The sequence below is a fragment of the Taibaiella lutea genome (assembly GCF_008629695.1).
In the GTDB taxonomy this organism is placed as follows: Bacteria; Bacteroidota; Bacteroidia; order Chitinophagales; family Chitinophagaceae; genus Taibaiella; species Taibaiella lutea.
On the sequence record NZ_VWSH01000002.1, the window covers coordinates 31,410 to 146,752 of the forward strand.

77 protein-coding genes, 3 tRNA genes and 1 riboswitch (1 of these 81 only partly in view) are annotated in these 115,343 nt (G+C 40.1%); of the genes, 43 read left to right on the plus strand and 37 right to left on the minus strand.

Annotation, left to right across the window (positions count from 1 at the left end; genetic code table 11):
* The first annotated feature begins 246 nt into the window (after positions 1–246).
* From F0919_RS07535 to F0919_RS07555, 5 genes are all read left to right on the plus strand, one after another.
* The gene (locus tag F0919_RS07535) at positions 247–522 is read left to right on the plus strand and encodes a GIY-YIG nuclease family protein (protein WP_150032147.1); all 276 of its coding nucleotides are present in this window, start codon (positions 247–249) and stop codon (positions 520–522) included.
* Positions 523–622: 100 nt separating this feature from the next.
* Positions 623–898 (plus strand): GIY-YIG nuclease family protein, encoded by a 276-nt coding sequence (locus F0919_RS07540; protein ID WP_150032148.1) that lies wholly within the window; start codon positions 623–625, stop codon positions 896–898.
* Positions 899–1,129: 231 nt separating this feature from the next.
* Positions 1,130–1,834 (plus strand): hypothetical protein, encoded by a 705-nt coding sequence (locus F0919_RS07545; protein ID WP_150032149.1) that lies wholly within the window; start codon positions 1,130–1,132, stop codon positions 1,832–1,834.
* 8 nt (positions 1,835–1,842) lie between these two features.
* On the plus strand, positions 1,843–2,706 hold the full coding sequence (locus F0919_RS07550; protein WP_150032150.1) for a hypothetical protein: 864 nt from the start codon (positions 1,843–1,845) through the stop codon (positions 2,704–2,706).
* 377 nt (positions 2,707–3,083) lie between these two features.
* Entirely contained in the window at positions 3,084–4,232 is a 1,149-nt protein-coding gene (locus F0919_RS07555) for a T9SS type A sorting domain-containing protein (protein WP_150032151.1), read from the plus strand.
* Between the two features lie 122 nt (positions 4,233–4,354).
* On the opposite strand, the gene F0919_RS07560 is transcribed toward F0919_RS07555, so the two are convergent.
* Both F0919_RS07560 and F0919_RS07565 read right to left on the minus strand, forming a co-directional pair.
* Positions 4,355–4,428: transfer RNA gene (locus F0919_RS07560), tRNA-Arg, on the minus strand.
* A 39-nt stretch (positions 4,429–4,467) separates the two neighbouring features.
* Positions 4,468–4,544 (minus strand) — tRNA-Arg (locus tag F0919_RS07565).
* A 74-nt stretch (positions 4,545–4,618) separates the two neighbouring features.
* Between F0919_RS07565 and F0919_RS07570 the strand changes: the two genes are divergently transcribed.
* Positions 4,619–5,092: a 23S rRNA (pseudouridine(1915)-N(3))-methyltransferase RlmH gene (locus tag F0919_RS07570; RefSeq protein WP_190277308.1), complete on the plus strand. Its 474-nt coding sequence runs from the start codon at positions 4,619–4,621 to the stop codon at positions 5,090–5,092.
* Positions 5,093–5,132: 40 nt separating this feature from the next.
* Here the strand turns inward: F0919_RS07570 and F0919_RS07575 are convergent, their stop codons facing one another.
* The 3 genes from F0919_RS07575 to F0919_RS07585 all read right to left on the minus strand — a co-directional run bounded on the left by F0919_RS07575 (position 5,133) and on the right by F0919_RS07585 (position 8,171).
* Entirely contained in the window at positions 5,133–6,470 is a 1,338-nt protein-coding gene (locus F0919_RS07575) for a DUF58 domain-containing protein (protein ID WP_150032153.1), read from the minus strand.
* A 72-nt stretch (positions 6,471–6,542) separates the two neighbouring features.
* Positions 6,543–7,085 carry a calcium-binding EGF-like domain-containing protein gene (locus tag F0919_RS07580; RefSeq protein WP_150032154.1) on the minus strand — a complete coding sequence of 181 codons (543 nt, stop codon included), beginning with the start codon at positions 7,083–7,085 and terminating at the stop codon, positions 6,543–6,545.
* A gap of 195 nt (positions 7,086–7,280) precedes the next feature.
* Positions 7,281–8,171: an ABC transporter ATP-binding protein gene (locus F0919_RS07585; RefSeq protein WP_150032155.1), complete on the minus strand. Its 891-nt coding sequence runs from the start codon at positions 8,169–8,171 to the stop codon at positions 7,281–7,283.
* A 144-nt stretch (positions 8,172–8,315) separates the two neighbouring features.
* On the opposite strand from F0919_RS07585, the gene F0919_RS07590 reads away from it, so the two are divergent.
* The 5 genes from F0919_RS07590 (at position 8,316) to F0919_RS07610 (ending at position 19,027) form a co-directional block, all read left to right on the plus strand.
* Entirely contained in the window at positions 8,316–9,845 is a 1,530-nt protein-coding gene (locus F0919_RS07590) for an oligosaccharide flippase family protein (protein WP_150032156.1), read from the plus strand.
* 508 nt (positions 9,846–10,353) lie between these two features.
* Positions 10,354–11,511 (plus strand): T9SS type A sorting domain-containing protein, encoded by a 1,158-nt coding sequence (locus F0919_RS07595; protein ID WP_150032157.1) that lies wholly within the window; start codon positions 10,354–10,356, stop codon positions 11,509–11,511.
* A gap of 288 nt (positions 11,512–11,799) precedes the next feature.
* The gene (locus F0919_RS07600) at positions 11,800–15,099 is read left to right on the plus strand and encodes a toxin-antitoxin system YwqK family antitoxin (RefSeq protein WP_150032158.1); all 3,300 of its coding nucleotides are present in this window, start codon (positions 11,800–11,802) and stop codon (positions 15,097–15,099) included.
* 18 nt (positions 15,100–15,117) lie between these two features.
* Complete coding sequence (locus F0919_RS07605; RefSeq protein WP_150032159.1) at positions 15,118–17,052, plus strand: transglutaminase domain-containing protein; 1,935 nt, start codon at positions 15,118–15,120, stop codon at positions 17,050–17,052.
* Between the two features lie 34 nt (positions 17,053–17,086).
* Positions 17,087–19,027 carry a DUF3857 domain-containing protein gene (locus F0919_RS07610; protein ID WP_150032160.1) on the plus strand — a complete coding sequence of 647 codons (1,941 nt, stop codon included), beginning with the start codon at positions 17,087–17,089 and terminating at the stop codon, positions 19,025–19,027.
* Between the two features lie 68 nt (positions 19,028–19,095).
* Here F0919_RS07610 and F0919_RS07615 read toward each other — a convergent pair whose 3' ends face one another.
* The 3 genes from F0919_RS07615 to F0919_RS07625 form a co-directional block, all read right to left on the minus strand.
* Positions 19,096–19,971: a helix-turn-helix domain-containing protein gene (locus F0919_RS07615; protein ID WP_150032161.1), complete on the minus strand. Its 876-nt coding sequence runs from the start codon at positions 19,969–19,971 to the stop codon at positions 19,096–19,098.
* Positions 19,972–20,054: 83 nt separating this feature from the next.
* Positions 20,055–20,768 carry a L,D-transpeptidase family protein gene (locus tag F0919_RS07620; protein WP_150032162.1) on the minus strand — a complete coding sequence of 238 codons (714 nt, stop codon included), beginning with the start codon at positions 20,766–20,768 and terminating at the stop codon, positions 20,055–20,057.
* Positions 20,769–20,946: 178 nt separating this feature from the next.
* Positions 20,947–21,675, minus strand: a complete 729-nt coding sequence (locus F0919_RS07625; protein WP_150032163.1) for a Bax inhibitor-1/YccA family protein — start codon at positions 21,673–21,675, stop codon at positions 20,947–20,949.
* A 209-nt stretch (positions 21,676–21,884) separates the two neighbouring features.
* On the opposite strand from F0919_RS07625, the gene F0919_RS07630 reads away from it, so the two are divergent.
* From F0919_RS07630 to F0919_RS07660, 7 genes are all read left to right on the plus strand, one after another.
* Positions 21,885–22,667: a CDP-alcohol phosphatidyltransferase family protein gene (locus F0919_RS07630; RefSeq protein ID WP_150032164.1), complete on the plus strand. Its 783-nt coding sequence runs from the start codon at positions 21,885–21,887 to the stop codon at positions 22,665–22,667.
* Between the two features lie 142 nt (positions 22,668–22,809).
* Positions 22,810–23,514 carry a 16S rRNA (cytidine(1402)-2'-O)-methyltransferase gene (gene rsmI, locus F0919_RS07635; protein ID WP_150032165.1) on the plus strand — a complete coding sequence of 235 codons (705 nt, stop codon included), beginning with the start codon at positions 22,810–22,812 and terminating at the stop codon, positions 23,512–23,514.
* Positions 23,515–23,937: 423 nt separating this feature from the next.
* Complete coding sequence (locus F0919_RS07640) at positions 23,938–24,423, plus strand: DUF1905 domain-containing protein (RefSeq protein WP_150032166.1); 486 nt, start codon at positions 23,938–23,940, stop codon at positions 24,421–24,423.
* A 63-nt stretch (positions 24,424–24,486) separates the two neighbouring features.
* Entirely contained in the window at positions 24,487–25,641 is a 1,155-nt protein-coding gene (locus F0919_RS07645; RefSeq protein WP_150032167.1) for an aminotransferase class V-fold PLP-dependent enzyme, read from the plus strand.
* 61 nt (positions 25,642–25,702) lie between these two features.
* A complete protein-coding gene (locus F0919_RS07650) occupies positions 25,703–26,014 on the plus strand; it encodes a hypothetical protein (protein WP_150032168.1) in 312 nt (103 codons plus the stop codon).
* Positions 26,015–26,024: 10 nt separating this feature from the next.
* On the plus strand, positions 26,025–28,577 hold the full coding sequence (locus F0919_RS07655) for an Hsp70 family protein (protein ID WP_150032169.1): 2,553 nt from the start codon (positions 26,025–26,027) through the stop codon (positions 28,575–28,577).
* 1 nt (position 28,578) lies between these two features.
* A complete protein-coding gene (locus F0919_RS07660) occupies positions 28,579–30,096 on the plus strand; it encodes a hypothetical protein (RefSeq protein ID WP_150032170.1) in 1,518 nt (505 codons plus the stop codon).
* Between the two features lie 45 nt (positions 30,097–30,141).
* Here the strand turns inward: F0919_RS07660 and F0919_RS07665 are convergent, their stop codons facing one another.
* Both F0919_RS07665 and F0919_RS07670 read right to left on the minus strand, forming a co-directional pair.
* On the minus strand, positions 30,142–32,166 hold the full coding sequence (locus F0919_RS07665; protein WP_150032171.1) for a M3 family metallopeptidase: 2,025 nt from the start codon (positions 32,164–32,166) through the stop codon (positions 30,142–30,144).
* Between the two features lie 19 nt (positions 32,167–32,185).
* Positions 32,186–32,779, minus strand: a complete 594-nt coding sequence (locus tag F0919_RS07670) for a DUF1684 domain-containing protein (protein WP_190277309.1) — start codon at positions 32,777–32,779, stop codon at positions 32,186–32,188.
* A 214-nt stretch (positions 32,780–32,993) separates the two neighbouring features.
* Between F0919_RS07670 and ppk1 the strand changes: the two genes are divergently transcribed.
* Together ppk1 and F0919_RS07680 are read left to right on the plus strand one after the other, a co-directional pair.
* Complete coding sequence (ppk1, locus tag F0919_RS07675) at positions 32,994–35,072, plus strand: polyphosphate kinase 1 (RefSeq protein WP_150032173.1); 2,079 nt, start codon at positions 32,994–32,996, stop codon at positions 35,070–35,072.
* Positions 35,073–35,151: 79 nt separating this feature from the next.
* A complete protein-coding gene (locus tag F0919_RS07680; RefSeq protein WP_150032174.1) occupies positions 35,152–36,036 on the plus strand; it encodes a Ppx/GppA phosphatase family protein in 885 nt (294 codons plus the stop codon).
* A 67-nt stretch (positions 36,037–36,103) separates the two neighbouring features.
* Here F0919_RS07680 and F0919_RS07685 read toward each other — a convergent pair whose 3' ends face one another.
* From F0919_RS07685 to F0919_RS07710, 6 genes are all read right to left on the minus strand, one after another.
* Positions 36,104–37,255 (minus strand): hypothetical protein, encoded by a 1,152-nt coding sequence (locus tag F0919_RS07685; protein ID WP_150032175.1) that lies wholly within the window; start codon positions 37,253–37,255, stop codon positions 36,104–36,106.
* A gap of 11 nt (positions 37,256–37,266) precedes the next feature.
* Positions 37,267–37,911 (minus strand): hypothetical protein, encoded by a 645-nt coding sequence (locus F0919_RS07690; protein ID WP_150032176.1) that lies wholly within the window; start codon positions 37,909–37,911, stop codon positions 37,267–37,269.
* A 20-nt stretch (positions 37,912–37,931) separates the two neighbouring features.
* Positions 37,932–38,465, minus strand: coding sequence for an RNA polymerase sigma factor (locus F0919_RS07695; protein WP_150032177.1), 534 nt, complete (start codon positions 38,463–38,465; stop codon positions 37,932–37,934).
* Positions 38,466–38,570: 105 nt separating this feature from the next.
* The gene (locus F0919_RS07700; RefSeq protein WP_150032825.1) at positions 38,571–39,803 is read right to left on the minus strand and encodes a BaiN/RdsA family NAD(P)/FAD-dependent oxidoreductase; all 1,233 of its coding nucleotides are present in this window, start codon (positions 39,801–39,803) and stop codon (positions 38,571–38,573) included.
* Entirely contained in the window at positions 39,793–41,220 is a 1,428-nt protein-coding gene (locus F0919_RS07705; RefSeq protein WP_150032178.1) for a serine hydrolase domain-containing protein, read from the minus strand. Before F0919_RS07705 ends, F0919_RS07700 begins: the two co-directional genes overlap by 11 nt.
* A gap of 113 nt (positions 41,221–41,333) precedes the next feature.
* A complete protein-coding gene (locus F0919_RS07710; RefSeq protein ID WP_150032179.1) occupies positions 41,334–43,001 on the minus strand; it encodes a glycoside hydrolase family 3 protein in 1,668 nt (555 codons plus the stop codon).
* 267 nt (positions 43,002–43,268) lie between these two features.
* Here F0919_RS07710 and F0919_RS07715 point away from each other — a divergent pair, with 267 nt between their 5' ends.
* Positions 43,269–46,373: a DUF7619 domain-containing protein gene (locus F0919_RS07715; protein WP_150032180.1), complete on the plus strand. Its 3,105-nt coding sequence runs from the start codon at positions 43,269–43,271 to the stop codon at positions 46,371–46,373.
* Positions 46,374–46,797: 424 nt separating this feature from the next.
* Here the strand turns inward: F0919_RS07715 and F0919_RS07720 are convergent.
* From F0919_RS07720 to uvrB, 3 genes are all read right to left on the minus strand, one after another.
* Positions 46,798–46,881, minus strand: a tRNA-Leu gene (locus F0919_RS07720).
* 228 nt (positions 46,882–47,109) lie between these two features.
* Complete coding sequence (locus F0919_RS07725) at positions 47,110–47,697, minus strand: hypothetical protein (protein ID WP_150032181.1); 588 nt, start codon at positions 47,695–47,697, stop codon at positions 47,110–47,112.
* Between the two features lie 593 nt (positions 47,698–48,290).
* Positions 48,291–50,321: an excinuclease ABC subunit UvrB gene (uvrB, locus tag F0919_RS07730; protein WP_150032182.1), complete on the minus strand. Its 2,031-nt coding sequence runs from the start codon at positions 50,319–50,321 to the stop codon at positions 48,291–48,293.
* 175 nt (positions 50,322–50,496) lie between these two features.
* Here uvrB and F0919_RS07735 point away from each other — a divergent pair, with 175 nt between their 5' ends.
* Positions 50,497–51,333, plus strand: coding sequence for a glycosyl hydrolase family 18 protein (locus F0919_RS07735; RefSeq protein ID WP_190277310.1), 837 nt, complete (start codon positions 50,497–50,499; stop codon positions 51,331–51,333).
* 347 nt (positions 51,334–51,680) lie between these two features.
* Here F0919_RS07735 and F0919_RS07740 read toward each other — a convergent pair whose 3' ends face one another.
* Positions 51,681–53,699 carry a T9SS type B sorting domain-containing protein gene (locus F0919_RS07740; RefSeq protein WP_150032184.1) on the minus strand — a complete coding sequence of 673 codons (2,019 nt, stop codon included), beginning with the start codon at positions 53,697–53,699 and terminating at the stop codon, positions 51,681–51,683.
* 160 nt (positions 53,700–53,859) lie between these two features.
* Here F0919_RS07740 and F0919_RS07745 point away from each other — a divergent pair, with 160 nt between their 5' ends.
* The 3 genes from F0919_RS07745 (at position 53,860) to F0919_RS07755 (ending at position 57,669) form a co-directional block, all read left to right on the plus strand.
* On the plus strand, positions 53,860–56,019 hold the full coding sequence (locus F0919_RS07745; protein ID WP_150032185.1) for a S46 family peptidase: 2,160 nt from the start codon (positions 53,860–53,862) through the stop codon (positions 56,017–56,019).
* 309 nt (positions 56,020–56,328) lie between these two features.
* Positions 56,329–57,015 (plus strand): hypothetical protein, encoded by a 687-nt coding sequence (locus F0919_RS07750; protein WP_150032186.1) that lies wholly within the window; start codon positions 56,329–56,331, stop codon positions 57,013–57,015.
* A 201-nt stretch (positions 57,016–57,216) separates the two neighbouring features.
* Entirely contained in the window at positions 57,217–57,669 is a 453-nt protein-coding gene (locus F0919_RS07755) for a hypothetical protein (protein ID WP_150032187.1), read from the plus strand.
* 68 nt (positions 57,670–57,737) lie between these two features.
* On the opposite strand, the gene F0919_RS07760 is transcribed toward F0919_RS07755, so the two are convergent.
* Positions 57,738–61,736 (minus strand): GEVED domain-containing protein, encoded by a 3,999-nt coding sequence (locus F0919_RS07760; protein WP_150032188.1) that lies wholly within the window; start codon positions 61,734–61,736, stop codon positions 57,738–57,740.
* A 923-nt stretch (positions 61,737–62,659) separates the two neighbouring features.
* On the opposite strand from F0919_RS07760, the gene F0919_RS07765 reads away from it, so the two are divergent.
* Positions 62,660–64,282 carry a T9SS type A sorting domain-containing protein gene (locus F0919_RS07765; protein WP_150032189.1) on the plus strand — a complete coding sequence of 541 codons (1,623 nt, stop codon included), beginning with the start codon at positions 62,660–62,662 and terminating at the stop codon, positions 64,280–64,282.
* A gap of 341 nt (positions 64,283–64,623) precedes the next feature.
* On the opposite strand, the gene F0919_RS07770 is transcribed toward F0919_RS07765, so the two are convergent.
* The 9 genes from F0919_RS07770 to F0919_RS07810 all read right to left on the minus strand — a co-directional run bounded on the left by F0919_RS07770 (position 64,624) and on the right by F0919_RS07810 (position 75,938).
* The gene (locus F0919_RS07770; RefSeq protein ID WP_150032190.1) at positions 64,624–64,818 is read right to left on the minus strand and encodes a hypothetical protein; all 195 of its coding nucleotides are present in this window, start codon (positions 64,816–64,818) and stop codon (positions 64,624–64,626) included.
* A 430-nt stretch (positions 64,819–65,248) separates the two neighbouring features.
* Complete coding sequence (locus F0919_RS07775) at positions 65,249–65,938, minus strand: hypothetical protein (protein ID WP_150032191.1); 690 nt, start codon at positions 65,936–65,938, stop codon at positions 65,249–65,251.
* A 721-nt stretch (positions 65,939–66,659) separates the two neighbouring features.
* Complete coding sequence (locus F0919_RS07780; protein ID WP_150032192.1) at positions 66,660–68,981, minus strand: DUF2357 domain-containing protein; 2,322 nt, start codon at positions 68,979–68,981, stop codon at positions 66,660–66,662.
* Positions 68,982–71,120 carry an McrB family protein gene (locus F0919_RS07785; protein WP_150032193.1) on the minus strand — a complete coding sequence of 713 codons (2,139 nt, stop codon included), beginning with the start codon at positions 71,118–71,120 and terminating at the stop codon, positions 68,982–68,984.
* 1 nt (position 71,121) lies between these two features.
* The gene (locus F0919_RS07790; protein ID WP_190277311.1) at positions 71,122–72,147 is read right to left on the minus strand and encodes a DNA cytosine methyltransferase; all 1,026 of its coding nucleotides are present in this window, start codon (positions 72,145–72,147) and stop codon (positions 71,122–71,124) included.
* Positions 72,147–72,389, minus strand: a complete 243-nt coding sequence (locus F0919_RS18825) for a helix-turn-helix domain-containing protein (protein ID WP_150032195.1) — start codon at positions 72,387–72,389, stop codon at positions 72,147–72,149. The genes F0919_RS07790 and F0919_RS18825 overlap by 1 nt, the downstream gene beginning before the upstream one ends.
* Before the next feature lie 73 nt (positions 72,390–72,462).
* The gene (locus F0919_RS07800; RefSeq protein ID WP_150032196.1) at positions 72,463–72,885 is read right to left on the minus strand and encodes a very short patch repair endonuclease; all 423 of its coding nucleotides are present in this window, start codon (positions 72,883–72,885) and stop codon (positions 72,463–72,465) included.
* 345 nt (positions 72,886–73,230) lie between these two features.
* Positions 73,231–73,977 carry a JAB domain-containing protein gene (locus F0919_RS07805; RefSeq protein WP_216629395.1) on the minus strand — a complete coding sequence of 249 codons (747 nt, stop codon included), beginning with the start codon at positions 73,975–73,977 and terminating at the stop codon, positions 73,231–73,233.
* Between the two features lie 203 nt (positions 73,978–74,180).
* A complete protein-coding gene (locus F0919_RS07810; RefSeq protein WP_150032197.1) occupies positions 74,181–75,938 on the minus strand; it encodes a T9SS type A sorting domain-containing protein in 1,758 nt (585 codons plus the stop codon).
* A gap of 101 nt (positions 75,939–76,039) precedes the next feature.
* Positions 76,040–76,223: riboswitch (cobalamin riboswitch) on the minus strand.
* 449 nt (positions 76,224–76,672) lie between these two features.
* On the opposite strand from F0919_RS07810, the gene F0919_RS07815 reads away from it, so the two are divergent.
* The 12 genes from F0919_RS07815 (at position 76,673) to F0919_RS07870 (ending at position 91,541) form a co-directional block, all read left to right on the plus strand.
* On the plus strand, positions 76,673–77,347 hold the full coding sequence (locus F0919_RS07815) for a response regulator transcription factor (protein ID WP_150032198.1): 675 nt from the start codon (positions 76,673–76,675) through the stop codon (positions 77,345–77,347).
* A gap of 10 nt (positions 77,348–77,357) precedes the next feature.
* Positions 77,358–78,626 carry a sensor histidine kinase gene (locus F0919_RS07820; RefSeq protein WP_150032199.1) on the plus strand — a complete coding sequence of 423 codons (1,269 nt, stop codon included), beginning with the start codon at positions 77,358–77,360 and terminating at the stop codon, positions 78,624–78,626.
* Positions 78,627–78,677: 51 nt separating this feature from the next.
* The gene (locus tag F0919_RS07825; RefSeq protein ID WP_150032200.1) at positions 78,678–79,412 is read left to right on the plus strand and encodes a phosphatase PAP2 family protein; all 735 of its coding nucleotides are present in this window, start codon (positions 78,678–78,680) and stop codon (positions 79,410–79,412) included.
* A 24-nt stretch (positions 79,413–79,436) separates the two neighbouring features.
* Complete coding sequence (locus F0919_RS07830) at positions 79,437–79,850, plus strand: EamA family transporter (protein ID WP_150032201.1); 414 nt, start codon at positions 79,437–79,439, stop codon at positions 79,848–79,850.
* 84 nt (positions 79,851–79,934) lie between these two features.
* The gene (locus F0919_RS07835; RefSeq protein WP_190277312.1) at positions 79,935–82,385 is read left to right on the plus strand and encodes a TonB-dependent receptor domain-containing protein; all 2,451 of its coding nucleotides are present in this window, start codon (positions 79,935–79,937) and stop codon (positions 82,383–82,385) included.
* Positions 82,386–82,424: 39 nt separating this feature from the next.
* Entirely contained in the window at positions 82,425–83,021 is a 597-nt protein-coding gene (locus F0919_RS07840) for an HD domain-containing protein (protein WP_150032203.1), read from the plus strand.
* A gap of 103 nt (positions 83,022–83,124) precedes the next feature.
* Entirely contained in the window at positions 83,125–83,562 is a 438-nt protein-coding gene (locus F0919_RS07845; RefSeq protein WP_150032204.1) for a PepSY-like domain-containing protein, read from the plus strand.
* 63 nt (positions 83,563–83,625) lie between these two features.
* Complete coding sequence (locus tag F0919_RS07850; RefSeq protein WP_150032205.1) at positions 83,626–84,858, plus strand: TolC family protein; 1,233 nt, start codon at positions 83,626–83,628, stop codon at positions 84,856–84,858.
* A 9-nt stretch (positions 84,859–84,867) separates the two neighbouring features.
* A complete protein-coding gene (locus F0919_RS07855) occupies positions 84,868–85,800 on the plus strand; it encodes an efflux RND transporter periplasmic adaptor subunit (RefSeq protein ID WP_150032206.1) in 933 nt (310 codons plus the stop codon).
* Positions 85,801–85,814: 14 nt separating this feature from the next.
* Complete coding sequence (locus F0919_RS07860; RefSeq protein ID WP_150032207.1) at positions 85,815–88,862, plus strand: efflux RND transporter permease subunit; 3,048 nt, start codon at positions 85,815–85,817, stop codon at positions 88,860–88,862.
* A gap of 105 nt (positions 88,863–88,967) precedes the next feature.
* Positions 88,968–90,365, plus strand: a complete 1,398-nt coding sequence (locus tag F0919_RS07865) for a cation:proton antiporter domain-containing protein (RefSeq protein ID WP_150032208.1) — start codon at positions 88,968–88,970, stop codon at positions 90,363–90,365.
* Between the two features lie 192 nt (positions 90,366–90,557).
* Entirely contained in the window at positions 90,558–91,541 is a 984-nt protein-coding gene (locus F0919_RS07870; protein ID WP_150032209.1) for a hypothetical protein, read from the plus strand.
* 128 nt (positions 91,542–91,669) lie between these two features.
* On the opposite strand, the gene F0919_RS07875 is transcribed toward F0919_RS07870, so the two are convergent.
* A complete protein-coding gene (locus F0919_RS07875) occupies positions 91,670–93,181 on the minus strand; it encodes an exo-alpha-sialidase (protein WP_150032210.1) in 1,512 nt (503 codons plus the stop codon).
* Positions 93,182–93,624: 443 nt separating this feature from the next.
* Here F0919_RS07875 and F0919_RS07880 point away from each other — a divergent pair, with 443 nt between their 5' ends.
* The 3 genes from F0919_RS07880 (at position 93,625) to F0919_RS07890 (ending at position 95,891) form a co-directional block, all read left to right on the plus strand.
* Complete coding sequence (locus F0919_RS07880; RefSeq protein WP_150032211.1) at positions 93,625–94,263, plus strand: OmpA family protein; 639 nt, start codon at positions 93,625–93,627, stop codon at positions 94,261–94,263.
* Between the two features lie 29 nt (positions 94,264–94,292).
* Positions 94,293–94,886, plus strand: coding sequence for a PRC-barrel domain-containing protein (locus tag F0919_RS07885; protein ID WP_150032212.1), 594 nt, complete (start codon positions 94,293–94,295; stop codon positions 94,884–94,886).
* 246 nt (positions 94,887–95,132) lie between these two features.
* Entirely contained in the window at positions 95,133–95,891 is a 759-nt protein-coding gene (locus F0919_RS07890) for a S8 family peptidase (RefSeq protein WP_150032213.1), read from the plus strand.
* 11 nt (positions 95,892–95,902) lie between these two features.
* Here F0919_RS07890 and F0919_RS07895 read toward each other — a convergent pair whose 3' ends face one another.
* From F0919_RS07895 to F0919_RS18415, 3 genes are all read right to left on the minus strand, one after another.
* Positions 95,903–99,469 carry a hypothetical protein gene (locus F0919_RS07895; RefSeq protein ID WP_150032214.1) on the minus strand — a complete coding sequence of 1,189 codons (3,567 nt, stop codon included), beginning with the start codon at positions 99,467–99,469 and terminating at the stop codon, positions 95,903–95,905.
* Positions 99,470–99,503: 34 nt separating this feature from the next.
* A complete protein-coding gene (locus tag F0919_RS07900) occupies positions 99,504–101,087 on the minus strand; it encodes a hypothetical protein (RefSeq protein WP_150032215.1) in 1,584 nt (527 codons plus the stop codon).
* A 756-nt stretch (positions 101,088–101,843) separates the two neighbouring features.
* Positions 101,844–101,984 (minus strand): hypothetical protein, encoded by a 141-nt coding sequence (locus tag F0919_RS18415; RefSeq protein WP_190277313.1) that lies wholly within the window; start codon positions 101,982–101,984, stop codon positions 101,844–101,846.
* Between the two features lie 127 nt (positions 101,985–102,111).
* Here F0919_RS18415 and F0919_RS07905 point away from each other — a divergent pair, with 127 nt between their 5' ends.
* On the plus strand, positions 102,112–108,717 hold the full coding sequence (locus tag F0919_RS07905) for a GEVED domain-containing protein (protein ID WP_150032216.1): 6,606 nt from the start codon (positions 102,112–102,114) through the stop codon (positions 108,715–108,717).
* An 83-nt stretch (positions 108,718–108,800) separates the two neighbouring features.
* Here the strand turns inward: F0919_RS07905 and F0919_RS07910 are convergent, their stop codons facing one another.
* Complete coding sequence (locus tag F0919_RS07910) at positions 108,801–110,201, minus strand: NupC/NupG family nucleoside CNT transporter (protein ID WP_235903475.1); 1,401 nt, start codon at positions 110,199–110,201, stop codon at positions 108,801–108,803.
* Between the two features lie 182 nt (positions 110,202–110,383).
* Between F0919_RS07910 and F0919_RS07915 the strand changes: the two genes are divergently transcribed.
* On the plus strand, positions 110,384–110,746 hold the full coding sequence (locus tag F0919_RS07915; protein ID WP_150032217.1) for a hypothetical protein: 363 nt from the start codon (positions 110,384–110,386) through the stop codon (positions 110,744–110,746).
* A 108-nt stretch (positions 110,747–110,854) separates the two neighbouring features.
* Here the strand turns inward: F0919_RS07915 and F0919_RS07920 are convergent, their stop codons facing one another.
* Entirely contained in the window at positions 110,855–114,835 is a 3,981-nt protein-coding gene (locus F0919_RS07920) for a T9SS type B sorting domain-containing protein (RefSeq protein ID WP_150032218.1), read from the minus strand.
* A 52-nt stretch (positions 114,836–114,887) separates the two neighbouring features.
* Positions 114,888–115,343, minus strand: partial view of a choice-of-anchor L domain-containing protein gene (locus F0919_RS07925; protein ID WP_150032219.1) — the final stretch only. 1,713 nt of this gene lie beyond the right edge of the window; the window shows 456 of its 2,169 coding nt (coding positions 1,714–2,169); the start codon falls outside the window, past its right edge; it ends in the stop codon at positions 114,888–114,890.

Genomic DNA, 115,343 nt, shown 5'->3' on the forward strand with positions numbered 1-115,343 from the left:
CCTGAAAAATATATTTACCTTGAAATATTGCCTGCAAAAAGAGAAGCCCTGATCCGGGAAAAGGCGCTTAAGAAATATAGTCATGCGCAAATAGAACAACTCATTCTTTCCCAAAAGAACTCACTTAATATTAATTGTGACCATTGATTATAATGCCGCCCTGTCACGGTCCCCAAGTGACTTGGGGACGGATTCGAGTCCCGTCCAATCCGCAGAAATTCGCTACTAGAGCGGATTTTTTTGTTTATGGAATACTTTGTTTATATTATTCAAAGCCTGGTTGATAATTCCTATTACAAAGGCTTTACGCAAGATCCCGAATTCAGAATTGCACAGCACAATTCCGGGCTTTCTTCCTATACCAGCAACAAAATGCCCTGGAAATATATTTACCTTGAAATATTGCCTACAAAAAGAGAAGCCCTGATCCGGGAAAAGGCGCTTAAGAAATATAGTCATGCGCAAATAGAACAACTCATTCTTTCCCAAAAGAACTCACTTAATATTAATTGTGACCATTGATTAGAATGCCGCCCTGTCACGGTCCCCAAGTGACTTGGGGACGGGTTCGAGTCCCATCCAGTCCGCAAGAAGTCGCTCATTCGAGCGGCTTTTTTTGTTTATGGAATACTTTGTTTATATTATTCAAAGCCTGGTTGATAATTCCTATTACAAAGGCTTTACGCAAGATCCCGAATCTAGGATTGCACAGCACAATTCCGGGCTTTCTTCCTATACCAGCAACAAAATGCCCTGGAAATATATTTACCTTGAAATATTGCCTGCAAAAAGAGAAGCCCTGATCCGGGAAAAGGCGCTTAAGAAATATAGTCATGCGCAAATAGAACAACTCATTCTTTCCCAAAAGAACTCACTTAATATTAATTGTGACCATTGATTAGAAACGTTGCGCTCAGTTTAGGTTTTACTATTAATGCCTCAAATATAAATTCCGGTTTCATTCATTTGCAATTTATAAGCCTGTAATACATTTTTTTAAGTTTCGGTATATAGAACTTGCATCAAATAAAGCTTTTATCTTTACAACTATATAATAAGTGAGAACTATTTAAGCGATTTGTATATGAACCCGAAACTCGCAGCAATAGTTTGTTATTAATAATTCAGCATGAGCATATTCACTTACCATTTAGTAAAAACATCTTATATCTCTGCCTTAAAAGCGATCTTATTATCTCTCAAACCTATAAACACTCCCGGTTTGATCCATGCAGAATGTACGACAGTAATGACATTAGGCTCTGCTGTTTTTTCCCCGTCACGTATGTTGGTCAGGCAGGTTGCTGTATTTGCTCAGTGGGAAAACGAAGCAGCTATTGATCACTTTTTGAATAAAAATAGTTTAGGTAAAATAGTGGCAAAAGGATGGCATGTACGATTAACCTTTTTGAGGCAGTGGGGAGCAATCAGTGAATTCGAGATCCCGGATGAGCTACTTGAATCGGATGCGCCCGATGCTCCCGTTGTGGCAGTAACGCTTGCCCGTATGAAGTTACCCGAAATTCCAAGATTCATTCGTTGGGGCAGGCCTGTCGAAAAATTAGTTCGTGATCACCCCGGAACAATATTATCGCTAGCTTCTATTAGGCTTCCCCGTACGATTTCCACCTTCTCTATTTGGAAATCTCAAAAAGAGATGACGGATATGGTTCGTGGGCACAGTGCCGTTCCTCAACCTGAAAGGCATGCGGATGCAATGAAAGAAAGAGAAAGGAAAGATTTTCATTTCGAGTTCACAACATTACGATTCAAACCCATTTCAGAATTTGGAGAATGGAACGGACGAACAAACTTTATTCCTGACTCTAAATAACTATTGAAATGAACTTGGCCTATCCAACGCAAAAAATTCAGGATTGGATAACACAACAATGGGTGATTTTCCGAGGAAGAAAAATTGATCCCAACGAAGTTTCCTGGTTAATGGGCCCATTTGGAAACTTAGATGTCATTGGTGAAGATTTTATTCATCAATTAGCTGAAAAAGAGGGCTTAATTATCGATAAGGAAACAAAAGCACGTGGGCTGATTTCCTCAATAAATAAGCTCAACCTTCAAGAGGTAGAACTTTCAAATTTATCAAGGGATATCATTGATTTTTATGAAAATACTGCCGATTATGCTTTGGATTTTTCCGTAAAATGGGATCCTTTTTTCAAAATTTTCGGCGTGCTGCTTAATAAATTGTTTAGTAATAGAATCAACCAGTTGAACATCCCAACGAAGAATATCAAAGACGACGAATTGCTGAAAAGCGAAATAATCACGTTAATAGACCCTAAATCATATCAGGTGAAATACACATTCTGGTTCAGATCTATTCAATCAAGTGGCCAGGTCATTTATTCAGGTGCTTATGGCATAAGTACTTTGCCTTCAGGGAAAACATGTATTAAAGCCGTTTTCCCTTTACCCAATGGCAATGCAACTGTTCTCATGAAACCTGGTGTCGGAACAAATGGCGAACTGATTTTGGATTCATCAGGAAAAGAATTTGGAGACGCCGGATTTTACTTTTTGTTAAAAGATTCGAAAGGTATTTATTGGTCCCAATTCATCCGTTCTTTCCGCGACAAATTGATTGTAAGACAGGAACATGATTGCATTTCAGCAGAACAGGTATTAACGCTCTGGCATCAGAACGTTCTTAGGTTCAACTATAAAATAAAACGGAAGAACAATTAAATACTGTGCAGCCAGATTCATTAAACTGCAACAAACCTAAAGAAACTTTTGATTTCAAGCAAATCGGCTAATAAATGTCCGGACTTTGACACATTCTCCGCAAAATATAATTTCAAAGTTTGAAGTTGCTGAAAATATCTTCCTGCCACAATTTCAACGAAACTTAGACAGGTTAAGTCCCACCCGGGTCCGTACAGCCTCAGATTTTCTGAGGCTGTGTTGTGTTTGTATTCCTTGAGAGTGCTGAACGGAACTTAGAGACCGGCGCATTTAACGATGCGTTCATGCCCCGGTGCTGTAATAGTCATATATGATTAACATGGACATTATATGCAGGTGCGAATTTTGTTTCATCTAAATCATTCAAATTGAGCATTATGAATAAGAAATTTTACTTTCAAAACCTGACAAAGCGTATCGTCCTGACAGTAATAGTAACCGTAGCAGCAATTACTATGGGGTTCGGTCAAATAAGTATTTCGAACAGCAATCCTCAAGTAACAAATTTTAATGGCTGGAATGGCACGATGCCAAGTGGTTGGGTCTTGGGAGGTCCATCAGCTGCTACAACGTATCGTGGTACATCTGCAACAAGCACCGGAGGTTCGTATGCAATACCAAACAGTGGATTCGGATATCTGCCAAGTAGCGCCGCTTCTCCCCTTACGGTGACAGCCACATACCAAAACAACACCGGCGCTGTTATTACAAGCCTTAGGTTATCCTATGTGGCGTATAGTATTACGTCGAGTACAAGAACACCGGCATGGGCAGTTGCTTCATCATTAGGAAGTGTGAGTGGTTTAAATTGGGCTTATAATTCAACAGTAACTGCCGGTAGTCCGGACAGTTTAGGTATAGTACTGACAGGATTGAATATAGCTAATGGAGCCAGCTTTACTTTGGCATTTGCTTCAGACAGAGGAGGTGGCGGTGGTTCTTCACCAATGATTGGAATGAATAGAGTTACTATTACTAATCTTAGTACACCATTATTTATTCGATTAAATGAATTTAGTGTTGTCAACCACGGCAATACAAACAATTTATCATGGAAGACAGCCACTGAAGAATCCGGTGACAGATTCGAAATAGAACGCAGTATTAACGGGAAAAACTTTGATAAAATCAGTACCATGGATGCAAAGGGTTCAGCGCCTTCAGTTTATGGATTTATTGATCAAAGTCCTGTTTCCGGCACTAATTATTACCGCTTGAAGTTTATGAATAGCGATGGAAGCGTTTTTTACAGCAATATAGTTTCGGCTAATGTCAGTGAAAATAGAGAGTTGTCTATTTCAGCTTACCCTAATCCTGTAACTGATAAATTAAATATCGCTGTTAGCGGAGATGTATCAGCTGCTACTGAAATATTATTATTGGATGGTTCAGGCAGAACATGCTACAAAGAAACTGTTACAAAACCGGGAATAATTACCATAAATACTTTGCAATTTGCTTCCGGTGTTTATTTCATCAGATATTCCAATGGAAAAGAACAAAAAGTAATTAAAGTAAAGAAATAAAGTATTGGCGTCTAATCTGCAACAAAAAACCTTCGCAATAATTGCGAAGGTTTTTTGTTTTTTACTACCGGATAGAATAGATTTAAAAATAAAAAGACCCACAATGTGAGTCTTTTACTAAGTGACCGCGTTAGGATTCAAACCTAAAACCTTCTCATCCGTAGTGAGATGCTCTATTCAGTTGAGCTACGCAGCCATTCCTCTAAGGAAGGTATGCAATTTTATATTGCTTTATTGGTGACCGCGTTAGGATTCAAACCTAAAACCTTCTCATCCGTAGTGAGATGCTCTATTCAGTTGAGCTACGCAGCCATTTTGTTTGGGTGGCAAAGGTAAGAAAATATTTATCTTCGTGCCAAATTTATTTCCCGAAAATTTGCAGCAATATGAATATTGAAATATGGTCGCTTGGAAAACAAAATGATGATTTTATTGAAAAAGGGCTCCAATATTACTTTCAAAAAACAAAGCCCTGGAATCCGGTTTCATTGGTCGTGCTGCAGTTGCCAAAGAAAAACCTGACAACAGACATCGCCCGCAGCAAGCAAATGGAAGAAGAATTGATATTGAAAAAACTGCAACCCGGTCATTATCTGGTTCTTTTAGATGAAAGAGGCAAAGCGCTCAATTCCATACAATGGTCGCAGCAATTTCAAAGTTGTATGAACCAGGGCGTAAAGACATTGGTTATATTAATAGGAGGGGCTTTTGGTGTTACGGAGGCAGTCAAACAGGCTGCAAAACAAACATGGTCTTTATCTAATCTTGTGTTTCCGCATCAATTGGTACGCCTTATTGTTGCAGAGCAGGTTTACAGGGCTTTCAGTATTTTAAATAACTCTCCTTATCATCATGAATGAAAAACAGAAACTAAATCCCCAAATTGGAATGCCTCCATCACTAAACCATTTGTCTCGCTTTTAATTCCAGATACTTATTTACCACATCCACCGTCAGCATCTTTGGCGTAGTAAGAATAGAGATAATACCATTGTTCCTTAACTCCTTTACGATCTGTTTTTTCTCGAAATTAAACCTGTCTGCAATCGTCTTGATATAAATACCTTCCATCGTGTCGGGATGAGCTTCATGAATGTCTTTCAACAAAGTATTTTGAAAGAACACTACGCAAAGCAGATGACGCGATGCCATCCTTTTTAAATAGGGTAGTTGTCTTTCCAGTGAAGCCATTGTTTCGAAATTTGTAAACAGTAGCAGAAAGCTTCTTTGTGAAAGTTTGCGGAATAAATTGATGGTCAGATCTTCGTAGCTGCTGTCGAGGAAATCGGTGGTTTGTCTGTAGAGCGCTTCGTTTAATTTACTGATTTGTGTATGGTTTCTTTCTGCCGGAATAATATCGTTTATTTTTGCCGCAAAAGTTACAAGTCCTGCTCTGTCCTGTTTTTGGAGGGCAATGTTCAAAAATATCAGTGAAGCATTGATGGCATAATCCAATAAAGTCATACCATCGAACGGCATTTTCATATTACGGCCTTTGTCAATCAGGCAGTAAATTTGCTGGCTCCTTGCGTCTACATAATGATTGACCATCAGATTACCTTTACGTGCAGTAGCCTTCCAGTTAATGGTTCTGATATCGTCGCCGGTAACGTATTCTTTTATTTGCTCGAATTCCAGGCTTTGCCCTAATTTACGGACAACCCTTGAACCTGAAAACTGGCTGTTATCGCTCAAGGCTAATAATTGAAATTGTCTCAGGTATTTGGTAGATGGATATACTTTTACAATCTGGCTTACATCACTGATACACCTGCGTTGTATAAATTTCAACGGACTGCGGACATAACAAAGGATATTTCCGAATGTATATTCTCCTCTTGTATGCGGTATTAATTCATAATTGAAAACTTCTTTTTTGCCCGGAGCAATTTTAATAACCTTTCTGAAATTCCTTTCCTGAAACTGTACCGGCAATTCTTCTATCATCTGTATTTCAACTGGGAAAGAAAAGCCGTTTCTAAATTCGATGCGGACGTTATTTTCTGCTCCGAGATTTAGTCTTTCATTGATGAACCTGTTGGCAATTACTCGGCTCTGACCAATGAATAAAAGAAAAAGATCTATTAAGGTGAGCAAGGTCAGGACAAGCGTATAAACCAATGCAACGTACCATATAAACGAAATAAAGAAGGCTGTGATGAAAAGAAAAATACCGGTAATCATCATAATATACCATCGGTTATTGATGTACAAATCGGCAAAAAATCTTTTCTTCATATAGGTAAGGGCAAATAAAAAAATAGAGCCCTGATTTTAGGGCTCTACAAACTTAATGATTTTTTAGAAATATTATTTAGTCCAGGTAGAAACATTAGAAGCTCCGTCTTGACCGAACTGGTCAAGGTCGCCTTCTGAAGTTGATACACTGTAAGAAAGAATCATTTTACCATGAAGATCATAATAAGCTTCAGGAACAGCATATCCTTTACCTTCAATAGTGTAGGTAATTTCGTTTACTGTAAGTTGTTGAGAAGCAATATAAATAGTATCACCTTTAACCTTTGCAGTTAAGATGTGATCAAATTTGTTATAGAAATTATGGATTACAACTTCATCGATATTGTTACCATCTTCAATAGAAGTAGCATAATTGCCCGGACCACTTGTAGTACCGTCTTCGATTACGCGCCATGCGCCTTTAAATTTCTCACGGGTAATTGTTTCGCAACGTTCGCCTTCATAGCCTGTTTGGCAAGTGCAGGAACCATCTTCGTTACATACGCCACCATAGGCACATACAGTTGCTTTGCATTTATCTTCTTTGCAAGAGGTAAAAGTTACGGTCGAAAAAATGGCAATTGCGCCAATAGCTGTAAGTAAAAAAGTCTTCATTAGGTTACGTATGTTTTTGTTTTGACAAGAGGTTTAGAGCCTTTGTTGAAATAATAATCAATTTCGAGGCTTAAAAATAGATAAAGTATTTGAAAAAGCAAATTTTACTGCAAAATAATATGCTTCTGTTTTTATTGTGTTGATTCAGAAAGCATTTAAGCATATCAAGTCTGAATATTAAATCCATTTTCCTTTTTAACCCTGTGTAAGTTCCATAAACTGGTTTTCGAGGCTTTTCTTTTTGTAATTTAAATGAGACAATACAAGGCCCTTTTCAAAGCATATCTGGTTGATGTTTTTTGCGGAAATATCATTTGATAAAATGAGCAGTAATAAATCGCCTTGTTCACTAATATTTTTAATTCCGGGTATGGTATTCAGTAAATTTTTCAATTGCACAGCATCATCAGATTTGACTTCCAGCAATTTCTGGTTCCCGAACGCATCTTCAATATTACCGGTAATCAGCAGATTGCCTTTTTTCAAAATGGTTACATGCGTACAGACTTTTTCAATTTCATCCAGCAAATGACTGGCCATAATAATGGTAATGCCGCTCTGATTTAATGTTTTTATGAGACTGCGCACTTCTGCTATTCCTTCGGGATCGAGGCCGTTGGTAGGCTCGTCAAGTACCAATATTTTGGGACTGCCGAGTAATGCACTGGCAATTGCCAATCTTTGTTTCATACCTAAAGAATAGGTGCTGAACCTGGATGTCTTGCGTGAGCTTAATTTTACAATTTCCAGTACCCGGTCAATATCCGATTCACTTTTTCCCTTTATCAATGCATTGATACGCAGGTTTTTTTCAGCATTCAGGTAAGCATAAAAATTAGGTGTTTCCAACAATGCGCCTATTTGCTTACGCGCTTCTGCGTTATCTGTTCCGCCTAACCATTGGTATTGTCCCGAATCTGCTTTCAGCACATCAAGCAAAATACCGAGTAATGTAGTTTTACCACTGCCATTTGGTCCTAAAATTCCGAAAACGCTTCCCTGCGGCACGTCGAAACTTACGGCATTTAATGCCTGAATAGGGCCGTAAGATTTACTGATTGCATTGATGGATAGGATAGCTGCCATGAATTTGTTTTATTTTCAATGCTATCAAAGATATTGGTTTCAGGCAGTATTTGTGTGTTTTATTTTATGAGTAGTTAACGACAGAACGATGTTGAATGAATAATAGTTTAAAAGTTTATTTTTGCGCAATAAAAATATGCTACATTGGCTGCAATCAAACAATTAGCAGGACAAACACTTTGGTATGGCGGAAGTAATATCGGTGCAAGACTGCTTAATTACCTGTTAACCCCACTTATTACTTATTTATTACAGGATCCGAAAGGCGTTCAGGATTATGGCGATATGAGTTTGCTATATGCCTGGATGGCTGTTTTGAACATCATTTTTACCTACGGATTTGAAACGGGATATTTCAGGTTTTCCAATAAAGAAGGTATCGACAGGGAAAGATTGTTTAATACAACCTTTGGTTCTTTACTCGTCAGCACTATTTTATTAGTTATGCTGTTTTCTTTTTTCAGAATGCCTATCAATCATTTTCTGAATCTGAATGGGCATCCTGAATACATTGTCTGGTGCCTGATATTAATCGGACTCGATTCGTTGTCTGCAATACCTTTTGCCAGATTAAGGCAGGAGAACAGGCCTAAGAAATATGCCTTTGTAAAAATTGCGGGGATTTTAATCAATATATTTTTCACCATATTGTTTTTGGTGATTATTCCCAAGTATGTGTCCGGACATAAACATAGTGCTATTGCCGGTTGGTATCATGGTAATTCTGCAGTTGGCTTTTTAATTTTGGCCAATTTATTTCAGAACTTATTTGTGTTCCTGGTACTTTTCGGGGAATGGAGGCAATTCCGTTTTCAGCCGGATGCCAAACTTTGGAAACAGGTTTTTGCATTCAGTTCACCTATGATTATTATAGGGCTTGCAGGAATGATCAATGAAGTAATGGACAGGCAAATGCTGGAAAAGTTCTTACCATTGCCAAAGCCTAATGTAAAGCGGCTGGTGGGTATATATTCCGCTAATTACAAATTGGCCATTTTTATAACATTGTTTATTCAGGCCTTTAAAATGGCAGCAGAACCTTTCTTTTTTAATCAGGCAAAAGATAAGAATGCACCGCTTATATATGCCAAAGTAATGAAATGGTTTGTGGTGACGCTTTGCGTTGCTTTTCTGTTCACAGCATTGTATCTGGATATCTGGACTTATTTAATCGGGAAGGCTTATCGAAGTGGTATCGGTATTGTTCCTGTTTTATTATTTGCCAATATTTGTCTGGGTATGTATTACAATATTTCCGTTTGGTATAAACTTACCGATAGAATGAGAATAGGGCTTTATATCACTTTAATGGGAGCTGTAATTACATTTGTCGGCAATTATAGTTTTATTCCTCAGTGGGGCATGTATGCTGCGGCATGGACTACCTGTATTTGTTATGCCACAATGGTAGTGGTCAGTTATTTTGTGGGTCAGAAGTATTATCCGATACCATATCCTGTGAAAAAAATATTGACGTATCTGGTAGTAATGTTGGTACTATTCTTCCTGAAGGTGGGTGTCGATAAACTTACACATAGTTTATCGCATTGGCCTCAACTAAGTATCCGCTTCGTAAGCGCTTCCGTATTGATGGGCTTATTTCTATTGCTAATAATGAAAGTTGAAAAAGCAGAATTAAAAGGAATGCCGGTTATCGGGAAATATTTGAGATAAGCGATTAATGTTACACTTTATTGGCTTTCATTCTAAATTCCTGCCAGGATTATTGTATCTGTCGGGTAAATGCAATGGTGTTAGCTTTATATACCGCGAAAACAACACGCCCACTGTTTACAACATTCAATATTATTTATAAATTCAAAAGGAAAGCGGGCAGATAATTAACTGTTTGCTTGATTTAATTCGAGGCATGTCAGTTACTCTACTAAAGCATAGAGTAACTACTTTATAACTATTCCGCCCTGATAATTGACAATAAGCTGTCGATTATCGGGGCGCTTTCTGTTTATGGAACTCAGCTATTAACTTATAAGATTAAGGAAGCATTATCGTTGCGTTATGGATTTAAATTCTTCAATTACAAAATGTTGAATAACAGGTTTGAATAAATATTCATAGCTGATACATAACCATCGGCTTATATGTCTTGGTTGATGTGCCCTTTAATTTTGCGTTGCATTTTATAACCAAACTTTTCTTTCTCATTTTTAAATTAAGTTTTATGAAAAATTATCTATTCTCTATTCGCAAGCTTGCAGGCTATCTTGGATTATTTGCAATGCTGTTTTGTTTTAGCAGCAGCAGCAGGGCACAAACCGGAACACTACTGGCAGGTTGGCACTTTAACAATTATAACGGCGAAACAGTTGTTCCTTCAGATTACGGTACCGGCACCATATATCTGGATGGAACACAAGGTTCAAGTGCTTGGACAGCTCTTACGAATTTCGGCGGGGACAATGGAAATACTTCCGGTTTCCCTACCTCTCCTGGTGCGGGTGCGAGCTTGAGCTTGGTTGGGACCGCTAACAATGGGAAAAGTTTAGTATTTAAATTCAGTATGTCAGGATACACAGACTTAAATGTGACCTTTGTAACGCGTGGAACCGCCACAGGCTATTCTAGCGGTACATGGGCTTATAGTACCGATGGTACTGTGTGGACTGCTCTTCCAGATAATACAGCTACACAAGCTACCTCTTATAGTCTTAAGACTCTTGCAACAATAACAGGATTGAACAATGCGGCAAATGCATACCTAAGATATACTTTAAGTGGTGCAACAACGGCCAGCGGTAATAATCGTGTTGACAATGTTCAGTTAAGAGCTACGCCGTCAGCATTGATGATTACATTGGGTAATGTTTCTGCTACTAATAAAGGTAACAGCAACCAGGTTGAATGGAACTCTGTTACTGAAGATAAAGGAGATTTGTTTGAAATAGAAAGGAGCAACAATGGTACTACATTCGAAAAAATAGCTACGCTACCTGCATCCGGCACACCGGGTCATTACAATTATAACGACAAGCAGCCTTATGCAGGAATCAATTACTACCGCCTTATCCTGTTAAACAATGATGGTACACGTGTTGTTTCTAAAGTGGTTAGCGCTCTTGTAAAAGAAAATAACTTTGAAATCAATGTTTATCCTAACCCTGTAATTAATGAATTGTCAGTAAGGATAAAAGAAGTGACTATTACCAATGCAAGAATCTCTGTTATTGATGTTACCGGAAAAATACTGGAAACTAAAATACTAAGCACAGCTTCTGAAACTGTTACTTTTGATATGAGTAAATATCCTGCAGGTCTTTATCTTTTGAATTATAATGACGGCAACAATCAAAAAGTTATTAAAATCAATAAAAGCAAATAAGCAATAAGTGATTTTTCAATAAAAGGTAGATGTTGACTAACATCTACCTTTTTGTTATTTTATTTGATTGGCAAATAAGTATCGAGGAGATATATTCACCTCAAATAAAGGGCGCTGTCAAACATTTATTTCGACTTTTTGAAAATTAATCCGCATTACCGAAAGTTATATTAATTTTCTAATCAAATGATACTTTTTTGCATAATCAAAAACAAGGCATAGAAATTTAAGCTCGTTTAACATAGTTTTGTATATTGCTGCATAATTCCTCTATTACAAAACTATTTTATGATGCATCTTAGCAGATTTGCAACCCTATTCCTATCCTGTTTCCTAATTTCATTTACGGCAACTCACGCCCAGAAAGAACAACAAATTCCTTACGTTAACGGTGCCGAATTAATTGATAAAGGCATTAAGGCACACGATGACGGTAAATACAAGCTGGCGCTTTCCTATTACGAACAGATTCCTGAAGGCGATACTAATTATCTGACAGCTTTATATGAAAGCTCCCTCAGCAATATTTCCGACAGTAATTTTTCCAAAGCGATTGACATTGCACAAAAGGCAATCGCTTTGCATAGTAAAGATAAAAGGCAATTGCTGCTGAATATCGGTGCATCGTTGGATTACATGGGTAAAAGTGATGCGGCCATTAAAATGTATGATAGCATTGCTGTGCTTTACCCGCATGATAACAGGCCGTATTTTGAACGTGCAATAATAAAATACAGGGCTAAAGATTATAAAGCTGCTGAAAAGTTCCTGGAACAGTCGCTTCTTATCAATCCATTACACTTTCGTTCCAATTTCCTGTTAGGAAGCTTGTACCTGACAGAAGGACGGCTTACAGAATCTATGCTGGCTTTGAGTACTTCTTTATTGTGCACAACCGAGATAGAACAAGCAAGAAATCCTATTTCTTTTTTAAGTGAAATATCTACACAAACCGATGAGATAGCTGAATATTATAATAACAGAAGTATGGATAACCGCGATCCTGCTTTTGATGAAATTGATGAAATCATCCATGCTAAACTTGCTTTGGATAAAGGATACGAATTGCAATCTGACTTGGACGATAATATTTTCCGTCAGTTGCAAGTAATGATGGAAAAGTTGCAATATGACAGCAATGACAAAAATTTTGCCATGCAATTTTATGTGCCGCTTTATAGTCAGATATATAAAAATGGCCAGTTCGAACCATTTGCTTTGCACCTGTTTTCGGATTATGGTATAAAAGTAGTTGATAAAGTTGCTGCTTCCCGTAAAGGCAAATCAAGGATTGATGAAGTTAAGAATGTCGTTTACCCTTATTTAAATAACATAGCTTCTACAAGGATACTGGATTATGAAGCAAGAAAGAAAGCTCCGGAAAAATATCATTATTATTCCGAGGATAATACAATGGCAGCAGGTGTTTTCTCCAATAAGGAAGAACAGAAATTCGCCCCCGGCTTAGTGCAATTTTATCAGGACCAATCTCTTGTAGCAGAGGGAAATTATGGTGCAAACGGGAAAAAGGACGGTCCGTGGAAATATTATTACGTATCCGGGAATTTAAGATTATCGGAAGAATACAAAGATGGTAAAATCATAAACGAAGCCACTTCATGGAGTTCCAATGGTATCATCGCCAGAAAGGTGAAATTTGATAGCGAAGGAGAAGATACCGAAACCAGGGAATATTCGGATGGCGGCATATTGGAAAGCCTTGCAATAAGAAAAGGCAAAGATGAGTATGAATACACTTTCTATTATCCGTCCGGTACTGTACGCAAAAAATCAACTTATCTGAACGATAAACTGGAAGACGGAAAGATGGTAATCTATTTTGAAAATGGCGCCAAACAAAAAGAATTGAGTTATCGGAATGAAAAGCTTGATGGCCCTTATGTTTCCTATTTTGAAAATGGCAGGATTGATGAAAAGATGGCTTATGCCGATGATAAATTAACAGGCCCTTATCTTTCTTATTTCGATAACGGCCAATTGGCGATTGAAGCAAATTATATAGATGGATATGCGCAGGGCACACATACTGAATATCGTTATGACGGTAGCCTTTACTACAAAAAAAGCTACAATAAAGGTAAAGCCGATGGTGAAGCAACTTATTATAACAGAGCGGGTAAACCTTATGGAACCGTTGTTTACAAGAATGACAGGATCATAAGTACGAAATTTACTAAACCTGATGGTTCCGTAATTTCGGGCGGCAGCGATAATCTGTATGTGAATATATATAATGAATATGGCGTGCTTATCCGTAAAGTTCCGATTGACGAAAAGAATAAAGTAGAAGGAAAAGCTTCTTACTTTTTCCCTTTTGGAGGAATGATGGAGGTAACAAACTTTAAGAATGACATGAAAGATGGAACATCCACATTTTACTATCAGAATGGAAACACAAAAGTTTCGCGTCAATACAAAGGCGATACTCTGGATGGCTACTACAAATATTTTAGCGATTATGGAGGTTTAATGACCGAAGGCTGGATGAAAAACGATCAAAGCCAGGGAACGTGGCATAATTATTTCAGCAATGGTACTTTGTCCCGCGATTTTTATTTGCTGGAAGGAGCATTGAACGGGCCTGAGAAGAATTACGAAGTAACCGGTAAATTAGATTATATCGTTCAATATGATAATGGATTGATGACCGGCCTGACTCAATACGATACCACAGGTAAAATAGTTCAGCAGAGCAACTTTGATAAAGGAATCGGTAAATACAGGTTGCTTCATTTTAACGGTACGCCCGGCCTGGAATGTGATGTAAAATATGGAAAGTTAAATGGCGCCTATACCATTCACGGTGGCAATAAAGACTTACTGGAAAAAGGGGTTTATGTAAATGGTAAAAATGAAGGTGAATTTGAAACTTATGGTATTGCAGGCAAACTCAGGATGAAAGGCAGCTATACGGACGGCGAGAAAGATAAAACCTGGACTATTTATACTTATGATGGCAAACCTGAAAGCATTTACCATTATGAAAAAGGCAATCAGGAAGGTGTGGACAGTAACTTTAACGGAGGAAATCTGAGATCTACTATTGAATTTCATAATGACGACATGCAAGGCAAATACACTATTTATGGCGATGGCGGAAAAGTGGCGGCTGTGCTGTATTACGACTTGGGCGCGTTAATTGGCTATTCTTATGAAGGCAATGACGGAAAGCTTACACCGATGCAGGATGTTAAAAACGGCGCTGCGCATATCCAGACAACTTATGGAAATGGCGCCAAAGCGCTTGACTGGAATTTTGATAAAAATGTTTTTCAGGGAATGCAAAAGCTATATTACAGCAACGGAAAACTGGCAGAAGAAGTTGATTATGATAAAGGATATAAAATGGGTGTCTTCAATCAATTCAACCCTGACGGAAGCAAATATTATGAAGCAACTTTCAAAAACGACGAAAAAACAGGTGCAAATAAATACTACGATAATAAAGGTAAGTTGATTTTCGTTGTTAACTTTGAATATGGACAAATGCATGGTAAGGCCCAATGGACAGATGCTACCGGCAAAACGAAGAACTATTGGTACTACTATGGCTCTTTAGAACAATAAATTTTAATTACCTGCGTCATGAAAAAAATGAAGTATGTAGCAGTGGGAATTTGCAGTTTATTTTTTGCTGCAAATTCCAATGCACAAAGTGTAGCTGAACTGGAAAAGAAATATCCGGGAGAGATGGCGGTTTATACTAAATACGATGAACATCTTATAATAGAATTTGAAAGAGGAGAACTGGTTGCCCATTCCGATGTGGAACGTGAAATTCTTTTGCTGAAGGATAATGCAGCGAATTATTTTAATAAAGGTTCTGTATATCACAGCTATTTCAACCGTGTGCAGGATATAGAAGGTTGTACATTAGTGCCTAACGGCGATGGTTACAAAACTGTAAAGACCAAAATGTTCAAGACGATTCCGTCAGAATCGGAGTCTGTTTTTTATGATGACGGGAAAGAAACGGAAGTCAGCTTTACAAACCTTACCAAAGGCGCGAAAACAGTTTTGAAGTATAATATTACGCACAATGAAATCCATTTGCTGCCGAAATTTTATTTTCAGAATTACATGCCGATGATGGAAGCAACTTTCAGTATTACTTACCCTAAAGGAATGGATTTGGCAAGCATACTGGAAGGAACAGAAGTAAACTGGATTAAAAAAACAGTAGAAGAATCAAAGAAAACGGTTACCGTTACCTATAAGGCGACAGATGTGCCGCGTGCAAAGTTTTTCAGCGATGCGCCAAGCTATAGCTACTATTCGCCACATGTGCTTGTATATATCAAAAGTTATGAAGACCCACGCAGTGATGAAAATGTAATTGTGCTGAAAGATGCCGATGCGCTGAATAAATATGTTTATGGTTTTGTGAAAAATGTAAACAGATTTGAAGACAAGGGCATTAAAGATAAAGTATCAGATCTGACTAAAGATTCCAAAACAGATGCGGATAAAGCAGCTGTTATTTACAAATGGGTTCAGAACAACATCCGTTACATAGCCTTTGAAGACAGCCTTGGTGGCTTTATTCCGCGTGAAGCCGGTTTGGTTTACAAACGTAGGTTTGGTGATTGTAAGGATATGGCCAGTTTATTAAGAGGTATGTGTAAAGCCGCCGGTATGGATGCCCGTTACGTCTGGATAGGTACAAGATCCATTCCTTATTCTTTTAAAAACACACCTATTCCAGGCGTTTTTAATCACATGATTTGTGCCGTTAAGATAGATGACAAATGGGTATTTCTTGATGGAACCGACCCAATATTGCCTTATGGAGCCATTCCCGAAGCCATTCAGGGAAAAGATGCGTTGATTGCTGATAATGCAGACCATTACGAAGCGGTGCGCATCCCGGTTACCAATGGCGATAAAAGTATTGTTGTGGACAGCAGTCATGTACAAATTTCAGATAACAATATGACAGGTAATGTTTCCATTCAGATGAGCGGTTACAATGCCTGGGGCATAAAATCCATTCTGAAATACAAGAACGAAAACGAGAAAGAAGAAACCTTCAACCGCATTACACAAAGAGGTAATAATAAGTACCATCAGGCTTCTTTCGATTATAATATTTTTGATAACCCTAATAAAGAAGTGGTTATCAATGCCGGTTTTGAATTGCCGGGATATGTGCGGAAAGCAGGCAAAGATTATTATATCAACATGAATCTTTTACGTAATTCTGTTGGTGACAATACTGATCTTGAAGACAGGAATGCACCTATTGAAAGAGACTACAAAGAAGTGGCTAAAGAGATTGTCGTGCTTGATATCCCGAAAGGATATAAAGTAAGTCATTTGCCGGATCCCAAACAGGATAAACTTGATGGTGTAGGTAGTTACAGCATTCGTTATGAAACGGATGGAAAGACGGTCACACTTTCAAAAGAACTGACAATGGATGCACTTTATATAGAACCGAAACAATTCAAGGATTTTGATAAAATGGTTTCCGCACTTCAGAATAATTACAAAGAATCCATTGTGTTGACACAAGATTGATTACCCTAAAACCTATAAGAAAATTACAAAATTCATGAGTCTTACATTCAAGAGCTTATTATTTGCCTCCTCTCTGTTCCTTGGCCATAGCCTGTTTGCACAAAATTATCATTGGGATGATGTACCGAAAGTACAAGCCGTTTCCGATACATTCAAGAAAGAATCTGCCGTTTTTTTACTGGAAAAAAGAATAGTGAAATATGTTCCTGCTAAAAATGATGATGTAGATGTGTACAGAACCGTACACCGTATCATAAAATTAATGGATGATAAAGGTGTGGAATATTTTAATAAAATGACAGTATCGCCTGCTTATGGCGCAAGCATTGAAGCCATAAAAGGCAGAACTATCAAGGCTAACGGAAAGGTTATTGATTTAAAGAATGATCAGATTAAAACCAAAGCAAACGAAAATGGTGATGAACAGTATCATCTTGCTTTTGAAGGGATTGAAAAAGGTGATGTGGTAGAAATGTATTATACCGAAAAACGCTCTTTCAATAATTTCGGTGCGGAAATAATGCAATTCGGATTACCGGTGGAACATGCAAGCTTTACACTGGAAGTTCCTGCTTTCTGGATTTTTGATGCCAAAGGTTTCAATGGGTTTCCTGATGCAAAAGATACTGTCATCGGCAAAACAAGAATTTACACTGCGGATCAATATAAACTGGATGCGATTGAGGAAGAAACCTATAGCGACCTGACACCCAATTTGCAAAGAGAGGAATATAAATTCAGTTATACAGGCGATAGCAAGTCAAGGTTATATACCTGGAACGATATGGCGAAGCGCATGTATGAGAACAATAATTCTTTTACCGAAAAAGAAATAAAAGCTGTTACAAAGTTTCTGGCGCCACTGAAATTGGACGATAAATCCAAAGAAGAAGATAAGATAATAGCTATTGAAAATTTTATCAAGACAAATATTGTGTATGATGAAAAGTTAGGGGGCGAAGATTATCGCAACATGAATTTTATTCTTGAAAAGAAAACGAGCAGTGAATCGGGAATTATAAGATTATTTATTGCAGCATTTCAGATTGCAGGTGTTAAGCATGAGTTAGGCATTTCATCCAACCGGTTTGAATTTCCGGTTGATGAGAGGTTTGAAAACTGGCTGCGTCCCGATATTTATGTTTTTAGTTTTCCCAATACAAAGCAATACCTGGATCCTGTTGCAACTACTTTGCGCTACCCGATGATACCTTCTGCCATCAGGGAAAACAATGCTATATTTTGCAAGACTATAACTGTAGGAAGCCTGACATCTGCGCTTGCTTCTGTAAGGAAAATTCCGCAATTGGATTATACACAAAGCGTTAATGCGCTCGACGCAGACGTTACGTTTGATAATTCCATGGTGCCTACGGTGAATTTAACGGAAGGCTTTACGGGTTACAGGGCAATCGGTATCAGGGAAATTTCGGTTTATCTTACAAAAGATAAAGAGAAAGAATTTGTTCAAAACGTATCCGGCATAGCTCAAAAAGTAGAAGACGTTAAAAGTTACAGCTTTAAAAATACCGGCATGGAACACTATACAGATAACATTCCGGTAGAAGTTCATTGTGAAATTAAAGCGGAACAATTGATGGAAACCGCAGGAGACAAATGGTTATTCAATGTGGGCGACATACTTGGACCGCAGCAGGAAATGTATAATGAGAAGAAAAGAAAATTACCTATAAGCTTTGCTTTTCCTCACATTTATACCCGTGAAATTGTGATTCATATTCCTGACGGATATAAAATCTCAAACCCTGAAATCGTAAAAATGGATGCGGCACTGAGTGATAATAACATGGGTTTTCATTCCGATTATAAAATAGAAGGCAATAAAATGACGATTAGCATTAACGAATTTTATAAAGTTACTTCTTTGCCTGTTTCAGAAATTGAACCTTTTAAAAAGGTAGTAAATGCTGCTGCCGATTTTAATAAAGTGGTATTGATTCTGGTGAAAAAATAAATATTACCTCAACAGAAAAAGCCCTTATTGCATTTCAGCAATAAGGGCTTTCATATTTTACAATGCTCTTATCTAATCAGTTCGCAGGGCTTCATGCCTGTTATTTTTTTGAAAGAAGTGCTGAAATGCGAAGGGCTGCCATAACCCATCATAAAGGCAACTTCATTAATGGAATAAATACCTTCAGACAATAATGCTTTGGAACGTTTAATGCGTTCCAATTGCTGAAATTCATGAATCGTCTTTCCGAACATAGCTTTAAAGCCTTTTTTCAGATAGCATTCATTCATGCCTACTTCTCTTGATAAAGCTTTTATGGTAAGCGGATTTTCAAGATTCTGAAGAATGATTCTTTGTGTTTCAAGCACTTTGTCACGTTCCGTGCTATTATTTAGAAAATTGCAGGCAGGCAATTTATTTGCTTCATCAGGCACCAGAAATCCTTCTAATGCCAGGCTTAATAAACCAATAGCATACTCCTGTTTGCGGAGTGCATTAATGAAATGTGTTTTTACTTCGGCAGCTTTCAATATTTTTTCCAATAAGTCTTTCCCTATAGCATTCAGTGAAAATGCCTGTTCCGAAGTGCGGTCAAAGCGAAAAGGCTGGTTACCGGAAAGCAATTGCACAGGCCATTGCCGGAAAAAGGAAGGATTGAAAATCAGTTGGGTAATATTGTAACCTTCGGGAGATTGTGCATCAAATTCAGGAAGAAAAGACAATTGAAGATAATATTCATTGGCATCTACAGGATAAAAACTGAGATAAGCCATTTCTTCCGGTTCATTTTCAGAAGGGCTTAAAACTACCTGCGTACAATGTAAATCAATGCCTTTACTGATTTCAAAAGTTTCAAAAGACTCGGATATAATTGCTTTGCCCAACAGGTTGTGAATGAATCCTGATTTGGGGATTTGCAATTTAGTGTCAGTTATTGTATTCATCGATGCCTCAAAAGTAATCCAATTTGAGGCGCGATTTTTTCAAATGGCCAGAATGAGGAAAATAATGACAATTAGCAAACAAACTACTTTCTCACAAAGACTCTTGTGCCGGGAAAGACAAATTGATAAAGGTCATTAATATCTTCAGGTTTTAATGCGATACAGCCATCAGTCCAGCCTACGCCCCAATCTACCATTTTTACCCCACTCAGAAAAGTACCATGAATGCCAACCGCTCCGCCAATCTGCGCGCCCTGGGGTATAGTTCCTTCTTGTTTTCTTTCATTGAATTTGGTGTAAGAAGCCTGATTGGGATAATCCAGCAATAAAAACTTTTGCCAGTTACCATGCTCTTTTTTACTTACTATTTTGAACCAGCCTTCAGGTGTGCAACGGTCGCCTTCCATCATTTTGTCCTTTAATCTGTCAGGCCCAAAAACAGCGCGGTATTGTCTTATTCTTTTCCTTTTATACAGAATGGCGATCAGGTAATTTGTTTTATCTACAAATACCATTATGGAATCATGATTTAAAGTATCTGGATTTACCTTAATGCGTTCGCCCAATGCAGGAAAGGGCGGCAAAATAAGCGTTTCTGTAACGGTGGTTGCACCTTGTGAATATTGTACCTTCCGTACAATATTGCCATATTTGTCCTTCGTTTCACTAATGACCTTAAAGTTCTTTTTTTCTGGCTCAGGAGCTTTAGTTGGTACATTAGTCTGGCTGCTTGCTGTAAAAGGTATTATGAATATGAAAAGTAAAAGCAGATATTTAAAATAATTCGATAATGTCATTTCAGGTATTTACTGTTGGTACGGCTTCAGACGAAGATAATTTTTTTTCGATAAAAAAAAGTTGACAAGAGGTTAATTGTGATTTGGATTGTTTTTTCACTTTGATGTTTAATGCCATCAGAAATCAAAAAGGAAGTTTCCGTTATGGAAACTTCCTTTTTGAAAAAAGCTTTTTCTTTTAGTTTCTTCTGCCGCCGAATAAGCGTAACAAAAAGATAAACAGGTTTATGAAATCAAGATATAAAGCAAGGGCACCCATAATTGCACCTTTTTTCCTGGCTTCTTCGCTATCTAAATAAGCATAAGCTTTAATCTTTTGAGTATCATAAGCAATAAGGCCTACAAAGACCGCCACACCAACATAGGAAATAATCCAATACAGCGATTCACTGCCCATAAACATGTTAACGACAGATGCTATGATAATTCCGACAAGGCCCATCATCATAATTCTTCCAAATGAAGTCAGATCCTGTTTTGTGAAATATCCGACAGCAGTCATGATACCAAATGTTCCGGCGGTAATGCCAAATATGGCCATTAAAGTAACTGGTGGAAACATTAATAATAAAACTGCAAAAGTTAATCCGTTCAACGCTGCATAGCCCAGGAAAATAGCTGTAGCTGTCGCCGAGCTCATTTTATTGATTCTTACCGCCAGATATCCGACCATTAATAATTGTCCGATAAATAACAGCATTCTGAATTTAAGAATTGATATCAGGAATGCTTCATTACTCGCCACTAAAAATGCCACCACTGCAGTTAAAGCCAATCCCAAAAACATCCATCCATAAACTTTTGTAATGTATTTTGCTACAAAACCTTCATTCAAACTTACCGTACTTTGTTCAATAGGTCGCTCCCAATTATTATAAGAACCACCTGAAAACTGATTTTTATCCATTTTTATCTTTTATTTATTTTTGATACTCAAAGATACAACTATCTGTTCAAATGCAAAATACATGTAGGTATGCCTTAACAATATAACAGCATGCATTTTCGGGCAAAGCATTGCGTTTATCGGTAAATAAAAACTATTTTCGTCCGAATTTTAAATTTTATCTTTGCTGCCCGGAAAACAATACGCGCAAAAAGAAAACGCATTCCACAATGAAACATTTACCCAATATTTGTACACTTGCCAATCTGTTTTTTGGTTGTATTGCTATTACGTTTATTTTAGATGCACCTTCTTTTTTAACTACTATTAACTATCAGGATTTTAGTCCGGTATTAGGAAGCGAACAGATGTACCTGGGTAGTTTGTTTATTGCTCTGGCTGCTTTAATGGATGTTCTGGATGGTTTTGTTGCACGCGCTTTAAATGTCAGTTCCAACCTGGGTAAAGATTTGGATTCATTGGCTGATGTTGTTTCCTTTGGTGTGGCGCCATCCATGATTTTATATAAATTCTTGTGGAGAGCCTATATGTCTGAGCCCGGGGCTTTAGACACTTCCGTTTTAGTTTTATCACCCGCCTTCCTTATAGCTTGTTTCGGCGCCTACAGATTAGCCCGTTTCAATCAGACAAGCTCACAGCAAAAACAATATTTTTCAGGAATGCCTATTCCCGCTACAGGCCTTATTGTAGCTTCATTACCCCTTATTGAATGGTATTCGGGCAAATTCAACTTTACCAATATTCTTACCAACAGATGGTTCTTATATGCTTTGATAGCAACACTTTGCTTCCTGATGGTAAGTAAAGTTAAATTCCTGAAATGGAAAGCACCCGGCAGCGGTATTGCCGCATGGTGGCCCCAGATATTAATGTTGATTGTGCTTATAGCCGGCGCGCCTTTTCTTAATTTTGCCGTTGTTCCCGTAGTATTTGTAATCTATCTTATTTGCTCCCTGATATACAGATATCCCACTTTGGAAACCGGTGTTTAGTTTTTAAAATTCAGTAATAAAACCTTACACTTTTTTCAAAGCCTGTAAGGTTTATATATTTTATGGCAATCATTGAAATTGGTGAAACAATTTCCTGCGGTAATTTTACTATTCAGCCATTCAACCATATAATAGTTTAATAATGAAACTTTATCTCGTTCCCACTCCTATAGGCAATCTGGCCGATATTACTTTGCGTGCTTTAGAAACCCTGAAACAGGCCGATGCCATTTTATGTGAGGATACAAGAACGAGTGGCTTTTTACTGAAACATTACGATATACAAAAACCTTTGTACGCCTATCATCAGCACAACGAACACAAAGTGCTGGAGATGATGATAGGTCATTTGCAAAGTGGTAAAACCCTTGCTTTACTGACAGATGCGGGCACGCCCGGCATCTCTGATCCCGGATTTTTATTATTAAGGGAATGTATTAAAAACGATATTCCTGTTGAATGTTTGCCGGGGGCTACCGCTTTTGTGCCGGCCTTGGTACAAAGCGGCATTCCTTCCAACAGCTTTGTTTTTGAAGGTTTTCTTCCTTTGAAGAAAGGCCGGAAAACCAAACTGGAACAACTTTCTCTTGAAGAACGAACTATTATCCTCTACGAATCCCCGCATCGTTTGGCGAAGTCGCTGGTTGAAATGAAAGCTTATTTTGGCGGGACGAGACAAGCTGCGGTCAGCCGCGAGCTTACTAAAATGTTTGAAGAAACACGTCGTGATACATTAGAAAACCTTGCTTCCCATTATGAAAAGCATATTCCCAAAGGAGAAATCGTTATAGTAATAGAAGGTTATATTCCTGTAAAAAAGAAGAAGTATGCGGATGACGAAGATTAGTCAAAATCTTCTTTAATACTTTGAATTTCGATGAGAATATTTATTTCTCTCTTATGTAAGGTTTCCTGTTACAATGGTAACATTTGTATCTTTTGAGGGGCAGCCAAAAAGCGATAAGTTTGATGAGGGGCGAGCGGGGTACGCGGGTTTCAAGCATGCCTTTTTTGCACCTTGGGCAAATGCGCAATGCGGGTTGGGAATCCATTATTGTGTGTGTTGTTTAATTAGGTTCGCATCAAAGATAGCAGCATTTTGTTTGATTTATAGATACTTAATCATTACATAATGGTGGTTTGCCGGAATATCAGGGTTAACCCCTAATGACTTTGAGTTTTGGTAAATTATCTTTTGAAGCATCTTTTAGGATAACAACTTATACAGGTGGCTGATTTTGTTTAATTTAGTTTCTTCATTTTGTATCACATGAAAACCTTCACAGCCGTTATAGATATAATTGGCATCAATCCTTTCGTATTTGTTCCCGAAGATGTTCTGGCCTGTGTTTTTCTTCAGTCAGGTAAAAACAAAGGGCCTATTCCTGTAAAAGGCACCATTGACGGACATACTTTTATGCAGACATTGGTAAGGTACAGCAATGCATGGAGGTTGTATATCAATACGCCGATGTTACAAGGCTCAGGAAAAAAAACAGGAGATGAAGTATCAATAATGCTGGCTTATGATGATGCGGAAAGAACTGTTCCCGTCCATCCTAAACTTATGAAGGCATTGAAAGAAAACAAAGAAGCAAAATCGGTCTTTGATAAACTTAATCCATCCTTGCAAAAAGAAATAAAGCGTTACATACACAATCTGAAAACAGAGGCGGCCATTGATAAAAATGTCGCAAAAGCCATCAGATTTTTAATCGGAAAGGAACGGTTCATCGGAAGAGATGGATTAGGGTAGCCTCTTCCGATTGAAAGAACAAAATCTTATATCTCAAATCTATTATCTCATATCCATATTCTAATGAAAGACCTTTTTCTCTTAGACCCGACTGTTACCTATCTTAACCATGGCTCTTTTGGAGCTTGTCCAAAGCCTGTTTTTGAGGCTTTTCAGCAAATGCAACTGGAACTTGAAACACAGCCTGTTTCTTTTATACTACAGAAAACACCTGTTTATTTAGCAAAAGCAAAAGAAGCCTTAGCTGATTATATCGGATGTGACAAGAATGATTTCTTTTTTACACCCAATCCGACTGTCGCTATTAACACGGTAATGCGCAGTTTAAAGCTCCAGCCCGAAGAAGAAATTTTAGCGACAGACCATGAATATGGTGCCATGGATATGACCTGGCATTTTTACTGCAAAAAGACAGGTTCAAAATATGTCAGGCAAAATATTAGCCTGCCTGTACAATCTAAAGAGCAGATACTGAAGGAATTTTGGAAAGGTTATTCTGAAAAGACGAGGGTGGTTTTCATAAATCAGATGTCAAGTGCAACGGCATTAATATTTCCGGTAAAAGAGATTGTAGAAAAGGCAAGAGAGCTGGGTTTGATAACTATTGTTGATGGAGCGCATGTTCCGGGCCATTTTGATTTAAATATAATGGACCTGAATCCGGATTATTATACCGGTACTTTGCACAAATGGATGCTGGCTCCTAAAGGAAGCACTTTTTTGTATGTTAATAAAAAATATCAGGATGCGCTTGACCCTTTGGTTGTAAGCTGGGGCTATGAAACCAAGGCGCCTACCAAAAGTCAATTCCTTGAAAACCATGAACATCAGGGTACACGCGATGTCGCTGCCTTTTTATGTACACCGGCGGTAATAGATTTTTTGGAAAAGCATAATTGGAAAGAGCAATCTGATAAATGCAAGCAAATAGTTTTGGATAATTACCAACGTTTCTGTGACTTATTGGATACAAAACCGTTATGTCCGGTCAATAATGAATTTCTGGGGCAGATGGCAAGCATAGAAGTGAATACGGACGAGCCTTTGGCGCTTAAAGCAAAATTGATAAATGATTATAACATTGAAATTCCGGTTATGAACCTGAATGGGAAATACTATATCCGATATTCGATTAACGCTTATAATTCGCAAGCTGATCTGGATAAATTGTATGATGCTATAGTGGATATTAAAAAAAACACAAAACTTATTAAATAAAGATGTTATTGCATTTGCCGACAACATACGTTACAATATCTTTACAAAAAGAAAATTCAGGATGCAGCATACCTTGGCAATCATCAATCAGGTTTTTGAGATAAAGCAAAAATTGGAACAGGATAATCTGGCCGGAAAATTTGAGCGCAACTTTAATCGTTTATTCTCCGCTTTTGAAGAAGAAGGCTATACATGCAATAACCCTCTGGGCGAACGTTATACTGATAGCCGCAGCGATTGTACCGCTAATATTGTTGGTCGGGAAAGTAAAAATATGATGATTACACAAGTTATTAAACCTATTATTTATCAAAAGGAAAATGGTGCTCTGACACTGATTCAGAAAGGCATTGTGATTGTAGAAAGCAAATAGAAATTAAAAGATGAAGGCAGTAAATTTTGGTATAGATCTTGGTACGACAAACTCATTAATCGCCAAATATGAAAATGGCAATATAGTTGTCTTTAAAAATCCTATCGGACATAAAGAAACATTGGCATCGGTTGTTGCATTTCGCAACGATCGTATTCTTGTGGGCGACAAAGCCCGTGAATACATGCTTAAAGATGCTGTAAACGTTTTTGGCGGGTTTAAAAGAAGAATGGGAACGGACGAAAAATTTTATGTGGTTAACATGGATGAAAACGTAACGCCCGTACAGCTTTCCACTTATATTTTAAAGGAATTGCAACAGTTTGTTTATTCAGGCGAAAAGCCGGAATCTGCTGTCATAACAATTCCTGCTTCCTTTGATACCATGCAAAGTAATGCGACTAAAATTGCAGGAGAAGAAGCCGGTTTAGAGGAAGTTTTTTTATTGCAGGAGCCAATTGCTGCGAGTCTTGCTTATTTCAATCATCAGCCCGAAGAAAACCATGAAGGACATTGGTTGGTTTATGATTTGGGCGGTGGTACTTTCGATATAGCATTGGTGAAGATTACCGAAGGTGAAATGAAAGTAGTAGATCATGAAGGGAATAATTTCCTGGGCGGACTTGATTTTGATTTGATGATTGTAGAACAACTGATAGTGCCTGAGATTGTTTCCAGAACGGGAGTAGAAGATTTTGGCGCACAGCTTACAACGCAATATGGCCTTTATGAAAAACTATATTATCAATTACTTTATAAAGCGGAAGAGCTGAAAAAGGAACTAAGTAATTTGCCTCAGGCAGATATAGACTTTTCGACAGATATTGAAGGCAAGCACTATGATTTTTATATTACCATCACACAGGAACAATTCAATAATATTATTTCAAGAAGAGTAGATGAAACCGTTCATATGTTGAAGCAGGTTTTAGAACGTAATCATTTGCCTGTTGAGATGATTCGCCAGACAATAATGGTGGGTGGCAGCACTTTCATTCCTTATGTCAGGAACCGGTTAGAGCATGCTACAGGGATTAAAGTAAACATGAGTGTTGATCCTACAACAGCTGTAGTAGTGGGTGCGGCTTATTATGCCGCCAATAAATATTATACTCCAAAAGATAACAGTGACCTGCGGATAGGAGAAGATATAAATGACTTGCTGAAAGACTTTGATGATATGGATGATGCGTTTAGTATGCCTCTGCATGATTTTTCATTGTCTTTTTCCTACAGTAAAATGAGTAAGGAGACGGAAGAGGTCTTGCTGGTAAAAGCCAATGGCGTGTTTGATAATTACAGTTACCGGATTGTAAGAGCTGACGGTGGTTTTGATACCGGTTTTGTTTTACTGAAAACAAAATTTACAGAGTTTTTGCCGTTATTGCCTAATTTGAATAACAGTTTTTTTGTAACCATTTATGATGAACAAAAAAATGAGATTTCATCTTTAAGGGAAGAAATAATAATAACGCAAGGCCAATACCATATTGCAGGACAGCCGTTGCCAAAAGACATTTGCATTGAAGTTGACGATAAGGAAAACAATACAACCAAGCTGGAACTCGTATTTGAGAAGAATAGCCTGTTGCCCTTGAAGAAAACATTATACCGTGAAATATCGAAAACGGTAAAGAAGGGAAGCGATGATAAAATTATATTGAACATATTGGAAGGTGATAAATTCACCCGCCCCTTATCCAATCTTACTATCGGCTGCATTGAAATATCAGGTAAAGACTTAAAGTCGGATTTGCTGAAAGGTTCTGATATTGAAATGCAGATTGTAATATCGGATAATAGAGAATTGAGCACCGAAGTTTTCCTTGTAATGACACAGCAATCGTTTAAAAATGTATTCTCCATTACAGAAAAACAAATCAGCATAGCAAGACTGAAAGAACAATTCAACGATCTGGAAGAGGAGATAAGAAAAACTATTAAGGAATTTAATTTCGATGATAATGAAGTATGGGCTACCAGCGCCAATGAAATGCTTTCGGAATTATTGAGCCATAAAAAGGATTTGGCAAAGCTGAATGAAAAAGACCGTTCGGATAAAAAATATATCATTGCAGAGGCTGTAAATCGTATTTCACAAGCTTATGATAAGATTGGAGGAAACGATCGCCTGCAGAATCTTATTTCTGAATACTTCAATATTAAAGAGTATGTAGAACAATATCTGATGACTTGCGATTTTGAAAAAGACAGGCTGCAAGCCAAGTTCAAACAATTGACGCAAGGTGAAAATCAATTACTGAGAACACGTAATCCTTCTATACTTATTAAGGCTATCGAACAATTAAATAAACTTGGCTGGGATGTTTTAATGAATACAAGCAGTTATCTTATTGCGAGGTATCAGCAAATGAAATCCGCACCTGAATGGGATTATAAGAATTATTATGCCGCGCAAAGCATATTTAAAATGGCGGATAAAGCATTGGAGCAGGAAAAATTCTTTGAATTCAGGCAACATGTGTACAGCCTTACACATTTAGTCAAGTATGAAGAATCATTTGTGAAGTCCAATGATTTCAACGGAACCGGAATAGGATAATATGCAGTATCAATCTATTATCAGGTTCTTCGACTTTAGCGGTATTGAATATGATAACGTTGGCGGATTTAATCTTTCACGCGCAAAGAAGCTGGTTACAGCGGAGTTTGCGATGCAGGCCGACGGTATTATTGTTGTTGACGGCTGTAGCTATACAAAACAGGAAATTCTGGCTGAATTGGAACGTCGTGACTTTTCAGAACGCCTGCAATTCCATAAAATTATTTGGGAAAACAAAGGGTTACTGGCCTTTTTAGAAGAGGACAGGTTTGATTTTCATGATGGGGGCAACTGGTATTCGCTTAGCGATATGCCCGGTTTTGTTTCATTTGTCTCTCCATATTTTTCGGTAGTATATAATCGTATTATGCGGTCATTCCTAAACAATAATGACCTTGCTGCCGCTGCTGACTGGTTGGATTATCTCTTTTTTATTGAAGCAGAAGACGAAGAAGAAGCGTTGCGTAATACAAGAATGTATCTGAACGATGTGGTACGTTTTTTCAGAAATCTCAATGATGCGTCTTATAAATCAAGAGACAAAGAATTGCGTTTATGGTACACTACTTCGTGGAGTAATTTCATTAATAAGCTGCCCGATAGCCTTTTGTCCTATGTAGATGAAATTGTAAGCGCTATTATAAACTTTACTGTCAGGATACAGAAAAGCGGCAAAAAAATATGTTATAAAATCAGCAAAGAACTTTTAAATGTAACCAATGCAAATTACAGCTTGTTGCAGTTAATACGTTCCAATCATGAAGCTTATGCGCAAAACTATAAAGGGAAGACATTTACGGGTTGGTTAAAGAGCGGCGTCAATATAGTGTATGTAATTATGATTGTGATTTTCGCAGTCTCTAAATTATTCCTTTCCGATTCCGATGATTCGGGTTATAATTTCTTGGATAATAAGGTAGTTGATAAAAGTATATCGGAGGTACAGCGTTATAAAAATGCAAGAGATTATTACAGGACAAATTATGGAAGCCGGGAATTTGTATTTAACCCGGAACGCAATGCGGGCGGCCCTTTTGATGATAAAAATGTTTATTTATTAGTTGAAGGTGTAAAAGATTCGGCAAAAGCCCTGACCCCATTCTCCATTAAAAATAATACCCGTAATACAATTCAGTTGTATGTACTTCGTGCCGATAATGTTTATTACTTTGACCTTGCTCCGTTGGAGTTTTTAAGCTTTGCACCTTTGTACAATCAATCGGTGGATATAATCTTAAAGTTTGATAACGAAGGAGATACTTTTACTATTCCATCCGACTCGTTGAATGAAATGCAATTCCTGCATGTCGGTTCTTTAGGCCAGGAACATGATACAGCCTATGTTTTCAATGATACAACAAACATAGATATGCCTTATTTGGAAGAGGCTGAATTACTTCAGAAAGCACCACTTGTAATTGATATACGAAGGAAGGAAGGTGCATTTTACTTTCAATTGAAAGGAAGAGGTAATGTCATCTATGAAAAAGGAAAAGATGCGGGCGTCACTATGAAGTAATATAAATATCGCAGCGACATAAAGTCGCTGCGATATTTATACTTATTATTCCGAAATGCCTGCGCGCTCCAGAAGTGCATCCACACTTGGTTTACGGCCTCTGAAAGCTACGTACAAATCCATCGGGTCTTCTGTTCCGCCTTTACTTAATAATGTTTTGAACTTCGCTGCTATTTCAGGGTTAAAAATTCCTTCTTCTTTGAAATAAGCAAAAGCATCTGCATCCAGAACTTCAGACCATTTGTAACTGTAATATCCGGAAGAGTAGCCGCCCGGGAAAATATGGGAAAATGACGGGCTTTGAGCTACACCTTCTACAGTCGGGTATAGTTGCGTTTCATTGGTGATTTGTTTTTCAAATCCTTCAATGCTATTATCCTGTTTCAGTTTTCCGGTATGGTAAGCCATGTCCAACAAACCAAAACTAAGCTGACGCATGGTTTGATAACCTTCCATGTAATTTGCAGAAGCCACGATTTTATCAATCTGCTCCATCGGTAAAAGCTCCCCTGTCTTATAATGTTTTGCAAACGTTGCAAGGAAGTTCTTTTGGTAACAATAATTTTCCATGAACTGAGAAGGCAATTCTACAAAATCCCAATACACATTAGTACCGCTAAGGCTTTCATAAACAGTGTCAGCCATCATGCCATGCAATGCATGCCCGAACTCATGAAACAGTGTTGTAACTTCATTGAAAGTCAATAAGGAAGGCACTTCACCATTGGGCCTTGAAAAATTACATACAATAGAAATATGCGGACGATGGTCAATGCCATTGCTTCTGTACTGCCCTTTAAATGAAGTCATCCATGCCCCGGCACGTTTACCGTCTCTCGGATGCCAGTCTGTATATAACAATGCTTTATGCTTGCCATTTTCCAGTACTTCATAAACCGTAACTTCTTCATGATACTTTTGAATGTCTTTTCGTTCTTCAAAAGTCAATCCGTATAGCTTTCCGGCTGCATCAAAAGCAGCATGCAATACCTGATTTAATGGGAAATAAGGTTTCAGCTTTTCTTCGGAAAAGTCGAATTTCTCCTCACGTAATTTTTCGGCATAATAAGCATGATCATAAGGCATCAATGTTTCTATGCCATCTTTTGCTGCCAGAGGTTTTAATGCCTCAATATCCTTTCCTGCAAAGGGTTTCGCTTTATGTAACAAATCGTATAGAAAATCAAAAACGGTATCCGGTTTTGACGCCATTCTTTCTTCCAGTACAAAAGCGGCATGTGTATCAAAGCCTAATAATTTTGCACGTTGATCCCGTAATTGAACAATGGATTTTATAATTTGCTCGTTGTTGAATTCATTTGCTTTAAAAGCTTTTTTGCCATTTGCGAGATATAATTCCTTCCTGCGCTCCCTGTTTTTTGCATAAGTCAGAAACGGCACCAGACTTGGGTATTGTAATGTAAACACCCATCCCTCTAATTTTCGTTTCCTTGCTTCTTCTTTAGCTTGTGCTTTGATAGAATCGGGAATGCCTTCCAGTTCCTGTTCATCTGTCAGGTGCAAAATATAGGCATTGGTTTCCTGCAAAACATTCTGGCTGAATTTCACTTTAAGCGCTGCCAGTTCTTTATCAATACCGCGAAGCGTTTCCTTGTCCGTTGCATTAAGCAAAGCCCCGTTGCGTGTGAAGCTTTTATAAGTTTTATCTAATAACCTGTATGCTTCGGCAGATAAATCTTCTTTGTCTGTTTGTTCGTAAACAGCCTTGACTTTTTCGAACAAACCTTCATTCAAGGTAATGTCATTACCATATTCGGCCAGTACCGGTGATATTTCTTCCTGCACTTTTTCCAGATAGTCATTGGTTTCTGCAGAAGTAATATTGAAGAAAGCCTCTGTTACTCTGTTCAGCTGTTTGCCCACATGTTCCAATGCTTCCAGTGTGTTTTCAAACGTCGGGGCTTCGCTGTTGTCTACAATAGCATCAATTTCTTTCTTTGCATTTTCAATGCCCTCCAATATTGCAGGTTTGTAATCTTCATTCTTAATCTGCTCAAATGGCACACTCTCGTACTTTGTATCAAATGGCTTTAGCAATATATTATTCATCTATAATTGTTTGTGTTTTTTAATGTTTGAATTTGTCAGCATTATATTTTTCGCCTGCCTTAATAGCAAAAGGTATGTCATTTTCCCTCGGTGGAATGGGGCAGTTATAGCCTGAAGTAAAGGCACAGTAAGGATTATAGGCTTTGTTGAAATCAATAATCAATTGGTTATTTACGATGTCTTTTAATTTGAAATCCAGATAACGGCCACCGCCGTAAGAAGTTTTACCACAGGTAAGATCCGTAAAGGGTACAAATAAATCATCTGCTGTTTCAGCCTTATTTTTCAGCATCAGCAACTGATAAGCAAATATCCGGAAAGGCTTACCGTTCAATGAAAATTCCAATAAGGCATACTTCTGTGCGTCCTTTGTTTTGCCCGAAGAAGTTGTCATTTTAAACACAGGTTCATTCTTTAGTAAGGTGACTTTTGCTTTTACAACCATAGCAGGATTGAAATCGTAAAAAGCAATGTGTGCAGTGTCTTCTTTAATTATTTCATAAAGGTCGTTTTTATATTGTTGGCGATAAGTTTTAAAAGCTGAATTGGTGTGTTTTTGCGCATGGGTAATACCTGCTGCCAATACACAAATAAGAACAAAATAGAAGCGCATAGCTGTTTTTATGTTTTCAAAAATATGCATTTTGTGTCGAATGTCGAGTGAAGGTTGGTTATGAACATATAGTCTATTAATATGAAATGTTATTTGTTTTTAAAAATTGATGAAAAGTTAATACAGGATGTGTTAAGCAAAAAATATTTTTGCCTATATTTAAACAGTAACATTGAACCAAATGTTGCCGGAATAGTTATTCTAATTTGACTGCATGAAAAGAAAGAAAGATGCTCCCATTATCCGTGACCTTAGCTGGTTGTCATTCAATGACAGGGTAATGCAGGAAGCTAAAGATACTTCAGTACATATATATGACAGGCTTCGTTTTTTAGGTATTTTTTCAAATAATCAGGATGAGTTTTTCAGGGTAAGGGTTGCCGCTTTGAATAAGATGGTACGGATGGGAAAGATGGCTAAAATGCATCTGGAACAACATCCTGAAAAGATACTGGAAGCTATACAGGCAAAGGTTCTGGAACAAGGCGCCGAATTTGACAGGACTTATGCAAGCATTATCCGCGAACTGACAAAGCAAAATATTTTTATTAAGAATGAAAAACAACTAAGCAGCAAGCAGCTTACTTACGTTAAGGCTTATTTTGAAGACAGGGTGCGTACGCAGATTGTACCATTGATGGTTGAAAGTATCCCGCAGACCCCGCTTTTAAAAGATAACGCTATATATCTTGCATGTGTTTTAGGTAGTAACGAAAATCCAATGATGCAACGTTATGCATTGATTGAGGTGCCTGTTAAATCACTGTCGAGATTTATCCTGTTGCCATCCGAAAAGGATACAAGGGATATTATTTTACTGGAAGACATTATACGTTGTAATCTTCCGAATCTGTTTGCTGCATTTGGTTTTAATCGTTTTCTCAGTTATGTTATCAAAGTAACACGTGATGCCGAATTTGAACTGGATTATGATGTTAATAAAAATCTGATTCAGGAATTAGAAAAAGGAATCAAAAACAGGAAAAAAGGACAGGCGACAAGGTTTGTTTATGACAGAAATATTGATCCGGGATTGCTGGCCTATCTTACTAAACGATTGAATCTTTCCAAAAAGGACAACCTTATACCGGGAGGACGTATCCATAACTTTAAAGACTTTATGGATTTCCCGCCGACCGTATTCAGTGATTTTGTACCTCGTTCCAAGCCATTTGTACATCCTTCTTTGATACAACCATGCCGTATTATGGATGTGTTGAATCATCAGGATGTGATGTTGAATTTCCCTTATCACTCGTTTGATTCTATAATCGATTTATTGAGGGAAGCAGCGATCGATCCGTTTGTTCAGAGTATTAAAATTACCTGCTATCGTCTGGCAAAAGATTCAAAAATTGCCAATGCGCTGATTAATGCTGTACGTAATGGAAAAGATGTAATGGTAGTGCTGGAGCTGCGTGCCCGTTTTGATGAAGAAGCCAATATGAAATGGAAAGAGAAGCTGGAAGATGAAGGTGTAAGAGTGATTCTGGGATTGCCTAATCAAAAGGTACATGCTAAATTATGTCTGATCAGAAAAAGGGAGTTTGAACATACCAAAGAATATGGTTTTGTAAGCACGGGTAACTTTAATGAAAGCAGTGCAAGGTTTTACGGAGATCATTGTTTACTGACATCCAACCGGAAAATACTGAGCGATGCGGCAAGGATATTCAATTACCTTGAAAACCCTTCCGCGAGGGTGAACCAGATTAAAGCTTGTAAAACATTAGCGGTAGCTCCTTTAAATATGCGCAGCTCCTTTGTTGCCTTGATTGATCAGGAAATAAAAAATGCCCTGGCCAAGAAAGAAGCCTCTATGATACTAAAAATGAATAGTCTGGTTGACGGAACTTTAATTCATAAATTGTACGAAGCTGCGGAAGCAGGAGTTAAAGTAAGCCTGATTATAAGGGGTATTTGTTGTGTATTGACAAAGCAAAAAACTTTTGTTCACAGTATAAAAGCGCTGAGTATTATTGACGAATACCTGGAGCATGCAAGAGTATTTGTATTTCATAACAGAGGCAATGCCAAAGTATTTATTTCTTCTGCTGACTGGATGGTACGGAACCTCGACCATCGCATTGAAGCTGCCTGCCCAATCTTTGATAAAGCAATATCCAAAGAGCTGATCGATATTTTGAATATCCAGTTGTCGGAAAATGTGAAGGGTAGGGTATTGGATAATAATCAAAAAAATGATTATGTAAAAGCAGATGACGATGAACCGGAAATACGTTCTCAGGTGGAAACCTATGATTATCTTTTTAAGAAAACAATAGCGATTTAGGTTTGTTATTTTTGAAAAGCATTTTATAAAAGATTAAGTTTGTAGTTCGTTTTACAAACCAAAATAAATTTAGATCGCGTTGATTTTAGCTGCTATTGATATTGGTTCCAATGCTGTCCGTTTATTGATTACAGAAGTGTCGGAATATAAAGACGGTACGATTGACTATACGAAGCTTAATTTGCTGAGAGTTCCGTTACGCCTGGGTTTCGATGTGTTTTCAGAAGGGATTATATCTCCGGTGAAGGTAGAGAAACTGATTGATACGATGCGTTCCTATCAGTTGCTCATGAAGGTATATAATGTGGAGGCCGTAAAAGCCTGCGCCACATCGGCCATGCGCGATGCGCGTAATGCTCCTCTTATTGTTGAAAAGGTTAAAGAGTTAACAGGCATTGAAATCAGTGTTATTTCAGGCAGAGAAGAGGCTAATATCATTTATGAGACACATATTGCGGAAAAGCTGAGTGACGATCAAAGTTATTTATACATTGATGTTGGTGGTGGCAGTACGGAACTTACCTTGTTTTCCAGAAATCAGATTGTATTTAAGGAGTCATTCAATATCGGTACTATCCGTATGTTGAGTGATAAAGTCTCGGAATCACAATGGGAGCACATGAAGTGGTTTGTAAAAACACATACGAAAGATTATCCTACTGTTCACGCTATCGGTTCAGGTGGTAACATCAATAAGATATTTTCCATTTCCAAACGAAAAGAAGGAAAGCCGCTTCCTTTAGAACTTTTAAAGGATTATTATAAAGAATTGAACAGCAGTACGGTGGAAGAAAGAATGCATATTTACAATCTTCGTCAGGACCGCGCCGATGTATTGGTACCTGCTTTGCAAATCTATACTTCTGTGATGCGGTGGGCGGGGGCCGAAGAGATCTATGTGCCGAAAATAGGGTTGGCAGATGGTCTTATCAAGGTGATGTATCAGGAAAGAAAAGTCAAATAATTATAAAAGGGTTTCAGTTTTTAAAACTGAAACCCTTTTTATTTCACTTAATTAGCAATTGTTAATCTTACAGGTTAAATTTGAAATTAACACCGTAAACGTACCTGCCGCCTTTATCTTCTTTTTTGAAATTCCCCGCCAGATTAAAGCCGACTGATGCAAAGCGGTTGATGCCGAAATTGAAACCCAGATTAAACAAAGGTTTTTCATCTTTGATGTCCATTATACCAATCAGAAGGGAAGTTTTTTGCGGCATTAGCCCCATGCTTTTCTTGCATACACCTATTTCGGCATTATAGGACCTGTAAAACCCGACCGTAGTTTTTAGTGTTGAGGTGGAAGAACGCATTCCGAAGCCGCTAAAATTGACTCCGGCAAAGCCTTGCATTTTACCTCTGGTAGGAATAAGATAGGCAAATGTTGTTTCTACATAAGGCGAAATGGAATTATTATAAACTATGGCGCCAAAGCCCAGGAACAATCCGAAATGTCCGCCGTAAGCTGGCCTGTTTCCTCTCAATATTGCCAGAGAATCTCCATTATTGGCATCAACTGCAAATGTAAGATTGTGTGAAGTGGCATCCTGTCTGTTCCAGCTTTTTCGTTTCTCGTTAATAACAGAATCGGTTATGTTTCCTAATCTTTCCATCAAAGCAGGGTCACTTTTTAACTGCGCTATATCATTAATATCTTTCAGGATAAATGTATATTGTATCTGCACCAGACCGGAATCTATAATAGGCTTGGTTTTTATTGATACATTTTTTACGATACGGATGGTATCAAAACCTGTTTTCAGCTGATAATAAGAGCCGTCTTTATAAGCCAGTTGATTTTTGTTTTTTTCATCTTCTTTATAGTTTAAAGACAGCACTTTATTATTGATGGGGATATTTATTTCCAGTAATTTTTCTGAATAATCTGACCTGAACGAATCTTTTAATTGCTGTACTTGTGTTGCAGCGATGTCAGTTATCTGAGAAAGCATATTTTTATCTCCCCAATCGCTTAGTCTCAGGAAATCTATTTTCAATATTCCGTCATTTGGCAATTGATATTCGAAATGATGATTATACTGATCGGGACTTATGTTATACAGGTTTTTGTTTGGATCAGGCATATCCATAGACATTAAATCGGGGTCGCCAAATAATCCCTGAGCATGTGTAGCACTAAATAGGCATAAGAAAGCAATTAATAAAAGACTGACTTTTTGCATGGTATTGAATATTAATTTTTTGAATTGAAAAATTGATTACTTACTATCATTGAAATGGTTTCGGATTTATCGTCTGCATGACCCGGAATAATTATTTTATTGAATAAAGCATAATTCTCCGGCTGCTTTGTCTGAGGAATGGCATTTTCATTCTCCATATCTACAAGATGTAATACTCTAACTTTTGGCCTTGGCACTTCTGCTGTTGCTATTAATTGTTGACTGTTATTTGTCTGTGTCACATCTGTTTTGTTATTATTTTCCTGCTTAGGCTGCGATGCTGTACCGGCAACGGTTTCGGGAGATATTGTTTTTTTAACTTCAGGCAAAGTGTTGTTTTGATTTATTGTGTTTTGTGTCGTGTTTTGTACGACGAAAACAGTATCACTGATTGTCTGAATAGAAGGAATTGTCTTTGTTACTGTAACTGTTTTAATCACTTCTTTTTGAGAATGAAATAAGAAAGGCAGGCAAAGCAAAATGCCTATAATAACAGCTGCGGCATGGCTTATCCATTTTTTAAAAGGAATAATTTTTGTTTGTTGTTTTGATTCAATTCTGTCCCAGACGGCTTTTTTATCCAAATTAAAACCTGCATCGGCGGCACTCGCTCCATCCAGCAGATTCTTTATTTGTTTATCAAAATCATTTTTCATCTTTTACTATTTAAGGATGGTTAATTGTTTTTGGCGAGCATTTCTTTCAACATATTGCGGGCTTTGAAGAGTTGCGATTTGGATGTATTTTCTGATATGTTCAGCATTGATGCTATTTCTTTATGTCCTTTTTCTTCAAAAACAAACAGGTTGAAAACAGTCCGGTAACCGGGTGGCAGCGTTTGTATATTTTTTAGGATAGCGGCAACATGTAAATTTTGAAATACATTTTCCTCCTGAAAGACATTGTCCAATACCGGATATTCATCTATGGAAATAACAAGCTCTTTTTTCTTCCTCAGAAACATCAGGCATTCATTGACAGCTATTTTCCGAAGCCATGCGGTGAGGCTTCCGACCCCTGTAAAGCTGAATGAATCTATATTTTTAAAAGCTTTTACAAAACAATCTGAAAGCAACTCTTCTGCATCCGCTTTATTGGTTACATACCGTAAGCAAACCATAAAAAGCATATCTGCGCACTGCTCATACAACATCCGTTGTGCAAAAGAATCTTTTCGTTTGCAGGCTTCGATAAGTTGTATTTCAGTCATAAAAATGGCTGTTGTAATTTTTAAGGTTTGTTTTGTTTAACTACTGTAGTATATATATAAATGCAGGCTGAAGAATAAAGGTTGCCCGGGCGTAAAAAAATATTTTTAAGATGCGGCAATGTGCTTTGCTGCAATAAAACCTGTTGTCCATGCATTCTGAAAATTGAAGCCGCCGGTAATGCCATCGACATTCAGTATTTCTCCGGCAAAATATAAACCGGGAATAATGCGGCTCATCATAGTATTAGCGTCTATTTCACCAAGGAGGATACCGCCTGCTGTTACAAATTCTTCTTTGTAGGTTGTTTTACCTTTTACTTCCAATTCGTAAGCACAAAGGTTTTTGATAAGCTTGTTTTGCTCCCTGGCGGGAAGTTCTGCCCAGCGTATATTTTCATCAATGCCGGATTGTGTGCATAGAAATTCCCAAAGACGGGAAGGGAGGCCAAAAGGGTTTTTGTTGATAGTTTTTTGGGAAGCCAGTATTTTTCTTTGAGATAATATTTCTTCCCGTAATGTTTCTTCATTGAAGGTTGGCAGCCAATTAACCTGAATAGTAAAGTCCCAGTTTCTTTGTTGCAACTCTCTTGCGCCCCATGCGCTTAAACGCAGTATGGCAGGACCGCTGAGACCCCAATGTGTAATAAGGACAGGCCCCTGTTCTTTTAATTTTGTACCGTTAATTTTTACCTGTGCTTCTTTAACACTGATACCCATTAATTCCACAATAGGATGCTTTGGTATATTAAACGTAAAAAGAGAAGGAACGGGTTCTTCAATGGTATGGCCTAAATCTTTCAGCCAATCGAACATGCTGCTCTTTGGAAAGCCGCCACAGGCAATGGTTATAAAATCTGCTTGTAATGTTTTCTGATTTTTTAGTTGTAACTCAAATTCATATTCTTCCTTACGGATGCTTTGTACATCCGCATTCATTCTGATGTCGATATTATATTTACGCGCTTCGTTTAACAGACAGTCGATTATAGTTTGCGAGTCATCGGTAACCGGAAACATGCGTCCGTCCTGTTCTGCCTTTAAGACTACTCCTCTTGATTCAAACCATTCTATGGTGTCGCTGGTGAAAAACTGATGAAAGGTCTTCTTTACAAACTTTTCGCCACGCGGGTATTTTTTAGACATTTCGCTGATACTGAAACAGGCATGGGTAACATTACAACGTCCGCCGCCACTTATTTTTACCTTGCTTAAAAGCTTTGTGGATTTTTCCAGCAGTATAATATGAAGGGCAGGATTTTGAATGGCTGTATTGATGGCGCAAAAAAATCCTGCAGCACCGCCGCCGATAACTACTAATGTCTTTTTGTTATTTGCCATAGCCCAATGCCTGATAGATATAGGTTTGCGCTTTTGTACGAACACCTAAAGTATTGATGAGATTATTGTCTGCAGTCGGGTTTACTCTGTTGGACAGGAATATAAAGGTGATGCCTGTTTCAGGGTCTGCCCATGCACAGGTGCCTGTAAATCCCTGATGACCGAATGTGGTTTTGGAACAAAGATCGGATGCAGGGCCACCATCGCCTTTGCTTTTATTTGGTTTGTCAAACCCTAATGCACGACGGCTGATGTCGCTGTTGAATCCTGTGAAGGTCTGTAATGTAGATGTTTTCAGGTATCTGCGTCCTTTATAGGTGCCGCCGTTAATAAGCATCTGAAGGATAACTGCCATGTCTTTTGAATTGCTGAATATGCCTGCATGGCCTGCAATACCGCCCAGCATGGCCGTTCCCGGATCGTGCACGTAGCCTTGTATTAATTGAAAACGGAAGTACTGATCATTTTCAGTTGGCGCACATTGTTTTGTAAGGCCTTTTCTCCAGGGATTAAACATGGTGTATTTCAATCCTAAAGGTTGATAGAAGTTTTCATAAACGTATTGAGCCAATGGTTTACCGCTTACGGCTTCTGCTACTTTTTGCAAAAAATAAAAATCAAGGTCGCTGTAAACGTATCGTCCCTTATTCTCCAGTGGGCTTGCGAGGATTTCTTTCCAGATGGTATCTCTGTAAGTATTTAAAATAAAATCGTTGGCTGCAACGGGTGTCCTGAATAAAGTATCTGCGCTTATGTGGTATAAATCTTTGCGCGGGCCTCCGGTAGCGGTGTCGAGTGTTGTTTTATAAAATGGAATCCATGCTTTTAATCCTGCCTGATGCAGTAGCAATTCGCGTATGGTAAGGTTTTCTTTATCGGTACCGATGGTAAAGGGAAGGTAATTTTTGAGATAACTGCTGAGATTGATTTTCCCTTCTTCATACAGTTTCATGACGGCTAATGTGGTAGCGGCAACTTTTGTAACAGAGGCAATATCGTATAGGGTACTGTCTGTTACGGGCTGAGATTTATCATAGGTAAAGTAGCCGAAGTTCTTTTTATAAATAATCTCGCCGTCTTTGGCTGCAAGAATCTGGCAACCGGGGAATACACCCTGATTGACGCAATTATTAATGAAAATGTTGAGGGTATTGATGGCTTCAGGATTGACAATAGCTGCTGCATTTCCGGAACCGTTCCCATATAAGGTGTGTGCCTCTTCAAAATCGCCTACATCGGACAGTGTTGTTGCATCGGTTACAAGCTTGGTTTTCCCCTTGGTTTTCTTTCCTTTCGGTTTCTTCTTTGAGGAAACACGTTTGGCATGTGTTGTTTTATGCTTTGTCTTTTGTGCAAAGACGGGTGCGTTTGAAAACAGCAGGCAAAAGGATAAGAGATAAAAAAGGATTCTTTGCATCAGGGAAATATTTTTAATAATTACGGTTGTATTCCGGATTCGGGAATGTTATGCGATATTCACATAACGCGAAAGGCTTACCAATGTTACTTAGTAATTATAAGTTTTGAAATTTATTTGCAGGGTTTAACGGGCAGTTCACCTTTCGCTTTCAGTACGCCGGTCATTACTTCAAATGCAGCTTCCTGTGTGTAGGTATCATCTTCGTAGCCGACAATTATGCTGCCGGCGTTGCAGATGTTCTTTAACGCGTAGGCGTTGCCCATAACTGCGAATATGGCATTTTTATTTTTGGAAAGCTGTTGCAGGAAAGCAATCTGCACATTATCCAGACCATAATTGCCTTCTTTGCCGGGATACAATGCGAGGTTGTGTAATCCTATGATAATAACATCTGCTGCTTTTGTTTTCGATAATAACTGAGCTGCGTCGTTAGTGTTGCTATTAGACGGAAGGGTTTGCGTTAGAAGTTTCGGAAATTTCTTTTGCAATTGTGTTAAGAGCTGATTTTCAGCGTTGGTGCCGTTCACATTAATGTAAGCCACTTTTACATTCTTCAGTTTTAGTTTATCGAGGGTTTTGTCCCTGTCTTTTACTAAGGTAATTGCAGCTCTTGAAATTTTTTCTATAATGGCATTGCTTTTGGCATTAAGATCGGCGGTCACGTTGTTTTCGTCAACGGCTGTAAGGTTATTTAGTCCTGCGTCGTATTTAGCTGCCAGTATTTTTTTAACTCTTACTTCCAGATCAGCTTCGGTAGCGGTTCCAAACTTTATTGCATTCTGAATTTTACTTATAGCCAATGGTACATCCTGAGAAAAAAGCAATACATCGTTACCTGCAAGGAATGCTCTCAGGTCTGTTTCGCCATCGGGATAGTATTTGGTAAGGCCCTTCATGTTCAGAGCATCTGTAAACACCAAACCTCCAAAGCCCATTTCTGTCTTCAATAAACCTGTGATGATGTTTTTAGAGAGGGTGGAGGGTGTATTGGGTGTGGTATCTAATGCCGGAAGGCTTAAATGTGCTACCATTACGCTTTTTATACCGGCGGCAATGAGTTTCTGAAAGGGATATAATTCGAGTTCGTTTAACTGTGCTTTTGTTTTATTGACTACGGGCAAATCGAGATGAGAATCTACGGCAACATCTCCGTGTCCGGGAAAATGTTTGGCGCATGCCATAATACCATTGTCCTGCAGGCCTTTCATGTATGCAATGCCGAGTTTTACAACCCATTCTTTATCGTCGCCGAATGAACGGAAATTGATAACGGGATTGGCGGGATTGTTATTGACATCTACTACGGGTGCAAAATCAATGTGTACGCCTAAACGTTTGCATTGCGCAGCTATAGCGCTTCCCATTTCATACATCAATGCAGTGTCGTGTGTAGCGCCGAGCATCATCTGGCGGGGGAAATTCTTTACACCTGTAAGGCGCATACCGAGTCCCCATTCTGCGTCCATGCCTATAAGTAGTTTTACGGGGCTTAATGCCTGCCACTGGTTTGTAAGCCTGGCCTGGGCTTCAGGTGTGCCCTGCATAAATATTACGCCGCCTATCTGCCTTGCTTTCAGCAGCTTTTCAATATCGGCGGCATTGGCTTTTTCGCCACCGCTGTAGGCAGCCACCATAAATAGCTGTCCGATTCTTTCTTGTTCGGACATACTGTTATAGACGCTGTCTACCCATTTATTCCTGAATTCAAATTGTTGTGCTGATGCTTTGAGGTCAAGAAAGGTAACCAATGACAGCAGGAATATAAAGGCTTTACTCATATCCGGGAATTTGAATTGAAAATTAAGATTTTTAGTGCGAAAGGGGAGGACAAATTTACACCCATTTTTTTACAAGGCTTGGGTTGGAATAACTAAAGAAATAAGGAATGCTTGTTTTTTGGTTTTATAACACGGGGTTTCATAAATGGTTTGTCTTATGGCTGCTTATAATTATTTAAAAGAAAAGAGGGAATGACTAAGGGTAAAAATGTTAAATGGTTGTCATAGGAGACGAACAACCATTCTTTTCACGCAAATAATCATCTTATGAAACGTAAACTTTATTCACTGCTAACAGGACTGGGCTTTGTGCTTATGGCACAGTCTGTTATGGCGCAAGTAACTTTTGTGCTGACTCAACCGCCTTGTAATAATGATGGTATTCTTACTGCAAGTTTTAATAACCCAACCCCTCCTCTGACGGTATCGTGGCATCTGGCTAACGGAACGACGATTACGCATACGGGCGTGACGGGAACTTCTGATGTATTGACGGGTTATTCGGGCATTGCGGTAACTGTAATAGCAAGTACTTCTGCGGGTCAGGGCCAGGATGGTATCTTCCAGGGGGCAGCTCCTTTTTCTTATCAGGTGGCGACTGCGAATGCTATTTGCCCGGCGTTGGGATCTGCCACGGCTACCGTTACCGGCGGAACTGCACCTTATACTTATCAATGGCTCGATGCGTCTTCTACTATCGTAAGCACTTCAAATCCGGCTTCGTTGCCGAATGGTGTTTATCAGATTATTATTACTGATGCCAACGGATGTATATCAGGCTCTTTTAATAATCCTTATGATTCTATTTTTGTGCATTCGGAGGCAGCATTTAACTATACTGTTTCTGCTACGGCTGCCAATTGTACCAATGGTACTGCAACTGTGGGCAGTTTTACGGGTACAGGTATGTTGCCTTATACTTATTTATGGTCTAATGGTGCAACTTCTTCTTCAATTACAGGGCTTACACAGGGTAATTATTTTGTAACTGTTACAGATGCGCAGGGTTGCCAGCGCACAAAGGACAAGCATGTTACACAGGCCGTTACTATTAATGCAAATGCAACGCCTACAGCTGCAACGTGCATACAAAATAATGGCTCTATCATTACATTCGGTTCGGGTGGAGTAACGCCTTACAGTTATCTTTACAGTAACGGGGCCAATACACAAAGTGCAACGGGTCTTTCTTCCGGTCTTTATAATGTAACGGTAACGGATGCAAACGGATGTACGGGGTCTACGGGTGTATATGTAGGTAGTTCCACGCCTGTTAATGTAACTTACACTTCAACATCAAGCGCATGTGCAAGTCCTACGGGATCTGCCACATTGAATGTGACCGGTGGTGCTGCTCCTTACACTATTACTTGGAGTACATTCCCGGCTCAGACAGGGGTTACTGCAAATAATCTTTCTGCGGGTACTTATTATTTTCATGTTGTAGATGCAAACGGATGTGTACGGGATGGTGCAGTGGTTGTAAATCCGGTGACTGTCATCAATGCGACTTTAACTGCAACAAATGCTATGTGTACGCAATCTAACGGTAGTATTACGGTAACCCCTTCGGGTGGTGCAATGCCTTATACATATAGCTGGAGCAATCCTGCTGCTTCCGGGAACAATCCTACGAATTTGCCTGCTGGTTATTATAATGTAACGATTACGGATGCCAATGGTTGTTCTGTTACCAAATACCGTCAGATTGAAGCTTCTTCTCCTGTTCATATTGGTCTGGCATCAACACCTGTTTCCTGTTTATACAGCAATGACGGAAGCATTAATGCTACAGTATGGGGCGGAACGGCACCTTATACTTATAGCTGGGGCAGCGGGCAAAGTACTGCAAATATAACAGGGCTGCATACGGGCGCTTATTATTTGTATGTAACAGATGCCAATGGCTGTACTGCAGATCAATCTGCTTATATTACGAATAGCCAGACAAGCAATAGCTGTTATTGTACTATTTCAGGTAAGGTATATAATGATGCAAATGGCAATTGTATCCTGGATGCGGGTGAAACGGGGATTGCCAATATTCAGATGCACTGTTCGGGAATGGGTTATACGTACACTAATAGTAATGGCGAATATTCATTTAAGGTGCCTTCCGGAACTTATAGTGTTTCACAAACTATTCTTGCATCTTATCCTTTGGCAGCATGTCAGAGCAATAATATTTCTGTTACTACGGTAGCGGCTTCGGGTTGTGTACAAACAGTAAATTTTGCGGATGCTGTTACGCCTTTGCATGATATTCATATCAGCCTGTGGCATACCAATGGTGCAGTACCTGGTAATTCGCATGAACAGATATGTGTTGTGAGCAATCAGGGAACGGTGCCGGAATCTACTATTCTTGCAGGTCTTAAGACAGACGGACAGATTGGTGCGGCAACTTTCTCACCATCAGGCATATTTGCAAATCCTGCCTCCAATTATTATTCCACTTCGGGCAATACGTTCCCAACGCTGGCTCCGGGCGGTTATCAGCAATTTACATTAAGCTATAATGTACCAACTAATATTCCATTGGGAACAAGTGTTGTATTTGATGATTCTGCGGTTTACAGCGGCCCGATGAGTACATGGGTTAATGATTATTCACCGTGGAATAATATAAACCATGTTACAGAAACGATTGTAAGTTCTTATGATCCTAATTTCATGCAGGTAAATACACAGGGACAGGGTATTCCGGGTTATATTTCCCGCAATGATTCTACTTTGAATTATATGGTGCATTTCCAGAATGAGGGAACTTATTTCGCACAGAATGTTGTGGTGATTGATACTTTAAGTGATAAGCTTGACTGGAAGTCGTTAAGGCCTATCTCCAGTTCGCATAATGCAAGTATTTCCATTGATGAAAATGGAGTGTTGAAATATACGTTCAGTAATATACAGTTGCCTGCAAAGATGAATGATGAGGCGGGTAGTAATGGTATGTTTGTTTACAGCATCAAATTGAAACCAAATCTTCCTTACGGAACCGAGATCAAAAATAAAGCGGGTATCTATTTTGATTATAACGAACCGGTTATTACCAACGGTGTGTTGAATACGCTGAAAGAGCCTACAGGTATTACTAATCCCGGAAACGTGAACAAGTTGGGCTTTGTTATTTATCCGAATCCTACGAAAACAAGTTTCACTGCGATGGTAGATAATAAGACAGCAAATGCTTCAACTGTTATTACTATTACTGATATCAGCGGCAGAACTATCCTGTCAAAGGAAATGGTTTTGCAGGTTGGTAAACAATTGATTGAAATGAATACGAATAGCCTGATTGACGGCCTTTATTTTGTAAACCTGAATGTTGCAGGAACAAAGGGAACCCAGAAACTGGTTATTGTAAAATAGTGTGTGTTGTCTTTTTTGTAAAAATGAAAATTGCCGCATTATTGCGGCAATTTTACTATAAGCAAGTTGAGCTAATCTGTATTTTGTTTGTGTTGGCAGGGGTAATACTATTGAATTTGCTTCCGGAAAATACGTTATCAAGAAATATAGCCCGTTCTCAAAACAATGTTATGAAGAAATGGTCATTGCTCTATATTTGAAACCGAATACAGAAAGAAGCAATGGGGGATTGTTGTTTCTGTAATATAAAAATAGTGTGGTGCTTGTTTTGGTTTAAAAATGAAAATTGTCGTCTAATAGCGACAATTTTTTTTGTTAAGCAGGTGCAGGTACAATAAGGCTTTTGTATGACTTTAGTTCTCGCGGCGGCGCAAGGTGGTTGTGATAAAAAAAGGGCCGGAATAATCCGGCCCTTTTTATTGGGTGCCCAAGACTGGATTCGAACCAGCACATCCTTGCGAACGCTGCGACCTGAACACAGTGCGTCTACCAATTTCGCCACTTGGGCATAAGTGGCTGCGAAAATAGGGTTATTATCTAATTATAGCTTCATTTTGCCCTGTAATTTTTTTTAGACGGGGTATTTATGAAATTTAATAGAGGGTCTTTAGCATATCCTTTTATGTGTTGTCCTCAAGATAGGGTTTCACCCTATCCTTTTCTATGTCGTACTTTCAGGACTTGTGGTGTGTGGGTTGCCGAATTTAATTATCCCGTATTTCAGCTATTTTATATCTTAATTGAGGGTTCTTGCAAATGCATTGTCGAAATGCAGCCTGCAAATCCAGATTTTGGATTTGTTTGGGTTTGGTTCGACGGATGTCAAAATTCCGCCGCAGCGAACATCTTTTCCGATAAAGTCGGCAGGATTGACTGGCGCGGCAAATTTAAAATACTCAAAGCAAAGGATGTTTGTCTGTGTATTGTTTGAAGTGGTGGTCGTGCCCTGGATGGTGCCGTTTTTTGTGATGAACTGCAGGGAATTAAATCCGTTTGCCGAACTATCGATGCAGGGGTGGGCGGGCATTACAAGTTGCTGACCGAGGTATTTCTGCGCATTTTTCGAAAAGGCATCGTATGTCATCTGATCGGATGTAACCATTCCTGCGGATGAAAATATATTCATGTAAATAACAATTCCTCTTAATTCGGATGAATCGTTTTGGGTAGTTGAAAGGAGTTTGTTAGTTATATCGAATGTTTCTTTAAAGTCTTCTTTTTCAATGGAGGGTATAATTGCTTTAAAATCCTCATAACTGATGGTCTGTGCATGAATTGTTGTGTTAAATAAAAGGGCAAAGAAGAGGATGAGGATGTTTTTCATTATGATAAAGGGTTGTTGGAATTATAGATTGAAGATATGTTTTTTGGCTGTTTTTCTAAATGAGGATTCGGTTTTTGCTAAATAATGGCATGAATATCGCCTTAAAGGCATATAAAATACCTATTTATCCTGAAATGGTATTTAAATTATTGATATTCATGTTTACTAATTAAAAATTGCATGCTTCTGTGTTAGCTCAGACTTACTAATTCTTCACTGACTATACGTGAATGATAACAGGAGCTATCATCTATGACAGCCTGACTATACTACAGTGATAACAGGAGCTATCATCTATGATAGCCCGACTATACCTCCATGATAGCAGGAGCAATCATCTATGACAGCCTGACTATACCTCCATGATAGCAGGAGCTATCATCCATGATAGCCCGACCATACCTCCATGATAACAGGAGCTATCATCCATGATAGCCCGACTATACCTCCATGATAGCAGGAGCAATCATCCATGATAGCCCAACCATACCTTCATGATAGCTCAGACTTACCGGAAAGTAACTCGGGCAATCGTTACTTTGGCTTGTGCAACTGATGCAAGTGTATGTTAATCAGTTTTTTAAAAGTGTTGATTATAATCCTTCAAGTAATTTCTGATAGCCGAACATCTGATCGCGCAATCTGGCAGCTTCCATAAAATCAAGGTCTTTGGCAGCTTTTTCCATCGCTTTTTTGGTGGCGGCAATGGCTTTCTCAATTTCGGGTCTGGTAAGATAAGCTACTTCTGTTTCTGCTGCAATATTCAGATTGCCTGCATCTTCAGATGTTGCATAAGGACTGTTTTCATTAAAACCTTTGATATCCAATACAGAGGTTTGCTGCATGATTTGCTCAATGGATTTTATAACGGTATGTGGTGTGATGCCATGTTCCTCATTGTATGCAACTTGTTTTTCTCTTCTTCTGGAAGTTTCGTCGATGGTGCGCTGCATGCTTACGGTTACCCTGTCGGCATAGAAGATGACGAGGCCGTCTACGTTTCTTGCGGCACGTCCCGCCATTTGTGTAAGGGAACGTTCATCGCGCAGAAAGCCTTCTTTATCGGCATCGAGAATGGCTACAAGGGATACTTCGGGCAAATCGAGCCCTTCACGTAAAAGATTTACGCCGACCAATACGTCAATATTGCCCAAACGCAGGTTCCGCAATATTTCCACACGTTCGAGGGTATCTACTTCCGAGTGGATATATCTTGAGTTGATATTGATTTTCTGAAGGTATTTGTCCAGTTCTTCGGACATTCTTTTGGTTAGGGTAGTCACCAATACACGGTCGCCTTTCTTTATACGGTAATCAATTTCATCCAGTAAATCATCAATCTGATTGACAGAAGGCCTTATTTCGATAGGGGGATCTAAAAGGCCGGTAGGGCGCACTACCTGTTCTACTACTACGCCTTCGGAATGGTCCAGTTCGTAGGCGGCGGGTGTGGCGCTTACAAATACTGTCTGGTTCAGCATTGTTTCAAATTCGTAGAAATTCAAGGGTCTGTTGTCCAATGCGGATGGAAGCCTGAAGCCGAAGTCAACGAGGTTGAGTTTGCGGGAACGGTCACCGCCGTACATGCCGCTTATCTGCGGAATGGTAACGTGGCTTTCATCTACAAATAATAAAAAATCTTTTGGGAAATAATCTATCAGGCAGAAGGGTCTTGTGCCGGGCATGCGCCTGTCAAGGAATCTTGAATAGTTTTCAATGCCGCTGCAATAACCGAGTTCCTGAATCATTTCAATGTCATAATTCACTCTTTCTTTGATGCGCTGGGCTTCAATGTGTTTTCCGATGCTTTTGAAGTATTCGACCTGTGCCATCATTTCATCCTGTATTTCGTGAATGATTGCGGCCATCTGGTTTTTGGGCGCCATATACATGTTTGCCGGGAAGATGGCGGCGTTGTGCATTTTGCCGATGCGTTTGCCGCTTTCTATTTCGAAGCTTTCTATTTCTTCAATTTCATCGCCAAAGAATGTAACTCTGTATCCATAATCGACATAAGGAAGGTTAATATCGACGGTGTCGCCTTTTACCCTGAATGTGCCTCTTGTAAAGTCGCCCTGGCTGCGGTTATACAAAGAGTTGACCATGCTGTGGAGGAATGAATTACGGGGAATGTTATCGCCTACGTTGATGCGGATGATACCGTTTTCATATTCGGTAGGGTTACCCATACCGTAAATGCAGCTTACGGATGCTACTACTAAGATATCCCTGCGGCCGCTCAATAAGTTAGTTGTAGTCCTTAAACGGAGCTTCTCGAGTTCTTCATTAATGGCAAGGTCTTTTTCAATATAAGTATCGCTCACCGGCATATATGCTTCGGGCTGATAATAATCGTAGTAGGAAACAAAATACTCTACGGCGTTATTGGGGAAGAACTGCCGGAACTCGCCATAAAGCTGAGCTACAAGTGTTTTGTTATGGGTCAATACCAGAGTGGGTTTTTGCACCTCCTGAATGATATTGGCCATGGTAAAGGTTTTACCGGAACCGGTTACACCTAATAGTGTCTGAAATGCTTCACCTTCTTCAATGCCTTTGCTCAATTCTTTGATGGCATCCGGTTGGTCGCCCGCGGGCTGGTATGGTCTTTCTATCTTAAACATAGCTTTACGAAGTTAGGCAATCGAGGTGTATTATTCAGTAATAGTAAGGGGAACAGAGATTGTTAAAAAAGCAGTAGGGAGAATGAGTATTTACACCTGATTGTATAAATGGGTGTATGTGCTTTTAATAATGTGTTTCTTATTGGTGAGTTTTGTCTTACAAAAACTACAAGCTATGAACACACTCTCAAGTAACCGCGTGGTTGTATATCTGCAATCGCAGGAAAATCTGAATTTGCTGCCGCAATGTTATGCAAACCTTACTGCAATCAATCTTTCTTCTTTCCATTTCGGCTGGTCAAAAACGAAGCCTACGTTGCCTTATATCCACCTTAATGATAATATGCCGGGAGACCCGATGTTTGATTCGTTATGGGCGGACATGAAAGCGGCACAACAGAATGGTGTATTGCTGATTGCTATGCTTGGCGGTGCAGGCGGGGCTTATACGACTCTTTTCAGTCAGGGTAATTATGAGGTTTTTTATCCGATGTTTGTCAATATGCTGAAGAAATATAATTTTCAGGGTGTGGATCTTGATGTGGAGGAGCAGGTTTCGCAGGCAGATATTGAAAAGCTGATTGCTGATTTAAGAAAAGATTTTCCGACAGATTTTTACATTACTTCTGCGCCGGTTTGTTCGGCTCTTCAATCGGGTAACAATGATCCGTTTTCAGGAATAAACTGGTATTCGATAAAGGATAGTATCGATTGGTTTAATGTGCAGTTTTACAGTGGCTTCGGCAGCTTGTCAACTCCTGATGATTATAATTCTATAATTGATAATGGCTTTTCTGCCAGCCAGATTTTAGGAGGGGCGCTGACTAATCCGGCTGATGGCGGCGGTTATGTGGCTATTGCTACGGTAGCTCAGACTTTACAAACTTTAAACACGAAATATTCGGGTCAGATTGGAGGCGCAATGGGCTGGGAATATTTCAATGCGAATAATGCTTCTGAACAGGAAGATCCGGTTGGATGGGCAACTGCTATGAAAAACGCTGTAAGCTAAAAGAGCGTAACTTATAATATATATAAACCGAAAGCAGCATGAAAGTGCTGCTTTCTCTTTTTGGATGGTGTATGTAATAAAGCAGACAGGTAACTATATCCCATTTGGGCAAAAGAAATAATTTTCAAGTCGTTTTATATAGCCTTGAAAGGGTAAAAACATGGTAGCAATAGGTGTAAAATCATCGTTAACAGATAGGGTTTCACCCTATCCTGTTTTCTGCCGTCCTTGCAGGACTTGTAAATATATTGTTCAACGACTATGTAATTCCCAATCAAAGGATTAATGATATATCTGCACAAAAAAAGCTGCTTCGGAGGAAGCAGCTTTTAATATGAATATAATTATCATCGCAGTAATGTGACGTTCCCCGACCTTCGGTAACGTTCCTGTGTATTGGCACAGTTGGCATCCACTTCCCACATATAAACGCCCATTGGCGCGTCTTTACCATCAACGGTGCCATTCCATTTGCCGTGAGGATCTGTTGTAGAGAAAACTTCTTTACCCCAGCGGTCATAGATTTTGAAATAGTTGATTTTCACAAGTTCCTGATTCAATAAACCAAATTTGCCTGAACCGTCTATACCGTTTGGTTTGAATGCGTTTGGCAGATGAATGTCATCGCAAGGTGCCTGTACGAGTACGGAATCGATTGTTTTACAACCATCTGAGTTTGTAATGTTCAGGTAGTAGGTGATGTCGTAAGGAGGCCTCACTTTGGTTATCGGCATGAAACGGGATTCGGTAAAGCCGATATCCGGTAACCATTCGTAAGAATATTGTGTGCCAAGAGAGGTACCGGGACCGCCAAGAATAGTTGTAGAACCATCTCCTACGATTCTGTCAGGACCCGCATCGGCAGCTATTTTACTTACTGTTACATTAATCGGGGTTTTAACGATACAGTTATAGTTGTAATAAGTTGTTACTGTATATTGTACGGACAGGTTCGGATTTACGTGAACGAACTGACCCATTGTGGTATCGATATAATAATCAGGTGTCCATTTGAAGCTGTCGGCATCTAATGAAAGGGCCGATAGTTGAATGGTGTCTCTCTGACAGATTAAGGTATCATTGCTTATTGTCAAAGGCGTGTGTGCGTAAACATATACTTGTTCGCAATCGGTTTGCACAGTTGGTAAACCTTCGTTGATTGTAAGGAATACAGTGTATGTACCCGGCTCGTCAATTACAAATGAAGGAGGCAAACGCAAATCTGAAAAAGCAGGTGTTGCATTGGTGCAGGAAGGATAAATGATTTTGCTGATGGAATTATCTTCGTTGGTCGCCAGCATATACATAGCGCCGTTTTCCCTGCCGATATTACTCATATTGGCTATGGTTGTAAATCCTGCTACATTGCCTTTGTTATCGGCGGTAGGTGTATTTGCAATTGATTGGGCTTCCCAGTTTAATGTTACAAGGCTTGCTGTCCCGAAGTTCAATACGAAACCATAATAAGAATCGCAGTCTTTTGTGATAACAATTCCCACAGGTTCTTTAATACGGTTGCCTAAAGTACCCAAATCAACAACGAAAGGCACATTGGTAAGGTTGTTACCGAAAGAAATACGGTTTACGCTATTGGTTGCTCTGTTGGTGATAAATAAATGCCAGTTATCCAATTCCTGAATACCTGTAATGGATGTAACGTCATCGAAGTGCCCGTCAATGTTTCCGAGATTGGTAAGCGTGGGTGTTCCTGTAAGGTTTGTGCCGAAATCAAGGCGGAGTAATTCTTCATTTTTTGTAAATGTAAAACCGTACCAGAGGGAATCTTCTTTTACCATATACAATTCATGAGGGCCGTTTAAGGCACCGTCTATATTACCTAAACTTACTTCTGTAGGTAATGATTTCAATCCGTTGGGACCAAAATCGTAACGAATCAATTTTGAATTAGTGTTATCTGTTCCTGCTACTTCAAATAAATGCCATGCGCCATTATTAACAAGATAAATACCACCCGGATTAACAGCACCTTCGCCAATGCCGGTAATCATAGAAGGCAATCCGTTAAGGCCGTTGGCGTATTTCATACGTGCCAGACCGCCGCTCGCGTTGATGTGGAAAGAATAATAAAAGCTGTCGTCTTCCGCCATTACAATGCCGCGCGTATTTGAAACCGACTGAACGGGTCCGATATTATTACCGTTAGGTGTTGAAGCTAAATTCGGTGGGCAAAATGTCCAAAAATAATTTTGAGCAGTCTGGATAATGTTGAACGGTACTATCTCATGGCCGTTACAAACAGTGTCCGGTAATTTGAATAAATTAGGATCTGTTTGAGCATGCGTTTTCCCCGCAGGAATGAAAAAAGACAATAACGACGAAGCAAGTAATAGTAATCTTTTGCTCATACTTGAGTTTATGATATCAGAATAATGGAACAATATAATACGGTTTTTCAAGATTTCGATGGCATAGCTACCGAAATCTTAAAAAGATTGGCTAATGTAATAAGATTATTGGAAAATTCTGCAAACAATTACTATTTTTATTTCCAAAATAATAGAATACATGATGAAATATTTACATCCCAAGGCTGTTTTTGCATTGGCAATGAGTCTTATTTCTGCCGTTCCCATGCAAGCAAAAGAAGGTATGTGGCAGCCATCGCAATTCAAAAGACAGGAATCGGACATGCAGAAGTTGGGTTTGAAAATTCCGGTCGAGGCATTGTACAACACAGACGGCACAGGGCTTAACAGCGCTGTAGTATTGTTTGGAAAAGGCTGTACGGGCGAATTAATTTCAGGAAGCGGCTTGCTGCTTACAAACCATCACTGCGGTTACAGCGCTGTACAGGCTTTAAGCACTGATGCGGCCAATTACCTGATTAATGGTTTCTGGGCGAAGGATAAAAGTACGGAGTTGCCTTGCGCGGGATTGACTGTTTCGATTGTAACAAGGATAGATGATGTAACAGAATATGTGTTGAAGGGCATTAATGACACTATGCCTGAAGCACAACGAAATGAACAAATCAAACAACGTATTGCAGAGTTGCAAAGGGCTTATAAAAATATACAAGGGCTTGATGCTGATGTAAAACCTTATTATAACGGTTTGCAATACTGGGCTTCGGTAATGGAGACTTTTACGGATATCCGTCTGGTGGGAAATCCGCCTAATGGTATCGGTAAATTCGGTGCGGATACGGATAACTGGATGTGGCCGCGTATGACGGGCGATTTTTGTGTGTTCAGGGTTTATGCAAATAAGAACAACAAACCTTCCGATTATGATGTGAATAATGTTCCTTATAAGCCAAAGAAGTTTTTCAGTATCAATACTTCCGGCGTAAAGGAAGGTGATTTTACAATGGTGTATGGATTTCCTGCGCAAACACAGGAGTATTTAAGTTCTTATCAATTGAATCAGGTTCAGTACATTATTGATCCTATCAGAATTGAAGCGCGCCAAAAGAAGCTGGCTGTATGGGACGAAGCTATGCGTAATAATCCTGATGTATTTTTGAAATACGCTGCGAAGCAGGCTTCTGTCAGCAACGGATATAAAAAATGGCAGGGTGAGGTTTTAGGTCTTAATACATTTGATGTTGTTGGCAAGAAACAACAATTCGAAAAGAAATTCCAGCTTACGGCTATCGGACATGGCGATCAGCCCGGAGATGCGATGTTGTTGCCGCAAATGCAGGCTACCATCAGCGGAAGCGACAATGCGCTTATTGCTTCTGAATATACCAGGGAAACGGTTATGGGCGTAGAGGTGATTCAGCAAACTGCTTATTTGCAGAAGGTAATGAATCTTTACAGGTCTGATGTTTCCGGTATTGCTTTGTCTGACAGCCTTCAGAAAATGAAGACTGCGGTAAATGGTTTTTATAAAAATTATGATGCCGCCACGGATCATAAGGTGTTTGAAGTACTGATGCCTTTATATATGCAGCAAGGTTCTCAGGTGGTAGCGCCAAAAATGCAAGGTGTTTTCTATAATTCAGGTAATAATTTTACTTCATGGGGAAATAACGTGTTCAGCCATAGTATTGCATTGAGTAAGGATGCAATGAACCGTATTCTGGACAATGCGAATAAGAATGATTCTACTGAAATAAAGGATGATCCTGCATATCAGATTTATGCTGCGGTGGATGAGTTCAGCAAGAAAAGCATTGATCCTGTTTTGATGAGTACGAATAAACGATTGGCGCCTATGAACAGAATGTACCTGCGTCGCCAGATGGAATATGGTAATACGGGTAAAGATTTTTATCCGGATGCGAACCAGACTTTGCGCCTTACTTACGGGCCGGTGCAACGTGTTGAAATTCCGGGCAGTAATATTTATCAGACAACACTGGATGATTTGATGCCAAGGTTTAACCCTGCGGTAGAAGAGTTTAATGTGCCGCAAGGGTTGCGTGATTTGTATAATGCAAAAGATTATGGCCGTTGGGGTGCGAATGGTGTGATGCCTGTCAATTTTATCGCGTCTAATCATACAAGCGGCGGTAATTCCGGCAGCCCGGTATTGAATGCCAAAGGTGAATTAATCGGTATCAATTTCGATCGTATCTGGCAAGGCACGATGAGTGACCTTTATTATGAACCAAGTGTCAGCCGCAATATTTCTGTAGATATCCGTTACGTCATGTTTATTATTGACAAATATGGTAAGGCAGGTTGGTTATTGAAGGAAATGAAACTGGTGAATTAAATTTCTTAGCGAAATGTCATATTGGAAACGATGGGTTGTATATAAGTACAGCTCATCGTTTTTTAATGGATATATTCAAAGATGAATTGCTTAAATAAAGACCTTGTAAGGTGCAAATCTGCATGCGTACAAATACGGAAAATGGAAGGGAGTTTTACTGATTTTTAAAGGTCAGAAATTGTCAAAGCCTTAGTAATAAAGGCAAATCATATTAATTGTTCAAAAATACTTAACACAGGCATTAGGGAAATAAATAGGAACTTACTATGTTTATGATGAATTCAATTTATTAACTTAAAAACCAAAACAATGAACAAGAAAAAAATTATTTATGCTTTATGCTTCGGCATGGCTTTACTTTTTGCAGGTTCCTGCAGGGATAACACGGAGGAAAAACCACCGACAGGGTCTGTGGTTGAAAAGATGTCCGGAATTTCTGCAAATATTCAATATATAAATAAAACCAAGAAAGATGAAAAAGATGTACTTGATTCAACTGACTTTAATAAAGCAGATTTTAGTCTTGTAAAGGAGCGGATTATGAGGTTAAGTACTTGTGTAGGAAGCTATTGCTCTGACACTGCTAATTATTGCGGCAATGATACATGTTTGCAAAAAATAAAAGACTGTCATACCATTGATAGCATTACATTTGAAAGATTGACAGGCTATGGTGGAAACGGTCATGCTGTTTTCAGGTATAATGCAGGAATAGGCGATTTGTTAAGAACTGCCGATTGCAGAAAATATATCAAATTGACTTGCAGCGCGATTTCTTATAGCATCGATACTGTTTCAACAGTAAATGCAACACTACCCAACACTGCACATTATTCAGTCGCACTTTGGCAGCAAATTGCTAAGAATCCTATTGATTCAGTTGAAGTCTTTAAAGCCATTTATGACCCTACAACAAAGAAATACCTGATTCCATTTAAAGTTTATTTTTCAGGCGGGAAATGGGAAGTTTATGATGTAAGTAATGATTACCCATAATTGTTTCAGTAAGATAGCATGATAGCAGCTTATATTATTTTATATCTATCAAATCTGTCTCCTCTTTTTGCTTTGTGGACAGGAAGAATAAACAAGGGCATAATCTGGTATTATGCTCTTGCTTGTTTTGCATTTGATATTAATGCGTTTGTTTTGAAGATATTGCATATTGAGAGATTGTGGTCAAGTAATTTATTTTTTTTGGTTGAATTTTTATTGTTGTCTTCTTACTTCTATCAATATGTGTTTGAGAAAAAATACAGAAAGCAGATTTTGATTGTATTAAGTTTAGTAGCTGTTTACTTTGTTGTTGATACTTGTGTTCATTCAATTTTACAGCCTAACTACATTGGTGCGGCTATTTTTTATAGTCTCTACATTTTATTTGCAGTATTTGGATTGTATAAAGTTTTGAAGGGAATCGAATATTTAATGATTGAAAAATCGCCCTTGTTCATTTTTTGTATAGCCTTTTTGATTTATGCCTCCGGTAGTTTTATCATTTTATTGTTTGAGCATGAATTGCGTGAAACGAATAAAGAGTTTATTAAATTCATGTGGTGTTATGTAAGGAATCCGATGAATATTCTGAAGAATTTATTAATCGGGTATGGGCTTATTCTGATGAATAAAAATAAGCAAGTGGCGGGTTGATTTATTTATCCGGAAAAAAGAAAGGCTGCCATGAATGGCAGCCTTCTCAATTTAAGGGAGGGGGCTGTTTATTGCTTCGTTATTTTAATTGTCTGTGAATTATTGCTGTCAACATATTTAATCAGGTAAACTCCCTGTGCGAGTCCACTCATATTGATTGTTGTAGCATCGCCATTAAAGTGAGCATTACTTATCACTTTACCTGTCAGGTCACTGACGATAATACCCGGATTTTCACCCTGAACGCCGAACACTTTCAGAGAAACCTGGTTACTTGCCGGATTCGGATAAGCTTCCACATTGAAGTTCCTGCTTCCTTTTACTTCAGCAGTCACTACTTTGGTATAGCCATTGTTACCCGCAATATCTGTAAGTTTCAAACGATAGTAATTGACGCCATTTGCCGGAAGCGCATCCCAGTAAGTATATTCGGAAGCTGTTCCTTTGGCTGATACGGTTCCGATTTCTTTATAGTGTATGCCGTCCAGGCTTCTTTCAACTGTGAAATAATCACCTTTGGCTTCTGTAGCCGTATTCCAGTCTATCCTGTTTTTATTACCCACGTTTGTAGCTGAAATCTCGCTTACTTTGATATAAAGTGGTGTAATGCTGTTACTGATATAGAAATTAGAGAAGCCGGGTGTGGTCACCTGAATCCAGCTGAATCCATTAGGAGCAGTGCCGTTTGCTGTTTGTGAAAGCAAGCTGAAGGTACCTTCTCCTGCTACTACATCCTGATTGCATCCGCTTTCTCCGGTCTGACGTGTTACATTCAGATTAGACAGGGCTGCATTCGGATCAACTCCCTGTAAAGCTGAAAGTTCGGTATTCAGGAAGAAGAACTGAACATCAAATGTTGTAACATCAGCGTTGTTATAAGTAATACGGAAGTTACGGTCAAGATAATAAGTGCCGCCTGTCTGACGCTCTGCACCTGTATTAACCGTCAGATAAGGAGCAAATGTTCCGGTACCTGTAGTGCCTGCTGTATTACGTCTCACATTTGCAATTAATCTGCCGCTATTATCCGTAAGAGATGTCCAGCCTGTGTAGGTGGTGTTAGGCGCGGGTCTTTGTCCGGTAGGAGACTGCGTGCATGAGCCGGTCGGTGCAATCATGCTGTTTGTCACCTCGTCAATAGTCAGGCAGAAAGTACCTGTATTACCGGTGCTGCCATCTACCGCTACATAATAGGTGTTTCCGCTTATCAGGCCTGAAGCATATAAAGTTGCTGCATTACCTATTACCGTACCATTATTTTCATCGCAGGATATAATGGAGTATGCTGCCAAATCATTTGGATCGCCGGGATTGGAAGTAGTGAACAATGCCATTCTGGTATTGGTAAGACCATTACCGGCAACATCTGTTGAAGCACGTACAATTCCGCTTGCAGGAGCCTGGAATTTAAACCAGACAGTAGATGCTGTTGTCTGTGAACCATTACAGCTAATCATGGGTTCTCCGGTATTAAAGGAAGCGCCTACGTTACTGTAAGTTGCGCCTGTGCAACCGGCACCCACTACTAATGTTACGGCTCCGCCGGGAAGGTCATTACCCAATGGTGTCTGGAAACTTGTAGTAACCCACGAAGAGAAGTCGCCGCTACCGCAGTTTGTGCGTACATGCAGATAATAAGTTGAAGAACCGCTTAATGTGGAAACGCTGCCTCCCGGAATGCTTACAGGTGTTCCTGCACCTGCCGGATCGTTTGCAGATAAGTCTACAACATATTCATATCCCAACGGTACTCCGCTTGAAGGTGCATCCCATGTTAAATCTGCAGATGAGGTGGTAATATTGGTTGCTCCAAGGTTTGAAGGAGGGAAGCAAGTAGGTACAAAGACATTTATCTTATAATCTTCTATCTCGCCATAATTGAAATTTGCACATGGTTCAGCGGTCAAAGGACCATACGTGTCGCCATTGGTTGCATCTCCCATCATTATTCTTACGGAAGTAAGTCCTGCGAGAGCAGTTGAAGGTATTGCGCAAGACACGGTATGTGTCTCGGAACCGCTACCTGTACCCGAAAATGCCGTATAGCTGCCAATCATGTCTGCAGCGGTTAATATACCATCCTGGTTCTGATCCATATAAATATATAACTGGTCTTCTGCATAGTGGTTGGTAGCTGTAAAAGTAATGTCGAATGTAGCACCTGCAGTAGCCGTACCTAATGGGCTGAGGCCGGTATAGTTTGTGTAGTAATTTGCTGAAGTGGTGTTACTAAACGTTCCGGCAGAGATATTTGAAATGTATTCGTCTGCAGCACTTGCTGTAGTTACAGTACATAAACAAAATGGAGCCGGATTCAAGGCTACCGATAATACATTAGAGCTGTCTTTATTGCCACTATTTGTACAAGTAGTTACAAATCTGAATTGTGTTGGTGCTGCAATACCTGCCGAAGTATAAGTAGTTGTATTGCCGCCGGTAGATACCCAGCCGCTACCATCGTTAGACTGCCAGTCGTAAGTAATGCCGGTGCCTGCGGTCATTCCTGCTGCCGATAATGTAAAACCTGTGTTAGGGCAGATAGTTGAAATGCCGCTTATGGTAACAGGAGCAGGTTGGCCTGAACATGTAGTAAGCGTTGCTACATTCAGAGTATAATCTTCAGATTCACCATAAAAGTCATCAACGCAAGGATCCGGATCAGCTTCAAAAGCAATCACCTGCACCCTCATGCGTGTGTTGCCGGGTACAGCATCTAACGGTGGCGTTATAGTTGAGGTGACCGGACCATCTGTATTTACAGCTGTAGCCACAGTATATTGTTCGCCGGATTCACCTAAAATACCGTTTTGATTCCAGTCAATATATACATATACATTGTCGTCGTCAAAGTCTGTGCCGCCAATGGAAATGGATATTGTATTCGACAGGCCGGGAATTACATTACCTACCTGCGCTGTATAGTCAGCTACATCCCCACTTGCTGTTATGCCTGTTGTGTTATTAATACCGGCATAAGTTACGTTGGTAATATATTCAAACCCGTCTGATGCAAATTCAAATAAAGAACTGCAATAGCATTGATTCGGCGGGTTGATTGCAACTGCTGCCACATTGGAAGTATCTGCCTGATTTGTGTTGGTACAGCTGCTTACAAAGCGATAGCTTGTAGGAATGCTGATACCGCTGCTAACAGTAAGGCTTGCAGTTGAGGTGCCTAGACTTTGCCATCCGCTGCCATCGTTGCTTTGCCAGTCGTATGTAATGCCTGCAAATCCTAAAGGTGGTATGGTAGCGTTAAGTGTAAAGCTGACACCGGGGCAAACGCCGCCTGGTCCGGAAATAGTAACATGATCCGGCACGCCGTTGCAGGCAGGGAATGTGTAAGTTACTTTTACTCTTCCTTTTGCGCCTGCGCCTCCGGTACGGTTGCCACTTGTGCTTCTGTAGCCTCCCGAACCGCCGCTGCCGGGCGCTGTACCTGCTGTTCCGTTACCCTGGGCTGTTTTGCCGTTAGCTCCTGCTGCTCCGCCCACAGTACCTGCTGCACCACCGGTGTTGCCGCTTGCATCTCCGCCGTTCATAGTGGAGCCCGCACTGCCGCCGCCGCCGCCTGAGGCATTGGAAACGCCTGCAGCACCACTGCCGCCATTAAAAATGATAGTGCCGATTCCGCCGGTACCGCCTGCGCCACCTGCACCTAATGCACCACCTGTACCGCCTGTACCACCGGGTGCGGCTATTGTTGTTGCAGTACCAAACCATGTTGTGCCACCTGCGCCGCCTGCGCCACTAGTTGCAGCTCCTGAGGCTCCCGCGGCACCTATAGTAACTGTGTATGTTTGTCCGGGTGTAACACTTAATACGCTGCTTGCATAAGAACCGCCACCGCCACCGCCGGCAGCTGTATTATTGGAATTGGTGCCACCACCACCACCGCCACCGCCCCAGCACTCAACTGTGATGGACGTGATATTAGGAGGAACCGTAAAAGTATTGTTATTGTTAAAGGTTTGCGTTGTCTGAGCATTTGTAATGAATGCCCCGAAAAATACGCACACAAAGGCAAGACATAGCCTTGCCCGAAGGTTTGGTATTGTTGATATCATAGATGTTTGGTTTTGCCTACTCTGAATAGGTTTTCGGCTTCTCCCTGTTTTTCGATATTAAAATCACAGATTAACATTGGCCATTAATCTATGAAGTGCATGTCTTTTAAATTACAGCGTAATCCATCTCCTTTAACCTGTATGTAGAAAGGAGTACATTTTCGTGCAGTTTACCAACAGTGAAGATCATGGTTACTAATTACAGTACGGGCATCAAGGATTGCAAAAAAGACTAATGCATGGTAATCATAAAATCGAAAAAACTTAACATCATGGAAATATTAACATCAAAATTTTTTGTTAATAAAGCAGAATATGACAGTAACAAAACTGTTTAGTTTAATGAAAAAGTGCCGTTAACAATTCAATATGATTTAGTGCGCCTTTCTATTAATCTTTTATAATCCGTAGATAATGAGAATTGCTTTTGTAAAATTCTTTCCTCCTTATTCATCCCTTTCTTTTTAAAAGATCAGCAAACAGTATGGTTCTGTTACTAATCCTTTAACAGTGTTATAAGTTTTTGTGGATTAATTAGTTAAAACCTTCACAATGCCATTTCATGTAGTCGGCAGCAGAATTTCATTCTATCAAAACAATATTAATCCATTACAAATAATACAATTTAGTTTATTTTCTAAATAGAAAAATAGACGTTTTGAAATGCTATGAATACTTGAAATGCTTGTCTACTTTTATAATCTATTTGAATGTTTAAATATTGATATATAATTCAAGTTATTTCTTTCTTTTTGTTGTGGCATTATATTAAGCATTTCTCTTCATCAGGCACACGGATTACAGTATAGGTTTTGGTACAGCTTTTGGTATCAGGGTTTTAAGGCAGTTTTAATATGCTTGTGCAGACGGCATGATTTACCAACGTTTTCATTATTTCCTAACAATTATAAAACAACACCCTTATGAAACACACATTGATGCTACCGTTTAAACCACTAAACCGTATAGCCTTTGCTATACTTTCTTTCTGTTTCCTGCTGATTGGCGCAGCGACATCAAACGCCCAGTCCATTGTTGCGCCTACTTATACCGAAGCATTGTATGCCACAACGCCCACACAGATCTATACGCTTAATGTCGATATGCTGGAAGTACATCCCGCCAAACAACTGGAGGCTATGTGCTGGGACCTTTACGGACCTACATCCGGCGTTACCATTCAGGCAAGAGATTATACCGGAGCTGTTGCAACGGCTTTTCTCCCTACTGTTTCAGAATCGCAGCCCGATATCGTGCTGGCCAGCGATATGAGCAACCCGAGCCAATACCGTCTGGGTGTTGTTTACCTGAACAGCGCCTTCAGGGCAACCTTCGACACTTATCTTGTGCTTGGCACAGGAAGCGGTACACTTACGCTTAAGCATATAAGCTCGCAGGTCGTTTCTACGGATACGGCACGCTTTCCGCATATAGATATGTTCACCGATTTCGGTACCATGATAGGTGGTTATCCTTCTATGCACAAGTTTGTTATCTCTTACGCACAAAAAAACAGCCCCGCCCTGGATGTTTTTGAAAGAAACGGAGATATTATGGCCCCTACCTCTTTTTCTCCGCCTTATCCTATTACAAGCGGTGAATTCTGTCCTTATGGCGGTGATGTTTCGGCGGTGTTCGATCCTGCCAGCGGCAAACAATATGCTTATTTTGCTATAGCCAACGGCAGCAACCTGGAACAAAAGCAGATATTCCTGAATGTACTGCCTGCTGTCGCACCTCCTATAGGAGCAACACCTATTACCACGCTTTATGCAGGAGGGGTAAGTTCGGGACCGTTATTGCCAAGAATAGAATCGATGGGCTATAATGCTATAGGTTCGGGTATTGTGCAATGGGTTATCGGTTCTATCATTTCGAACCCCATTACTTTCAAGAATGAAATATGGGAATATAATCCGAATATGATGGGCGGGTTCAACTGTTCTTCACCTGCGTTTTCAACCGAGGAAAACCTGTGTGTATCTGTTTGTGCAGGTTCGGGCAAACCGAGCGGCAACATCTGCAATAAAAATTATAACATCGGATGGTACAACCAAAAGGTGGGTTTCATGACTCAGGCGATTGACGCTTCTACTGGCGCCATCAGCACAAGCTTCCCTGATTATTATAAAGCCAATGCAATACCCTGGGGATTTGTATGGAGCAAAGTTCCGATTGCAATAACCAGCTGCAGCAATTCGGGCAATGATCTTTTCACGGGCTGGTGGAATGAAGCCAATAAAATCTTCTTTAAACTGAAACCCGGCATCAGTGTTTACAGACCTGCGCCACCTACAGGCATTGCCAATATCATGAATGGCAAAGAGTTCTCTGTTTATCCTAATCCTGCAACCTACAGGCTGACAGTTAGAGGGATTACAAAAGCTGATTACAGGATTGTAAATATTCTGGGTCAGGTAGTAGGCAGCGGTATCATTAATAGAGATGAATATCCGGTAGATTTATCCGGTCTTTCATCGGGCACTTATTCGTTGACCTTGTTTAACGAAGGAGAAAGCCAAAGCGTTCAGTTTATTAAACAATAGAAGCCCCTCCCCCCCATTAATACAAAAAACAGTCCGGCAATTTACCGGGCTGTTTTTATTTTCTATAATGCACTGATAGCGCTATGCCCATCTTTTATTTCCCCATAACTTTTTAAGACGAAGCTTGTTTATACTTTTACAGTTATAACAGTATGGGACAGAAATGCAGAAAATACAGTAAGGCCAGAAAGAACAGGTTAATAAGCGCTCCGCAAAAGCAGGAGGGCAATGGTAAGAACAAACATGCCTTTAAGCGGAAATGCAGGAAGGGTTGATGTACATGCCAAAACAGCAAACCCGGTGTATGAAGGATTTGCTGTTTATTATGAAAGTAATGAACCTTATGTCGGCCTGTCTTTCGTGCTTCTGATAAGGCCTATGCCGGCAAAGAAGAATATAGCTCCCAATAATCCGTAGAGTACAATTTCTTTTACATTATAATTGCCACCGCCTCCGTGCAGGAACCTGACGCCGGCCATAATAAGGCCTATTACGCCCAGTAAGGATAATACGATGCCTAATACGCGCTTTTCCATATGAATATTTTAGAGGATAACAAAAAAGTGCGGATGTAGTTTAATGGATCTTAAATTTCCGTTACAGTTAATATCCGAAAGACAGACAGCGTTTGTGCGGTCGCGCAAAAGGAGCGGCTTTGTGTGCTGTGGAGAAAAGACAGGGTTAGCACTTTATCCTGTTTTTGTTGGAGAGCAGACAGGGTTAGCACCCTGTCCTGTTTTATGTCACCCTTTCAGGGCTTGGGTATTTACTGTATGGATTTTAAAAGACGGACAAAAGAAAGGCAGGGTTTGTGCCCTGCCTTGTTGTAAGAGAGACAGGGTTTGCACCCTGTCTCTTTGTATGTCGCCCTTGCAGGGCTTGCGGTATTTTATACCGGATGATGTTGTCTGTAGGCAAAAGCCTTTCGTTAGCTTAAGCCCACGGAATGCGCATCATGCATCGTTTCTATTTTGCAGTGCCGGATGTGCCATCATTTTTGGGCTTCCTGCTGCTGCTTGTGTTGATAACGATGCGGGCGTTCCTGAATGCGCTTACAAATTCGGGCGATCTCTTATTGAAGTTGCCTGCCAGGTTATCCATCTGTTTAAGCTGCGCCGTGCCTTCCTGTATCTTTTCAGAAAGGTTGACGGTGGCTTGCTTTACTTCGCCCTTTACCAATCTGGGCGCAGGATTCATGCTTTTGTAATTTATTATAGATGCCTGTAGTTCCTCCATTTCGTTATTGCCTACACCATAATCGCCCAATACCTCTAAAAGCGCAGTTGCTTTGTCGTATATAGCGTCTGCCACAACGGGTATCGCATTATCCCTCAGCTTATCAAAATAAGACGGCGTAAATTCAAATTGTTTTTCGAGGCCAAAATCTTTAATATTTATGGCATACGATTTGATGTTGAGCGCCATTTGCTTGCATAGCTCTGTAAGATTGCTCCGTTCTACAGTCTTGGCATAGGTAATGCCGGTATTGTCCTGGTGCTGCGTATTCGCTTCAGGGTTTACTTCTATCCTGATTCTCCGGAATTGTGCCGCCGCATCTGCAAATGCGGGAATACTTTGCCATAGACCTTCGTGCTTCAATAGCACTGCTTCTGTTGCGGACCACATTGTTAGCTGGTCCTCTTGTTTTTTAGTCATCTTCTGAAAGATTTTTTAAATTAACCAATACATTTTTCATCTTTTCCTAATGCAGTTCGTTTGGCTTAATCTTCATTTTATCATATTGTCGCGGCGATGATAATTTATTCTTCTAAAACGCATGTTTTAATATATTATTATGGCGTTTGAAAAAAATATAATAAAAATTTCCGCGCGCTCAGAGGTGTTCGCATTTGCGCATGAGGTGTTTGCAGCAGCGACAGTGGTTATAGATTTTGTGTCAGACCTTATTTCTTCTCAGTAAGCGGTGTCCGCACCCTTGCAGCGGCTATTTCTTCGCTGCAAGAGGTCTTCGCATTTGTGTCGCTGTTCATTTCTTCTACGTCAGCGGTCATTTCTTTTGTGTATGAGGTCATTTCCTGAGCGTCAGCGGCAATTTCTTCTGATTATATTAAAACCGATTATATGCATGAGGCCTTCGCACGCATGTAAGAGGCCTTCGCAAAGATGTAAGAGTGGCTCGCCGGAAATTTCAGGAGGGTTGCGCGTTTGTAAATGGCTGATTATTAGGCACTACAGTGCTTCGCTTTGAGAACGGAGTGGTTTGAACGTGGGAATGAGAAGTTTGCAGCTGTTTTTAGGAGGCTTGAAAATGGGTAAGAGGAGAGGGAATTGGTGTGTATTAGTATGGCTTTGTGTACTGCGTTGGTTGCATATTTTACCATTCTCTCCATGTTTCGGTAATTAGATGTTTTGTGGCTCAATCTTTAACTATCGCTTTCATCAATTGTGACAATGTAACAGAAAAAGGCATTCCAGACCCTCTTCCTGTTTGATAATTCTTAAGCTTTGTTATATCCCATATTTTATCTTTAAATTCTTCTTCAACTTCATTTTCTATTTTATAAACTAAGTAGAACTCTCCGCGAGGATTGGGATAGTTTTTAAGTACCATGTCTTGTTTTGAAAAAATTCGTGGCCCCTTATCATTTAGCTTTATTAAGCGAGCAGTTTTTGTTTCATTATTCCCGTGAAGCAAAAGATATCTGACACTGGTTACACCGCAGTCTAAATTTAATGATCCTCTATTTGATCCGGTTCTCAAATTATACAATCCATTTTCTTCAATCCATTTTAATTGTTCTTCACTTTTGTAAAATGCCACTAACACAAACGTTTCATCAGGCATCAATGATCGATTGTTGCCATAAGCTTCCGGAATGGGTTCATGAACTTCATCACTTAAACTATCTTTATGGATATCATAAGTCCGGTAAGCTGCTTTTTCTCTTTGCGATGCTCTATTCAAAAAATGCCTGACAACTTCATTTAAAAACTGCTTGACTTCCAGAGAGCCATCATTTGCTTTATCCGGACGAATCGCAAAAGCACCTAAACCAGGTAAAATTTCATGAAATCCTTTCTTCGAATAAGGTTCATTACTCTTTCCGGGATATAAAACGTAAACTCCACCTGTTCTTCTTATAGCATCCTTATAAGCGTGCATTTTCAATAAGTCTACCCTTTTGAAATTTCCTTTTGCTTCCTCTTCCTTTTCTTTGTTCAAAGAATTTTGAATATTTTCTTCATTCGCATCATTTTCCGGATCATCACCAAAGAGTTCTTTTAAATTTTCGACTTTATATTTTGCATCGAAGTGAATATGCACAATCAGTTCTTCTCTTTCAGCTTCTTCCTGAGAAATTGCTTCCGGCCATATGGATAATGTATAATCAGGTCGCATGTCTTTTGTCCAGCTACCGCCGGACGGATATTCCTTTTTACCTGAAAAGGACCTGTTAAAGCTAAATTCAATTTTTAGGTTCCTTATTTCATTTTTATATGTTCCTTCAATCGCTATGCGCTTTCCTCCTTTTAAATTCAGGCCCAAAGTTCCGCCAATTACGTTTTTATTGATCGGTGTTATTAGTTGATCCAATCCTTTAGGCTTTATATTAAATATTTCGTTGACGATATCTAACAGCTTAAAGAATAACCAATATTCATAGAGCTTTGCCACATCGCGCTTACCAGCAGAATATACATCATCTCCGCCATGCCAAACTAATTTAGCTGCCAGTTCAAACATAAGCCAAGCCCGAAATACTTCTCTATAGCCTTCCTTCCGTTGAAGCACAGGACTATTAAGAGGTAATGTATTCAGCCTTGATACTTCCTTGAATACTGAATGATTTAAAAATTGTTCTAACTGATCTTCTAATATCGCAGCTTCGCTGTGTAATCTTGTTTTGGTATCAACAATTATCTTTATTTTGCCTACTAAGTCCAAAAAACTCTCTAAGGCATACTTTACAAATTTATTTTCAGGTGTGTCTATAGATTCCTTTTTACTATAACTATTAATTTTTTGCGGAAGAGTTCTTAGAATTCCTTTTTGATTTAGGGTATGAAATTCAGGTATATTGATTCTATTTGAGGAGCCGGAGATTTGCCGCATAACATTGCTGTCAAATCTTTTCAGATTTCTAATATCTCTTTCCGCTTCTACTGTCATCCATTTCGTAACAGGATTAATCACAATTTTATGAATCGCATCTTTGAACTCTTCGGAATCCAAAACGGATTTAATAAAGGCAAAGCGCTGATATAATGTTGAAGGATCCTGTTCAAAATCTGTTTCAAGTAATTGTGTAACAGGCGAGGAGTGTTGCAGAATAAGGTCGGTGCATTTTTCTGTAATATCTTCCAACATCATCCTGTAATCACCTCTGTAATCGGTTTTCACCGATCTTACTTCAAGCTTTAATACACCACATTTTTGTCGTTCCTCATTCAAAATGTCGAAAGAGATGGTTCCTACATAAATGTTTGGAACTATTCTTCCTGAGTTTGAATTAGATCTTGAAGTTTTTATTAGTTCGTGACTATCGAATGAATAGCCGGATTCGAGTTGATATTCATAACTCAATCCTTCTTTAATCTGAATTTCAGCTTCCCCGTTTTCGAATGCTTCCGCCGCGTCTATTTTTAGAATTGAATTTTCATCGGACTGCTCTCCCCATAAAGTGATTTTTATGGAAGATTTATTATTCAGCAATATTTCAAATGTGGAAGATGTCATTTATGCTTCTGCGTAACTTGTAAATCCATTATCCAAAAGATTATGATACATTCTTGTAATCTTTTCTAAAGATGTAGGGTATTTGGCTATTTCCGCATGGTTCGGTGTTTCCTTTTTATCAAAAACGTCCTTTATAGCTTGACCCTCTTTTAAGCATAACGATCCTAGTTGTTCTAAAACAGGTGCCAATTTTTTACGTGAACCATGTACCTTGGGCAATAGTTTTTGCATAATGGCAGCATCTGTTATCATATCAATAGTCCACTCGGAATTCAATTTCTTAACTACGGCTGCAAACCTTAAAATTTCCGAAGCGCTTCTATATCCAAATTCAGATCCCGTTTTCTTAAGCTCTAAGAAGAATTCTAATAATGACTTATTCAAAGTCGTTATATCTTCTGCTTGTAGTGTTAGAGATTTTTCACTTGCCAGCGTTATAAAGTCTTGTCCCATTCCAGCTCCTTGATTCTTGATAGACTCCATATTTACTTCGGTTGCAGTATCAAGATAAGCCTTCATTTCGCCTTCTGATACTCTGAACTCAATAACACTTGCGCGATCTAAAACCTTTGGACTAAACATGTAGGTTGTTTCATCAATATTAACTGTTCCGATAATAAACAGGTTGGAAGGAAGATTAATTTTCGAAGGGATTTTGTTCTTTTCTTCTTTAATACTGTGAAGTTCAATATCGGATTTCGATTCCATGGCACTTAAGAAATCAGCAAAATATCTTTCTACATGGCTCAGATTCATTTCGTCCAGAATCAGAAAATAAGGTTTGTTCTTATTCTCTTCTTTTTTTGATTCAATAATCAATTTCAATGCGCCATTTTGAGGCATTATGTATTCATCAGGAATTAAAGCATTAGGAAAGCCAAGTAATGGTTCTCTGTTCGTCCAATCTGCTCCTACAGGAACAATGCAATATTGAGAATCATCTTCACATATCCAGCTTGAAAAAGCTTGTGCAAGCTTGGTTTTACCTGAGCCGGAAAGACCTGTAAGTATTACAAATGGTTTGGTAAGTAATGCGCCTGTAAAACGAAGAATCAAATCATTTGATAATTGGAGATTGGATTTAGTTATCGAAGCTGCAATTGTTTTCGAATCAATATCGCTGAAGGTTTCAGATCTAAATCTTCCATTCACACTCTTTAGGAAATATTCTTGTCCTACTTCTGCAATATAAAATTCAGGATAATCAAATTCAAGTAGTTTTTTAAATGATTGTAAATCTAAACGACTTCCTGTGCCATTTGTCCATTGATTGGATAAGTAAAGGAATTGATTTTGATTATTATAGAGTATTGGTTCCGTAAAAGATCTTGCAATACCACCTTGACTTAAATCAGATTGATTAAGAAGCACCGGAGATGTTCTAAAGATGGAAGTAAGTTTGATGTCATCAAGCTCTAAAGATAAGTTTCCTGGTGCTTGATTTGGACGTATATATTTAAAAATAAGGTTATTCTCGTCATATTGTAATAAAAAATAAATTACTGCTCTGATAAATTTTCCAATCTCTTTGTGCTTCGTAATATATGGTAACTGACCTAAAAATCGTCTTTCCAAATAATTATATAGACTTTTGTTCTGAGTTAGTTTAAAAATGAATTTTCCAACAATAGCAGAACTTGCGTCAGGTATATTTATAACCTTTAGAAGAATAGAAGTGAAAAAATCTGAAGTTCCTCGAATCTTATAAGAACCTTCACTGCCGTTAACAATGGATTTTGCATCTAAACTATAGTCTTTTGTATTAAATGGTTTTAGGGCAATTGATTCGCTGTACTTATCGGAAGTAATATCAGAAAGAACGAAATTTTCATTTAGCAAAAATCGGCCAATATCTTCTTGGCTTTTATTGATTTTGAATAAATCAAATACATCCATGTGGTCTTTGAGAGCGAGTGCTAATTCTTTAATACAAACTGCATATAGAACATATTGACTTGGTAAAATGCAATGATTGTTATCAATTTTCATTTGTAAAGAATGAGAATCAACACTTGAGACTTGATCAACCTCCATCAATCGTTGTTTATCTTCATCATTGAATATAAGCTCTGGCCAAATATCAATGGACCTGAATTTATTTTTCAGTTCACCAGCTAATTCTCTATAATCTCTTAACATATCAGAGTAGTTGTTTTTTAATTTGTTTTGCAATAGCTGTTACAACGGGAACAGATACACTATTGCCAAATTGTTTATAGGCTTGTACATCAGATACTACAATTGAATATCCTTTACCAATAGAATAACCTTGCAACAATCCTGCCTCTTTTGGCGATAATTTTCTTGGATTCTTACCTTTTTGCTCTATCAATATTTCACTTCCATCTTTGTAATATCTGGCCGAAATCGTACTTGTATATGGACTGTTTTTATTGAAAAGCGAAAAGCCAAAACCGTTTCCCTTTTCCTTATGTTCACTTAATCTTCTTAGATGTCCTGCATGTAACCTATCAGAAATTGTATATTTTTCGTCTACTTTCGATTCTAAGATATCTCCAACTTTAACAGGTTTCACTTTTTCCTCCAAATCCTCCTTATCCATGATTGGCATATTATTTATATCTAATCCAAATGGGAAAGAAAAACTTTCAGGTGAATTTTCTCCTTTAAGCCAGGCTACTATAAAAATTCGCTGACGATTTTGAGGCACTCCAAAGTTTTTGGAACTTAATACTTCATGATTGACTTTATACCCAAGCCCATCTAAAACTTCAAGAATTTTTTTAAACGTTTTACCTTTATCATGGCTTTTCAGACCTTTTACATTTTCCAGTAACAAAACTTTTGGAGGAAAACCTTTATCTATCTTATGCTTTACAATATCAGCAATATTGAAAAACAAAGTTCCTCTTGTGTCATCAAACCCTTTTTTTAATCCTGCGTTAGAAAAAGCCTGACAAGGAAATCCACCACACAATACATCAAAGTCCGGTATTTTATCTACATCTGCATCATTAATATCTGCATTAAAATTTCCCGAAGAAAACAGCTTAGGAGAAATATTCTTAAAATTATGCTCGTAAGTTATTCGTGCAAACTTGTCCCATTCACTTGCAAAAACACATTCTCCTCCTACGCTATGCATTGCTATATGAAATCCACCTATCCCTGCAAAAAGATCAATAAACTTAAATTTTCCTTTCATTATTTCCTTAACCTCCCTTTTGATTTAAAAGATTCATGGTTAAAAAAATCCTGAAATGTTATCTCAAGGCCATAGCAAATGATTTTTTCAAGCGTACGCATGGAAATGTTTCTTTTTCCGTTTTCAACATGATTCATAAATGATCTATCAACCTCTGCTTTATAAGCAACCGCTTCTTGTGTGAGATTTAAAGAGGTCCGTATCTCTTTAATACGTTCACCTATTTTACTCTGAATGTCCATTCTGCAAAAATGGCAAACGTGACTTATAGTACATTGGCCTATAAGTCACGTTTGCCATTTTGTGGGTAAGTATTTACTGTCCTTTTTGAATTTTTACTAAAAGTGCTTTTAAAGAATCTTCAATTGTACTCTTTTTCAATTCACACCCCCAAATTATAATTACTTTCCAACCTTTCTCTGTTAAGGCTGCAATAGCTTTTTCATCATTCAGTATGTTCTTTCCGATCTTATCCAGCCACCATTCGGTACGGGTTTTAGGCACTACGTAATATTTGCAGCCTTCGTGCCCGTGCCAGAAGCAGCCATGAATAAAAATGACGGTTTTATATTTGGCTAACACAATATCAGGCTTACCGGGCAACTTTTTATCGTGCAGGCGATAACGGAATCCTTTGGAGAAAAGGAATTTACGTACCAGCATTTCGGGTTTGGTATCTTTCCCTTTAATGCGGCTCATGTTATAACTACGGGTGGCTTTGTCGTGTACGTCGGTCATTGGTAAATCAGTATCTATACAATACAGATTGCAGATTGTTTTACAAAGGTATCGAATAGTAACCCTTTACGTTTCGCAGCATCCCTTTTGGGAGACGCTGCGGGGACAAAAATCTACTATTTTATACATAAAAACCCGGCAGCCATTTATTTGAAATGACTGCCGTGTTTATTTGAACAGGCCGCAGGCCTGCACCAGCATACGTAAATTTTATTCTTTTGATACGTCTGTAAAAATGGAACTGTCATATATGTTAGAACAGGCCACAGACCTGCACCAGCATAGACGGTCGGTGAGACACTAACCGCCGCGGGCTAGGACATTAAAATACAAAACCTTTCAACCTTACTCCACCTTCAACCTTCCGATAACAGCTTTACTTAAACCTGTTATCCTCATGATAGCTTCTATCTCGTAACCTTCTTTTTTCATCTGTTTGGCAACTTCTTTTTTGCCCTCATTATTTCCCTGTTTCTTACCAATTTCAATAGCCGCTTTTTCGTAGCGTCTTTTAATTTCGTAAGCGGGTACGTATTTAAGGCTCTGCTCCAGTTCTTTCAGCAGGCCGCTGTCCATAAAGCTGTAATAATCTTTCTCGCTGATGATGAGGTGATCCATCAGCGGCACATGCATTATCCGGCCCACTTGTATCAGCTGGTCGGTAACGTCTTTGTCGCGTTCGCTGGGGGTAAGTTCGCCGCTGGGGTGGTTATGTACCAAAATGACTTTAACCGCTCTTTTCTGCAAGGGAATGCTAAACACTTCCATCGGTTCGATGAGGGTCTTGTTGATGGTACCCAGGCTTACGAGTTCGATGTTCAGTATGCGGTAAGCGTTATCGAGACTTACGGTCCACAAGTGTTCGCGGTTGCGGTCTATCCTGCTTTCGCGCACCAGTACACGTTGCATAATGCCGTACAGATCGTCGGCACACAAAACTTTTACTTTCTCCTCTTTTTTTAAACGTATGTTCATGGCACATTCACTATATACGGCATAAATGTAAGGTTTTCCGTTCATTCTTGTTTTAGGTTTTGGTGCGCGGTCGGTAAAAACACTAACAGCGGCAGGTGTCGGTGGGACACTAATCATGGCGGTTATGCATAGGGAATGTTGTTGGTGAAAACACCAACAACGGCGTTGGCTACATACGCAGCGTCCCCTTCGGTAGACTATGCGGGGATAAAGTCACTTCGGGAGATGCTACGACGAAAAAAAGGTCTGAGCAATAAATGCTCAGACCAACGGTGGCGGGTTAATGCCATCCTTTTGTTTATCTCTTGCTGTATCGCAACTTATCTCTTTATAAACTTTTGTGTGTATTTACGGTTAGTTTGAGCGTCGGCAATGGTAATGAGGTAAATACCGGAAGACATATTTGTCAGGTCGATCGTATGCCTCTCTTCTTTTACATCGCTTTTATAGAATACCTGACCCAATGCATTTGTAACAATGCAGTTATATCCTTTCTTGTTTGCAGTTGCAAGATTGCTTCTTATAGTGATAAAGCCGTTAGTCGGATTGGGGTATAGCTGAAATACCTGCTGCGCCGACAGTTCGTCGATTCCTGTTGTACAATTCACTTTCAGTTGTTGGGTCTGGATGGTGGTATTTCCGTGCCCGTCGTCATAATGCCATTGAACAGTGTAATTGCCCGCAACGGTAAAATGTAAGGAATCGGTAGTGCCCATCAGGAGGCCTGCGCAATTATCTGTTGCCGTCGGCGCCGTCAGTGTATAAGGACAGTTTACGTTTAAGGCTTCCAGATTATTGTCGGCAACGGGCGCTATTGTATCATCAATAATTACAGTTTGTGTAGCGGTAGATGAAAGGTAACCGTTGGTAAAGGTCCATGTAATGGTATGGCTGCCCTGATTATGAAGGTTGAGGGAATCGTTTGTGGTGCCTGCTATCGGTAAACTTCCTGCCGTAGCAACAGGAGCGGTAATTGTGGTGTCGCACTGTGCAAAAACAGTTTGTAATGCTGCGGTATCAATGACAGGTGCAATGTAAGTATGCAGTTCCAGTTCGTTGCCAATCCTTCCGGCAACGCTGCCGGTATCTATCTGCGTAAAAGTGGTTCCATCAACAATTTCATACTTCGTGGGCTCGGCATAGTTGCCTGCGGTTGCAACTGCAAAATCTCCGGTATAGGGATCTACGTCAAATGATTTTCCGTAAGCGAATGAAAAGCTGTTGCCGGGTAATGTACTTGTATATATTAACGGAACGGGAACAACAGGACTGGCGATGTTGTAAGCATATACATTCTTGCCGGACAGGAAATACAGCTTATTGACAGCTAACCTGAGCTGTGCCGCATTGCTGATGCCGGTTAAGCTGACAGGGGCGTTCAGCAGATCGTTATTGGATGGCTCAAGCTTAACCAATGCCGAAATGCCTGATACTTTGCCCAGCAACCAGATGCAGTTATTGGCCGCGTCGTATTGCATGCCTGCTATAGAACCGATGCCCGGTAGGATGCTTGCTACCGCCTTGTTTGCGGCAGTATCTATCTTGACAATTTTACTGCCTATGGCAACATACATAAAGCCGTTTGCGGCTGCCATATAGCTTGCATAGGAACTTATCATATTAGCGGTATCGGTAACAGGGGTCATCGTATTATTGACAAGGTCGATTAGCTGAATGATGTTGCCGGTTGCCTGACTTACATAGCCTTTTGTATTGCTTGCTTTGCCAAGACATTGATAACCTGCGCCGCCTGTAAAGGTCTTGATGGTGTCGAAAGAAGGATAGGCTACTATGGATAACTTGTAAGGGGAGGAGGCACCGCCTTTTCCGCATAACACAGCCCTGTTGCCAAAGGTGCCGTAATCCTGCAATACGTCGATACCGAGCGAGCTGTTGGCCGTCTGAAAAAGCCCTGCGCTGAATACATGTGTTGAGCCGCCGGTGCGGGAAGCTTTGAATACATCACCGTTTGGTGATCCGAAATTACCTTCTGCAACCACATAAAGGTCGTAAGGTTTTTGCGCCATGGTAACATGCGCGGCAAGGAGGACTGAGAAGCCCAGTAAAAGTTTTTTCATTTCCTTTTGAGGAATTTAAAAATGATAAAAAAGGACGAAAAATTAAGTGCAGGTATGCAATGGAAAGGCTTAACTGCATTTATGTTTTTTCTCCGAAAACAAAATACTAATGCGTTAAGGCAGGTCTCCTGGCTTGGTCCGGTATATTTCGCCTTCCCATCAAAAGATGACAGTGGCGTGTTGAAATATACTTATAGAACCTTACAGTTGCGGGAACAGCTCCCGATTTAAACGGGATTCCCTTTTAATCCTCCCGAGGGAGGAACCATAAGCGGCGCAAAGATAAGGGGAAATACTTAAGCGCTTCGCAACGTCCCCTACGGGAGACGATGCGGGGGCAGAAACGATATTGTGGTTGGTGAGACACCAACCACGGCGAAATGAGGTAGGTTAGTTAAGCGTTTCGCAGGTCCCCTGCGGGAGACGATGCGGGGATAAATGTTGTTGGTGAAAACACCAACAACGGCGGATAGGTGCTATTACGGTTGCTGAGACCCTGACCACGGCGGGATGAGGCAGGTTAGTTAAGCGTTTCGCAAGGTCCCTGCGGGAGATGATGCAGGGACAGATGTTGTTGGTGAAAGTACTAACAACGGCGGAAAGGTGCTATTACGGTCGCGGAGATACTGACCACGTCGAATGGAAACTACAGCCGAAGCTCTGCACAGTCAAGGTTTTAACTATCTCCAAAAATAATACAGAATTGATCTCTTAATTTGCAGTTTTATTTTGATATGAAAGTTCTGATAATCGAAGATGAAAGGGAACTTGCAGATAGTATTATAACGTATCTGAGTTCCGAACAGTTTATCTGCGAGCCTGCAAAAGATTTTAATGCAGCAATGGAGAAGATTCACTTAAATGACTATTCCTGCATCGTTCTTGACCTGACGTTGCCCAATGGCAGCGGGCTTGATATTTTAAGAGAACTGAAAAAGCAACAAAAAGAAGACGGGGTATTGATTATAAGTGCGAGAAATTCCATTGATGATAAAATTGAAGGGCTCAACCTGGGGGCGGATGATTACCTGGCCAAGCCTTTTCATCTTGCAGAGCTGGGTGCAAGGGTGGCGGCCATTATCAGAAGAAAGTCTTTTGGCGGGCAAAATATAATCGCTATTGATCATCTTACGCTTGACCTGAGTGACAAGACATTAAAGCATGACGGCCAGCCTGTAAGCCTGACCCGAAAGGAGTATGAATTGCTGCTCTATTTTATCAGCAACAAAAACAGGGTGGTTACCAAGGAGTCTATTGTGGAGCATCTCTGGGGAGATGATATTGATATGGCAGACAGTTACGACTTCATATATTCGCATATAAAGAACCTGCGGAAAAAACTGATACAGGCGGGCTGTCCCGACTACATCAAGGCCGTTTACGGTATGGGTTACAAATTCAGTATTTAACCTTGCAATCATGAAGCTATTAAGTAAATACAACCGGATAAATATTATTTTGATGTCGCTGTTGTTTCTCTGCTCTGGAGCTGCTACGTTTATCATGGTCAGGGGCTTGCTCATTCATGAATTGGATGAGGTGCTGGTGGATTACAAAGACCGGATAGAGCGGTATATAGATTTGAAGGGGACACTTCCTGAAAGCGATGCAATAGATGAAACGATTATTCATTATGATATAACAGCGCATAAGGTAAAGGACAAGTTTTCGTTTACGGAGTTGCGCGAGCCGGATGAAGATAAGATGCACACTTTTCGCCAGCTTGTGTTTACGAAGCGAAACGGGGATGTAATTTATAAGTTTACAATTGCAAAGCCGCTGGAGGGCACGAGAATGCTCACGAGGATTATAGCCGCCACAACAGTCGTGCTTTTATTATTTGTTATTTTGAGTTCGGTATTGCTTAACAGGATAGTCCTGAGAAAAATCTGGGCGCCGTTTTATGAAACCATCCATAAACTAAAGGGCATTAAAATAAGCAAGGGAGACAGGCTGACTTTATCTGAGACCAATATTGATGAATTCCGTTTTTTAAACAACACGCTTGAACAGACTATAAATTTTGCAGAGCAGGAATACAGGATTCTTAAAGAGTTCACAGAGAATGCCTCTCATGAAATGCAGACGCCGCTTGCGATTGTAAGATCGAAATTAGATCTGGTTATACAACAGGAGGGGCTTTCTGATACACAGGCGGATGCGATTAAAAGTGCATACTCGGGAATTACGCGTCTGGATAAATTGAACCGTTCTCTTTTATTGCTTGCAAAGATTGAGAACAAGCAATTTCAGGAAACGTCCATGCTGAATCTGAAAACCAAGGTTGATGAAAAGCTGGAGCAGCTTAAGGAGATAATGCAGGAATCTTCTGTAAAAGTAAAGAGCGAGCTTACAGACGCGGTCATTTCCTGTAATGAAATGTTACTGGAAATTCTGCTGAACAACCTTGTCAGCAATGCGGTGCGACATAATGCAAGGGACGGGGAGATCAATATTTCCCTTAAGCCCGGTGTATTCCGGATTTCAAACACCGGAAGCCCGGTGAGCCTGGATAAAGAAAGAATATTCCGTCGTTTTTATAAAGATGAACAGCATTCCACGCAGCATGGGCTGGGGCTGGCTATTATCAAACAGATTGCGGAACAATCGGGTATTCAGGTTTCTTACGATTGGGAAAACCATCAGCATGTTTTTACATTGGAATGGGAAACGCCTTTACTAACGTAGCTACAGAAATTATCCAGAATTGAGCAATAGGTTTGTTGTTTAATACGACCGATGAAGTATCTTCTTTGTTTCCTCTTTTCCTTTACCGCCACTGTTTCTGATGCGCAATCTGCTTTGAACAATACAGATAGCCTTGGCAACGCTGATAAAAGTGCGCTTAAGGTAGATTCGTTATTTAAGCCGCTCATGACGCCGTTTTACCTGAAACAGGTATATGTGCCTGCTGCCCTGATGACAACGGGCATTGTTTCCACAACAATATTTACGGCATCAATAAAATTCAGGATAGCAGAAGAGCGTAACGAGCATTTTTCAAATTTCCATACGAGTATTGATAATTACTTACAGTACGCGCCCATTCCTATTGCTTACGGACTGGATGCTTTTGGCTTTAAATCCAAAAATGATATTCTTAACAGGAGCCTGATACTTTTAAAGGGCGAGGCGCTGATGTTTGTGACGGTAAACATTCTGAAGTACACAACCAATGAACTTAGGCCCGATGCGGCAAATATACATTCGTTCCCTTCAGGTCATACGGCACAGGCATTTGCCGCCGCTACTTTTCTAAGTGAAGAATACAAGGATAAATACCCCTGGATTTCATATATGGCTTACGGAATGGCCGGTACTACAGGACTGCTGAGAATAGCAAATAACAAGCATTTTGTCGGAGATGTATTAATGGGCGCAGGCATGGGTATACTCTCCATGAAATTGTCTTACTGGACGCATCAATACCGGTGGGGAAAAAGGCATCATAAGAGCGGAATTAAATCTTCGTAAATTTAACTGCTAATCTATTGGTCTATGTGGAAATACTATGCATTACTATCCGCTTTATTTGCAGCCCTGACTGCCATACTTGCGAAAATGGGTGTTAAGGGAATCAATGGGAATGTTGCCACGGCCATCCGTACTGTTGTAATACTGTTTGTGGCCTGGGGCCTGGTTATTTTCAGCGGTGAGTTTAAAGAAATCAAGACACTCAGCAGAAGCAATATTGTTTTCCTGGTCTTGTCGGGTATTGCAACGGGCCTGTCATGGATATTTTATTTCAAGGCACTGGAAACAGGCAGCGTATCCAAAGTTGCGCCCATCGATAAACTCAGCGTAGCAATTGCAATGGGTCTCGCTTTTCTTATATTGAAAGAGCCTTTAGAGCTTAAAACCATTATAGGCGGAGTATTAATTATAGCCGGCTCGATTGTCATAATTCTTTAACCAATCATTTAATTCCACACTTCATCTCTCCAAAAAATATTCAGAATGTGGCAATAGGTTTGCAGCTTAATTATGTCAAACCAGATGAAACCGCTGTCTATTGTAGCTCTGCTTCTTTTTGCCACCTTTATTTGCAATGCCCAGTTTCGTATTTCAGGGAAAGTGCTTGATTTAAACACAGGAAAGCCCGTTGATTACGCTACTATTTCTATTTCAGAACAAGTTACAAACAAAATTATAGACGGTACTACTACTGATTCTTCGGGATTGTTTACAATAACCGGTCTTCCGAAAGGCGTTTTCAAAATAGCTGCGTCTTTTCTGGGATACAATACCACTCAACTGGACAGTGTTTTTTTGCCGGACGGCAACAAGACTAATATTACGCTGCCTGTAATTTATTTAAAAAGCAATAGCCGCGAATTGACGGAAGTCACCATTACCGGAGCCGCACCTGTAGTGGAAAACAGGATTGATAAAATTGTTTACAATACTGCCAATGACGTAACTGCGCAGGGCGGTGTGGCGCTTGATGTGCTGAAGAAAGTGCCTCAGGTGTCGGTAGATGCAGATGGAAATGTTGAGCTGCAGGGAAGCTCGGGTATAAGGTTTCTCATAAACGGCAAACCTTCAAGCATTTTTGGTAACAGCCTCGCTGATGCCTTGTCGTCCATACCTGCAAGCCAGATTAAGAGCATTGAAGCCATTACAAGCCCGGGCGCAAAGTATGATGCGCAGGGTACGGGAGGTATAATCAATATCATACTCAAGGATAATAAAGCAAAAGGGGTAAATGGCAATGTCAACCTGTCTGCCGGAACGAGAACGGAAAATGCATCCGTAAACCTGAATATGCGTTCGGGCAATTTTGGTATGAATGCCTTTTTCAGTGGTAATGCCACACTGAAGTCCAAATCACCGGGATTGCAGGATCGTAAATCCTATAATCCTTCCGACGGGACAACCACAAGATTGATTCAGGATAATTACAATGACATAAAGAGAAATGGTTATCAATCCGGTTTTGGCTTCGACTGGAATGTATCAAAAGCCGACATCGTAACGGGATCATTTGAATACAGCAATTTCAGCAATAACCGCAGCGGTCTGACGCAGCAACAGGAAACTGTAACAGATAACCTGAGTAATACGGTGTCAGATGTGCAAAGCCTGCGCAATTCCGGCAGCAGCATGTCCAGCCATTCTCTGGACTGGAGCCTTGATTACAAACATAAGTTCAGGAGGGAAGGGGAAGAGATTGATTTTAATTACAATTCCAGTTTCGGGCGGCCTGTTCTCCAATATAGCCAGGACCAGACAATGGAAGGCGCTTTAAACCCGTTTACAGGTACTTCGAGTTATAATACCGGTACCGATAACCAGACGAATATATCAGCAGATTATGTTCGTCCGATTGGTAAAAAAGCAACATTTGAAGCAGGTGTAAAAAGCAATTTCCAGCATATCAACAGCCTTTCAAATGTCAGCGTGCTGTCACCCTCCAATGGTGAATATGTTGATGATTACCTTCAGTCGTACGGGCTGGATTATAAAATGAATGTTTATGCCGGGTATGTTGCCGCATCCTTTTCGATGTTTGACTTTATGGATATAAAAGCAGGTATGCGGATAGAACATACGGATGTCATGCTTGACTACAACAACACACATATACCTTCTTACAACACTTACTTCCCGTCTGTTTTATTGTCGCATAATATTAATGATAAGCAATCTGTAAAGTTCGCATACGCACACCGCATAGAGCGTCCTGAATATGATGAATTAAATCCCTTCCTTAACCTGAGTGACCCTTACAACATTACAACGGGTAATCCGTTGCTTAAGCCCGAGATTGGCGATAATATGGAACTGGGTTACAGCCGTTCCTTTGATAATGGCGCTAACTTTTATCTTGCTTTGTCGGAAAGGATAAACAGCAATGACATAAAGCCTTACACTGCATTTTATCCTGACTTTGAAGTGGGCGACTCCGTATATCAGAATGTTTCTATTACAAACAAAAGAAACATTGGCACAGAATATAATTCAGGACTCATTCTGAGCGGCAGCACGCCTGTTGTGAAGGGCCTGAACTTACGCGGAAACCTGATGCTTTTTCACCGGCATATAGTCAATACGCTTGATGAAAGCATCACCAATTCACTAAGCCTGCGTCTGAACATGAATGTAAGCTATGAGATAACGGATGGCTTTATAGCTGAAGCATTCGGAAATTATCGTTCTCCTTTCAACAGCGTTCAGGGCAAAAGTCCTCAGATGCTCACTTACACATTCGCTGTACGGAAACAGTTATGGCATAAAAACGCCAGTTTAGGCATTACGGCTACAAACATATTCAGTAACTATATCAACCAAGTCACAACTGTTACAACTGATACTTATGACTCTTACAGCCTCAGGCAGATTCCCATGCGTTCTGTCGGCCTGACATTCACTTATAAGTTCGGCAAGCTGGAATTTAATAAGGATAAACATAAAGACGGATACCCCGATATGCCTTCTGACAACTAAAAATATTTTACATTTTAAATAGATCGGTTCTTAAGAAAGATGGATAACGAGCAAGTAAGGGTGTTGTTAGCGGATGTAGAACAGACGGTTTCTATAATGTTTGAACAATATGCACCTGACTATCTGATATATCATAACATAGATCATACCCGTGGTGTGGTAGCGCATGCAAAAGAAATTGCAGCTAATTATGATCTGAGTTTGGAGGAATTTTTCACATTAGTAGCTGCTGCATGGTTTCATGATACGGGACAAATATTCTCGGCCCCGCAACGACATGAAGAAGAAAGCATAAAGATTGCCAATCTTTATTTTTCCGGACAAAAATCTATTCCTGTTAATCTGATAACGGCAATTGATCATTGCATCCTTGCAACCAGGATGCCTCAGCGCCCTCATACGCTTATAGAAGAAATACTTTGTGATGCAGACTTGTATCATCTCGGAACAGCATCATTCTTTGCTGTTGACAAAGCTGTAAAGGAAGAAGCTATGCTGCGTGGCTTAGACGTAAGTAACTGGGAACAGGGCACATTGAAGTTAATGCAGTCGCATCATTTCCACACTGCTTACTGCCAGGATAAGCTAAATGCGGGTAAGCAAAACAACCTTTTAATGTTACTGAAGCGGCAGTAATAATTATTGTTTTTATTAACAATAAACTGCTTTATAATCCAAAGAATATTCAGAATCAGGGAGCAGCTTTGCCTTATTATTTCACGCTACAAAAATAAAAGAAATGAAAAAGATTATCGGAATGCTTGGCATCACCCTAAGCCTGACATTGGTTATCCATGCCCAGGAAAAGAAACATGCTCAGGTAAAACCTACGCAAGAAGCAAAGGCCGGATTTGAAAGTAAATTTCCCGGCGCTACAAATGTAAAATGGGAGAAAGAGGACGACATGCTTGAAGTGAATTTTAAACAAGGTGGCAAGGAAATGTCTGCACTGTTTGAAACTAACGGTACCTTAACAGAAACGGAAACAGAGATTGCCGTTACAGCTTTACCGGCAAGTGCTTCAGCTTATATGAAGCAACATTATGCAGGCAAAAAAGTTAAAGAAGCAGCAAAGATTGTAAAAGCGGACGGCAGCGTGAACTACGAAGCTGAGGTTGAGAAGAAGGATGTTTTATTTGATGCAGATGGCAAATTCATTAAAGAAGCTAAGGATTAATATAACCATGCCAAAGGCTGTAATGTTGCAGCCTTTGGCTATTTCAGATTCAATCTTATAAAAATGAAATGGCTGCTGATCTCCTGTTGTGTGTTGACTGTTTTTACGGCTACGGCTCAGGATAATAATCTTCAATTTTACCTTGATTCCGGTTTAGAGGCAAGTCCGTTGCTTAAAGATTACCAGAATCAGATAAGCGCAAATGCAATTGACAGCGCCAAGATAAGAGCCGGATATAAACCGCAGGTTATTGCCAGCAGCACGAACTCATATGCACCGGTTATTAAAGGCTGGGGATACGATGAGGCTATTACCAACGGAAGAAATATCAATGCCGTAGTCGGGGTGAATAAAGTTTTTGCCGGACGTAAAAATTTAGAAAGCCAGTTTGAAAGCATCAGTCTTTTGAATCAGGGAATTGAGAATAACAAAAAGATGACGGAGCAGGAGCTGAAGCGTACAATAACGGCACAATATATTACCGTCTATGGGGACAAGCAACAGTGCGATTTCCTTAATGAGAGCTTCCTGTTATTGAAAGATGAAGACGAAGTACTGAAGAAGCTTACTCAAAACAATGTTTACCGGCAAACAGACTATCTCACGTTTCTGGTTACCTTACAGCAACAGGATATAGCCAGAAGCCAGTCTGCTATTCAATTGCAGAACGACCTGGCTACACTGAATTATCTTTGCGGTATTGTTGATACTGCGCAGGTTAATCTTATAGAACCTGATATTTCCTTAACGCAATATCCTGCACGGGAACAATCTGTTTTCTTCAGGCAATACCGGATTGACAGCCTTTCGCTGATTAATAAGAGATTGCTTATTGACTTTAATTACAAGCCGAAACTCAGTGCATTTGCAGATGCCGGATATAATTCTTCGCTTGCCATAACGCCATACAAGAATTTCGGCTACAATTTCGGATTTACCTTAAGTATACCTATCTATGACGGACATCAGCGGAAAATGGAATACAGGAAACTGGATCTGGCAGAACAGACAAGAAGCAATTATCTTGACTTTTTCAGCCGCCAATATAATCAGCAGATGATCCAATACAGGCAACAACTTCGTTCGACGGAAGAGTTAATATTTCAGATGAGTGATCAGATAAAATATTCCGAAGCATTAATAAAAGCGCACACAAAATTGCTGTCAACCGGAGACGTGAAAATTGCTGATCTGGTTATCGCTATTAATAATTACCTGACTATCAGAAATCAACTTACGCAATATAAAATAGCAAGGTGGCAGATTATCAATCAAATCAATTATTGGAACAGGTAACACGATTTTATGTTTAAAAGACAAACTCAATTACTGCTTACATTGATAATTTGCGCATGGCTCACTTCCTGTGCCGGCAAAGCTGAAGAAGACAATGCTGCTGTCGGCCAGGTGGAAACACCTGTCACTGTAGCGCACATCAGCCGTGATAGTATGAGCGAATATATTGAGATCAATGCAACATCTGTATTTCTATTAAAGAATTTTGTAAAAGCCAATGCAAACGGATACCTGCGTTCCTCCAATATTCGTTTGGGGCAACACGTGGGCAATGGTCAGGTGCTCTTTACGGTTACTACCAAAGAAGCACAGAGCCTCGGCAATACACTTAATAAGATTGATTCTTCGTTCAGGTTCAACGGCACAAATAGCATAAGAGCAGGCGGGAACGGCTACGTTACGCAACTGGATCATCAAACAGGCGATTATGTACAGGACGGAGAGCAGCTTGCTGTTATCAGTAATCAGAACAGTTTTGCTTTTGTGATGAATGCACCTTACGAATTGCATACATTGATTTCACGACAAAAAGAAGTAAGCGTTGTTTTGCCGGATGGTGAATCTATACAAGGGAAAATAACTTCTGCTATGCCGCAAATGGATTCCGCTTCGCAAACGGAGCGTCTTGTAATAAAAGTGTCTGCCGATCATTCCATTCCTGAAAATCTTATCGCCAAAGTGCGCCTACTTAAAAACGGCAAGCCAAATGCGGTTAGTGTTCCCAAGGCCGCAGTACTTACAGATGAAACACAAAGCGAATTCTGGATTATGAAGCTATCAGATGATCATACGGCTGTAAAAATTCCGGTTACAAAAGGCATGGAAACAGCCGATAAAGTTGAAATACTGACACCTGCACTTACGGAAAGGGAACGGGTACTTATCAGCGGCAATTACGGACTGGAAGATACGGCAAGAGTAAAAATCATTCATCAGAACTGAAAACGCGCGATATCGTGAAGAACTTTTTTGTGTCTTATAAAAGCCCATTGTCAGTGGTACTGGCGCTTATTATTGCGGGTGGCATGTTTGCTTACAGCAAATTGCAGACGGCTTTATTTCCGGAAATTACATTCCCTAAAATAAAAATCATCGCCGATGCCGGACTGCAGCCGGTCGATAAAATGATGGTGACGGTAACAAAGCCTCTGGAGAATGCGATAAAGCAGATTCCCGACCTGCAACTAATCAGAAGTACAACCAGCAAAGGTAGCTGCGAGATATCAGCCTATATAGATTGGAATGCAAATATTGATCTCAGCCTTCAGCGAATACAGGCAAAGATTGCGGATGTCAAAAACCAGTTGCCACCGGAAGCGCAGATTACGGTTGAGAAGATGAACCCTTCGATACTTCCGGTAATGGGCTATACGGTTGAAAGCCATAATAAATCGCCTATCGAGATGAAAATGCTTGCTGACTATACCATCAAGCCATTTCTGTCGCAGGTTGCAGGCGTATCGGAAGTAAGGGTGAGCGGAGGACGTACCAAAGAGTACTGGCTGGAATTGAATGTACAAAAGATGAGCACATTGGGCATTACGCCGGAAATGGTAAGCAATGCGCTTGCACAAGCCAATTTCATAAAATCCAACGGTTATCTCTCAGAATATAAATACATGTATCTTACCGTTACGGACGCAACTGTAAAGACACTTGATGACCTGAAGCAGGTTGTTATCAGGAACGATGGCAAACGCATTGTTACAGCACAGGATATAGCTGAAGTACGTGTAAATGAAAACCTTGAATTTACCAAGATCAATGCTAATGGTAAAGATGCTTTGCTGATTGCCATTATTAAACAACCCAATGCCAATCTCGTACAGCTTTCTTCCGACATGGAACTGAAAGTAGCAGCACTAAGACAAACTTTGCCTAAAGGCGTAACAATCCAACCCTATTATATTCAGGCCGATTTTGTCAATGATTCTGTCAGAAGCGTATCCGACAGCTTATGGATAGGACTGGCATTAGCCATTATTGTTGCGGTTATCTTCCTTCGCTCCTTAAAGGCAAGCGCCACTATCCTGATAACCATTCCGGTTACACTTACGCTTACGCTGATTGTATTATACATCCTCGGATATACTTTAAATATCATGACTCTGGGTGCACTCGCCGCAGCGATTGGTCTTATCATTGATGACGCCATTGTGGTAGTGGAACAGATTCACAGGACGCATGAGGAACATCCCGAAGAGCCCACCACAAGTCTTATTCAGAAGGCAATTAAATATCTGTTTCCGGCTATGGTAGGCTCGTCTGTCAGCACTATTGTTATATTTATTCCCTTTATACTGATGAGCGGGGTAGCCGGAGCCTACTTTAAAGTGATGACCAGTACGATGATCATTACGCTCTTATGTTCGTTCTTTGTTACCTGGATAGGATTGCCGGTAATTTATCTTTTGCTTACCGGCAAATCGGATAAGCGCTTCCATGCTAAGTCGCATGAAGTGAAAAAGCAAAAATGGGTTTCTTTTTTTCTGATGCGTCCGGTAATCAGCCTTGCTTTTGTATTGGTACTGATTTTTTCTGTTGTGTTTATCCTGCCCAGACTTCAGACGGGCTTCCTGCCTGAAATGGATGAAGGCAGCATTGTGCTGGATTATACATCGCCTCCCGGCACCTCACTTCAGGAAACAGACAGGATGCTGCGTGAAGTTGAAAAGATTATTCAAAAAATACCGGAAGTGGCTGCTTACTCCAGACGTACCGGCACGCAGATGGGCTTTTTTATAACGGAACCTAATAGGGGGGATTATCTTATCCAACTTAAGAAATCGCGCAACAGATCAACAGATGAGGTTACGAGTGATATACGGCAGAGGATCGAATCGACACAGCCGGCCTTGCGTGTTGACTTTGGTCAGGTGATAGGTGATATGCTGGGAGACCTTATGACATCGGTACAGCCTGTTGAGGTGAAGATATTCGGGGCAGACAGGCAAAAGTTGCAGGAATTATCCCGGCAGGTAGCACAGGTGATTTCGGATGTAAAGGGTACGGCAGATGTATTTGACGGTATCGTTATTGCAGGCCCGTCGATAAGTATAGCTCCGGATTACAGCAAACTGGCACAATTCGGTATTACTCCTGCAAATCTTCAAGCGCAAATCCAGACTTCATTAGAAGGGAATGTGGCAGGCAGCATTCTGGAAAAAGAACAATTATCTGTCGTGAGAATGGTTTATCCCAATAACCGAAAAACAAGCGTAAAAGATTTGTCGAACCTGCAGGTATTCTTACCTGATGGAAGACTATATCCTATGTCGGCTCTGGCGAAAATAACTATCAAAAGCGGGGATGCAGAAATAGAACGCGAAGACCTTCAATCTATGGGTGTTGTTACTGCGAGGTTGGATAATGCCGATCTTGGAACTGTAATCAAACAGATTCAACAACAGATCGATGAGAAGATAGCATTGCCGGTTGGCTACCATATAGCATACGGAGGTGCGTATGCCGAACAACAGCAATCTTTCCATGAATTACTGATTATCCTGCTTTCTTCCTGTCTGCTTGTATTCGGGGTAATCCTTTTTCTGTTCCGTGATGTGAAAGTCGCGCTCACCATTCTGCTGATATCGGTTCTGGGAATTGCAGGAAGCTATATAGCATTGTTTTTTACAAATACTGCGCTTAATGTAGGCAGTTATACCGGGCTTATCATGATTGTAGGGATAATAGGGGAGAACGCCATTTTTACTTTTCTGCAATTCAAAGAAGCGATGCTTACGCAATCGGTTGACGATGCAGTAGTATATGCTGTTTCCACACGGTTGAGGCCAAAACTTATGACTGCGTTTGGTGCGATTATTGCGCTTCTTCCTTTGGCAATGGGAATAGGGGCGGGGGCGCAATTGCATCAACCATTGGCAATAGCTGTAATCGGCGGTTTTATCATAGCCCTACCGCTATTGCTTATTGTGCTGCCTTCTGCCCTGAGATTAATCTACAGAAATTCAGGGCCCGGAAAACCGGTACCTGAACAATCATAATTTCAAATAAACCGGCCGTTTCATTAAATAATTCCGTCTCTGTATGTCTGATAACAATACATAAGAATTAAAGAATAAGTTTGCAGTTCTTTTTATTCAAAATGTATGACCAGATTCCGTAACCTTATTTTTTATTTATCCACTTTTATCATCTTCTCTTTACTGATATACTTTATAGTAATGAAGGGGCAGTCTCTGGAAGATGCAGGGCTTGTTAAAAATGTATCTCCTGTGATTGCCGCACCGGATTCATTGCTGAGCAACCTGAAGGTAAATGCGGTGCATCCTTTGGCTATATTGTTATTACAGATAATAGTAATTATAGGCCTTGCCAGATTTTTTGGTTTTCTCTTTAAAAAAATACATCAGCCTTCTGTTATAGGTGAAATCATTGCCGGTATTTTATTAGGGCCTTCTTTTCTCGGGCATTGGTTTCCTCAGGTAACTTCTTTTATATTTCCGTTACCGTCATTGGGGAACCTGCAATTCCTGAGTCAGATAGGGTTGATACTTTTTATGTTTGTAGTAGGCATGGAACTTCAACCCGGGGGCTTAAAGAACAAAATGAAAGATGCCATCGTAATAAGCCATGCCAGCATTATCTTTCCCTTTGCTTCAGGTATCCTGCTGGCATTGTTTATTTATAAAGAATTTGCACCTGCAGATACCAGGTTCTTCCCGTTTGCACTTTTTATCGGCATTGCTATGAGCATCACGGCATTTCCCGTACTGGCAAGAATTATACAGGAACGCGGACTGTCTCAGACAAAACTGGGCAACATTGCCATAACCTGCGCTGCTGCTGATGATATAACTGCCTGGTGCATTCTGGCTGCAGTTATTGCCATTGTAAAAGCAGGTTCAGTTGTGAATGCGGTTTATGTCCTCTTGCTGACTATAGCTTATATGTTGCTGATGCTGAAAGTTGTTCGGCCTTTTTTAAATAAATTGGTGAAAAGATACAGTGATAAATCAATACTGAACAGGCAGATAATAGCAGTATTTTTCATAACACTGATTGTATCTGCTTATTTAACGGAGGCAATTGGCATTCATGCCCTTTTCGGCGCGTTTATGGCCGGTGTAATTATGCCTGAAAAAGAAAACATCCGGAAAGTTCTTATTGATAAGGTAGAGGATGTAGCACTGGTGTTACTTTTGCCCCTTTTCTTTGTATTTACAGGATTGAGAACAGAAATAGGTCTATTGAATACACCCCATTTATGGGTGATTTGTGCGCTTGTAATTGCATTGGCGGTGGCAGGTAAGTTTGGAGGAAGTGCTGTTGCAGCACGATTTACAGGCCAGAGCTGGAAAGAGAGCCTATCTATTGGTGCATTGATGAACACAAGGGGACTAATGGAACTGGTTGTGCTTAATATCGGTTATGACTTGGGCATTTTACCTCCGCAGATATTTACCATTATGGTGATAATGGCGCTGGCAACGACATTGATGACCGGACCGGCTTTGAATATCATCAACCGGTTATTTACTAAATAAAAACAAGCACCTGCTCGTTGGTTATCTTTATCCGGCTATCATAGATGCTGCAGGTTTAGTTTTCAGATAGTATGAGTATTTGTCTTGCTACAGTGTAAAATTGATCCCGGTTCCAAATCAGGTATTTATACGGAGCAGCATACAGATGTTTCGCTTTATTTTTGATCTGAATCAAACCAATATCAAAATTCAATGGCCATTATCAATTTCTTCGCCAATCCCGGCAGTTATACGCCGGGATATTATCCTACTGTGTTAGACGCAGCAACTGCAATAGCTGCACCATTCCTTGTACAGCAGCAAAATCAGGTAATTCCCGGTGCGACTATATCAGGCAAACAAGTTTCTTATAACGGGAATGTTTTTACCGTAAGCACCAATTACATCAACCCCGGTAACGGATATTATATCCCTACACCGGAAGCCTTTTCCGATGTATGGCCTACAGAGCGTTTCCCTAATGCCGCTTATGACGGAGTAGCAGCCGTTTTTAATGCCACTATAGATTGCGTAGGCTTTGGATCCAGAGTGCTGATTGCTACTGGAGGTGATGATCCTTCACAAAACGCTTTTTGTCTTTTTCAGAGTCAGGTGAATGCCGATGCTGCGCATTTTTCTGCTCCCGGTTGGGTGCCTTCGGCATTTGAGTTTGCAGTAGCATTGCCGGTGCTTCGTCCGGGTCGCTGGAGCTATGTCTGTGGTAGCGTATATGCTCCGGGCATACAGCAACAGGAATCAGGTAAAAATTATACCGGCATTGCTAAAGGCGGTTTCTCCAATGCTCAGGCAGGTGACATTATATGCCTTGCTTATGAGGACGGGGAATCCAATGGTCACTTTATGGTGCTTACCGGGGCGCCGCAAAAAGTATCTATGACTGAGTTTAATAACTTACCGGGTTATGTCAGCAATGCTTATTGTATCTCCGTTTACGACAGCACTGCATCCGGCGGTTCTTTACATTTCAACGATTCCCGCGCTAATGATAATGATACCGATTCAGGTGTAGGCTATGGCCAGCTTTATATGTTTACCAATAGTAATGACGAACCGGTAGGATTTATTTTCGGTCCCTGGAACGGCGGCATGGAAGCACCGCATTTTCTGTATAATCCTGATGTAGCACAAACGTCTACACTGGAAGTGGTTGCGATATCGCTCGGACGCTTTCAATAACATTATTATTCCCGCTAAAGCAAAAATATTTTTGTCTCCGCGCCGCCTCTCATTGAGAACACCACAGAATCAAAAGAGGCCATATCATACGATATGGCCTCTTTTATTATCGGTCAGTAGTTATTATTTTATTGAAAGTATTTATCCAGAGCACCTTTCAAGCTTAGTTCCCAATCCTCAGAAAGAAACATGAATGTTTTTTTCACTGTAGTATCTTTATTTGTATCATAAAGATAGAACCATAAAGAGTTTAATGCGTTACTATTAAATTTCATTTTTAGTGTTTGTCCGTCATATGCAAAACCAAGAAAATTCTGCATAAATTTAATTAAATCAATTCCTTCAGGTTTGATTAAATTGCAAAGTTGACCATGTAAACTGCCGCTTTTATTTGGTGCCTGGAAATAAATCGGATCGGCTGACTTACCATTAATCATAGCCTGTCCCTGGTATCCGTCATTAGGATATTCTTTATTGTACATTTCTTCTGTATTTCTGTTGCCGGGAAAAATAAAAATAGTACCGGGTTGTAATGCAGGATCGGTTGCCGTTTCGCAAGCCTGCCAATTAACAATTCCGGTCAAGCCCCAGCCATTTTCGACTTTAGATGGGTAATGTTCCCAATTATAATCTGCATCAGGCGACGTGTGGAAGAAATCTTCTTGAAATGGATCAGGAAGCTGGCTCTTGGCTTTTATTACTATACCACTCTCTTCCAGTTTCCTTCTTATTTCATTTCGTAAAGTAGATTTGGCTGCAGGTAGTGTTATGGTAGCGTAATCAGAAATATAAGCCCATGTTGCCCAGGTACTGCCATCTTCTGAGGACGTAATACAAAGACGGGCTGTATTCATTTCCTGATATACAATTTCTAAAGTACCATTGTAAACAGCAATCGAAGCAGCACATCCCCCCATATTAGGTACAATAGGCGCTGTGCTGTGCTGCCAGTTGATACCATTGCCATAAGAGGCTACATATAATTGCCCTACAACTTTCTGATTCCACGGCTGATAAGCTACATATAACTTTCCTTCAAATGAAGTGATGGATGGATTACATGCCTGCATACCACTAAAAAGAGGAGATGGCGTTGTCCAGTTCAAACAATCTTCCGTAGTAGTAATAACGAGTTGCAGGCTGTCCGGGGTCTGGTAAACAAGATAGAGTACTCCGTCCATAACAGTAACGGAAGGATTGGTCTTGGTTATATAATTACTGATGTATGCCGGTGCAGACCATTCAATGCCATCGTTTGAATAGATGATACAAAGACGTCCGGTATTTATTTCCTGATAGATATTATATAATGCATCCCTGAATTCTGTCATAGTGCTGGCGAAACCACCGATATTAGTAGCAACCGGGTTACTGTTAGTTGTCCATGTGGTTCCATCTTCAGAGGCTGCAACGTAAAGCTGCCCTACAACTTTACCACTCCAGGGCTGATATGCAACATAGAAGATTCCTTCGTAAGTGGCTATTGCCGGGTTACATGCCTGCAGTCCACTAATAAGAGGAGCTTCGGCTGACCATTCTTCTTCGTCATTGTTATACGAAGAAACCATAAGCTGATTACTGCCATCTGTTGTTTGAAATACGACCAGAAGATCAGTCGAGTCAATAATTGAAGTGCTCATAATTATTTTTTTATTTATCTCTACTCATAAGGCTTTTCGAGTTGCTGCCGCCACGTTTAAATCCCTTTATGGCCAGGTTTTAATTGTTAAATCAATCATTCAAATAATAGAGTAAAGTGAATGTATTATCATGTGTTATCGTAGCGCAGAAAGACCCGTTTCGAAAAACGGGTCTTTCTGCTTAGTCTTTCTGCGCCTTCCTCAAAAAGTCATCAACGTGAAAATCGTTGCTATTATTAGTATTTCGTGTAAGCGGCAATTGAAATGTTTATACATTTTATTCACAAAGCATATCCAACCTTTTATATAAACGGTTGTTGTAAAATGCAATACTGCTCCGTACAATGAATTACACGGCCTTTGCGCTCCCGTGGATTTGTTACAAAGAACAGTTAACATTTATATTTTAAACACCCTTAAACATTTAAACAACAAAAACAATTATGGCACATTTAGAAGTAACACCCAAGAAAAGCAGTCCTGTATGGCTATGGATTTTGCTCGCTCTGGTTGCATTGGCAATCATCTATTTTTTGGTTATGAGATCAGATAATAAAACAGAGCCTGTTGCCACTACCGATACGACCACTGCAGCTCCGCCTGCAAATAAAGAGGTTTTGGCAGCAACAGAACCCGATTGGGATAGAGTAGATTTCAATTCTGCAAATTCAACTGATCCTGATATTACGGATAAGGATATCACAGTAAGCGGCAATGATGATTACACTATTTATTCCCTTGGCGAAAACATTCTTTTTGCAACTGATCAGAGTGCCGTTCAAGGTAATGCCGAAGCTAAACTTAAACAGATTTCAGCATCTTTGGATAAGAAATATAAAGGCGCTTACATAGGTGTGTATGGTAATACGGATGCCGTGGGAACAGCGGCCGATAATAAACAACTTGGGGCGGAACGCGCTGCTGCTGTAAAGGATTGGCTTGTAAATTCCGGTGGGGTAGAGAACAGTAAAGTTTCTGTACATTCCTTAGGTGAAAAAGAGCCGGTAGCTACCAATGCGACTGCAAGCGGAAGACAACAGAACCGCAATGTAAAAATCGTTGCTTTCAGAATTAAACAATAATTATTAGCATAACCTAAAAAAAATACATCATGTCAGTAGAAAATAGATACGACCACCTTGTTGAATTAGGTGGCAGTGATTACAAGATTGTGGACGGCGAACCCAATATAAAAGGATGGACCGTAAAAACGAATACAGGCAGGAAAATAGGCACTGTAGATGAATTACTTTTTGAACCGGCAACCCGTAAGGTGCGTTATCTGGTCGTAGATCTGGATGACAATAAAATGGGCGTTACCGAAGACAAAAAAGTACTGATACCGATTGGCCTGGTAAATTTATACGACGACGGAGAAAAGCAGGCTGACATTAATGATGCCAGAGATCCGAATGCGGATAGTGTGGTTATCGCTAATGATCCTGATATGAATGCTGCCGGATATAATCCTTACAACGACGGCGAAGTAGTGACGGTGCCTGCAACGGCAGAACAGCTTAACTGGTTACCTGCTTATGAAAAAAGCAATGTAACTCCGGCATCGGAAACTCATATAAGACGTGTATTTGAAGGAACGGGCGGAGAAGTGTTAAATATATCTGATCCTGCTTACAACAAGGATGATTTCTATATACATGTACACTTCAATGATGGCCGGTTCAATAACAGGAATAAGCCACTATAAATAAATAAACAGTATAAATAACATGCGACGGTCAGCAATGACTGTCGCATGTTTATATTTGTTATCTCCGACCTTTTAAAATACGTTCTTCTGTGTAAGATGCTTCATTGCGATCGCTGATTCCATCCTGTAAGTTCATCCGAACATTTGTCTGTTTCTATAAATTTTAATGGACCTTTTTAATACCTTTAAGAACTATTCCCATCGGAGCTATAGAAAATAAACCATCAACAAATTAATCGGAAGATGAATGCTGCATGTGTCGTTGCGGTGCTTGATACGGGTATCAATACGGATAATATAACAGGGGGGAACTATCTTCCGGAAATATCCTTTAATCCTGAAACAGATATACCTGTTACATTAAAAGCACATGGTACGGATGTTTGCAATACCATATTGAAAATAGCCCCGGAGGCAATTTTATTACCGGTTCAGATAACCAATGAATTCGGGCAACTGAATACTCCTTTGCTTGAAGCCGCTTTGGATTGGATATTACAGAAGCATCAGCAGATGAACATTAAAGTTGTCTGTGCTGCCTTTGCGGATTATACACATCATTTAACTGATAAAGATTTTGCAGATAGTAAGGTGCGGCACCAGATTATCTTATTAAAAGAGCAAGGTGTAATAGTGGTTGCTGCAGCGGGAAACCACCAGTTGTCTTTTAATGATAAGGCGATTCAGGGCATGGCATGGCCTGCTATTATAAGGGAAGTCGTCAGTGTGGGCGCACTTAACCGCGAAGGGCAAATAGCAACTTACAGCCAACGGCTGAATAAAGGCATGAAAACGGATTGCGCTACTACGGTTTTTACAATGCCTGATGCGCCGGGAGATACGAGCGGAGCAACAGCCGTAATGGCGGGTGTGATAGCTAAGTTATATACACAGCATCCGGGTTTAACAACAACACAACTTACAGCACAATTAAAATCGGACATGCAGATTGCAAAGGACGAGGAAGAAAACTTATGGCCCGTATTTTTTTACAGGCCATAAGTTGCAGTTGTCTAATCTTTTATCATGAATGCAGCCAATCCGGTGCCGATAGATAAATAGCTGAAACCAAAGTTACCAATAACCAACAAGGCTTTGGACTGCGGCTCCTCTACCGGGATAGCAGCACAGGCACATACTTTTCCTGCATCTTTCATCAGGCCGGTACTCAATTCAAATACCTGTTTCAATCCTTTCTTTTCTTTAAGGATAAATATGGGAATACGCAGGAATGCCCTGATGCCATAGGTTACGGCTTCAAAGGTCTTCAGCCCTTTTTTCTGCACGCCATCTCCTAACCAGAACAAGCCGGAGAAAATAACACCAAAACCCCCGAAAGCAGCAGCGCCTACTTCCAGCGCTACCAACACAGGTGAGCCCGTCATGGAAATTTCGCTGGCTTCTGCATACACCGAATAAGCGCCGGCCAGCAAGGCCAGGCCGGAGAAGAAGCCAAAGACTTTTGGTGCGGCTTGTTTGCCTTCCAGGTAAGCACCGCCAACAGACCATACATCCAGAAAGGATGTAACGGCAGGAATAAATATGGCTGCAAATTTGCCTACCTGTGTAACGGTATCAATCTCTTTGGCAAAATATTTTTTGAAGAGCGATATTTTTTCAGGTATTGCAATGTCAGATTGTATAACCGGCCTGCCTGCTTCTTTGTCTATTGCATCAACTTTAAGAATTTTCATGGCAATCGTTGCCGGCACTGCAACCAACATAGAAATGACATCGGCTACCGTGAAAGAAGTATCCAGTTCTTTGGATGTAATTAATTTGTAAAGATCTTCGATGAAAGGGAAGCGGATAGTACCGAACATCAGTTTGCGGAACAGCGAAAAAGCTTTTTCCATAAGTGTGAAAAGGCCATCCACAATCTTTCTTATAATATTTATAAGTGCGGTTACTACATCGAAACCTACAATTAATACAATTTGCTTTATCTTCTCAAAAGAAAGATCAGAGATGCTGAAATTATCTCCCAACACGCTTCCTACATTTCGTTTGATGTTATTGAAGGTTGTGGAAAGTTCCTGGAACAGACCACTCAATGTTCCGCTGATAAAACCCGTAAGGCTATCAAAAAATGCTTCCAGTTCTTTATCGATATCCATAGAGATAAGATAATTGAAAGCATCTTTTATTTTTTGCATGATCCATTGAAAGATACTGTTGCCGGTAATCTTATCGGAATCAGCTTTCGATTCGGCAGGTGTATTATCTGCTGCAACCTTGGCTATCCTGTCATCCTTTCCAAGATTAGGCACGTTTAACTGCTCGCGCAGGGTATCGAGATTGGCAAGCAATGTATCAATGCCACTCAGCGTTTTTTGCTTTAGCTTAGGAATATAGCCGCTCACTGTATTTACGCTGTTGGAAAGGTATTCTTTAATGGTATCTTTTACCAATAGAATATCCTGCCAGTTGAACAGGAATTTGACATAGTCCCACACCTTTTCTACGCCTACTTTTATCTTATCCCAAAGCCATGTAAAGAAACCGCCGATTTCTTCGAGCGTGCTAACGATAAACTTTTTAATGCTTTGGCCTACTTTACATACAAATTCATATACACTTTCTGCTGCCTCTGTTACTTTTCTTACAAGGAAGGTAAAACCTTCAGTTACTTTGTGTGCCAACCCTGTAAAGAAGTCTGCTATGGAATCACCCAGCCCTGCAATAAACTTTCCGGCGTCGTTGGCTATCCGGGCAAAGTCTATGCCTGTATCCTGTCTTAAGGCAATCGTTCCGTTTGCATTAACCTGCAAGCCTAACTGAAAATCAGAAGAGGTGCCAACAGCTGCCAAACGCGAGCTGAAAAAATCGCCGGCCGAAACTTTTTGAATGCCTGATACTGTGCCGGGGCCTGTGCTGATTTTAGATAACTGATTTAAGGTTTGTGTAACCGCCGTTAGTTCTTCATTATTACCATTGCGGTATTCATCAGGTAACAGATAAGAAGGGGTACCGGTATCCGATTGAACCGTTGCCTTTTGTAATTCAGATGCACTGATGTTTTTGAAAGTATCAAAGATGCCATTAGCGGGATTTACATCAATTGCTTCTTCAATACCATCTATTTTAAAGCGATAAGTTGCAGGCGTGAAAGATTTTGCCTTATCATAAATGGTTATAGATGCCATTTCATTAGTACTTATTTCATAGTCGGGTATGCCGGGCCCAAGGTAAACGGTTTCCTGATTGATGATAACGGCAGAAAGCACGGACGCTGATATTTTCACTTTATGTCCTGCCAACGGTGCATCCGCATCATCAAACAGACGGAAACAAGTGGAATAGCAAGTTACTTTCGTTACTTTATCACTGTCTTTTATGGTAAGCGCTGCTTCGCTCCAATTGCCGTAAGCCTCATCACGCATCAGGAAAAAGCATTGATGCCTGCGATTGATAACAAGCATAGATGCCGACACATTCTCATCACCATGCGCTAAAGCGATTTCTGCAATGTCCTTACGCAATAATAAGCTGCTCCAATGTTTCTCACCAGGATTGTAAGTAAACTGTTGCAGCTTACCTTCAAGATTTAAAGAACACAAAACTGTTTTATCGCCGTTTTCGGCTACCAATATTTCATTGATATTGGTAGCTTCGCTGGCGGGGGCAATTTCCTGTAGTACAGCATCTTCCATATCCATTAGTGTTTTAGCCGGAAGTACGTAAATGCCTGTCCCTCCGATGTAGAGACTGCTGCCATCTTCTGTTACCATGCCGGTTTCAATCACCATTGCATTTTCTGGGCAGGGTAGTTGAACACCGGGAGGGTTGGAGCCGGCTTTGCCTGCTGCCGTGATTTTTGGGAAAGCACGGAATACCAATCGCTGTGTGCCTTTACTTTTTCCCAGCACAAATAAACCTGCCCCGGTGTAAGATAAAACACCGGCCTTAAAACTGGTTACCTCATCAAAGTCTGTAACTGCATCGAAGACAATACATTTACTGAATAATTTTTCCTGCAGTTTATCACTGATCAGATAAAACTGCTCTTTCTGGTTTTCGTTACCTACCAAAACAGTGGTAACTGATTTCCCATGATGAACCATACGGATACCGGTAACATCCACGTTTCCACGTGTGCCGTAATCTGTCCATTTAATGTCATTCCAGTCTGCAGTTGCACTTTTGATATTATAAGCTATAAAAATACGGCTGCGCTGTGGCCCGCTTGTGTCAGCGCTGTCAGCAACGGCAACAGCAATGGAGATATTATCCTTCTCCGTATAATCAGCACCGACCGCCGTGATTCTCGCATCTTTTCCGAAAGCTACGCCGAGGTTATATTGTGTCCAGCCATTAGCGCTCCCGTCATGGATTACAAGAAACAATTCATGCTGTGTACCTATGCTGAGGAACATAGGTGTCACTACTGCATTTTTCTTATTGGGTATGGATATAAGCCTTTGCTGGTAAAGCGTACGTGGATTAGCACTGATGCTTTCTTTGCCAAATAGACGGGCGGCTTCCATATAATCCACCACATCAGTACCTATAGTAAGGTTTAATTTCTTCTCGGTGTCTTTTCCGATAGATATTCTTGAAACATTTGGTTGTTTTTCCATTATTATGATTTCAAAAGGTTAACAGGAAGGTGTTTTAAGCGGAATGATAAATAGCATCGATATATAAGTTCCCGGTGCTGGAGAAATGAGGGTTCTGATAAGAGAATACACCGCCTCCGGGTGGAATGAAGGCATGGTTATTCATTTCTATTTTCAGGTTGTTAAGCTTTGCTTCCAGAGTGTCTGAAATAAGTTTCACCATATCGGCTTGTCCCTTCCTTATCCGCTCTACGCTGGTTTCTCCGATAATATTCAAAGTTTTTAAAACAGATTCAAATGCCTGGGAAAACTCAATAAGCCCGCTGACATTATCTTCCTTCATTTCCACTCCTTTGAAATTGATATCAGCATCTAATTGAATATTGAATTTTTCGGGTTCCGGTTGCCGTTGTCCGTTCACTGGTGTATCCCCTTTTATTGTAATTGATCCGGAAAGGCTATTATGGCCTTTGAGGTGCAGGTGTCCAATATCCTGTGAGAGTGTCGTCAGGTCAAGGTACAATTTGGTATCAATAAAGCCTTCGATTTTAATTCTGTTTGTACCCGGCACTATTTCCATGTTGACTTCCCATTTGTTCTCATTGTCATAGCTTGCGAAATAAAGTCCCAGATCCTGCTTGCCTGTATTACGTTTCGAATCGCTGAATTTATAGCGAAGGTTTTCATAAGATATATTATCTGCACCCAATACCTTCAGGATATATGGGATGAGGTAAAAATCAAAGTAGCTTTTCTTACTGATGATCATAGCTCCATTCAGCAGTTGGGTTTCACCGTTCATCAGTTCCGGTTGTATCCAGGGGGACGTGATCAAAGAGCGGGCTGCGTTTATATCATTTGGCAATGGATTGTCAGATAACATTCCCAAATAGTCGAGTGTTGAAACAGCAGGATGCGTATGTACATGGAAGATAAAATCCGTCAGGGCGAATGTAGGTGTTGATTTACGGCTTGTGCGCCTTACCACCGTTCCTAATATGAACTGATCATTCATTTCGCCTTTCAGTAAATTGCCAATGGCACGTTTGGCAACAATCACGGCGTCCTCATTCGCGTTCTTAGGAATGGAAGAGCTCCTATTGTCAATAAGCATAGTATCCACATTAGTGAACTTCATAAACAGGTATTCAATAGAGAATACGGAATCACTCAGGTCTTTCTTACTTTCTTTCGCACTGTCGATTAGTTCATTAGCTTCCTGAAAAGCGCTGGGATCTATCTTCTTAAGCGCCTCCATATCAACAGGCTTCTTATCCAGATCGGCTATAAAGCTAAAGTTCCAGTCTTCTATAGTCTCTTCTTCAATACCATCATCGCCACGATAGAAAACAGTACCCTCATCTAAAGTGAGCGTTACCAATACCTGACCAAATTTTCCATTTGGTACATTCAGGCTGATTTTAAGCGGAGCAATGGTACTTTTAATACCTTCTCTTGAAGGTGTCTGCACACCTGTTTTTTTGTCCACTTTAGTAAGGAACAGCGAAATTTTGTTATCCCATTTTTTACGGGCTTTCCAGGAAGCCCAGGCTGTTTCCAATTGTGTGTTAATCGCATCTTCAGACAAACACATACAGAGATCGAATTGTACCAGCGAATTGTGTGAATCAGAGTTCATTTATAATATCAAGTTAAGGGGTGACGAAAAGAGTTTTCTTTTAGAAAAGATTGTGTTAGTCCTGAATATTCAGCACGAGATGTATAACATAGCTTTGTTTAGCCGCAATTTATAGAGTTGAAATGCCCGGACTGGCGAGTAGTTGCTGTATAGGCAGAAAGGTGATTATTCTTCCGCATCGTAAAAAGAATTTTTTCTTGGGTTCGGTTTAAATGGTTGGTGTACTGATATTTACAGAGTAAACTGGATACCAAAGTAAAAATAATCTTATAATAAACCTTATTAGTGTACTCATTATTTATTACAATCTTAAGAAGGAGATATTCAATGTTTATTTCCAATAATGAAAACATCTGAAGCTATTTACATCCTAAATAACCTATAACCTCCTTTTGGTATTACTTAATCGTTAATTGTTTTAACTTTTAGTCGCCATTTACATGTAGGTGCAATCTTGATTTTGACAACGCATTGATTCATGTGTTCTCTTTAAGTATTAGTACTAATGATAAATTGATATCGGGAGCGATTGCTGAAACGTTTGTTTAAACTAAAGACTGAATGATAAATTGTTAATTAATTAACTTGTAATTAATTTTAAGACAGAGTCATAATTGATTTTGTGATGCTAACGAAATAAAACCCTTCCATAAATAGATTCCTTTTTATAATAATTATTTCAGCATCTGATATTTTCTGAATCGGAAAAGCATTTATACTGATATTCCAATTACAACCGCATCAGTGTGCAGTTCTTTACATAAGCATAGATTTGAATTGCATATTTGTAATAGTGCGTTGACCAATCGTAATACAATAACCAAGTTTTTCAGTTTTATTTTTTTGAATCGGATTTAAGCTTCCGGGTTTGCCCGTTTTAAATTCTTTTACTGCCATTTAAAGATGTTCTCATCATCCGGCAGATTGATTATAATGTTTTAATATTCAACCGATAAACATTTGCTATAAACCCTATCGCGATGCTATTCTTGTTGAGTGTTCATCTTTTTAACCATTTTTTCGAATGAAGAATTATTACCAAAAGCAAAAAAACTATTGGCGAAAGCTGATTCCTTTGATTGCACTGCCCGTGGCAACAATCTTCTCTGCACTCTCTGCAAAGGCCCAGACTTATTGTAATCCGACTTATCCCAGCGGATGTGGTAGTTGGGGCGTGTATGGAACAAATTCAGTGATTATCGGATCTTTTATGGCCAGCCCAGCCTCGTGTAGCAATGGCAGCGTCAGTACAACAGTCAGTTTGAATGCCGGTGTAAGCACCTCTGTTTCCATAATAACACATGGATGGATGAGTATCGGGATTGCCGCAGATTTCAATAATGACGGCGACTTTCTGGATGCAGGTGAGCTGCTGGCTTTGCCGGATTATGCTGCAAGTGATCCGCATACCTATCCTTTTACTATAACTGTCCCGCCGGATATCATCACCGGTAATTACCGGTTAAGGATCTGGAGCCGTTCGGCAAATGGCGGCGGCGCAGGTAATGGTGAAGTTCCCTGCGGTGCTTTTGGTTATGGTAATTATCTGGATTATACTTTAGCCGTAACCAATACTGCTACTTGTCTTCCTCCTTCTTCTGCTATTACCATTGTACCCGCTTCAGTAACAGCTGCTTTAAGCTGGACTGCAGCAACAACCAGTCCGCAAAGTTATGACTGGAAAATTGTGGCCAATGGCGGTAACCCTATTACAGATCCGGGCGTAACATCCGGTAACGTAACAGGAACAACAGCCTCTGCTTCGGGGTTAACATCGTCAACTACTTATCAATTATATGTACGTTCCAAATGTACCAGTGCGACAGATACCAGCGCATGGACTTTAGGGACTACTTTCAATACTCTTTGTGCCGGAACTCCTACCGGAGGAACAGCAGCAACAACAGTAACGCCGGTATGCCCTACCACTTCTTTTACATTGAGCTTAACCGGTAATACTACAGGGCCCGGCATCAGTTATCAATGGCAAAGCTCACCTGCCGGAGCCGGAACTTTCACTAACATTTCCGGGGCTACGACTTCTTCTTATACGGGTACACAATCTTCCGCTAAAGATTACAGATGTTATCTGGTTTGTGCAGGATCAGGACTCAGCGATACATCCGCTCTGATTAATGTCGGACAAAGTCCTGCTACATCTTGTTATTGTGTTCCTACCGTTACCTCATCAACTTCATATTACATAACCAGTTTCTCAACTACAAATGGCGCTACCAATATAACCAATAACGGTACAGCCGCCAGCGGTGCTTATATCAATTATTCAGCAACTATGTCTGCCAGTGCCATACAAGGCAATGTGGTGAATTTTTCTCTTACCGGAAGTTCTGCTTCAGAAACAAGAGGTATATATATTGACTGGAACCAGGATGGAGATTTTGATGATGCCGGAGAAAATGTTTATTCAAGTGCATCAACCTCTTCCGCTACTGTAACAGGATCGTTTACAGTGCCTTTTTCTGCTGTAACCGGCAATACAAGGATGCGTGTCCGTACCAGCTATTATTCTTATGTGATGGCTCCTTGCGGCGCTATCTATTATGGAGAAACAGAAGATTATGCCTTTAACGTTATTGGTGTATCGGGTGTCTGTGTATTCCCAGTTAATTTTAGTGTAACAGGTTTAAGCAATACAACTGCTACTGCTCATTTCAGTCCTCCGCCCGCAGGTAATACACCAACAAATTATATTTATGAATTGCGCACAGATGGTACTGCTGCAGGCTCCGGATTAACCGGGTTATTTAGTGGTGGTACTTCTACAGACACAACATTGTATTTTACCAGTCTTTCTCAGGGTACAAGCTATACATTGTATGCACGTACTTTCTGTAGTGCCGGCGATACCAGTTCATGGGTTTCCTATTCTTTTGCAACTACATACGATACGCTTACTTCTGTGAGCTTTGCAGGGTTTAATGCCGATGTTATAGCTAATGGCATTGGCGCGGCTTCTACCTCTACAACCAATGATGTGGACGGTGCAAGCTGGGCATTGGTGGCAAATAGCTTTAAGGCTATATCTACAAATGCCGCCCCGGCCAACTCTGTTCCTAATAACAGGATTGTTAAAAATGGCCTTAGGAAATATATTCTCAATTTTTATGATAACAATAATTCCATAAGAATGCCTAACGGCAGTTCCGGCACAGCCCGGTTCCTTGCTTCCAAACGGGCAAACAAAGTTAACATCATGGGTGTCAGTGGTTCAGGTGCATCTACCACCACCACTACAATTTATTTCCATGATGGTACTACTCAGGTAGCAACGATTGGCTTCCCTGACTGGTATGGATCCGGCAATAATGTTGCATCTGCCGTTGGTCGTGTGAACAGGACCAATAACAGTCTGGAAACAGGGCCTTATCTTCATGATACAGCAATCAGTATTCAGACTGCCAAGCGTTTAATTCCTATTGACAGTATCAAATTCAGTAATGCAGGACAAACTATGAACGTATTGGCTATCGGTATTGTGCCGAATACCAATCAGCCTTGTCCTTTGCCTGCTGCTGTTGGCGATACTTCCAATGTTACAGCTTCCGCAGCCACTATATCATGGACAGGCAACGGAACAAATACCAACTATCAGGTTAGCTATGGCGCGCTTGGAACTTATGCAGATAATGGTACCATTGTAAGCATAAACGGAAATACCGGAGCAAATACCTACACTATTAACTCAGGCTTATCTGCTGCTACAAAATATCAGGCATTTATAAGGACAGATTGCGGTAGCGGCTCTTATTCTGATTGGGTTGGTCCTATCAACTTCTTAACATTAGCTAATAACTGCAGCGGAACTCCTGCAACAGCGGCCCTGACAGCCACTGCGACAAGTGTATGCCCTAACGTCGCTTATACTTTGAACGTTTCAGGCATAAGCTCCAATAATGGTATCTTGTTGAAATGGCAGTCATCACCCGCAGGACAAAATACATGGACTACATTAAGCACTGTTACGCCAACTATCGGTGTGAGCAATTATTCTTATGGTGTTGCTACACAAACAGCTGGCCAGGATTATCGTTGCATAGTTAATTGTACATTGACAGGTGACTCTTCTGTTTCCAATGTTTATACGGTTAGTCAGAATCCGCCTACACAATGCTATTGTACAAATACTTATACTAATACTACAAGCGGTTATATAACCAACTTTACGACAACCGGAGGTATAACTAACATTTCAAATTCAAGTACAAATGTACCCGGCGGATATAATGATTTTACAGCTATGCAGGTTTCTGCGGTAGCTAATACTTCATTCTCATTCTCGGCTACAGCTTTCAGTACGGATCACATGGGTATCTTTGTTGACTGGAATCAGGATGGAGATTTATCGGATCCGGGTGAATTTGTGTATACGCAAAATACAACTTATGCTTCATCGTTCAGCGGAACTATTGCTATCCCTTCAAACGCAGTTCCCGGGCCTACCCGTATGCGTGTGAGATTGGCGTGGTCCGGTAATGTTACAGATCCATGCGCCGTAATGACATATAGTGAAACGGAAGATTATACAGTTAATGTTATTGCCCAAACTGCATGTGCAGGCGCTCCGGCACCGGGTAATACAATTTCTTCCGCTTCCAGCTTATGCGTCAGCGGAACAACCAATCTTTCATTAACTAATAATTATATCACTTATTCAGGCATCACTTATCAATGGCAATCCTCGACAAATGGTACAACCTGGGATAATATGAACGCTGCTACCGGCATTACTACAACATCTCCGACAATTACGCAAACCACCAGTTTCCGTTGTCGTTTGATTTGCAGTGCAGGTCCTGATACCGCTTATTCTACACCGGCTCAGGTGGTGGTTAATGCGCTGCCAACCGTTGCCATTTCTCCGGCTCAGGGTGCGTTTTGTACCAGTGGTAGTGCTACTTTAACAGCCTCCGGTGCAAATACTTATGCCTGGACTCCGACAGCATCTTTAAGTGCCGCAACCGGTACTTCTGTTGTGGCAACACCTACTGCGATCACTACTTATACCGTAACCGGTACTGATGTAAATGGTTGTATTAATACAGGAACTGCAACTGTAGGGCCGATAGCTGCCTTTACTCCTACTGCTGTTGCAGCAAATACATGTGGCGCTAATATACCTGTTACAATTAATGTTACACCTATTGCAACAACTGACGGCACTATGGAATACTCGCTTACAGATACGGTCGGAACAATAATTGGTAACTGGCAGGCCGGCACATCCTTTACTGTTACACCTACTGTAGGCGGTGGTTATAAATACTACGTATTCGCAAGAAGTACAAACTGTACAAGCAGTGTTTCTGATACTGGAACCGTAACGTTCTATGCCGGATTTGTTGCGAATGTTACTACAACAAATGCTTCTTGTGCCAATGGTGACGGAAGTTTCGTAGTTGGAAATGTTCAGGGGCCCGGTTCAGGAAACTCCGCGGCTGTATGGTATAGCAATGACTTTAGTTCGTCTACTTTAAATACGACATATGCTGAATTAAAAGGAGGTGCCAGCATTACCGGTAACCGCCTTCTTTTAACACCGAATACCACAAGCCAAAACGGAGGTTTTGTAATCAAAAACCCAACAAGTATCAATGGTCATCTGGATAGTGTAAAGTTCATTTTGACTGTTCCTACAAGCGGAGCTGACGGACTTTCCTGGAGCTTTGGAGATAACCTTGTATATAGCACTACCGCCGGCCTTGAACAAGGTATCGGTGATAAATTGATTATCTCCTTTGATGCTTACGGTACCTCCGGTACAAGCATAGCAGGTATATATCTTACCTATGGGCAGAACAATGCTACACTTGGTGGTATCAGTACAACTACGAGTTCAACCATGTTAGGTTATTCCAACAATACAAGCTGGAGAGCTGCATCCAATAAACAAGTAGTTGTTTCTATTTCTGCGAGCAACAAGCTGACGCTTACCGTAGGCGGTACTGTTATCTTTAATGCCGTACAGTTACCTGCAGCTTATACAAATGCAGACAAGTCAAGCTGGACACAGATTATAGCTGCACGTACGGGTGGTGTTGCAGAAGAGCATACCATTGATAATCTGGGTATTTATTATAATGGACTGAGCTATACTTATGGTTCATCTCCTGCTAATTCAGGAACAGTGCCTTCTACATGGCAGCCTTCTCCTGTATTCTCAGGTTTAAGCGGCGGTGACAGCCTGGATATATGGGTTGCCAATCCTGCAAGCCCTGCAACCTGTAATAAATTCCTGGGAACTTATGGCATTACATCACCTGTTATGGCATCCATGCTTGACTCTGCCGACCCACTATGTGTCGGTTCTGAAGATGGCTATGTTTTATTGAAAGTGAATGCCGCAGGAACCTATAATGTTTCTTACAAGAAAAATGGCGGCGCCACCATCACTCAAAATGCATTGGTTTCCTCAAATGACGGCACAAATGAATATGTTGCAGTTATCCTCGGACAAGGTGCTTATACCAACTTCAAAGTGGTAAACACGGTAGGTTCATGCGTTTCAAACACTATTGCAGGCACTACGACATTGACGGCACCGGCCGCTACAGCAGTACCTGTATCAAGTACAACCTCGGGTGCAATGAACCAACCGGGAGCAGGTACCCAATATTATACTGATGCTTCCTGTGATTTGATTGCTGCTGTTACCAGTGCAAACAACCTTGGAACCGTTACTGCAAACGTAACAGTAGGTACACCTGCTGCAACTCCGGGTGGTGAGCCATTCGTAGGAAGGTATGTTGATGTAGTTCCAAGCCAGAATGCGAATCTGCCTGCAACATTGAAATTATATTTCACCACCGCAGATTTCACAGCTTATAACAACGCTGCATCCGTTGGTACGACTTCTTATCCTGCTATCCTGCCGGATAATTCAAACCTTCGTATCAGGGCATTCCACGGCCTTCCTTCATCAGGCACAACAGGGCCTAACGGCACTTATGATGCAACGAACTCAGACATATTGCTTCCGACAAGCGTTGTATGGAATACCAATGGATTCTGGGAAGTAACAGTTTATTCTCCAAACGGTTTCTCCGGTTTCTTTGCCAACACCACTATCGGTTCACCGTTGAATATCACAATCGGCAAAATAGCTGCACATAATGAAGGTGCGGTGAATATTGTAAACTGGGATACGAAAACCGAATCTGCAAATGACCGTTTCATTATTGAAAGGAGCAGCGATGCCAGGACATTTACAGCAATAGGTACAATGGAAGGCAAAGGCAATGCGCCAAGCGATTACAGTTTCACAGATACCAAACCATTCAACAGCATCAATTACTACAGGTTGATACTGATGAATGCCGACGGTTCCAGACAATACAGCAATGTTGTTTCTGCAGAAGTTAAGAACGGCAATACTTTCAGGTTGAATGTATTCCCTAACCCTGCTTCCACAGAGGTTTCCGTAAGTGTTTCGGATGTTATCGGCAAAGGTCAGGTAGAACTTACGGACATTACCGGAAGAGTGCTTGTATCGCAGTCAATAAGCAATAGTACTACAATTTCATTGTCCCTGAATGGCCTGGCAGACGGCATCTATCTTGTGAAATACCATGATGATGCAAATGTTCAAACCGTTAAGATCAACAAGAAATAAAATTTAGTATTCTTAGTCTTTGTAGTGGAGAAAGCCAAACTCAATACGAGTTTGGCTTTCTTATTTAGATGTCTTGCTAAATATCACATCAGTATTCCGACTATGCTTGCTGATAAATAGGATGCCAATGTACCGCAAAGCAAGGCTTTTAAACCTAAGCGGGCAAGGTCTGCACGTCTTTCGGGTGCTAATGCGCCGATGCCTCCTATTTGCATCCCGACACTGCTGAAATTGGCAAAGCCACAAATGGCAGTAGTTATTATAGCCAGGCCTTTCGGAGTTTTAATAAACCCGGGAATGGAAGTGAGATTCTTAAAAGCAAGGAATTCATTTACTGTCAGCTTCTGGCCAAGCAATGTAGCCGCATTATTAATATCGCCATCGGGAATGCCCATCGCCCATGCTAACGGATAAAACAGCTTTGCAAATATCCAATCCAGGCTTAAGTTGAAAGCCGGATTGAAAATATGTCCGACATGCAATAAACACCAATCTACTAATGCTATCAAAGCCATAAATCCAATAAGCATTGCAATTACATTCATTGCAATTTTAAAACCATCAATCGCGCCATGCGAAATGGCATCAATCAGATTCGTGTATTCATTTTTAAGTTCAAGTTTGATTTTGCCTCTGGTCTGTGATTCTTCTGTTTCGGGAAATACAATTTTTGAAATTACCAATGCGCCGGGAGCGGCCATGAGACTGGCCATTATTAAAGTGGGGGCAATATCCATTCCTGCTTCGGCTCCCATATTGGAATATACAACAAGGATACCGCCTGCAATACATGCGAGACTGCCGCTCATAGAAGAAAGGAGTTCACTTTTCGTCATTCCTTTAAGATAGGGACGTATCATAATCTGTGCTTCTATCTGACCAACGAATGCACTTGCTACATTGCTTAATGCCTCTGCACCACTTACCTGCATGATATAGTTCATACCCTTTGCAATAACGGCAACGATAGCCTGCATCAAACCGATATAATAAAGAACGGCGACCAGGATACATACCAGAATTATAATAGCTGTAATATTAAAAGCAAAAACAAATCCGTTACGTGAATAGTTATTATGCACAACATATTCGCCGTTTGCGTTGATGACAGGTGTGGCAATGCTTTCCGTCATTCCGCTTCCGCCTCTTTTTAAGAAATAATGTATTTCCCGTAAACCATCTTTATTAATAACAGTATCGATACGGATTTGGGATGCAGGATATGTGCCATTGTCTACTACAACACCTCCATATACAAAATCAGTTCCTCTTTTTGCAAATTGCTCTATCTTCTGCATGCCTTTACCCAAAGTGGAAAATGTATGCCTGACCGGCTGTACCTGAAGAATCAGCACTGCAATAAATAACTGTAAGGCAAGCCCGCTGAACACCAGGCGTAAGTTTATTCTTCTTTTGTTGTTGGAAAACAGGAAAGCAATTCCGAGTATGAGTACAATACCTATCAGGCCTGTAAAACGTTCCATTAATACCAATATAAATTTATGAGGCCGCCAAAATAGGCATATTGTGCGCGTGGTAATAATATCTTAATGTGAAGTTTTTGTAACCCTGACGGTTTAGCTGCAGAGAATAACACTCTTTAAAAACTTAACATTGAAACAGCTTAAGCTATATTATCTTTGTGTTAAGTTTAATAAAAACCAATATGCAAAAAAACGCCAAAAACGCTCCTGACAAAAAGGTTCTAAGTCTTGAAATCAAAAATCAACTGAACCAATCACTGGGTCATCTGAAAGAACTCTGGGGAGAAAAGAAGTTCAATAATAAAATTGATGAAGCAGTAAAGCTTTTTACTAAAGGGTTTAAAAAACCTGAACAACCCAAAAAAGAATCTGTTAAAAAAGAAAAGAAAGTGACTGTTAAGCCAATGATGGTCACAGAAAAGAAAACAGTTAAGAAAGATGAAGTAACGAAGGAAAAAGAGGCTGTTGCTGAAGCCATTCCGGCACCAAAGAAGCAATCTCCTCAGAAAACTGTTAAGAAGAGTGCCGTCAAAAGTGCAAAATAACAGCCTTTTATATTTCATATAACTTAACGGCACAGACTCAAAATATTGAATCTGTGCCGCATTACAGGTGTTCGTAATTTTTAGGATACTATATATCCGGTTCTGCCGTTACCTGACTAATGTAATTCCTCCTTTCAGGTTTACCGGTTCTCCATTGGTACATTTGCCGGAAATGAAGTAGTGATATGTTGATATCGCTGCAGGTTTGCCATTAATAGTTCCATCCCATCCCTTTTCTATATCAAAGGAAGTAAAGATATTCTGTCCCCATCTGTCAAAAATGTGCATCACATATTCTTTTGGATGTCCTTTGGTTTTCGGTATAAATTCATCATTCAGGCCATCTCCGTTCGGACTAAATGCATTAGGTAACCAGATGTCGCAGCAATGTTGCGCGTCAATCACAATTGAAGCCGTGTCCCTGCAACCTTTCGCGTCTATCCCTTCTATTGCAATGGTATTTTTAGGATCAATCAGCAATGCGTGCAATGCATTATTATCCTGCTCTCCAAAGCCCGTTACCAGGTTAAATGCAGACGCGCCTGATTCCAGCAATAATACAGAATCGCCGATACAATGATTGAGCACTTCTGCTTCGGTTAACTGCACATTTGGTAAAGGATTTACTTTAAGCATTATATTAATAAGTGAATCACACCCTGCTTTATTCTTAAATGTAAAAGCATAAGTACCGGTTGTAGTATAATGCTGCCCATCAAAATGGAATGTATCCCCTTCGCATATTTCTCTGTCAAGATTATAAGTTCCACTGGTTCCTATTATGATATTTATATTCCGGACAAGACTATCACAGCCCAATGTGTTTCTTAAAGTATCTGTGAATGATGTGCTTGTGGTATAAACTGTGCCTTCAAACACAAGACTATTGCAACCCATTGTATCAATAGTCTGAACCAGAGGCGTATTATTATTGATAACAATATTTACAATTCTGTAAAGGCTGTCGCAACCCAGTGAAGTGTGGAACGTATCTGTCAATGTAGTAGTTGAAGTATAAAGCGTGCCTTCAAAAAACAAGGAACCACAAGAAGCCGTATCTATTATAGTTGTCGGCGGTTGCGGACTTACATATAAGTTAAGATGAACCGTACTGTCACAACCATCTGCAGAGGTAAATATTTCAGTGTAATTTCCCGTTGTTGTCAAGGCCTGGCTTCCTAAAGTATAAGTTTGGCCATAACATATAGCATTACTTATGTTTGTAACAACCTGAGGACTTACTGTGAGATATAGTGTTAGTATGCTATCGCAGCCGGTAGCAGCAGTAAACGTTGCATTATAAGTTCCGGAGGCATTCAGTACTTGTGTTCCAAGTGTATAGGTAGTTCCATAACAAATCGTATCGTTTATCGTATTGCTTATCAGAGGGCTGACTGTAAGATTTAATGTAACAATACTATCACAGGAAGTTGATGCAGTAAAGGTTTGATTATAAGAACCGCTTGCCGTATAAACCTGTGCTCCCCAATTATAGGAAGCACCATAACATATTGTATCAGATATGGTATTTGTGATTACCGGAGTCACATTCAATATCAATGTCACATTGCTGTCGCAACCGTTCATGGCCTGAAAAGCGTGATTATATGTGCCGGCCACACTTATTACTTGCGTGCCAAACAGATAAGTACTGCCATTACAAATAGTTGCATTAACCGTATTGGAAATAAGCGGATACACGTACAGATGAAGCGTAACAACACTATCACAATTAGTATAAGAAATAAAAGTATGGTTGTATGTCCCTGTAGTCGTAAAAGATTGCCCGGCCCAGTTATAAGTTGCCAATGCGCAAATGGTGTCTGCAAAAGTTTTTGTAATTGCAGGACGCACAAAAAGATGTAACGTTACTGTACTGTCGCAACTGGTATAGGAAGTAAATGTGTGATTGTAAGTTCCTGTCGTCGTAAACGATTGTCCTGCCCAGCTATACGTTGCAGATGCGCAAATCGTATCTGCAAATGTTTTTGTAATTGCAGGTCTTACGAAGAGGTGTAACGTAACTGTACTGTCACAATTTGTATAAGAAGTAAAAGTGTGGTTATATATTCCTGTCGTTGTAAATGATTGACCTGCCCAGTTATAGGTTGCCAGTGCACAAATGGTATCGGCAAAAGTTTTTGTAATTGCAGGGCGAACAAAAAGATGTAACGTTACTGTACTGTCACAACTGGTGTATGAAGTAAAAGTATGATTGTAAGTACCTGTAGTTGTAAAAGATTGTCCTGCCCAAGTATAAGTTGCCAATGCGCAAATGGTATCAGCAAAAGTTTTTGTAATTGCAGGACGCACAAAAAGATGCAACGTTACCGTACTGTCGCAACTGGTATAGGAAGTAAAAGTATGATTGTAAGTACCTGTAGTTGTAAAAGATTGTCCTGCCCAGTTATACGTTGCCAATGCGCAAATGGTATCAGCAAAAGTTTTTGTAATTGCAGGACGTACAAAAAGATGTAACGTTACCGTACTGTCACAATTGGTATAAGAAGTAAATGTGTGATTGTAAGTACCTGTAGTTGTAAAAGATTGCCCAGCCCAGTTATAAGTTGCCAATGCGCAAATGGTATCTGCAAAAGTTTTTGTGATTGCAGGCCTTACAAAAAGATTTAAGGTCACCACGCTGTCACAACTGGTATAGGAAGTAAAGGTATGATTGTAAGTACCTGTAGTTGTAAATGATTGCCCGGCCCAAGTATAAGTTGCCAATGCGCAAATGGTGTCTGCAAAGGTTTTTGTAATTGCAGGACGCACAAAAAGATGTAATGTAACATTACTGTCGCAACCTGTATAAGAAGGGAATGTCTGTGAATAAACGCCTGTTGCAGTCAGGGCCAGGGACTGCCAGTTATAAGTTGCTCCGTAACAGGCGGTATCTGCAAATACATGTGTTATTTCAGGACGTACAAAAAGATGGAAAGTTACAATACTGTCGCAACCTGTATAAGAAGGAAATGTTTGAAAATAAGTACCCGTTGTATTCAATGTTTGGGATGCCCATGTATAGCTATCTCCGAAACAAGCTGTATCAGCAAATGCATGCGTAATTTCAGGCCGTACAAAAAGATTCATCGTTACAGTGCTGTCGCAACCTTGTGCAGAAGTAAATACCTGCGAATAAGTACCTGTTGCATTAAGCGTTTGTGTACCCCATGCAAGGCTTTCACCATAGCATATAGTATCTGCAACATTTGATGTGATAGCGGGGATGATAAGTACGCTGACAGCGTTACTGGAAACGGCCGCCGTTGACGCACAAGGTGCATTGCTGTTCATTTCGCAAGTAATAACATCAGAGCCTGTCAGTGTATTATCAGAATAGATATTGCTATTAGCTCCTACAGTTGATCCATTTTTTTTCCACGTATAAGTCGGTGCAGTGCCCGGATTTACAGGCGCAGCTGTGAAAGTTATATTTGTTCCTGCACACAGCGGTGGCACGGACGTGCTTGATGAAATAGTCAACGAAGGGACAGGTAATGGTGTTACAGTTCCATTCACAACCAGGTTTGCAGTCTGACAGGTTCCTGTCGAGGCTCCTGCAGCAAAGTAGTAAATCCGCACTTTCAACATTCCGGAGCAAACATACAGCGGTGTGCTTAATGTCCAGCTACCTGAACTGAAGCTACCACAGCTATTATTATTTGGAGCATAATCCGTTCCGTTATTAAACCATGTAGTACCACCGTCAATACTGTATGCCAACCTTGCTTTTGTCGGCCCTGTGCCACTTCTGCGCATACTTACAGACATTGAAGTAACTTTTATCATGTACCCGGTATTAGGTGTGATATTTACGTTCAAAGCCGGACTGCTGGCATTGGCAGGATTAAATGTAGCGAAAGAAGGATTGACAGTAATACCGCTGATGCCTCCTCCATTGCTACATGGAGTATTGGATCCCCAGGAACCAACCGTTGCCAGAGTTGATGCAGTAAGGTTCGCAGCAAGCGATGCGTAAGCACCATTTGTGGCATTGGAATAAGTATAAATAGATTGTGCTTTTGCGGGTATAATTACCGTAAGTAAAAGGCACAGCAGACAGACGAGCTGTAAAAATTTCTTTTTCATAATAAAAAATGAAAGACACTCCCGGTTTTGAAGCTTTTTAATATAAGAGGGTTTATCGAACAACAAGGACTTCTCCTTTCTTATTCATGACTGTTCCGTCTTTGCATGTATAGGATATGTTGTAATAATAATTGCCCATATCAACGTTCACTCCGTTGAATGTGCCGTCCCAGGGTTTGTTACTATTTTGGTGATATACAAGCTGGCCCCAACGGTTAAATATTTCAACATTCATGATCCTGCTTTCTGCCTTCAACGAAATTTCAAATAAATCATTTTTGCCATCGCTGTTAGGTGTAAATACAGAAGGAATGAATATGAAGTCATCGCAACAGCGTTCTACAATTATGGTCAGTTTAGTCCTCTCGCTTTCACAGGCACCATAAGACTGAGAGACATAATAATCTTCATTACTTTCTCTTGATGTATTAACATCCGGCTCTGCTATTGGCTGGCCTCCCACTGCATCCTTATACCATTTAAGGTCATTACCTGTAACATCAATAGG

Excerpts from the sequence above, each read along its gene's own strand:
- F0919_RS07685 (WP_150032175.1), bottom strand. The coding sequence starts at position 37,255 with ATGCAAAAAGTCAGTCTTTTATTAATTGCTTTCTTATGCCTATTTAGT.
- F0919_RS07765 (WP_150032189.1), top strand. The coding sequence starts at position 62,660 with ATGAAACACACATTGATGCTACCGTTTAAACCACTAAACCGTATAGCC.
- F0919_RS07735 (WP_190277310.1), top strand. The coding sequence starts at position 50,497 with ATGAACACACTCTCAAGTAACCGCGTGGTTGTATATCTGCAATCGCAG.
- F0919_RS07640 (WP_150032166.1), top strand. The coding sequence starts at position 23,938 with ATGAAAACCTTCACAGCCGTTATAGATATAATTGGCATCAATCCTTTC.
- F0919_RS07620 (WP_150032162.1), bottom strand. The coding sequence starts at position 20,768 with ATGACATTATCGAATTATTTTAAATATCTGCTTTTACTTTTCATATTC.
- F0919_RS07890 (WP_150032213.1), top strand. The coding sequence starts at position 95,133 with ATGAATGCTGCATGTGTCGTTGCGGTGCTTGATACGGGTATCAATACG.
- F0919_RS07895 (WP_150032214.1), bottom strand. The coding sequence starts at position 99,469 with ATGGAAAAACAACCAAATGTTTCAAGAATATCTATCGGAAAAGACACC.
- F0919_RS07700 (WP_150032825.1), bottom strand. The coding sequence starts at position 39,803 with ATGGCAAATAACAAAAAGACATTAGTAGTTATCGGCGGCGGTGCTGCA.
- F0919_RS07705 (WP_150032178.1), bottom strand. The coding sequence starts at position 41,220 with ATGCAAAGAATCCTTTTTTATCTCTTATCCTTTTGCCTGCTGTTTTCA.
- F0919_RS07835 (WP_190277312.1), top strand. The coding sequence starts at position 79,935 with ATGAAACCGCTGTCTATTGTAGCTCTGCTTCTTTTTGCCACCTTTATT.
- F0919_RS07840 (WP_150032203.1), top strand. The coding sequence starts at position 82,425 with ATGGATAACGAGCAAGTAAGGGTGTTGTTAGCGGATGTAGAACAGACG.
- F0919_RS07800 (WP_150032196.1), bottom strand. The coding sequence starts at position 72,885 with ATGACCGACGTACACGACAAAGCCACCCGTAGTTATAACATGAGCCGC.
- F0919_RS07920 (WP_150032218.1), bottom strand. The coding sequence starts at position 114,835 with ATGAAAAAGAAATTTTTACAGCTCGTCTGTCTGCTGTGCCTTTTACTT.
- F0919_RS07900 (WP_150032215.1), bottom strand. The coding sequence starts at position 101,087 with ATGAACTCTGATTCACACAATTCGCTGGTACAATTCGATCTCTGTATG.
- F0919_RS07910 (WP_235903475.1), bottom strand. The coding sequence starts at position 110,201 with ATGGAACGTTTTACAGGCCTGATAGGTATTGTACTCATACTCGGAATT.
- F0919_RS07875 (WP_150032210.1), bottom strand. The coding sequence starts at position 93,181 with ATGAGCACTTCAATTATTGACTCGACTGATCTTCTGGTCGTATTTCAA.
- F0919_RS07535 (WP_150032147.1), top strand. The coding sequence starts at position 247 with ATGGAATACTTTGTTTATATTATTCAAAGCCTGGTTGATAATTCCTAT.
- F0919_RS07820 (WP_150032199.1), top strand. The coding sequence starts at position 77,358 with ATGAAGCTATTAAGTAAATACAACCGGATAAATATTATTTTGATGTCG.
- F0919_RS07885 (WP_150032212.1), top strand. The coding sequence starts at position 94,293 with ATGTCAGTAGAAAATAGATACGACCACCTTGTTGAATTAGGTGGCAGT.
- F0919_RS18825 (WP_150032195.1), bottom strand. The coding sequence starts at position 72,389 with ATGGACATTCAGAGTAAAATAGGTGAACGTATTAAAGAGATACGGACC.
- F0919_RS07655 (WP_150032169.1), top strand. The coding sequence starts at position 26,025 with ATGAAGGCAGTAAATTTTGGTATAGATCTTGGTACGACAAACTCATTA.
- F0919_RS07915 (WP_150032217.1), top strand. The coding sequence starts at position 110,384 with ATGCAAAAAAACGCCAAAAACGCTCCTGACAAAAAGGTTCTAAGTCTT.
- F0919_RS07850 (WP_150032205.1), top strand. The coding sequence starts at position 83,626 with ATGAAATGGCTGCTGATCTCCTGTTGTGTGTTGACTGTTTTTACGGCT.
- F0919_RS07830 (WP_150032201.1), top strand. The coding sequence starts at position 79,437 with ATGTGGAAATACTATGCATTACTATCCGCTTTATTTGCAGCCCTGACT.
- F0919_RS07815 (WP_150032198.1), top strand. The coding sequence starts at position 76,673 with ATGAAAGTTCTGATAATCGAAGATGAAAGGGAACTTGCAGATAGTATT.
- F0919_RS07775 (WP_150032191.1), bottom strand. The coding sequence starts at position 65,938 with ATGACTAAAAAACAAGAGGACCAGCTAACAATGTGGTCCGCAACAGAA.
- F0919_RS07645 (WP_150032167.1), top strand. The coding sequence starts at position 24,487 with ATGAAAGACCTTTTTCTCTTAGACCCGACTGTTACCTATCTTAACCAT.
- F0919_RS07670 (WP_190277309.1), bottom strand. The coding sequence starts at position 32,779 with ATGCGCTTCTATTTTGTTCTTATTTGTGTATTGGCAGCAGGTATTACC.
- F0919_RS07540 (WP_150032148.1), top strand. The coding sequence starts at position 623 with ATGGAATACTTTGTTTATATTATTCAAAGCCTGGTTGATAATTCCTAT.
- F0919_RS07585 (WP_150032155.1), bottom strand. The coding sequence starts at position 8,171 with ATGGCAGCTATCCTATCCATCAATGCAATCAGTAAATCTTACGGCCCT.
- F0919_RS07615 (WP_150032161.1), bottom strand. The coding sequence starts at position 19,971 with ATGAATACAATAACTGACACTAAATTGCAAATCCCCAAATCAGGATTC.
- F0919_RS07690 (WP_150032176.1), bottom strand. The coding sequence starts at position 37,911 with ATGAAAAATGATTTTGATAAACAAATAAAGAATCTGCTGGATGGAGCG.
- F0919_RS07740 (WP_150032184.1), bottom strand. The coding sequence starts at position 53,699 with ATGAGCAAAAGATTACTATTACTTGCTTCGTCGTTATTGTCTTTTTTC.
- F0919_RS07855 (WP_150032206.1), top strand. The coding sequence starts at position 84,868 with ATGTTTAAAAGACAAACTCAATTACTGCTTACATTGATAATTTGCGCA.
- F0919_RS07695 (WP_150032177.1), bottom strand. The coding sequence starts at position 38,465 with ATGACTGAAATACAACTTATCGAAGCCTGCAAACGAAAAGATTCTTTT.
- F0919_RS07580 (WP_150032154.1), bottom strand. The coding sequence starts at position 7,085 with ATGAAGACTTTTTTACTTACAGCTATTGGCGCAATTGCCATTTTTTCG.
- F0919_RS07805 (WP_216629395.1), bottom strand. The coding sequence starts at position 73,977 with ATGATTAGTGTCCCACCGACACCTGCCGCTGTTAGTGTTTTTACCGAC.
- F0919_RS07610 (WP_150032160.1), top strand. The coding sequence starts at position 17,087 with ATGAGTCTTACATTCAAGAGCTTATTATTTGCCTCCTCTCTGTTCCTT.
- F0919_RS07760 (WP_150032188.1), bottom strand. The coding sequence starts at position 61,736 with ATGATATCAACAATACCAAACCTTCGGGCAAGGCTATGTCTTGCCTTT.
- F0919_RS07660 (WP_150032170.1), top strand. The coding sequence starts at position 28,579 with ATGCAGTATCAATCTATTATCAGGTTCTTCGACTTTAGCGGTATTGAA.
- F0919_RS07745 (WP_150032185.1), top strand. The coding sequence starts at position 53,860 with ATGATGAAATATTTACATCCCAAGGCTGTTTTTGCATTGGCAATGAGT.
- F0919_RS07865 (WP_150032208.1), top strand. The coding sequence starts at position 88,968 with ATGACCAGATTCCGTAACCTTATTTTTTATTTATCCACTTTTATCATC.
- F0919_RS07785 (WP_150032193.1), bottom strand. The coding sequence starts at position 71,120 with ATGTTAAGAGATTATAGAGAATTAGCTGGTGAACTGAAAAATAAATTC.
- F0919_RS07600 (WP_150032158.1), top strand. The coding sequence starts at position 11,800 with ATGATGCATCTTAGCAGATTTGCAACCCTATTCCTATCCTGTTTCCTA.
- F0919_RS18415 (WP_190277313.1), bottom strand. The coding sequence starts at position 101,984 with ATGGCAGTAAAAGAATTTAAAACGGGCAAACCCGGAAGCTTAAATCCG.
- F0919_RS07570 (WP_190277308.1), top strand. The coding sequence starts at position 4,619 with ATGAATATTGAAATATGGTCGCTTGGAAAACAAAATGATGATTTTATT.
- F0919_RS07575 (WP_150032153.1), bottom strand. The coding sequence starts at position 6,470 with ATGAAGAAAAGATTTTTTGCCGATTTGTACATCAATAACCGATGGTAT.
- F0919_RS07725 (WP_150032181.1), bottom strand. The coding sequence starts at position 47,697 with ATGAAAAACATCCTCATCCTCTTCTTTGCCCTTTTATTTAACACAACA.
- F0919_RS07905 (WP_150032216.1), top strand. The coding sequence starts at position 102,112 with ATGAAGAATTATTACCAAAAGCAAAAAAACTATTGGCGAAAGCTGATT.
- F0919_RS07870 (WP_150032209.1), top strand. The coding sequence starts at position 90,558 with ATGGCCATTATCAATTTCTTCGCCAATCCCGGCAGTTATACGCCGGGA.
- rsmI (WP_150032165.1), top strand. The coding sequence starts at position 22,810 with ATGAAACTTTATCTCGTTCCCACTCCTATAGGCAATCTGGCCGATATT.
- F0919_RS07715 (WP_150032180.1), top strand. The coding sequence starts at position 43,269 with ATGAAACGTAAACTTTATTCACTGCTAACAGGACTGGGCTTTGTGCTT.
- F0919_RS07605 (WP_150032159.1), top strand. The coding sequence starts at position 15,118 with ATGAAAAAAATGAAGTATGTAGCAGTGGGAATTTGCAGTTTATTTTTT.
- ppk1 (WP_150032173.1), top strand. The coding sequence starts at position 32,994 with ATGAAAAGAAAGAAAGATGCTCCCATTATCCGTGACCTTAGCTGGTTG.
- F0919_RS07845 (WP_150032204.1), top strand. The coding sequence starts at position 83,125 with ATGAAAAAGATTATCGGAATGCTTGGCATCACCCTAAGCCTGACATTG.
- F0919_RS07790 (WP_190277311.1), bottom strand. The coding sequence starts at position 72,147 with ATGAAAGGAAAATTTAAGTTTATTGATCTTTTTGCAGGGATAGGTGGA.
- F0919_RS07665 (WP_150032171.1), bottom strand. The coding sequence starts at position 32,166 with ATGAATAATATATTGCTAAAGCCATTTGATACAAAGTACGAGAGTGTG.
- F0919_RS07555 (WP_150032151.1), top strand. The coding sequence starts at position 3,084 with ATGAATAAGAAATTTTACTTTCAAAACCTGACAAAGCGTATCGTCCTG.
- F0919_RS07630 (WP_150032164.1), top strand. The coding sequence starts at position 21,885 with ATGAAACATTTACCCAATATTTGTACACTTGCCAATCTGTTTTTTGGT.
- F0919_RS07770 (WP_150032190.1), bottom strand. The coding sequence starts at position 64,818 with ATGGAAAAGCGCGTATTAGGCATCGTATTATCCTTACTGGGCGTAATA.
- F0919_RS07825 (WP_150032200.1), top strand. The coding sequence starts at position 78,678 with ATGAAGTATCTTCTTTGTTTCCTCTTTTCCTTTACCGCCACTGTTTCT.
- F0919_RS07625 (WP_150032163.1), bottom strand. The coding sequence starts at position 21,675 with ATGGATAAAAATCAGTTTTCAGGTGGTTCTTATAATAATTGGGAGCGA.
- F0919_RS07545 (WP_150032149.1), top strand. The coding sequence starts at position 1,130 with ATGAGCATATTCACTTACCATTTAGTAAAAACATCTTATATCTCTGCC.
- uvrB (WP_150032182.1), bottom strand. The coding sequence starts at position 50,321 with ATGTTTAAGATAGAAAGACCATACCAGCCCGCGGGCGACCAACCGGAT.
- F0919_RS07650 (WP_150032168.1), top strand. The coding sequence starts at position 25,703 with ATGCAGCATACCTTGGCAATCATCAATCAGGTTTTTGAGATAAAGCAA.
- F0919_RS07595 (WP_150032157.1), top strand. The coding sequence starts at position 10,354 with ATGAAAAATTATCTATTCTCTATTCGCAAGCTTGCAGGCTATCTTGGA.
- F0919_RS07710 (WP_150032179.1), bottom strand. The coding sequence starts at position 43,001 with ATGAGTAAAGCCTTTATATTCCTGCTGTCATTGGTTACCTTTCTTGAC.
- F0919_RS07750 (WP_150032186.1), top strand. The coding sequence starts at position 56,329 with ATGAACAAGAAAAAAATTATTTATGCTTTATGCTTCGGCATGGCTTTA.
- F0919_RS07880 (WP_150032211.1), top strand. The coding sequence starts at position 93,625 with ATGGCACATTTAGAAGTAACACCCAAGAAAAGCAGTCCTGTATGGCTA.
- F0919_RS07810 (WP_150032197.1), bottom strand. The coding sequence starts at position 75,938 with ATGAAAAAACTTTTACTGGGCTTCTCAGTCCTCCTTGCCGCGCATGTT.
- F0919_RS07550 (WP_150032150.1), top strand. The coding sequence starts at position 1,843 with ATGAACTTGGCCTATCCAACGCAAAAAATTCAGGATTGGATAACACAA.
- F0919_RS07780 (WP_150032192.1), bottom strand. The coding sequence starts at position 68,981 with ATGACATCTTCCACATTTGAAATATTGCTGAATAATAAATCTTCCATA.